General features: G+C 41.4%; 78 protein-coding genes, 1 tRNA gene, 1 riboswitch and 1 other annotated feature. Of the genes, 12 read left to right on the forward strand and 67 right to left on the reverse strand.

Going from position 1 to position 84,928, the window contains the following annotated elements; all coding sequences use genetic code 11:
- The first annotated feature begins 312 nt into the window (after window positions 1-312).
- Window positions 313-385 (forward strand) — tRNA-Thr (locus ADH02_RS01855).
- A gap of 52 nt (window positions 386-437) precedes the next feature.
- Here ADH02_RS01855 and pepT read toward each other — a convergent pair.
- From pepT to ADH02_RS01945, 19 genes are all read right to left on the reverse strand, one after another.
- A complete protein-coding gene (pepT, locus tag ADH02_RS01860) occupies window positions 438-1,697 on the reverse strand; it encodes a peptidase T (RefSeq protein ID WP_082161639.1) in 1,260 nt (419 codons plus the stop codon).
- Window positions 1,684-2,229 (reverse strand): transcription termination/antitermination protein NusG, encoded by a 546-nt coding sequence (gene nusG / locus ADH02_RS01865; protein WP_048782108.1) that lies wholly within the window; start codon window positions 2,227-2,229, stop codon window positions 1,684-1,686. The genes pepT and nusG overlap by 14 nt, the downstream gene beginning before the upstream one ends.
- 108 nt (window positions 2,230-2,337) lie before the next feature.
- Window positions 2,338-2,508, reverse strand: coding sequence for a preprotein translocase subunit SecE (secE, locus tag ADH02_RS01870; protein WP_048782110.1), 171 nt, complete (start codon window positions 2,506-2,508; stop codon window positions 2,338-2,340).
- A 19-nt stretch (window positions 2,509-2,527) separates the two neighbouring features.
- On the reverse strand, window positions 2,528-2,680 hold the full coding sequence (rpmG, locus tag ADH02_RS09300) for a 50S ribosomal protein L33 (protein ID WP_005606057.1): 153 nt from the start codon (window positions 2,678-2,680) through the stop codon (window positions 2,528-2,530).
- Between the two features lie 225 nt (window positions 2,681-2,905).
- Entirely contained in the window at window positions 2,906-4,237 is a 1,332-nt protein-coding gene (gene glnA, locus ADH02_RS01875) for a type I glutamate--ammonia ligase (RefSeq protein ID WP_048782112.1), read from the reverse strand.
- 10 nt (window positions 4,238-4,247) lie between these two features.
- Window positions 4,248-4,613: a MerR family transcriptional regulator gene (locus ADH02_RS01880; protein ID WP_048782114.1), complete on the reverse strand. Its 366-nt coding sequence runs from the start codon at window positions 4,611-4,613 to the stop codon at window positions 4,248-4,250.
- Window positions 4,614-5,028: 415 nt separating this feature from the next.
- Window positions 5,029-6,606, reverse strand: a complete 1,578-nt coding sequence (locus ADH02_RS01885) for a carbohydrate-binding domain-containing protein (protein WP_048782116.1) — start codon at window positions 6,604-6,606, stop codon at window positions 5,029-5,031.
- A gap of 108 nt (window positions 6,607-6,714) precedes the next feature.
- The gene (locus ADH02_RS01890; RefSeq protein WP_048782118.1) at window positions 6,715-7,176 is read right to left on the reverse strand and encodes a DUF1307 domain-containing protein; all 462 of its coding nucleotides are present in this window, start codon (window positions 7,174-7,176) and stop codon (window positions 6,715-6,717) included.
- A 133-nt stretch (window positions 7,177-7,309) separates the two neighbouring features.
- A complete protein-coding gene (locus tag ADH02_RS01895) occupies window positions 7,310-7,771 on the reverse strand; it encodes a DUF1307 domain-containing protein (protein WP_048782120.1) in 462 nt (153 codons plus the stop codon).
- A 12-nt stretch (window positions 7,772-7,783) separates the two neighbouring features.
- The gene (locus ADH02_RS01900) at window positions 7,784-8,716 is read right to left on the reverse strand and encodes an OST5 family protein (protein ID WP_048782122.1); all 933 of its coding nucleotides are present in this window, start codon (window positions 8,714-8,716) and stop codon (window positions 7,784-7,786) included.
- Window positions 8,717-8,880: 164 nt separating this feature from the next.
- Window positions 8,881-10,245, reverse strand: coding sequence for a hypothetical protein (locus ADH02_RS01905; RefSeq protein ID WP_053091392.1), 1,365 nt, complete (start codon window positions 10,243-10,245; stop codon window positions 8,881-8,883).
- Window positions 10,246-10,462: 217 nt separating this feature from the next.
- A complete protein-coding gene (locus tag ADH02_RS01910) occupies window positions 10,463-11,311 on the reverse strand; it encodes a hypothetical protein (protein ID WP_048782124.1) in 849 nt (282 codons plus the stop codon).
- Window positions 11,312-11,458: 147 nt separating this feature from the next.
- A complete protein-coding gene (locus tag ADH02_RS01915; protein ID WP_048782126.1) occupies window positions 11,459-12,688 on the reverse strand; it encodes a sensor histidine kinase in 1,230 nt (409 codons plus the stop codon).
- Window positions 12,689-12,721: 33 nt separating this feature from the next.
- Complete coding sequence (locus ADH02_RS01920; RefSeq protein ID WP_048782127.1) at window positions 12,722-13,396, reverse strand: response regulator transcription factor; 675 nt, start codon at window positions 13,394-13,396, stop codon at window positions 12,722-12,724.
- Window positions 13,397-13,447: 51 nt separating this feature from the next.
- On the reverse strand, window positions 13,448-13,888 hold the full coding sequence (locus tag ADH02_RS01925; RefSeq protein ID WP_048782129.1) for a MarR family winged helix-turn-helix transcriptional regulator: 441 nt from the start codon (window positions 13,886-13,888) through the stop codon (window positions 13,448-13,450).
- Window positions 13,889-14,377: 489 nt separating this feature from the next.
- Window positions 14,378-14,929 (reverse strand): energy-coupled thiamine transporter ThiT, encoded by a 552-nt coding sequence (thiT, locus tag ADH02_RS01930; RefSeq protein ID WP_048782131.1) that lies wholly within the window; start codon window positions 14,927-14,929, stop codon window positions 14,378-14,380.
- A 54-nt stretch (window positions 14,930-14,983) separates the two neighbouring features.
- A riboswitch (TPP riboswitch) is annotated at window positions 14,984-15,079 on the reverse strand.
- A 265-nt stretch (window positions 15,080-15,344) separates the two neighbouring features.
- Complete coding sequence (gene pfkB / locus ADH02_RS01935; RefSeq protein WP_048782133.1) at window positions 15,345-16,262, reverse strand: 1-phosphofructokinase; 918 nt, start codon at window positions 16,260-16,262, stop codon at window positions 15,345-15,347.
- Between the two features lie 15 nt (window positions 16,263-16,277).
- Entirely contained in the window at window positions 16,278-17,036 is a 759-nt protein-coding gene (locus ADH02_RS01940; protein WP_065427001.1) for a DeoR/GlpR family DNA-binding transcription regulator, read from the reverse strand.
- A 306-nt stretch (window positions 17,037-17,342) separates the two neighbouring features.
- Entirely contained in the window at window positions 17,343-18,635 is a 1,293-nt protein-coding gene (locus tag ADH02_RS01945; protein WP_048782135.1) for a uracil-xanthine permease family protein, read from the reverse strand.
- 274 nt (window positions 18,636-18,909) lie between these two features.
- On the opposite strand from ADH02_RS01945, the gene cysK reads away from it, so the two are divergent.
- The gene (cysK, locus tag ADH02_RS01950; RefSeq protein ID WP_048712194.1) at window positions 18,910-19,836 is read left to right on the forward strand and encodes a cysteine synthase A; all 927 of its coding nucleotides are present in this window, start codon (window positions 18,910-18,912) and stop codon (window positions 19,834-19,836) included.
- A gap of 318 nt (window positions 19,837-20,154) precedes the next feature.
- On the opposite strand, the gene ADH02_RS01955 is transcribed toward cysK, so the two are convergent.
- From ADH02_RS01955 to pth, 18 genes are all read right to left on the reverse strand, one after another.
- The gene (locus ADH02_RS01955; RefSeq protein WP_048782137.1) at window positions 20,155-21,093 is read right to left on the reverse strand and encodes a 2-keto-3-deoxygluconate permease; all 939 of its coding nucleotides are present in this window, start codon (window positions 21,091-21,093) and stop codon (window positions 20,155-20,157) included.
- A gap of 46 nt (window positions 21,094-21,139) precedes the next feature.
- Complete coding sequence (locus tag ADH02_RS01960; protein WP_048782140.1) at window positions 21,140-21,889, reverse strand: SDR family NAD(P)-dependent oxidoreductase; 750 nt, start codon at window positions 21,887-21,889, stop codon at window positions 21,140-21,142.
- Window positions 21,890-22,109: 220 nt separating this feature from the next.
- The gene (locus ADH02_RS01965) at window positions 22,110-23,072 is read right to left on the reverse strand and encodes a hypothetical protein (RefSeq protein WP_152903876.1); all 963 of its coding nucleotides are present in this window, start codon (window positions 23,070-23,072) and stop codon (window positions 22,110-22,112) included.
- A gap of 15 nt (window positions 23,073-23,087) precedes the next feature.
- Window positions 23,088-24,065: a hypothetical protein gene (locus ADH02_RS01970; protein ID WP_048782144.1), complete on the reverse strand. Its 978-nt coding sequence runs from the start codon at window positions 24,063-24,065 to the stop codon at window positions 23,088-23,090.
- Window positions 24,066-24,080: 15 nt separating this feature from the next.
- Window positions 24,081-25,058, reverse strand: coding sequence for a hypothetical protein (locus tag ADH02_RS01975; RefSeq protein WP_048782145.1), 978 nt, complete (start codon window positions 25,056-25,058; stop codon window positions 24,081-24,083).
- 57 nt (window positions 25,059-25,115) lie between these two features.
- On the reverse strand, window positions 25,116-25,940 hold the full coding sequence (locus ADH02_RS01980) for a hypothetical protein (protein WP_160312855.1): 825 nt from the start codon (window positions 25,938-25,940) through the stop codon (window positions 25,116-25,118).
- A 153-nt stretch (window positions 25,941-26,093) separates the two neighbouring features.
- The gene (locus ADH02_RS01985; RefSeq protein ID WP_048782149.1) at window positions 26,094-26,687 is read right to left on the reverse strand and encodes a hypothetical protein; all 594 of its coding nucleotides are present in this window, start codon (window positions 26,685-26,687) and stop codon (window positions 26,094-26,096) included.
- A gap of 132 nt (window positions 26,688-26,819) precedes the next feature.
- Window positions 26,820-27,722, reverse strand: a complete 903-nt coding sequence (gene hslO, locus ADH02_RS01990; RefSeq protein ID WP_048782151.1) for an Hsp33 family molecular chaperone HslO — start codon at window positions 27,720-27,722, stop codon at window positions 26,820-26,822.
- Window positions 27,723-27,785: 63 nt separating this feature from the next.
- On the reverse strand, window positions 27,786-29,891 hold the full coding sequence (ftsH, locus tag ADH02_RS01995; RefSeq protein ID WP_048782152.1) for an ATP-dependent zinc metalloprotease FtsH: 2,106 nt from the start codon (window positions 29,889-29,891) through the stop codon (window positions 27,786-27,788).
- 101 nt (window positions 29,892-29,992) lie between these two features.
- Window positions 29,993-30,535, reverse strand: coding sequence for a hypoxanthine phosphoribosyltransferase (gene hpt / locus ADH02_RS02000; RefSeq protein ID WP_048711725.1), 543 nt, complete (start codon window positions 30,533-30,535; stop codon window positions 29,993-29,995).
- A complete protein-coding gene (gene tilS / locus ADH02_RS02005; RefSeq protein ID WP_048782154.1) occupies window positions 30,522-31,895 on the reverse strand; it encodes a tRNA lysidine(34) synthetase TilS in 1,374 nt (457 codons plus the stop codon). Before tilS ends, hpt begins: the two co-directional genes overlap by 14 nt.
- A 63-nt stretch (window positions 31,896-31,958) precedes the next feature.
- Window positions 31,959-32,450: a S1 domain-containing RNA-binding protein gene (locus ADH02_RS02010; protein ID WP_048782156.1), complete on the reverse strand. Its 492-nt coding sequence runs from the start codon at window positions 32,448-32,450 to the stop codon at window positions 31,959-31,961.
- A gap of 68 nt (window positions 32,451-32,518) precedes the next feature.
- On the reverse strand, window positions 32,519-32,965 hold the full coding sequence (locus ADH02_RS02015; protein ID WP_048782157.1) for an FtsB family cell division protein: 447 nt from the start codon (window positions 32,963-32,965) through the stop codon (window positions 32,519-32,521).
- A gap of 365 nt (window positions 32,966-33,330) precedes the next feature.
- Complete coding sequence (locus tag ADH02_RS02020) at window positions 33,331-34,038, reverse strand: MgtC/SapB family protein (RefSeq protein ID WP_082161641.1); 708 nt, start codon at window positions 34,036-34,038, stop codon at window positions 33,331-33,333.
- Between the two features lie 143 nt (window positions 34,039-34,181).
- Window positions 34,182-34,457 (reverse strand): RNA-binding S4 domain-containing protein, encoded by a 276-nt coding sequence (locus ADH02_RS02025; protein WP_048782159.1) that lies wholly within the window; start codon window positions 34,455-34,457, stop codon window positions 34,182-34,184.
- Window positions 34,444-36,063: a putative polysaccharide biosynthesis protein gene (locus tag ADH02_RS02030; RefSeq protein ID WP_065427002.1), complete on the reverse strand. Its 1,620-nt coding sequence runs from the start codon at window positions 36,061-36,063 to the stop codon at window positions 34,444-34,446. The genes ADH02_RS02025 and ADH02_RS02030 overlap by 14 nt, the downstream gene beginning before the upstream one ends.
- Window positions 36,047-39,586 carry a transcription-repair coupling factor gene (gene mfd / locus ADH02_RS02035; protein WP_048782163.1) on the reverse strand — a complete coding sequence of 1,180 codons (3,540 nt, stop codon included), beginning with the start codon at window positions 39,584-39,586 and terminating at the stop codon, window positions 36,047-36,049. Before mfd ends, ADH02_RS02030 begins: the two co-directional genes overlap by 17 nt.
- Before the next feature lie 68 nt (window positions 39,587-39,654).
- Window positions 39,655-40,215 (reverse strand): aminoacyl-tRNA hydrolase, encoded by a 561-nt coding sequence (gene pth, locus ADH02_RS02040; protein WP_048782165.1) that lies wholly within the window; start codon window positions 40,213-40,215, stop codon window positions 39,655-39,657.
- A 200-nt stretch (window positions 40,216-40,415) separates the two neighbouring features.
- On the opposite strand from pth, the gene ADH02_RS02045 reads away from it, so the two are divergent.
- Window positions 40,416-41,390: an L-lactate dehydrogenase gene (locus ADH02_RS02045; protein ID WP_048782167.1), complete on the forward strand. Its 975-nt coding sequence runs from the start codon at window positions 40,416-40,418 to the stop codon at window positions 41,388-41,390.
- Between the two features lie 64 nt (window positions 41,391-41,454).
- Here ADH02_RS02045 and ADH02_RS02050 read toward each other — a convergent pair whose 3' ends face one another.
- From ADH02_RS02050 to ADH02_RS02140, 19 genes are all read right to left on the reverse strand, one after another.
- Complete coding sequence (locus ADH02_RS02050) at window positions 41,455-42,144, reverse strand: DUF554 domain-containing protein (protein ID WP_048782169.1); 690 nt, start codon at window positions 42,142-42,144, stop codon at window positions 41,455-41,457.
- A gap of 53 nt (window positions 42,145-42,197) precedes the next feature.
- Window positions 42,198-42,578 carry a single-stranded DNA-binding protein gene (locus ADH02_RS02055; RefSeq protein ID WP_048782171.1) on the reverse strand — a complete coding sequence of 127 codons (381 nt, stop codon included), beginning with the start codon at window positions 42,576-42,578 and terminating at the stop codon, window positions 42,198-42,200.
- A gap of 50 nt (window positions 42,579-42,628) precedes the next feature.
- Window positions 42,629-43,579 carry a DNA-binding protein WhiA gene (gene whiA, locus ADH02_RS02060; protein WP_342585578.1) on the reverse strand — a complete coding sequence of 317 codons (951 nt, stop codon included), beginning with the start codon at window positions 43,577-43,579 and terminating at the stop codon, window positions 42,629-42,631.
- A gap of 72 nt (window positions 43,580-43,651) precedes the next feature.
- Window positions 43,652-44,683 carry a gluconeogenesis factor YvcK family protein gene (locus ADH02_RS02065; protein ID WP_048782174.1) on the reverse strand — a complete coding sequence of 344 codons (1,032 nt, stop codon included), beginning with the start codon at window positions 44,681-44,683 and terminating at the stop codon, window positions 43,652-43,654.
- Window positions 44,680-45,576, reverse strand: coding sequence for an RNase adapter RapZ (gene rapZ / locus ADH02_RS02070; protein WP_048782177.1), 897 nt, complete (start codon window positions 45,574-45,576; stop codon window positions 44,680-44,682). The genes ADH02_RS02065 and rapZ overlap by 4 nt, the downstream gene beginning before the upstream one ends.
- 126 nt (window positions 45,577-45,702) lie before the next feature.
- Complete coding sequence (locus tag ADH02_RS02075; protein WP_048782179.1) at window positions 45,703-46,701, reverse strand: sensor histidine kinase; 999 nt, start codon at window positions 46,699-46,701, stop codon at window positions 45,703-45,705.
- Entirely contained in the window at window positions 46,698-47,381 is a 684-nt protein-coding gene (locus ADH02_RS02080; RefSeq protein ID WP_048782180.1) for a response regulator transcription factor, read from the reverse strand. Before ADH02_RS02080 ends, ADH02_RS02075 begins: the two co-directional genes overlap by 4 nt.
- 50 nt (window positions 47,382-47,431) lie before the next feature.
- Window positions 47,432-48,103 (reverse strand): hypothetical protein, encoded by a 672-nt coding sequence (locus tag ADH02_RS02085; protein WP_152903879.1) that lies wholly within the window; start codon window positions 48,101-48,103, stop codon window positions 47,432-47,434.
- Between the two features lie 612 nt (window positions 48,104-48,715).
- Window positions 48,716-50,272 carry a bifunctional metallophosphatase/5'-nucleotidase gene (locus ADH02_RS02090; protein WP_048782184.1) on the reverse strand — a complete coding sequence of 519 codons (1,557 nt, stop codon included), beginning with the start codon at window positions 50,270-50,272 and terminating at the stop codon, window positions 48,716-48,718.
- Window positions 50,273-50,326: 54 nt separating this feature from the next.
- On the reverse strand, window positions 50,327-50,869 hold the full coding sequence (locus ADH02_RS02095) for a DUF1697 domain-containing protein (protein WP_239681717.1): 543 nt from the start codon (window positions 50,867-50,869) through the stop codon (window positions 50,327-50,329).
- Between the two features lie 82 nt (window positions 50,870-50,951).
- Window positions 50,952-52,247 carry an extracellular solute-binding protein gene (locus ADH02_RS02100; RefSeq protein WP_048782187.1) on the reverse strand — a complete coding sequence of 432 codons (1,296 nt, stop codon included), beginning with the start codon at window positions 52,245-52,247 and terminating at the stop codon, window positions 50,952-50,954.
- A gap of 27 nt (window positions 52,248-52,274) precedes the next feature.
- The gene (locus ADH02_RS02105; RefSeq protein ID WP_048782188.1) at window positions 52,275-53,567 is read right to left on the reverse strand and encodes an MBL fold metallo-hydrolase; all 1,293 of its coding nucleotides are present in this window, start codon (window positions 53,565-53,567) and stop codon (window positions 52,275-52,277) included.
- Window positions 53,551-54,369, reverse strand: coding sequence for a carbohydrate ABC transporter permease (locus tag ADH02_RS02110; protein WP_048782189.1), 819 nt, complete (start codon window positions 54,367-54,369; stop codon window positions 53,551-53,553). The genes ADH02_RS02105 and ADH02_RS02110 overlap by 17 nt, the downstream gene beginning before the upstream one ends.
- A gap of 4 nt (window positions 54,370-54,373) precedes the next feature.
- Window positions 54,374-55,249: a carbohydrate ABC transporter permease gene (locus tag ADH02_RS02115; RefSeq protein WP_048782190.1), complete on the reverse strand. Its 876-nt coding sequence runs from the start codon at window positions 55,247-55,249 to the stop codon at window positions 54,374-54,376.
- Window positions 55,249-56,328, reverse strand: coding sequence for an ABC transporter ATP-binding protein (locus tag ADH02_RS02120; protein WP_048782191.1), 1,080 nt, complete (start codon window positions 56,326-56,328; stop codon window positions 55,249-55,251). Before ADH02_RS02120 ends, ADH02_RS02115 begins: the two co-directional genes overlap by 1 nt.
- A 236-nt stretch (window positions 56,329-56,564) precedes the next feature.
- Window positions 56,565-58,526: an ABC transporter permease gene (locus ADH02_RS02125; protein ID WP_048782192.1), complete on the reverse strand. Its 1,962-nt coding sequence runs from the start codon at window positions 58,524-58,526 to the stop codon at window positions 56,565-56,567.
- On the reverse strand, window positions 58,519-59,286 hold the full coding sequence (locus ADH02_RS02130) for an ABC transporter ATP-binding protein (protein WP_048782194.1): 768 nt from the start codon (window positions 59,284-59,286) through the stop codon (window positions 58,519-58,521). The genes ADH02_RS02125 and ADH02_RS02130 overlap by 8 nt, the downstream gene beginning before the upstream one ends.
- Before the next feature lie 168 nt (window positions 59,287-59,454).
- Window positions 59,455-61,425 carry an ABC transporter permease gene (locus ADH02_RS02135; RefSeq protein WP_048782196.1) on the reverse strand — a complete coding sequence of 657 codons (1,971 nt, stop codon included), beginning with the start codon at window positions 61,423-61,425 and terminating at the stop codon, window positions 59,455-59,457.
- Complete coding sequence (locus ADH02_RS02140; protein WP_048782198.1) at window positions 61,418-62,185, reverse strand: ABC transporter ATP-binding protein; 768 nt, start codon at window positions 62,183-62,185, stop codon at window positions 61,418-61,420. Before ADH02_RS02140 ends, ADH02_RS02135 begins: the two co-directional genes overlap by 8 nt.
- A gap of 289 nt (window positions 62,186-62,474) precedes the next feature.
- Window positions 62,475-62,696: a binding site (T-box leader), on the forward strand.
- Between the two features lie 66 nt (window positions 62,697-62,762).
- On the opposite strand from ADH02_RS02140, the gene ADH02_RS02145 reads away from it, so the two are divergent.
- Window positions 62,763-63,236, forward strand: a complete 474-nt coding sequence (locus ADH02_RS02145) for an S-ribosylhomocysteine lyase (protein ID WP_048782200.1) — start codon at window positions 62,763-62,765, stop codon at window positions 63,234-63,236.
- A gap of 555 nt (window positions 63,237-63,791) precedes the next feature.
- On the opposite strand, the gene ADH02_RS02150 is transcribed toward ADH02_RS02145, so the two are convergent.
- The 4 genes from ADH02_RS02150 to ADH02_RS02165 all read right to left on the reverse strand — a co-directional run bounded on the left by ADH02_RS02150 (window position 63,792) and on the right by ADH02_RS02165 (window position 67,956).
- Entirely contained in the window at window positions 63,792-64,718 is a 927-nt protein-coding gene (locus tag ADH02_RS02150) for a 2-dehydropantoate 2-reductase (RefSeq protein WP_048782202.1), read from the reverse strand.
- Between the two features lie 18 nt (window positions 64,719-64,736).
- Window positions 64,737-65,795 (reverse strand): PTS transporter subunit IIC, encoded by a 1,059-nt coding sequence (locus ADH02_RS02155; protein WP_048782204.1) that lies wholly within the window; start codon window positions 65,793-65,795, stop codon window positions 64,737-64,739.
- 635 nt (window positions 65,796-66,430) lie between these two features.
- The gene (locus ADH02_RS02160; protein WP_048711242.1) at window positions 66,431-66,892 is read right to left on the reverse strand and encodes a Dps family protein; all 462 of its coding nucleotides are present in this window, start codon (window positions 66,890-66,892) and stop codon (window positions 66,431-66,433) included.
- 125 nt (window positions 66,893-67,017) lie between these two features.
- Window positions 67,018-67,956, reverse strand: coding sequence for a nucleoside hydrolase (locus ADH02_RS02165; protein WP_048782206.1), 939 nt, complete (start codon window positions 67,954-67,956; stop codon window positions 67,018-67,020).
- Between the two features lie 168 nt (window positions 67,957-68,124).
- Here ADH02_RS02165 and brnQ point away from each other — a divergent pair, with 168 nt between their 5' ends.
- Together brnQ and ADH02_RS02175 are read left to right on the forward strand one after the other, a co-directional pair.
- Entirely contained in the window at window positions 68,125-69,441 is a 1,317-nt protein-coding gene (brnQ, locus tag ADH02_RS02170) for a branched-chain amino acid transport system II carrier protein (protein WP_048782241.1), read from the forward strand.
- A gap of 437 nt (window positions 69,442-69,878) precedes the next feature.
- Window positions 69,879-70,487 carry a class I SAM-dependent methyltransferase gene (locus tag ADH02_RS02175; RefSeq protein WP_048782208.1) on the forward strand — a complete coding sequence of 203 codons (609 nt, stop codon included), beginning with the start codon at window positions 69,879-69,881 and terminating at the stop codon, window positions 70,485-70,487.
- A 734-nt stretch (window positions 70,488-71,221) separates the two neighbouring features.
- Here the strand turns inward: ADH02_RS02175 and ADH02_RS02185 are convergent.
- The gene (locus ADH02_RS02185; RefSeq protein ID WP_065427003.1) at window positions 71,222-74,677 is read right to left on the reverse strand and encodes an FtsX-like permease family protein; all 3,456 of its coding nucleotides are present in this window, start codon (window positions 74,675-74,677) and stop codon (window positions 71,222-71,224) included.
- A 14-nt stretch (window positions 74,678-74,691) separates the two neighbouring features.
- Complete coding sequence (locus ADH02_RS02190; protein WP_048782211.1) at window positions 74,692-75,393, reverse strand: ABC transporter ATP-binding protein; 702 nt, start codon at window positions 75,391-75,393, stop codon at window positions 74,692-74,694.
- 137 nt (window positions 75,394-75,530) lie between these two features.
- Here ADH02_RS02190 and ADH02_RS02195 point away from each other — a divergent pair, with 137 nt between their 5' ends.
- From ADH02_RS02195 to ADH02_RS02205, 3 genes are all read left to right on the forward strand, one after another.
- Entirely contained in the window at window positions 75,531-76,076 is a 546-nt protein-coding gene (locus ADH02_RS02195; protein WP_048782213.1) for a TetR/AcrR family transcriptional regulator, read from the forward strand.
- A gap of 12 nt (window positions 76,077-76,088) precedes the next feature.
- A complete protein-coding gene (locus tag ADH02_RS02200; RefSeq protein WP_048782215.1) occupies window positions 76,089-76,502 on the forward strand; it encodes a peptide deformylase in 414 nt (137 codons plus the stop codon).
- A 373-nt stretch (window positions 76,503-76,875) separates the two neighbouring features.
- Entirely contained in the window at window positions 76,876-77,616 is a 741-nt protein-coding gene (locus ADH02_RS02205; RefSeq protein WP_048782217.1) for a MerR family transcriptional regulator, read from the forward strand.
- A gap of 40 nt (window positions 77,617-77,656) precedes the next feature.
- Here ADH02_RS02205 and ADH02_RS02210 read toward each other — a convergent pair whose 3' ends face one another.
- The gene (locus ADH02_RS02210; RefSeq protein ID WP_048782219.1) at window positions 77,657-78,370 is read right to left on the reverse strand and encodes a YaaA family protein; all 714 of its coding nucleotides are present in this window, start codon (window positions 78,368-78,370) and stop codon (window positions 77,657-77,659) included.
- Window positions 78,371-78,576: 206 nt separating this feature from the next.
- Between ADH02_RS02210 and ADH02_RS02215 the strand changes: the two genes are divergently transcribed.
- Window positions 78,577-78,909, forward strand: a complete 333-nt coding sequence (locus tag ADH02_RS02215; RefSeq protein ID WP_048782221.1) for a hypothetical protein — start codon at window positions 78,577-78,579, stop codon at window positions 78,907-78,909.
- Window positions 78,910-78,956: 47 nt separating this feature from the next.
- Here ADH02_RS02215 and ADH02_RS02220 read toward each other — a convergent pair whose 3' ends face one another.
- Entirely contained in the window at window positions 78,957-79,370 is a 414-nt protein-coding gene (locus ADH02_RS02220) for an EamA family transporter (RefSeq protein WP_048782223.1), read from the reverse strand.
- A 165-nt stretch (window positions 79,371-79,535) separates the two neighbouring features.
- Here ADH02_RS02220 and ADH02_RS02225 point away from each other — a divergent pair, with 165 nt between their 5' ends.
- On the forward strand, window positions 79,536-79,886 hold the full coding sequence (locus ADH02_RS02225; protein WP_048782224.1) for a hypothetical protein: 351 nt from the start codon (window positions 79,536-79,538) through the stop codon (window positions 79,884-79,886).
- A gap of 549 nt (window positions 79,887-80,435) precedes the next feature.
- On the opposite strand, the gene mscL is transcribed toward ADH02_RS02225, so the two are convergent.
- The 3 genes from mscL to ADH02_RS02240 all read right to left on the reverse strand — a co-directional run bounded on the left by mscL (window position 80,436) and on the right by ADH02_RS02240 (window position 83,509).
- Window positions 80,436-80,816, reverse strand: a complete 381-nt coding sequence (gene mscL, locus ADH02_RS02230) for a large conductance mechanosensitive channel protein MscL (RefSeq protein WP_048782226.1) — start codon at window positions 80,814-80,816, stop codon at window positions 80,436-80,438.
- 93 nt (window positions 80,817-80,909) lie between these two features.
- A complete protein-coding gene (locus tag ADH02_RS02235) occupies window positions 80,910-82,031 on the reverse strand; it encodes an NAD(P)/FAD-dependent oxidoreductase (RefSeq protein ID WP_048782227.1) in 1,122 nt (373 codons plus the stop codon).
- Between the two features lie 11 nt (window positions 82,032-82,042).
- The gene (locus ADH02_RS02240) at window positions 82,043-83,509 is read right to left on the reverse strand and encodes an amidase (protein ID WP_048782229.1); all 1,467 of its coding nucleotides are present in this window, start codon (window positions 83,507-83,509) and stop codon (window positions 82,043-82,045) included.
- Between the two features lie 349 nt (window positions 83,510-83,858).
- Here ADH02_RS02240 and ADH02_RS02245 point away from each other — a divergent pair.
- Window positions 83,859-84,928 (forward strand): collagen binding domain-containing protein (locus tag ADH02_RS02245; protein WP_048782245.1); only part of this gene is annotated, 1,070 nt, incomplete at its 3' end.

The raw sequence follows: 84,928 nt of genomic DNA on the forward strand, positions 1-84,928 counted from the left end.
TCTTTGTTCAGTTTTCAAAGGTCAATCGTTGTTTTGCAACAACTTCTATATCCTATCATAGGACATTTTTACTGTCAACAGATTTCATGTAACTTTTTTAAAGTTTTTTGAAACTGTTTTATAAGCGAACGTTCGCTCAACAGTGATATTAATTTATCATAACTGATTATCAATTTCAACCGATATGATTCAATTTTTAAAAACTTTTTTCAATTTCTTAAAAACCGTAATCAAGTCGGATTTCTTCTATATAAATTCATCTCGATATCTTTACAATTTCAGGGAACGCTCGTATAATTATTGATGTAAGACGCCGAAATAGCTCAGTTGGCAGAGCAACGCACTCGTAACGCGTAGGTCGCAGGTTCGACCCCTGTTTTCGGCATACTAAGAATCTTTTCTTCTTTCTTATATTTATGTAGAAAAACGGTTGAGTATTACTCAACCGTTTTTCTTTGGACTAATTCAATAATTTTTAATACAACGTTGCTGGCTTTTTGCATGCTTTCGAGAGTTACGAATTCGTATTGCCCATGAAGGTTTTCTGCTCCGGTAAATAAGTTTGGAGTTGGAATTCCTTTATAGGTAATAATACATCCATCTGTTCCTCCACGGAATGGTTGAATGTCTGGCGTGATGCCACATTCTTTATAAGCCTCAATTGCAACTTCGACCGAAGTCATATCGTCTTTTAAGATTTCATACATATTATAGTATTCATCGTAAATCGTGCATTCGATACGAGGCACATCATACGTTTCATTTTGAGCATCGACGATTTGTTGGAACTGTGCTTTTCTCTCTTCGAATTTCTCCATTGAGTGATCGCGAATAATATATTCCAACTCAACCTTACCAATGTCGCCTGATTGTTTCGATAGCATGAAGTAGCCTTCGTATCCACTCGTACGTTCTGGCACTTCATCTTCTGGCATACGTGCAAATAGTTTTGCTGCTTCTGCCAAAGCATTCACCATGACATCTTTGGCTTGCCCTGGGTGAACACTGGTTCCATGAATCGTTACCACCGCGCGAGCCGCATTGAACGTTTCATATTCTAACTTTCCTACCACTCCACTATCTAAAGTGTAGGCAAATTTTGCAGGCATACGCTGTGCTTTGAAACGGTGTGCGCCTTTTCCGATTTCTTCGTCCGGACCAAACGCTAACCAAATATCGCCATGCGGAATCTCTGGATGCGCCATTAAGTACAAGCACGCTTCTAATATAGAAACAAGTCCTGCCTTATCGTCGGCACCAAGTAATGTTGTTCCGTCTGTCGTAATTAACGTTTCGCCGATGTAGTTCTTCAAACTTGGAAACTCGCTGACGGTCATTACCAAATTTTCCTCGGCATGGAGGACCACATCTTCCCCATTATAATTCTCGTGAATTTGTGGATCGATGTTTTCCGCATTGAAATCTGCTGTATCGACGTGGGCGATAAAACCAATCGCAGGCGCCGCGCTTCCTTCTTCCAAGTTACTTGGGAGGAGCGCCACTAAGTAGCTATCCTCTGGATCGAGTTCTACTTTTGTAAAGCCGTACTCCACTAACTCGTCACGAAGCATTTCTAAAAATTCCCATTGACTTTTTGTCGTAGGAATCGTTGTTGATTTTAAATCACTACGCGTATTGATTTTCGCATATCGAATAAATCGTTCTAACATTGTAGGATACATGTTAATAAGAGTCATCTTCTTTCACTTGGTGGAACTCTAAGTCTGCAATTGTTTCACGACCGAACATTTCAATCGCCACTTTAATCTTTTGTTTTTCGTGGTCAAGTTCTACTACTTTACCGCTCATATCGTTGAAGGCACCTTCTGTAATGATTACGTAGTCTCCAACAGATACGTGTAAATCAACTGGAGCATGAACTTTTTCACCGATGCGTCCTAAGATAGCTTCTACTTCTTCTGGTAATAATGGAGATGGTTTTGAACCAGCACCGTGTGAACCAACGAATCCAGTTACGCCTGGAGTGTTACGAACAACATACCATGCTTGGTCTGACATCACCATTTCAACTAAAACATAACCTGGGAAAGTTTTTTCAACGGTTGTTTTTGTTTTACCGTCTTTTACTTCTACTTCCTCTTCTTCAGGCGCAATCACGCGGAAGATGTTTTCTTCCATACCCATGCTTTGGATACGTGATAATAGATTTGATTTTACTTTATTCTCATAACCTGAATAAGTGTGCAATACATACCATTCTTTTTCCATTAATACTCCTCCTTGAGTGTTGACAACATTTTTCCATACAAAAAAACCTTCATAGGCGAAGGTTTTTTCAACTGCTCTTAGTATATCACTAATCACTTTAAAGTACTATTATTTTAAAAGGAATGTAATGAGTTGATGCACTCCATAGTCCACTACTGCAAAGAAGCATAATGCAGCAAGTACTGTCATAATTACTGTAATTGTATATTTGTTTACTTCTTTACCTGTTGGCCAAGTAACTTTTTTCATCTCTTTAATTACACTTGATAAAAAACGCATTTCGAATCTCCTCTTCCTTTTATTTTGTTTCGCGATGTAGTGTTTGTTTGTTGCAATACTTGCAGAATTTTTTGATTTCAAGACGTTCTACTCGTCGGTTTTGTCCAAGCGTAATCGTGTAGTTTCTTGAACCACATACGCTACAAGCTAACGCCGCTTTTTTCTGAGCCATATTTTTCACTACTTTCTATAAATCCATATCTATTTCATCATAAGGAAATGAACCCGCTTTGTCAAGTACACACACTAAGTCTAAATAAGACTCCTCCCCTCCTTACACAACACTCTAATATCTTCATTCTTATAGATTCAATTGCATTCATCATAAAAAAACAATATTTCTACTATTTATTAAAGAAAAAGAGCGCACCTTGCGAGTGCACTCTCCGTTTAATTTTTAGAATAGTTTCAAGTATTGGTCTAATTCCCATTGTGAAACTTGGCTACGGTAAGCAGCCCATTCGAAACGTTTTGCTTCGATGAAGTTGTCTAGGATATGACTTCCTAGTGCTGATTGAACAGTTTCGTCTTGTTTCAAGTATTCAATCGCTTCGTTTAATGTTCCTGGTAAATCATCAATTCCTGCTTCCTTACGTTCGCGAGCAGACATCGCATAGATGTTGCGGTCGATAGCTGCAGGAACTTCCATTTTTTCTTTAACCCCTTCAAGACCAGCTGTTAAAATCGCAGCCATTGCTAAATATGGGTTCGCAGATGGATCCACGCTACGTAATTCGATACGAGTTGAAATACCACGAGATTCTGGAATACGGATTAGCGGTGAACGGTTACGTGCAGACCATGCAATATATACAGGCGCTTCATATCCTGGAACTAAACGTTTGTATGAGTTTACGGTTGGGTTACATACGGCAGTTAAAGCTTTGGCATGTTTCATAACTCCAGCGATGAAGTGACGGCAAGTGTCGCTTAGACGTTGGTCGCCATTTTCGTCAAAGAACGCATTGTTTCCATCTTTATCAAATAATGATAGGTTGAAGTGCATTCCGCTACCGGCAATTCCGAATACTGGTTTTGGCATAAATGTCGCATGTAATCCATGTTTACGTGCAATTGTTTTTACAACAAGTTTAAAAGTTTGGATGTTGTCACAGGCAGCTACTGCATCTGAGTATTTCCAGTCAATTTCGTGTTGACCTGGCGCTACTTCGTGGTGACTTGCTTCGATATCGAAGCCGATTTTTTCTAATTCAAGAACGATTTCGCGACGGCATTCTTCCCCAAGGTCGATTGGCGCTAAGTCGAAATAACTTCCTTGGTCGTTTCCTTCAAGGGTTGGTTCGCCATTTTCATCCATTTTGAATAAGAAGAACTCTGGCTCTGGCCCTAAGTTGAAGTTTGAGAAACCTAATTCTTTCATTTCGTTTAACACGCGTTTTAAGTTTGAACGAGGGTCTCCGGCAAACGGAGTTCCGTCTGGTTTGTAAACATCACAGATTAAACGTGCGATGGTACCGTGTTTGCTGCTCCATGGGAATACTACCCAAGTTGAAAGGTCTGGATATAAGTACATATCACTTTCTTCGATACGAACGAATCCTTCGATTGAAGAACCGTCAAACATCATTTTGTTGGCCAACACTTTATCTAATTGTGTAATTGGCACTTCCACGTTTTTAATGGTTCCTAGAATATCCGTGAAGATTAATCGTAAGTAACGAACATCTTTCTCTTCTACCTGTCTTCTAATTTCTTCATGTGTAATCATTGGCTTCCTCCTATAAGTTCCATTTTTCTCCGCCAGAATAGCGGCTAATATGCATAATCTCGTCGTAGAAGATTCGTCGGACATCCTCATCCGTCAGCGCTTCTTTCACGCTCTCCTTCGTTACGGGATTTGTATTCTTATTGAAAATCTTCTGAATTGCCATGATGGTTAATCCCTCGGCTAGATAATCTTTAATTTCCAATAAGCGATCGACATCATTCAAGGAATACATGCGGCGGTTCGTCTCAGAACGTTCCGGGATGACCAAGCGCTGTTCTTCATAATATCGAATTTGTCGTGCAGATAAATCGGTCAGCTTCATTACTGTTCCGATTGGAAAGACGGCTAGTGAACGTCGTAATTCCTTTTCACCCATCTGTCTTCCTCCTTTATAGGGTTATTGTAAATAACGGTTGAATCTTTTGTCAAAACTGCCCTTACCTCTTATGTCATATAATATAACATGAAAAATGGGGTATTGTCCCAGTTAAGCTTTCGGTAGCTGAGATAATACCCCATTTTATGGTTTTGTGTGCTGTAGTATTTGTTATTTTTGAGATCTTTTGTTACTTAATCGACTCCTGATTGTCGTCTATTGTTTGAACGGTCTCATTGACTTAGTATTTTGGTGGTCTCACCCCTTTCCGTCTAAATTACTTTTACCCTCTTGAATCATCTTTATTCCATAGTGTTCCACCTCACTTATTATTGGGCTCATTTCAATGTCATCATTTGTCTTCATATTTTGGTGGACTCACCCCTTTCACGGTTCTTAAACATTATTATCAGTGTTATCTGCCACGAGGGCCACTACCTTGTCCCGGTTGTCCTCCTGGGCCTCCTTGACCTGGTTGTCCGCCGCCTCCAGGGCCACCTTGTCCAGGTCCGCCACCGATATTAGCTGCTTGTTTAGAAGCTGTTGCAGTTGTTGAGTTTGATCCGACTTTAATTGTATATTTTTCGCCGTCTTTAATATCTGGACTACTGATTAATACTGTCGAGAACGACTTAGAAGCTTTTAGGCTTGCGACTGTTTTACCAGAAGAGTCGACTACTTCAACAGTTGTTCCAGCCGTTCCTTGAACACTTGCCATTAGGAAAGCTTGACTAGAGTCGCTACCGAATCCCATTGTCATTTGTCCATTGTCGACAAAGAGTACAGTACCACCGTTTAGTTTTGCGTTGTCGTCATAGTCAAGAGCTGCGTTGGCTCCGCTTGTTGGACCATTGACAACGACTGTTCCGCCGTTAATTTCAATTGACCCATTGGCATCAAGGCCGTCCCCTTCAGCGTCTACCGTTAATGTTCCGCCGTCGATGACAATCTTCACATCGCCTGCTTGATTTAAGTTTTTCGCATTTGCGGCTTCAGATTTTACTTTCTTCGTTTGTTGACCTGGGCCTTGCTCATCAGATGATTCTAACGTCCAATCTTTTGCGTTCAATCCATCATCAGAAGATTTCACGGTAATCGTTCCACCAACTTGATGAATTAAGCGTGCCTCAAGCCCTTCTTCACTCTTTTGAACGTCGATAGTTGCGCCTTCGTCAATCAGCATCGTATTCGAAGCGTTAATTCCATCGTCGCCAGCGTTCACTGTGATAGTTGTATTCACTAAGTAAACATTTCCTAGCAATACATCATCCTCATTGTCTGAGTGGATACCATCTTCATCGGCAGTTAAGTTTAATGTCGCACCCGATATGTTCACGAAGTCATTGGCTGCAATCCCGTGCTTTTTCGCGGTTGTTGTGACTGTCGCATCCACAATACGAATGCCATCTTTTGATTTAATCGCATTGCTTGCGGCACCATTCACGGTTAGTGAACCTTTACCGTTAATTGTCAAGTCGCTATCTGAGTAGATGGCTCCTTTGACCGTTGACGTTGATTCATCGGACACTTCATTTTTCGTTCCTTCGGCTAATGTTAAAATCACTTTTTTAGCCGAATCGACGAGTAATGGAGCTTCCGTATTCTTCAACGTCGCATTCTTGAAGACGATTTGTACTTCATCTTCCTTAGCTGCTGCCACTTTCAATTGGACTTTCGAAGCCGTTCCTTCAACGATATACGTTCCTGACGCGGTAATTTCTACCGTACTTCCATTCACCGTTACGCCATCTCCTGAAACAGTAGCTGTCGTTCCTTGAAGCGAAATTTTTGAAGCCTTACTTTCGTCGTAAGTTGCTGTTAAGTCGCTTGCTTCAAAATAAGAAGCAGTCTGCGTAGTTGAAGTTGTTGATGTCTTAGTTGTTGTTTGAGTGTGGGTATCAGCTTGGCTTAATACGCTTTGCGATCCGCAAGCGGCCAAACCTAGAGAGATAAATAACGTTGTTGTTAATAACCATTGTCTTTTATTTTCCATCTCGTTCTCCTCGATTTCTTTTCTTGATGGTTTTAGTATACGAAGCGAACTTAAAATGAACTTAAAACAAAAAATAACCCATGGAAAATTTATCCATGAGTCATTTCGTTATTTCTTTTGTTCTGTATATCCGTGTTGTAGCACAGCTTCTTTACTCTTAGAGAAGGATACCTTACCTCCATCTTCTGTTAAGAAACCCCTTTGAACAAGGCTTTTAAAGAATACACTGTTGCTTTCTTTAATTTTCGACAACTGAATTTTCGTTAAGTCGACTTCCACCGAAAAGATGTCTTTGCCATCTTTTTCTGTAATCGAAGTCACAACTCCATCAATCCCCTTAATCTCGTTAAAGAGTTCTTCGTTTTCCTTACGAGCCATAGTGAATTCAGAAGACTGATTCAATTCGGTCTTAATCTTTGTCACGGTATCTTTATTTTTATCATACGTATACGTCACAAAAAAATCTGCGTTATCTAATTTTTGAACGAAAGTTGCAGTCTCTTGTGAAGCACAACCCACTAAAATAAGAACCAAACCTAACCCCATCAAAATTGAAAGTAATTTTTTCATGCAAGTCTCCTCCTTTTTGATTTCATTATATGTAGCAAAAAAATGATTGTCAACGCGAATAAGAGTAACTCATAATTAATAGTTTAATTCAAAAAAGACTTGAACAAATCACTGTTCAAGTCTTTTCATGTCATTATTTCGTTTGTTCTGTCATTCCTCGTTTTAGTGCAACTTCTTTACTCTTAGAGAAAGATGCATGATCTCCGTCTTCTGTTAAGAAACCACTTTGAACAAGACCTGTAAAGAAGTAGTTGTTACTTTCTTTAAGTTTTGAGAACTTATATTTCGTTAAGTCGATTTCAGCTGATGAGATAAGTTTGCCATCTTTTTCTGTCAGTGAAGTCACAACTCCATCAATTCCTTTAATCTCTTCAAAGAGTTTTTCGTTATCCTTACGAGCCTCAGTGTGTTCAGCAGGCTCATTCGTTTCGATTTTAATCTTTGTCACGGTATCAGTCTTTTTATCATACGTATAAACTAAAGTTACGTCCGTATCGCCTGATTTTTGAGTAAAAGTCGCAGTTTCTTGCGAACTACAACCTACTAATAGAAATAGGAAGCTAATTCCAAAAATGATTTGAAAGAATTTTTTCATTGATTTCCTCGCTTATTGAACTTTCTTTTGGAATAATTTTTGGTAGTAGAAGTACACAGTTGCTGCTGATGCTGCAAATGCTACTAAGTAGAAGAAGATTGCAATTTTTGAGCCTGTTTGTAATCCATCTACGAATGATTGTGCATTACGGCTCGCTGCTAATGGGTTTGCAAACGCTTCAGAAATAAGTGCACTTACTGCAGAGTTTGATTTTCCGCTAAAGAAATCAGATAATTTTCCAAGAGCATCTAAGAATCCGCCACCTAAGATGTTTCCTAAGAAGACAGATCCTACCATTGCTAATGAAGCCACATTCACGTTAGTCCATAAGTTTTTGTTTTCTTTACGAGCTTGGAATAAGAAATATCCAGTAAATACTGCACCTACTAATGCGAAGAAAAATGATAAACCAAAGTATAAGCTTAAGTTCTTCACTTTATTAGAAAGGTCCATATATGCTGCTTGTAAACTTGTCGTATTCACTCCGCCGTTTGAACCAAACGCAAATCCTAGTCCATTTAATAACACTAACAGTGTGAAGAGCGCAAGAGCGATAGATACCCCGAAGAAGATTTTTTCGAATAAATTATTTTTATTATAGCTTTCAACTTTATCAACAGCTTTTTCTGTTGCTTCATTAATTTTTGCTTTGTTTTCTTCAGTGAACACTTTGCTTGCTACTTCTTCAACTTTTTCTTTAGCAGCGCCAGCAACTTCTTTTGCACGTTCGCCAGCTTCTTCAGCATGTTCTTTTACGTTTTCAACAACTTCTTTAAAGTCGCCGTCTGCTTCAGGAGCTTTTGCTTCTTTTACATCTTCAACAACTGTTTCTGCAGCTTCTTTCACTTCTCCAGCTGTTTTTTCTGCTGCTTCAACTACTTCGTCTTTTACTTCTGTAGCTTTTTCAGCAACTGATTCCATATTTTTGTTCTCGTTTTGATCCATGTGAGCACCTCTTTATTAAAATTTTATTTCTTTAGCCATTTTATCACAATCATCTGCTTTCTTCTAGTTTTCAAGTATTGTAAACCTTGCCCTGCCCGATATCCTCCCACACTTCTCCTCACAAAAAAGAGCTAGACTGTCGCCTAGCTCCTTTCAGTTAAGTTTTATTTTAGGACCGTACCATCCGCTAAAGTGATTGTATATCCGTTAAAGTTGATTGTACCTTTGTTTTCTAATGATGTGATTGTGACATTTCCTGTCAACGTCCATGTCGCCCCCTCTTCTACTGTGATTACTGCGTTATTGTTCACGGCAGTCCCTCCTTCAGCATTTTCTACGATATTGATGGTACCTGTGAAGTTTGTTCCTTTGCCCATTGTGAAGTTCAATGTAGATACGGTATCCACCTCAATCGTTCCAGTTAATGTTTGGTTCGTCGTTGTTAAATCAACTTGACCACCATTGGCACCGGCTGTACCCCAGCCACGTGTCGCATCATTTCCTAAGATGGCTAATAATCTGCCAGATGAATCTTGATTTGTAATCGTTACGTCTTCTAAAGTGATGACGCTGTGTGTATTCGTTACGTAGATTTGGTCTCCGTTACGTCCTATTAAAGTGCCGCCTTTCATTGTGAAAGTAGAGGTTCCACTTTCGGCATCTCCTGACATTGATTGATAAATCATCACGTTGTGTACGTTGTTGTCTGAAGAGCTACCTTCTGTTGAACTCATATTCCCTGTTACGTTTGTATTTTCTAATGTGATAGAGTTTTGACCCTCGATAACAAGTGCTTCTGAGTTTTCAGCGTTCAATGTTGCATTTTTAACAGTGATATTCGCTGTAGAGTACACGGCTGGTGAGTTGTATCCTGTTGAAGTGTACGTTCCTTTGTCTACGACTACTGTACCACCACCACGGTCTGTACGAATCGCTGCTGATGAATTTCCTGCGGTGTTTACCGTCAAGTTTGTTGCGTTCATCGTAGCGCCACCAGTAGTTTGGATACCACCTGAATTATCTTTTGTTGTTGTGATTGTTGTATCAGATACATTGACGGTCGTTCCTGATCCGTAACTGAACACCCCGTTCCCGTTTTGTGCTGTTGTATTTACGGTTGAGTTTGTAATTGTTACGGTTGCTCCATCGGTTGCTAAGAATCCTGCGTTCATTCCGTAGAAGTCTCCATTTTCTGTGTTCGATGTTGCTCCGGCTGTTTTGTTAACCGTTACGCCGTCTAATGTGACTGTTGCTCCTGTTACACGGAGTGCATTTTCGTCATCTCCGGTAGATTCATAAGTTTCTCCTGTTACTGTTGCATCTGTTGTTAAGTTTGTTGCTGCCTCACCTTGTGTCACTTGGTCGCTCCCGCCAAATCCTTCTCCTCCAGGTTTAGCTGGGGGACTCTGTTGTGATTGGACTTGAGAAGTCGCCTCAGCTTGTGTTTGTGTTTGTGTGTTTTGGCATGCAACTAAAGTCGTTGCAATAGTAATCGTGGATAATAGAACAATCATTCTGTTTCTTTTCATCTTGGTCCCCCTCGCTTCCTATCAACTATTTGTTGATGGTTTTATCATAACGAGCTTACTTAAAATGAACTTAAAACAAAAAAGTTTTTCGAAAAAATTTTTTCAAACAGAAAATTATCATATATGATAATTACCATATATGATAATTTCGCACGAAAAAAAGACGCTGGAATGATATTCCAACGTCTCTTTTTAATTTTTATTGACAGTTATCCGTTTATTTCTTTTCAATATCAACGAATTCAAAGATCTTCTCAGCAAAAACCGTTAAGTCCTCTTTGTTAAATTTTCCAAAATCGAAAAATGGTGATATATACCAAATAGTTACCATTTGATTATCGTCAGTAAATACATCTACGGTAATACTAGAATATTTTCGCACTTTATCAAACGCATCCGTATGCACAAAATATCTATAACCTTTATAATTTCCTTCTAGAAGATTTAGTTTTTCATACCCTAACCACTGTAAGTAGGTTTGACCATCTTTTCTGATTTGGTATTCTATATTAATATCGAGTTGATCACTCACTTTATGATTTTCATCGAAAACATGTTTCGTGCTAATCTCGTATACATCTGATTTAAGAATTTGTTCAGTAGTTGTTGTTTTACTTTTATCTTCAATAATATCAGTTGGCGTGAATGTATTTATCCGAAGATAGCCATCTCCAACATCAATTTTACCGTCAAAATATACATGCAACAAATAATTAGTAGGTACTTTTGTCTTAACGATAAAGTCTGTTATTCTTTTCTCGTCCTCCAGTTCATTAATAGCACCACTCATATTAATAGTTTCATACTCTTTTTGATTAAACAAAGGAAATAGTTTTGCATCATTTAGCAGTTCTTTTACTTTCCCTGTTAAGATTGGCAATCCATATTCATCAAGCCCATTCTCAGACTGCGTTGTCTCTGATGAATCTTTCTTTTCTGAAGATTCCTTTGATTTTTGCTCAGCTACTTCTGCTTTTGTTGTATTCTCTGTTGATTCTGTTGATTTTGGTTTTGAACATCCCACCAACAGGAATACCGATAATACTGCCATCAATATTTTTTTCATCTGTCATTCCCCTTTACTTTGTATTTCTACCATCCTATATAAAACTTTTTAATTAACATTATTATACCATAAAGAAAATATAATGAAATCCACAAAAAAGTTCTTATGTTCACCATTATAGCGAAAAGACATAAGAACTTATTTCATTTATTTTGTTGCAATCACAAAGCGAATTTGAGTTTCACTTGTGAGTTCTGCTGTTAACTGTACATCGTTCGTTTCGGCAATCTTCTGCGCGATAGAAAGCCCTAGTCCGCTTCCGCCTGTCGTACGATTTCTCGAACTATCTACTCGGTAGAAGCGATCGAAAATCTGACTCACCTGTTCTTTGGTCATCGGCTCTGTTTCATTTCCAATGGCCAATTGATTGCGTTTCGCCTCAACGGTAATTACCGGTTCGCCGACTGTATACTTCATCGCGTTATCGAGCAAGATTCGAATCAATTCCGTCATCGCACTCTTATTCGTTGTAACAATCGTTTGCGCCTCTCCAGTAAATTCTACCTGGAGTCCTTTTTCGTTTAAGACTGGTAAGATTTCTTCAACGATCGTTTTCGTAACAGCTACTAAATCGACTTCCTCTTTTGTCGCAGCCGCTTCTCCTTCATCATATCTAGAAAGGATTAACATCTGTTCTACAAGAGAGTTCAGACGCTTAATTTGGCGTTTATTACTATCGACAAATTTCGCTTCCGTGCCCATCATCGCGAGTAAATCCGTATTGGCTGAAAGGACCGCTAACGGTGTCTTAATCTCGTGACTGGCATTGGCGATAAATTGTTGCTGGCGCTCTACGTTTTCGACAAACGGACGAATCGCGCGTTTGGATGCGAGACGAACAAGCACATACACCACTGCTAGACAGAGAACAAAGACAGCCCCCGTTACCATCATTAGTCTCGATACTTGTTGCGTTTCTCTATTGGCATCCACAAGGACAACCATTGTTCCAGCATCCGTCTTAGCCACTTGATAGCGAAGGCTTCCTTCCCATCCTTTTGTGGCTGTTCCTTGAGCAATGCGTAGCCCTAACTCTTTTAGCGCTTCTTCATCGAGCGATACTAAGTGAGTTCGGTCGACAGATTGGACTGTGTCATTTGCGACTCTTACGACTGCATAACGTGTTGCCATCTGGTCATCTTTGCGAAACTCCATCCCTTTTGGCATTCCATGTTCAGGATGTTCTTTAGGACCTTTATCATCCGGTGCATCCGGGAAAGTTCCATCATTATTGACAAGCATTGTTGTAAGTCTGTCTACTTGATCGACAGTTTGACGATAGTTCACGATGTTTACCGCCACCAGCACAGCAAGCAGCACTGCCGTAAACGACAGCATGGCACTTTTTACAAAGCTTTTTTGAAGTTGTTTAAACATGCAAACTCCTCTTCTTTTCTAAAATCATAAAGATTACGCTTCGACCATCAATTGATAGCCCAAGCCACGTGCAGATTTAATTGTCACGTTCGCATCGATGCTCGCTAATTTCTTACGCAGTGATGAAATATTCACCCACACCACGTTAATCTCCGCATCTGAGTCGAGTCCCCATACTTTTTCCATAATTAAATCCGTCGATAATACTTGATTGCTATTCATCATAAAGTATTCCATCAATTGGAACTCTTTGTTGTTCAGCAACACTTGTCCACTCGCTGATTCCATTGTGAACTTATCGCGGTTAAGCTCGATATTTCCGATATTCATCACAGACGCTACGAAGACATTTGGACGACGAAGCAATGATTTCACACGCGCTAATAATTCAGGCGCCTCGAACGGCTTCGTTAAATAATCGTCTGCTCCTTCTTCAAGACCTGTTACCTTATCTTCTAATTGGCTTTTGGCCGTTAACATCAGCACTGGCGTTGTATTTCCACCTGCACGCAATTCACGTACTACTTCGATTCCTGATTTTTTCGGCATCATCACATCCAGCAAGATTAAATCATACGGTGTTGATTCGGCATAAAATAGCGCGTCTGCTCCATCATGAACCACTTCCACGCTATACTTTTGCATTTCTAGCATCATTTTTAGCGCTTCTGCTAAATCAATTTCATCTTCTGCCACTAAAATTCTCATAGTCGTACCTCTTCTTTTTTCTTCAGTATACGTTTCGTACTTAAAATTTACTTAAACCGACTTCTTACATGTGTTTGCAAATGCGACGAGCAGCTCACGCAATTGTTGCTTTTGGTTGCAGTCCAATCCACGCAATGTATGTTCCATCATTTGATGTTGCGCTGGAATTAAATCATCGAGCAACTTCTTCCCTTTTTCTGTTAATGAAATGTGTTTTGTCTTCCAGTCTTTTTCAATCGCAATTAATTCCAACTTGTCTAAATGACGAATGCAATGCGTAATATTTCCCTGCGTCAAATTCAACGTTTGCGCAATCGTCTTTTGATCCATCGTTTGATTTCGGAAAATCAGATGTAACACTTCAAAATGAGTTGGATTCAACCCCACTTCTTTTAATGACATCGAAAAAGTTTTCAAGTTCTCATTGTAGATTTTCATAATCATCATCCAAATCTCATGAGACACATTCATTTTTTCGCATTCTGTAACCATACCAACACCTCTTTCACCGTTTACTTTACTATTGAAATGACCTCCTGTCAAACGCTCTCTCCGTCCCCGCACCCTCTTTTTTCCACTCTTAGCTCCTAGAGAAATTGGTTTAACCAAAACCAGGTCCCTTTACTGAAAAAGAGTAAGAATAACAAGTGCCTTCAATGAACGGCACACACTTTTCTTCTTCGCCCGCCCCTTAAAATGGTTTAACCGAGACTAGGGCTCTATTGGTAAAGCACGAGTGCCTTTGGATTCTGTTGTAGTGATAATAGCGAGTGCAACCAATGTGAATTACTGACACTTGGAATTTATTCCTAGTGTCAGTTTGAAGCTTGGTAGGAGTTGAGACCTCAGGCTCAACCCGTTGCAGCTATTATTTCTACTACAGAGACATCCAAAGCGCACGAAGTGCTTTACCCTTTATTTTTTCCAAACAAAAAGAGCCCTGGTTTCAGGTTAAACCAGGACTCGGAAAGCACAATTTCCCTAGTGAGCTATCCAAATTTTTTTCTGACGAATCAGCGCCACACACGCAATCACTACCACAATGAAAGTTCCGAGTGCTGCTGTTCCGTTAACAGTGAGAGAATATAACCATGGGCTCATTCCTTCTGGTGCGTATTTACCCCAGAAAATAACCCCGGCAATATAGTGGAAGAAGTAGCGAACGCCTACTCCCACAAAAGCTGCAGTACAAGCTAACGTAATCGCACTTGTATATTTTTCAGCTTTTAATGCTTTTTGGAACGGACCATATAGAAGTCCTGCAAGTCCCATCACTGCAAATGCAATGACATATTCGATGAGTACTTGTTCAACAGACAAGAATGACACTTTACCTACTGCAAAGTGGAGTAATCCCCATAGCAAACCTGCTGCTAAACCTGGTGTCAAGCCGCGGCGTAGTGAAAAAATAACAAGAACAATTGCTCCCCACGACGGTGTAAACCACCCAACAATGTCCGGAATAGAGGACATTGCCATTGACAACGCTGCAATAATTGCAACTTCTACCCATACTAAAACATTTCTCTTCATGAAAAAAGAGCCTCCTTCGTTTATTGAAAAACACAAAGAGACTCCGTCTAAAACTTCGAAATCAAATACAATTCCTACGCACGTACTAACGTAACAGGTTCAAGGGTTTGTAACAACATCTCAGCCAAAATGGCACCCCTTTGTACTTTTCACATATTTAACTGTTCTCAATATACTACTGTAGTTCTTTTTTTGCAACTCTAAAACTCTAACAATAAACTTGATATTCTAAGTCTATACAAAAAGACTCCTAGGAAAACCCTAGGAGCCGAAATTCAAATCTCTTTATTTAGCTTTGTCCTTTTTAGAAAGTGTCACGTTTAATCATAACTCACCGATAACATCACCGAAAATCCAAATCGTAATAAATACTATCGGATGAGCGACTACAAAAGGAATTACTCCTCGTGCACTCTTACAGTTTTTTAACCACTACTTGTGGTAATAATTCTTCGATAAATGTTTTTTCGGCAATTCCTACAGAGAAGGCTGTCGCGCTTCCTGTAGCGGCTCCTTGTTTCAAGCTTGCTGCGTAATCTTCTGTTTCGATAAATTTCGCCATAAAGCCTGAAAGCATGGAATCCCCTGCACCAACTGAGTTCACAAGAATCCCTTTAGGAACGTTGGATGTATACACTTCTCCAGTTTCAGTGATGAGCATCGCGCCATCTCCTCCGCGAGAAATTAACACATTACGTGCACCCATTTCTTGGAGTTTTTTCGCATAATCTACAATCTGCTCTACTGTCTCGATTGTCACCCCAAAAATCTCACCTAACTCATGATGGTTTGGTTTGATAATGAATGGGTGATATGGAAGACATTTCGTTAATAAATCTTTTGTAGTGTCTAATACTAATTTAACGCCTTTTTCATCGCACAGTTTTGCAACCGTTGTGTACGCAGAATGATCCATTCCGTTACCAGCATTTCCGGCTAAGAATACCACGTCGCCGTCTTGCAAGTTTTCTTCGAAGTACTGCACTAAACGAGCAAAATCTTCGGCTTTCACCACTGGGCCATTTGCGTTGATTTCTGTCTCTTCGGTACTCTTTAGTTTCAAATTAATACGTGTAACACCATCGATTTCGATGAAGTTCGTATGAATTCCTTCTGCTTGCAACGCTTCTTTAATGAAGTTTCCTGAGAAACCTGCTAGAAAACCTGTTGCTGTATTGTCGAAGCCTAAACGTTTCAAGATGACAGACATATTAATGCCCTTTCCACCTGCCACGTAGTTTTCTTCAACAGAACGGTTTAATGTGCCAAGTTCACAATTTGGAACTTTAACAACAAGGTCAATCGCTGGATTAAACGTAATCGTGTAAATCATGCTATCTCTCCTTTATTATGCGTCCATTTCAACAAGACGAATGCTTCCTGCCATACGGTAACGTAAGTCGGCTTGCTCCTTCGTAGTGTTTGTGACCATGGTTACTTGATGAAAATCTGCAACCTTACAGAGACTTACTTTAGCAAATTTGCTCGAATCGGCCAATACATATGCCTGATTACTCTTGCTAATCGCGATTTTTTTAATCGTTGCTTCCTCTTCGTCTGGAGTCGTATATCCATAGCTTAAATCGACCCCGTTCATTCCAAGGAACGCTTTCTTGAAGAAATACTCACGTAATTGATTTTGCGCAAGTACTCCTATCACAGCACTCGTTTCAGTTTTAACTTGTCCGCCAAGAAGCACTGTTTTAATGCCGTAATCTGCTAATAGATGTGCTTGTTGCACGCCGTTTGTAATAACTGTGACGTCTTTTCCTTCTAAATGTGGAATCATGCGAAGTGTTGTCGTTCCAGCATCCATGTAGATTGTTTCGCCTTTTGTCACAAGAGAAGCCGCATAGCGACCGATGCATTCCTTCTCACGTCGGTTTGAACGTTCCTTTTCTTTTGTGGTTGGTTCATACTCTTTTGAATAGACGCGTTTAGCACCGCCATGCACACGAATCAATGTTCCTTCCTCTTCTAATATAGAAAGGTCACGACGAACCGTCGATTCAGAAGCACCCAGCGCCTCCATTAAGTCTCTTAGGTGTACTGTATCTTCATTTTCTAATAAGTCCAAAATGATTCTTCTACGTTTTTCAGTAAGCATAAAGCTCCTCCTACAATCGGCAAATATTAGTTGAAGCTTCAGCCCTCAAACGGTTAAAAACTTCTATGTGTATATAATATAATTTATATAGATAATTATATTCCTTATATAATATAAAATTATATACTCCTAGGTGCAAGTAATTTAGGCGCTTGATTCTAATCAAAATTACAGTATTTAAGACATTTTCCGAATAACTTAGATAATATTCTTTTATATGATTTTTTATATACTTACGCTCTTTTCAACCTACATAAAAAAGACGCCAGAGATTTCTCTGACGTCCTTTAAGTTCGCTAACGTTATTTATTTTTCTTCAGTTTTTTCGTGTGGCAGGATTAAGTTTAATACGATTCCGGCAATCGCACAAAGCGCTGTCCCTGATAAAGTGATAGGTCCCACTTCAAGCACTGCCGAACCAAGTCCAAGCACTAACATCGAGCTTGCGATAATGAGGTTGCGTACTTGTCTAAAGTCTACTTGTTTTTCGATTAACACTTTCAAACCATTTGAAGCAATCACCCCGTATAAGAGAATCGCCATTCCACCAAGTACTGCATTAGGAATCGTACGGATGAGCGCTGTGAATTTACCAAAGAAGCTGAATCCAATCGCAATCAATGCAGCGTTACGAATGACCGATACAGATGCGATACGCGTTAACCCTACAACCCCTGTATTTTCACCGTAAGTCGTATTGGCAGGTCCTCCAAGGAAGGCAGATACGGCTGTTGCGACCCCGTCCCCGATCAGCGTACGGTGTAAGCCTGGGTCTTTCAAGAATTGACGCCCGCAGATTTCACTTAATACGGTATGGTCCCCGATATGTTCGGCAATCGTTACGACCGCAACTGGTAGAATCGCCCAAGTTTCAGGTCCGAAGTATAAGTTATTTTGATGGAAGAATCCGTTCGTATCGAATGGTAAGTATAATTCCGGTAACGCAATCCATTGGGCGTCGATGACTTTTGTGAAATCCACGAGTCCAAAGAAGATGGCTACGATATATCCACCGATAATCCCGAATAGGAATGGAATGATTTTCAAGAAGCCTTTTGCTTTTGTATTAATAAATGCTGTGATGAGGAAGGTTACGACTGCGACAACCATCGCTTTCCAGTCTCCATCTTTAACAAATCCGGCATTCTTTACCGCGCTATTGGCAAGACCTAGACCGATGACGATAATCATTGGTCCAATGACGATTGGTGGTAAGAGTCGATTAATCCAATTCGTTCCTAAGAATTTAACAAATAAGGCCACAACCACATAGAGTAGTCCAACTAATACAACCCCTGTTTGCGCAGCGTCTGGTTTCCCTTCCATTTGTGCCATCGCAAATTGCATGGCCGTAATAAAAGCAAAAGAGGATCCCAAGTAAACAGGTACTTTAAACTGCGTCGCAACCATATAGATTAGCGTTCCTAATCCTGACGCAAATAAAGCAACCGATACTGGCATCCCCAATATTAACGGCACTAAAACAGTGGCCCCAAACATCGCAAACACGTGCTGCAAACTCAAGAACAGCCCAGGCACGAGCTCCGGCTTTTGATCCACATCTAACAACAGATCGACTTTTGAAGTTTGTAACTCCATTTTACCCTCTTTTCCGGGCGTTTTTGTGCACACAAAAAGCCCTATGTTTTTTAAGCGTAGGGCTAGTCTAATAAACTTGATCTTAGCCTTTCTCACCTCTCTGGATGAGTTTAAAAGCCCTTGCTAGCAGATAGTGTATCACACCTGATTTGATTTTTCTAGGCTTTTTTCTGTTTTTTTGAAACAAAAGTATTGTACCCAGTATCAATCCCCGTTACAATGGTAACAAGCAACCCTTAAAGTTGCCCAGTCTAACTTTATGGAGGGATCATTTATGGTCAAATCAGTAGAAACGATCACAGAATTAATCGGGAACACTCCCCTTGTGAAACTACGTCGTTTAGTTTCAGACGATTCTGCAGATGTATATGTAAAAGTCGAGTCGTTTAACGCCGGTGGATCTGTCAAAGATCGTATCGCTTTAAACATCATCGAAACAGCTGAGAAAGATGGCTCGCTCAAACCTGGCGACACAATCATCGAAGCAACAAGTGGAAATACAGGGGTAGGACTTTCGTTAATCGGTGCTGCCAAAGGATATAAGGTCATTACTATCATGCCTGAATCAATGTCTATCGAACGCCGTCAATTAATGAAAGCATACGGTACAGAAGTATTATTAACGCCTGCTGCGGATGGATTCGGCGCTGCCGTTGCGAAAGCTGAAGAACTCGCTGCACAACCTGGCTACTTCTGGGCACGTCAATTCGACAACGAAGCAAACCCAGCCATCCACTATCAAACAACTGGGCAAGAAATTATTAAAGCCTTCGACGGAAAAACTCCAGATGCTTACATCAGTGGTATCGGTACTGGTGGTACGATTACAGGTGTTGGTCGTGCGTTAAAAGAAGTAAACAAAGACGTAGAAATCATCGGGGTTGAACCTGAAGAAGCCCCATTTATTTCTAAAGGTCAAAAAGGAAAACATCGCATCCAAGGAATCTCTGCTGGTTTTGAACCAAGCATTATCGACCGCGAAGTTATCGACGGTTTTGAACTTGTTTCAAGTGACGATGCGATTGAAACTGCGAAAAACTTAGCTGCTAAAGAAGGTATCCTTGCTGGTATCTCTTCTGGAGCTGCTGTCACTGCCGCTTTACGTGTGGCAAAACGCTTAGGAAAAGGCAAATCTGTTGTAGTTCTCCTACCTGATACAGGTGAACGTTACCTTTCAACAGGCATTTTCGGTGAAGCGTAATTCATTGTAAAAAATAATAAGAAAAGAGTCTCAGATACTTTATTGCAATCTTTAGAAGTCAAAAGATTTCCATTCAGTTTTTGAGGCTCTTTTTATATTTTGAATTCCTATCGGAAGACCTGCTAGAGATGTATCATGTGTGATACGTATCATGCATGATACACTCTACTCTTTTTGTATCAATTTTGATACGTATCATTTTTGATACAACTTAACTTTTTGATGTAACATTTTTGTTACGTAACATAATTGTTACACTCAAGGTAAGACAAAAAAACACCTCGGAAAATTCCAAGGTGGTTTCACTTTTAAATTCGATTAAGCTTCTTGTGCCTCAGCTTCTTTTTTGTTTCCGAATTTCTTAGCAATATACGCTGTTAAGATTGGAGTTAAGATTGCTGTTACGATTACTGAAGCTGTAATTTGAGTCGTTGCTGTTGCTTCGATTCCTTTGAATGAAGCATCCACTGCTGAAAGTGCAGCTGGTGTAGCGATAGCGCTGGCTGCTGTACTTGAGATGGCAGCACCGGCAACCCCGTTACCACCTGTTAAGCGGTCTGCGGTAATAGATGCAATACCACCGACAGCTGTAGTGATTACACCTAGTAAAATACCAGGTAGACCACCTTCAAGGATTTGGCCAAAGCTCATGTTAGCCCCTAAACAGAAACCAACGACGATAATGATGGCTGTAATCCCGTTTGAAAGAACTTTCTTCATGTATGGGAAGGCATTCCCTAACGCAATCCCTAACACAAGTGGCAATACAGTTCCGACTAAGTTCCAAATCGAGATGTTTGCAAGACCTGCACTACTTAATACGGCCATTGTTACCATTGGTCCAACGCTCAGTGTTGTAATCCCAACGGCACCAGCATCGATTTCATCCCCGTATACATCTACAATACCCGCATACATTGCGTTATTGGCTACTGAAATGGCACCGATAACAGCAACGGCGCTAAGTCCGAGGAAGTTGTCATTGAATACTTTCGCAACCAATAACCCTAAGACTACAGATACCGCAATTTTCGCTAAAATAATCGCTGCCCCACGTCCAACGGCTTTTGGTGTGTTTTTAAGAGAAATGGTACCCCCGATAATGAAGAGGAATGCCCCAACAAGTGGTCCAGCACCTTTCACGATTGGAGTGGTAAATCCACCAATTTGTAATATTTGAGGGAAAAACGTATTGATCACACATCCAATAAACATTGGAATAATGATTGTATCCCCAGGAATTTTAATCTTTTTCATACTGTTCACAATCCTTCTCTGATTTGGAATAAGACTCTAGCTAAAATCAGCCATCTAATGTGATACCGCCATCGCAGTCACCGATTTCCCCTGTAACGAAGCTTGCAAGGTCGCTTGCGAAGAAGAGAATCATTTGAGCGATTTCAACTGGTTCTGCACGACGTCCAAGAGGGATCATGCTGATAACTTTTTGGCTCTTTTCTTTATCTTCTGATAAAACTGTTGTCATATCTGTACGAGTGAATGAAGGACATACAGCGTTACATGCGATATTGTATTTACCGCCTTCTTTAGCAACGGCTTTTGTTAAACCATTTAAACCAGCTTTAGAAGAAGCATAAGCAGCAGTACCTAAAAGTCCACCACCAAGTTTAGCGGCAACCGAAGATACGTTTACGATACGTCCACCTTTGTTTTCGATAAAGTGTGGGAAAATTGTGCTAATTGTTGAGAAGCATCCTGAAAGGTTGATGCGGATAGTTCTTTCCCATTCTTCGTATGTTAATTGGTCGAAAGGTTTTGCACTAATAACCCCAGCGCAGTTCACTAAGATGTCTACTTTGCGTTCTGCTAAAATTTCATTCATGCTTTTTACGATAGATTCATGATTTCCTAAATCCATGTATTTGAAGCTTGTATGTTCTGGTCCGAACTCTTCAACTGTTTTGTTTGCTGCAGCTTCATTAATATCTGCAATGACTACAAAACCGCCGCCGTTAACGATACCGCGAACGATTTCTTTACCAATACCATTTGCCCCACCAGTGACAATGGCAACTTTACCTGTGAAATCCATTAGATCACGTCCTTTGATTTGATATGTTCATTGTATCACTAAATAATGAAGTTTCGCCTTGTTTTGTGGTTAACATTCGTTAACTTTTTAATGTGTTTTTTATGAACTATATGTTCCACTGACCTCACAAAAACCGCAGTACCAAAAGGTTTCTGCAAAGAAAAACAGCCTACAAATAAATTGTAGACTGTTTTGTGTACCATAAAAAATATTTATTTTTTTAAAATTGAATATAAACATTATATGAGCAAACTTCTCTCAAATAATGGACTAGATCAACGACATTGTCCTGTAAATCACCAAGAGGGACTTCTTCTTTCTTACGACCCTCATAGAAGAATGTAAAATTGAACTTTGCACCCCATTTTGATTTTTGACGAAAAACGGACGCGCTGACTGCTTCTTCTAAGTCGACGACCTTAAACTCAGTCCCAAAAGAAACTAAAATTCCATCTTTGACAAGCACGCAAAGTTTATCATCAAGATACTCTGCATCATCTAATAACCGTTTCATATTATCTTTATAGTCAGGAAAAATCTCATCAAAACGAGCATAATGTTTTTTGATGCGACGAACGCGAATGATTTGCCAGCCGAATACAATGACAAAAAACACAACAGCTACGATAAACATCGCGATGTCGACAAACCTTGCTGCACTATCCGTAATGGTTAAAAAATGCTTTAGGTCCAATTTATCGAGAGTCGCCTGCACCGAAAGTGGGCTAAGCTTGAATTTCTCTTCAAAGGCTTCCTTCATTTCTGGTGTAATATTCGTTTGAACGCTGGATTTCCCACGTTTCTCCTTCTCATCAACTACACGTATATTCAAGTAGAAGTCTGATGAGGCGAGTGCGTTCGTTTTCTCAGAAAGTGCCTCTTTAAACTCTAGAATTTGTTTAATTTCAGAAGCATCTGTTCTTAGAAACGATACTCCATAATTGTGTTTCACTAAATAATATGTTTCATCGTCTATCTCTAGCGGGCTTGGGTCAATATCTAACACTTTAATCGAAGTGGACGATGCATCAGTTTCCATTTTATAAATGACTTTCTGTTCGTATAATTCACGTCCACTCATAAAACCAAGCGACACTAGAACTCCCACTATTGCCACTGTTAATCCTAACAGGACGGTAAGAATCCACATCCCCCATGTTCGCCTTAAAATCCCTTTATGCAAAACTATTCCACCTTCTTATTCAAAATTCTGTTCCCACTCATCTACTATCTCTATTGGAGCAAGAGTAGCTAAATATTCAAAGAAACGATATTGCGCTTCAATCACATCACTATTGACATCTAATTGCAAAGAAGATCCCGAATGGAAGAACAGCTTCACCTTATAACGAAAATGTCCTTTCCTTCGTGTTCTAAACAATTTAATTTGATCAATACTTTTTACCGAAACAACTTGAAACTCCGAACCGTATAGTACGAGAATATCTTGGTGAACTAACATTCGTAGCGAGGGGGCCCCATAGTCTGCATCTTTCACTAATCGCTCTGGTTGATTCGCATAATCTGGAAATAATGTATTAAAGAGTTTAAACTGTCTACGTAAATAGAAAATCCTTCTGATTGTATTGATGAAGAAAAACAATGCTACAAGCCCCTCCAATACAGGTCCCACGAGAAAATGAGCTACCCCTCTGTCGTCCATCAAATCAAGAAGATGCGTCGTATCGACAGTAGCCCCTCCTTTTGAAAGGTCGCTTTGATTAAATCTCTCTTGAATGATATCCTTAAATTCTTTGCTAATAATGACGATATCTGAGCTTTTCTTTCTCCTGCGAATTTCAGGAAGCACCTGTACATGAAGGTAAAAGTCAGAAGATTCTAAAGGATTTTCTTGAGGAGCAAGTACTTCTTTCACCTCAAGTAGTTTATTTACGCTTTCCTTAATGACGACCTTCATCGCTGTGACACCATATTCATGTTTGACTAAATAATAAGTATTATTCTTTCTTTCAATCGGGTTAGGGTCAATATCCAACACTTTTATCGCTAATACATCATTACTATTCTCTGCCTTATAGACATAGCCTTGCTGATACAATTTTTCAGGGTTCGTATTCATATGAATCGCTGGTTGTATATCAAAATAGCAAACAACCGATAAAACAATAACGATACACCAGTCAAATAGTGTCCTAACAAATATCTTTTTGTTCATCTTACTCTCCGTTAATTATCCTAAGAGTCTAAAATCCACTTTCAATCCTAAGTTGTATTCTTCGTTTAAATATTCCACAAGATCTTTGAGACGTAATAATTGTCTTCTAAAGAGAATCGAGTCGTATTTCTTATTTGCATATTCAAACCGTAAATGAACCCTCATGCCGCCTTTTCGTCTGTTCTCAAATACGAGGTAAGACTTGCTGACTTCTGATAAGTCGATGACAGTAAAGTTAATGTCGTAGCTCACAAGAATCCCTTCCATCACAAGGATTTTGAGTTTCGGATCGACATATTCTGCATCATCCAATAACTGCTTCATATTGTTCGCATAATCAGGGAAGTACGCATCAAAACGTGCATATTGCGCCTTCAAGCGACGCGTTTGATAAATTTGGAACCCAATAAGTCCAAGAACGATTGCAAGCATGACAAACGTTAATGCCAAATCTCCCCATTGATCTTGAGAAGTGGTCAACTTCAAGATTCTGGATTCATCGATTTTCGTCTTAGTATTTTCTGAATACAGCGGGCTCTCTTTATATTTCTTGTAAAAAGCATCTTTCATCTCAGGCGTCACATTCACCTTGACGTTTGACCCTTTCCCTTTTCTTTGCTCTGGCGTTACACGCACACTCAAATAAAGATTAGATGCTTCGAGTGCATTCTCTGCGTTTCCGGCAGCTTTCTTTGCTTCTAAAACATTGCTCAATTCATCTGATTTTGCCTCGAAAACCGCAACACCTCGCTCATGTTTCACCAAATAATAGTTGTGTCCATTTAACACTAGCGGTTCTGGGTCAATATCCATTACCTTAATCGCTACTGACGAACCCTTATCTGTTACGTAGTAAACTTCATTGGCTTTGTATAAGTCTTCTGCGCTCTGAAACGATTTGAACCCAGCACGTGCTATAATCACCATCACTACAGCCATTATCGCTACTACAACCCATATCGGACCTGTTCTTCTTCCATACCCTTTATGCATTTTGACCCCTGCTTTCTATTGAATTTTTTGACTCATCTTCATTAAACCGCATACCCATTACCATTGAAACGGTATCGATATTTTGGTCCCTTCTTTTTCATTCAAATACTCCACTAATTGGCGAACGTTTTCTGGACGATTCTTCAATTGAATGGTGACTTTCTTATTCCCGCCAAATGCAATATCAATGGCATAAGTGACACTGCTTTTTACCTTTTGGCGACGAACTTCAACATTTCGTACTTCCCGCAGCTTAATCACTCTAAAATCGTTATTATAGCAAACGAACTTGTGGTCCTTCACTAGTACTTTTAGCTTAGGATCAATAAAATCCGCATCCATTGGTAAAGCCTTCATATTTTGGGCGTATAGCGGAAACTCTTTATCAAACACCTCGTATTCTTCCCTCGATGTACGCACTCGTCTATACGCAATGTAGAAGGAGACTAACGCTAATAGAAATACAAAAAGTGTAAACCCCGTCTCCAACAATCGATTTATAAATGATGTCAAAGTTAAATAATGAAGGAAGTCCAGCGGTAGAGAGTCCCCGACCGGTAAGAGAGTTCCCTTCTTATATTGGGTCGCAAAGTCTTCCAGCAATACTGCTGGTATATGAACGGTAGTACTTCCTCTACGTCCTTTTGTCACTGCTGGCGTTACACGAACATTTAAATAAATATTGGCTTCTTTTAAAGGCTCCCAGCCCTCTGGATTCTCTTTCTTCAAGTCGAGTAATTGTTGAATGTCTTTGGCAGATGCTTGAAGCGGCGTAACCCCATTTTCATGCTTCACTAAGTAATATTCTTTTCCATCGTAAGTGAGGGCCTCTGAGTCTATATCCAACACCCGAATCGCAACAGAAGTTCCTGCATCATTCAAATGATAAATATCTCCTGCCTTATAGAGCGACTCTCCTCCTATGTATCCTTTCACGGTTCCAGAGAAAAAGAAAATCCCTAACAGAATCCAAATTAGAGCGGAACCCCAGAGAAAGATTGTTCTTCGCACGTACCCTTTATGCACCTTTATTTCCTACTTTCTATTGCTATTTTTCCAATCGTCCCTAATCTTAACTGGGACGAAGTAATTCACTTTTCGAACGAGACGATACTTTTCTTCTAGCGTCTTTCCATACGTATTTGGAACAAAGGAACGTCTTCTTGTCTTAAACATAAACTTGATTCCATAATACACACGGCGACCTGTACTCGTACGGTATAGATGAATTTCTTTTAATTCTTTTAGCGGAATCACTGTAAAATGACTTCCGTAAAAGATGAGTACTTCTTTTACGATCATCGCTTCGAATTTTTCATCGACATAGTCTGCTTTTTCTTTAAAATCTATTTGTTCCCATTCGTTATTCGGGAAGAGCGCATCTAATTTCTTAAATGCGAAATAATATTTCACCGATAATCCGATGACTTGCCCTAGCATCAGGAGAACGATTGCGACCATCGCTAGTTGGAATAAGAGGATTGGATGTGTCCAAACATCGACATCTTGGTAAAAATTAAATTGTTCAAACGTTTTAAAATCAAGCATTAGAGCTATTGCCAAGAGTACGATGCTCCCTGCAAATAACAATAAATAACCTTTCATTCGAGCAAAAATTCGTTTACACATCTATACACCTCGTCTGTATTATGTATGTATTATACTAAGTTTTTCTTTATTTGTATAGCTTTAACAGCTGAAAACACAAAAAGAGTGAGAAGAAATGGAATCCCCTCTTCTCACTCTCTTACACCTTAATGATTAAGCGTCTGCCTCTTCGCGTTTCGCTTTAATTTCATCGATTAAGCCTTGTAATTCTGCTTCGTCGAAATGATATTTTTCACCACAGAAATGACACACAACTTCTGCGCCGTGGTCTTCGTCAATCAAGTGTTGTAAGTCATCTACGCCAATCGACATTAACCCTGCGCTGAAACGTTCACGCGTGCAGCCACAATGGAATTTCACAGGCATTTCTTCTAACTCACGAATATTTTCCGAACCTAATAATCGATTTAAAATATCGCGTGGTTGTTCTTGTTGGTCAATCAATTTTGAAACCATTGGAATTTCGCTAATACGACGTTCGATTTCTGAAATCGTCGCTTCGCTTGCCCCTGGTAATAATTGAATCATAAATCCACCTGCTGCACGAACAGTTTCGTCTGGATTCACAAGAACCGACACCCCGACAGCCCCATTAATTTGTTCAGAGACTGCTAAGTAATACGTGAAGTCCATTCCGAGTTCTCCATCCACGATTGGTACTTGACCAGAGAATGGTTCTCTCATGTTTAAGTCTTTGATGACCGTAATCGTTCCGTTTGTTCCAACAACACCACGGACATCTAATTTTCCTTTGTCGTTTAACTCAAGGCTTACATGAGGATTTGTGATATAACCACGCATTTCCCCACGACCATTCGCATCGGCCATAATTTTCCCACCAGGGCCATCCCCGTTCACTTGAACCGTGATGCGTTCGTCGCCTTTTAAGCTACTTGCTAATAATTGTGTTCCGATGATTGTACGACCAAGTGCTGCTGTTGCAGAACTCCAAGTGTCGTGTCTGCGTTGCGCTTCGGCGATTGCATCTGTGGCAACCATAGCAACAGCTTTGACCTCATCATTGAACGCTAATACTTTTAATAATGAATCTGCCATTTGTCTCTCCTTTTTTAAAGGAAAAGAGCTGTGACAACAGCCTCAGCTCTCCTACCCTTTGTGTTATTCGTTTTCTGTTGGTCCTTCAAATTCGCTTGGAGCCTCAGTAACATCTGCTACTTCGACTTCTTCATGTTCTTCTGGAACCTCTTTGCCTTCAGCTTGTTCCGCATCGCGTTTTGCTAAGGCTTTTTTCGTTTCTTCAAAACTTGCCGCTTCTGTTTCGCTAGGATATTCATCTTCCGCGATTGGAGCTGGCATTTCACCTGTTTCGAAAAGTGATTTAATTGTACGTTCGTCTAATGTTTCTAATTCTAGAAGTTTTTGAGCAATTAATTCTAATTGGTCTTTATGTTCTTCAAGAATTTGAAGTGCTTTTTCATGCGCTTCTTTCATGATACGACGTACTGCATTGTCGATTTCAAAGGCCACTTGATCTGAGTAACCTTTTGTTTGACCATAGTCACGTCCGATAAATACTTGATGATTTCCTTCGTATTGAACAGTTCCTAATTCGTCCACCATTCCGTACTCTGTAATCATGCTACGAACGATACCTGTTGCTTGTTCAAAGTCGTTAGAGGCTCCTGTAGTCTTCACACCAAAGATAAATTCTTCAGCAGCACGACCACCAAGAAGTCCAACTACTTGTTCAAACAATTCTTCTTTTGTCATTAAGAAACGATCTTCTTTTGGAAGCATAATCGCATATCCGCCAGCGCGTCCACGAGGGACAATCGTTACTTTATGAACCACACGCGCATCGCTTAAGACCATACCAACAATTGTATGACCTGCTTCGTGGTAAGCCACCATTTCGCGTTCTTTCTTGCTGATTGCACGGTCTCTCTTAGCCGGACCAGCAATCACACGGTCATGTGCTTCATCCACGTCTAATGCGTCGATAGCAGTTTTATCACGACGAGCCGCTACTAAAGCTGCTTCGTTTAATAAGTTTTCAAGTTCAGCCCCAGAGAATCCTGGAGTTTGTTGCGCAATTACTTTTAAGTCCACGTCTTTTGCAAGTTTCTTGTTACGAGCGTGTACTTTCAGAATCGCTTCACGGCCTTTCACGTCTGGACGACCTACTAAGATTTGACGGTCAAAACGTCCTGGACGAAGTAAGGCTGGGTCAAGTACGTCTGAACGGTTTGTTGCGGCAATCACGATGATTCCCTCAGTTCCTTCGAACCCGTCCATTTCAACTAGTAATTGGTTTAATGTTTGTTCACGTTCGTCGTGTCCGCCGCCCATTCCGGCACCACGTTGACGACCAACTGCATCGATTTCGTCGATAAAGATAATTGCTGGAGCGTTTTTCTTCGCGTTTTCGAATAAGTCACGAACACGGCTTGCCCCAACCCCTACGAACATTTCTACGAATTCAGAACCTGAAATCGAGAAGAATGGTACGTTTGCTTCACCGGCAACGGCTTTCGCAAGAAGGGTTTTACCTGTCCCTGGAGGGCCCTCAAGAAGTACCCCTGCAGGAATACGAGCACCAAGCGCTGTAAATTTACGTGGGTCTTTTAAGAATTCAACTACTTCCACAAGCTCTTGTTTTTCTTCTTCAGCACCGGCTACATCAGAGAAGCGTACTTTTACGTTTTGTTTCTTCTGATTTGTTGCACGGCTCTTACCGAAGTTCATTGGATTGTTACGTCCGCCTTGGCCACCTTGGCTCATAAACATTGTATAGAGTAAGAACCCTAATATGCCAAGTGGTAATATGACTTGTAATAATACAGAAATCCATACGCCTGTTGAACTTTCTGGTAAAGTTTCAACCTTTGTATTTTTAGCTTGAGCCGCTTCATTGATTTCTTTAATCGTTGAGTCGTTTGGTAAGACCGTTGTTTTGAAGTTTGTGCTCTTTGTTGTACGGTTATCAAAAATAGATAAGCCATTTTGGTTTTTAGCTTCTTCTGTTGTTTGCTCTTTCGGATTTGTATATTCCCCAGTAATGGTATATACAGAATTCGAATATTGCATCTTAATATCTTTGATTTCGCCACTTTTCAGACTTTGCATAAATTCTGTGTATGAAATATCCGCTGTAGGACCTTTTTGATCCCCATTAAACATTCCAACAAAAATGACAATAGCACCGAAAATCAAGATATATAGTAAGCTAGATCTGAATATTGATCGATTGTTATTATTATTCATTTTGCCTCCCCATCTTCTTATAAAAGAAGAACGATAGTTTACTTCACTACCGTTCTATCATAACATATTTGACTTTTATTGACGAATAGTTTAACTCTTTCTTAATCTTCATAGAATTCTGGTTTTAAAACACCGATACATGGTAAGTTGCGGTAGAATTGTTTGAAGTCTAATCCGTATCCTACAACAAATTTATTAGGAACTTGAACCCCAACGTAATCTGCTTCGATGGCTTCTTCACGACGTTCTGGTTTGTCTAATAAAGTCACCACTTTTACACTTGCTGCTTGGCGGTGTTTTAATAATTCAACCACGTGTTTTAAAGTACGGCCTGTATCGATAATATCTTCCACAATAATCACGTGACGATCTTTAACACTTTGACCTAGGTCTTTTAAGATACGTACTTCGCCGCTTGATTCAAATTCATTTCCATAACTAGATACATCCATGAAATCAATTTCTAAGTTGCAGTCCATTGCGCGAACTAAATCTGCCATAAAGAAAATAGCACCCTTAAGAATACAAATGACTAACGGATCTTTACCGCGATAATCTTCCGCTAACGTAGCACCTAATTTCTTGATTGTTTCTTGTAATTGTTCTTCTGATACTAAAATTTCTGACATATCATTTTTTAACATGTGTGCACCTCGTTTTGTTTTCGTAAGATAGAATCATTTTACCAGTTTCCTCTTCAAAGAACAACGGTTGAGCATAGCGATATCCCAAAATTGCGCGAATTTTTTTCGAGGCGTCCTCCAACACCCATATTTCCTTGCGTTCTTCTAGTGGAATCTTCGAATTGATAAACCATCTTGAGAGTTTTTGATGCTTGGTTTCACCTGCATCTAGCGCGATTATGTCTCCTGGTTTTGCATGACGAATCGTCAGCGGGAAGTCCTTTGGATAGACAGGAATGGTAAACTCGGAAGCTGTCTTTCCTGTAGTGAGCAAGATTTGTTCATCTTCGTTTGGACGAATTAAGGTATCTTCCGGTTTTTCCAATACATATTCGATATTTGGAACGACTTTTTGACGTCCCTTTTCAAACGAACATTCCTCGTAACGCTTCTTGAACTTCCAGCCATTTGGGAGGTCCAGCGTGAGTTGTGCCTTGTCGGAACCAACCTTTTCTAAGATTTGCTCCATCTGCACCACAGAAATCGTCGTATCCATTTGCATCAGTACTTGTTGCAAGAGTAGTCGTTGCATTTCGATTGGTTCTTTGAGGAAGGCTTCCCGATGGAATGTGACTTTCTTCTTCCCTCTTTGGAAAAGCTGTTCTTGTTTTTCTTCTAGGATGGGCATCAAGCACGCTACAGCATCCGCAATCATCTGCGCACTCTTTTGGAAGTGGCTTCCGACATTTGGATTTTCCTCTTTTAAAAATGGGATGACATGATGACGATATCTGTTTCTTGTATAGTCATCTGATTCATTCGATTCATCTTCTAAATAAGGAACGTCATATTTCTTAGCTTCTTGATAGAGTTCTTTTTTCTCATAAGATAAGAACGGGCGTAAAATGTTCAACTCTTTTACGTAACGTTTTTCCTTCATCCCAGAAAGACCTTCCAGCGTACTTCCACGTGACCATTTCATTAAAACAGTCTCCAATTGGTCATCTTGGTGATGCGCCAATACTAAATAGTCAGCTTCATGCTTTTTTGTCACCTCGCGGAAGAAATCATACCTGAAATCACGCAACGATTTCTCAGAAGTCGTCTCTCCCTCTACTTCGTGCCAATGCCTTGTCTCGATTGAAATTTGATGAAGCTTGCAAAAACGATGAACTAGTTGTTCCTCGTCTTCTGCTTGGGCTCTCAGACCATAATTTACATGGGCCACTACGAGTCGATCTTTGGCATCGTCTCCAAAAAGAGTGATCATCGCATTCAAAAGAACCATCGAATCGACGCCCCCGGATACGGCAAGCACATATTTTTTCTCAGTATAGTTTTCTACATTTCTTCTAAAAAACGCTGTTAATTGATGTTGCATTAGCCTCTCCTTTCTGTCAAAAAAATCTCCTCCAGTTTTCACCAGAAGAGATTGATGGTTTCATTATGAACGGCGACCGCCACGGCCCCCACGTTTCCCTTCAGTGTTACGTTTCAATGAAGTTAAACGGTCTTCAGAGTCTTTCAAGAAGGAACTCATTAGAGAATCGAAATCTGTTGCTTTTGCTTGCGAAGGAGATTTCTTTTCGTATGGAGCTGAAGTTCTGCTAGCAGAGTGATTTTTCTTAAAGTCTTGAGAGTCATTACGCGGTGTGAAAGGTTTCTTTGCACGTGGTTTGTCCGCTGAATCTTCTTTTGGTTTATTAACGGCACGACGAATTGAAAGGCTAATTTTGCCATCATCCGCAATCGTCATGACTTTCACTTTAACCTCGTCTCCAACTTTTAAAACTTCTTTGATATCTTGAATGTATGAATCAGACACCTCGCTGATGTGAACAAGACCTGTCTTACGATCTCCTAAATCCACAAAAACTCCAAAATTTGTAATTCCAGTAACTTTACCAGGGATTACGTTTCCTACTTCTATTGACATATAAAAAGCGTTCCTCCTTCATTATTCCCTTTTCGATACACGCTTGACGTATCAAAAAGATTCATTGCCTAACGGTTTTGAGTCGTCACCTTAACAACAGTTTCCCCTTGTTCGACTTCTTCTTTTGCTTGTTGTGCTTTATGCTCTGCAGTGTCATTTGGCGTACTGAAGATGATTTCTCCAGTTTTGCTTAAATAATATTCACTACGTGCTAACTTCGCGATATATTCATCGCTTTGAAGAAGTTCCACTTGCTGTGTTAACGATTCTTTTTGCTTTTCAGCAACTTCTTTTTCAGCCTTTGCTTGTGCAATTTTTTGATCTAATTGATTTGCTTGGCTAAATTGGTTCCCAATCCCGACAATCATTGATCCCGAAATGGCAATCACACCGACTAAAATCAGTTTAGTCAATAGTGAGTGACTCTTGAAAACGGGAGTAGAAGGTTTTTTCTGTTTTAACTTGTTGTTCATTGAAATTACATTCGAATTTCTTTGTTGTGTTTCTTTCGTCACCTTAATTGTCTCCTTTTTTACTTATACAAACTGAGTATAACAAGAATGACGCTCATCGTCCATGGTTACACTAAGATTTTTTATAAATTTTTGTAAACTTATTTTGAACTCCCTTTTTTTGTCAAAAATTAACCCCGTCGAAAAAATCTAAAGACAAAAAATGATTCCGCAAAGACTAACGGATTCTATAATAACAGTAATGTGTTACGCATCGAATGTGAATTACGCGGAGTAGGGCTTGTACCTTACTCCGCGTTTGAAGCTTCGAAGGTGAGAGACATAAGGCTCGAACCGGTGCAACATTACAGTTATTATGAAGACATCCTTTAGGATAAGCGGAATCATTTGTTGTATATCTTTATTTTTTAGTTAACATCTTCGGTACGGAGTTTCACGCGTTTAATGACCACTTGATTTTCCGTTTCGCGAATGTAGTTTTTCAAGTTCTCGATAATGATTTCTTCGTCATTATGAATGCGAATCACGAGCTCATATTTTTCGCCATCGAGTTCGCGAGCTTCGACTTGAATCGATTGATAGTCTTCGAAGTGGCAGTAATTATAAATTGACTGCACGATGGTTGGGTCTGGAATTTCACAGTAAATATTTACTTGGCGTTGCTTCCCTTGTAAAAGAGGTTGGTATGCCAACTTTTGGACGATAACTATAATTGCGGCGCAGACAGAACCGAAGAACCAGAATCCTCCGCCAATCGCTAGTCCAATTCCGGCTGTGGCCCAAATTCCTGAAGCGGTGGTCAGTCCACTCACGCGTTTTTCACGCATGAAGATGATTCCCCCACCGATAAAGCTGATACCGCTGACTACTTGAGCAGCCACACGCGCTGTATCGTAATGCGGTGTATCAAGGAAGGCTTCTTTTGAAATAATCATCATTAAGCAAGAAGTGAGCGCCACAATCATGTGGGTTTTAACCCCTGCTTGTTTATTTCTGGAGGTACGTTCGTAACCGATGGCAAGTCCACAAATACATGAAATTAAAATCGCCAAAAAGTGACGTAATTCCATCATTGCATTAAATGGTTGAAAAAAATTAATTGCATTTAAATCCACGGTTTTCCCTCCTTATTTCTTTTAAAAAAGTACTATTTATATTACTCTCTTTTTATTTTTTTGTCAACAGAAAACGCATTCAAAACGGATAGATTTCTACATAAAAAAAAGAATACGACAAACTTGCCGTATTCTCCCATTCATTATAATTCTAAAGGCTCTTCTTTAATCAGCTTCTCTTCAAGAATCGTGAACATTTCCTTAGCGTCTTCTTTTCTCGTTGAATCCATCAACGCTTCAACCTGTACTAAGACATGTTTGTTCCCGAATTGAATCGCGATTTTATCTCCGACTTTTACGTCTGTTGAAGATTTCGCCACTTTATCATTGATAAACACACGTCCCTTGTCGGCTACTTCTTTAGCAACCGTACGGCGTTTGATTAATCGTGATACTTTTAAAAATTTATCGAGTCTCATCGTTTTCCTCTTTTCTACTAAAATTACGTAATAAAGTCTTTCCTTTTGGAATTAGTACCCATTCGCGTTTGGTGAATAAATTCCATTTCATCGTTCCTGCCAGGAAAATTCCAACTCCTATAAAGGCAAAGACGATTGAAAAGACAAAGGCCATCGTTCTTGAATCTTGCAGCCCTGCAAAATGCCATGCTCCGTATGATAATACCGAAACAATGACCGTCATGCCAAGCGCAATGCATGTAAGCAGCTGCATAAAATTCCCGTCACGTAAGACACTTGTCATAATGTCTTTTGCAAAAGCCATCATCACACCCATCATGACACAAAGCCCTAACGCTGTCGCAAGGCTGGCTCCAAGCGTTCCAAACATCGCAACGAATAAGTAGTTCGTACTTGCCTTTACTACGAGCCCTGCTGTGAGTGCCAGTAGCGTTTTTGGATATTGATGCTGACTTTGGAAAATGCCGTGTAGCGACATAATCACAGATGCAAAGAAAATACTCGTGACATAAACAAGGAGTACTGCCTGCCCCTTCGCATCTCCAAAGAGTGCGGTATTTAACCATGGCAAGATCGCAATCATCCCCATCGTTGCGACTACCGAGAACGTCATCGTCATGCGAAGAAGTGACGCAGATAGTCTCTTAAATTCTAAGTCGTGACCTTTCTTAAAGGCACGCGACAACATCGGCATATAACTGGATGAAAATCCGATTCCGACCACCATTCCTAATTGCACAAGCGGCTGTCCTCGGTCGTAAATCCCCTTGAGGTCCTTTGCCACTTCTGGAAGCACCCCTTGGTCTGTTAACACATTATACACAGAGAACGAATCCACCAATTGGAACAAGACTAAAATTGAACTGAGTAGGCAAATCGTTCCCCCTTCAAAGGCAAAGCGTTTAAAGAGATGCCCAAATGTTGGCACTTCTATTTCTACTGACGTAATCGTCAAGCCATCGAGCGAATCTTTCGTTTCTTTAACTACATAATACAACATCACGAGAATGGCAAACACTGCCGCAATCGTCGCACTCGACATCGCCCATGTGCCCATCGTGTAATAGTCTGAAATGGTACTGCCAAATAGACTCGCCACAAAGAGAATTACCGCAACACGAACGACCTGCTCCACTACTTGGGAGATGGCAGTCGGCATCATCCGGAAGCTCCCTTGGAAATAACCCCTTGTGATAACCAGAAACGGCATCAATAGAAACATCCATGAAACACTTTGGACGACTGGCAAGAGTTCAACGTCACCCATCCAGTGCGCAATCATTCCAGCCCCCAAATGGAGGAAGGCAAAAATCCCCACTCCAACGAGGCTCGCGATAACAAATAGCTGCTTCAATAATTTCTTTAAATGTGTCGACTCCAAGTATTCCGCGACTACATTGGACACGAATACCGGAAATCCCGTCAATGCAAAGGTCATGCCGATTCCATAGATAGGATACACCTGCTGATATACATAAAACCCGGTGTTGCCCACCATATTTTGGAAAGGAACTCGGTACACCGCGCTTAAAATCTTAGCAATAAACGCGGCAATCGAGAGCGCAATCGCCCCTTGCATCATCCCTTTACTATTTATCTTCTTCATGTTTTTCCTCATCGCGGGCTAAAATTTCCCCGCATGTTTTTACAAACAGTTTAACTTGCTCGAGCCATAAGTCAACAGGCTTTTGCGTAATATTTAATAAAATCTGAAGACTTTCGCCTTTGTTGGCTACTTGCGCTGGTAATTTCACTGGACCAAGCGCCTCAAAGACAGGCACCCCTTGCAAGCGAGTCGCACTTGGCGGCGCAATCGTGATCGTCACCGAATTGTCTTTCCGTTTAATCGATACGACGTCAATCTCGTTGGCGTAATGCTTAATCAGTCCAACCTCTGCTAACGCGCTGACTTCATCCGGGAAGTCACCGAAGCGGTCGATAAAGTCATCGAGCAATTCTTCATAAGCTTCCACACTATCAATCGAGCGAATGCGTTTATACATCTCGATTTTTTGACGTTCGTCTTGAATATAGCTTGCTGGAATATAGGCATCAATCTGTAAGTCGATTTCGACGGTTTCTTCGTCCGACTTCACTTCTTTACCTTGTTTCTTCAATACGGCTTCGCTTAACAATTGAGAATATAAGTCGAATCCGACCGAATCGATAAATCCGTGCTGTTGTTTTCCAAGTAGATTCCCTGCCCCACGAATCGATAAATCACGCATGGCAATCTTGAATCCAGAGCCTAGTTCTGTAAAGTCACGCATCGCTTGCAGACGCTTCTCGCTGACTTCGGTTAAGACTTTATCGGGTTGATACATAAGGTACGCATAGGCAATACGGTTTGTACGCCCAACACGTCCACGCAATTGATACAACTGCGAAAGCCCCATACGATCGGCATTTTCAATAAAGAGGGTATTGACGTTTGGAATATCCACCCCGGTTTCGATAATCGTGGTCGTCACTAACACATCGTATTCCCCTTCAATAAATTGGTAGAGAATATTCTCTAGCGTCGTCTCACTCATTTGACCGTGAATCACACCCACACGACATCCTGGAACAAGCGCTCTAAGTTCGTCCGCCTTCTTCTCAATTGTTTCGACGCGATTATATAAATAGAAGACTTGTCCGCCACGAGCCATTTCACGTTCGATGCCGTCACGAATCGTCATCGGGTTTTGTTCCATTACGAAAGTTTGAACCGGATAACGGTTTGCTGGTGGTGTCTCGATAACGGATAAATCACGCACTCCAAGCATGGACATATGCAACGTTCTTGGAATTGGTGTTGCCGTTAGCGTCAATACATCCACTTGCGATTTCAATTGTTTCAAACGTTCCTTATGCTTCACTCCAAAGCGTTGTTCTTCGTCGACAATGAGGAGTCCTAAGTCTAAAAACTGTACGTCTTTTGAAAGCAGACGGTGAGTTCCGATAACGATATCGACAGCTCCTTTACGAAGTTTCTCAATCGTTTCCTCTTGTTCTTTTTTACTACGGAAACGACTTAATAGTCCGATGGTAAATGGATAATCCGAGAAGCGTTGTACGAAATTCTCATAATGTTGCTCGGCAAGAATCGTTGTTGGCACGAGAACAGCCGCTTGTTTTCCATCCATGACTGCCTTGAAGACTGCACGCATAGCTACTTCCGTCTTCCCGTATCCAACGTCCCCGACAAGTAGACGGTCCATCGGTTTATCCTTTTGCATATCTTCCTTAATTTCCGCAACACTTCGCAGTTGGTCTTGCGTTTCTGTGTATGGGAAGGCTTGTTCGAATTCTTGTTGTTCCACCGTATCGCGGCTAAACGCATATCCTTTTTCGGCGTCACGTTTGGCATATAATTCGATGAGTTCATCAGCGATATCTTCAATCTTAGCCGTTACTTTACGTTTCGTCTTCGCCCATTCCGTACCACCCAATTTATTGAGTTTTGGAACTTTGGCATCCGACGACACATATTTTTGAACGAGCTTTATTTGAGTCACCGGAACGAATAGATTTCCGCCATCTTGGTAGTGAATCGACATGTAGTCTTGGTGGATACCGCCGATTTCGAGAGTCTCCATCCCTTGGTACACACCGACCCCGTGATTCACGTGAACCACATAGTCTCCAACAGCTAATTCGGTATAGCTCTTCAAACGTTCTGCGTTCGAGATCTTTTGATTTCGCGGAGCGCGTTTTGTGAGTTTATTGAATAATTCGCGTTCTGTTAAGATGGCAAATTTATCTTCTGGCAGCTCAAATCCATTGTGCATCTTGCCGACCATGATTTGAAGTTGCCCTTCTAGCACGGTCCCGTTTGAAATCACACTCTTAATGCCAAAATCGGCAAAGGTTTGTTCGACCTTTTGTGCGCGTTTGGCGTCATCGACTAAGACGATAACCGTCGCACCTTGTTTCTTCCAGCGGTCTGCCTCAACTTTCACCATTGGCATTTGCGAGAAGAACTGCGTCATCGTGCGTGTTGTAATCGGATGAATCGCATCAAGCGCGAGTCTTCCGAGCCCTTTTTGGAAAATGGCTAAATACGTTCTCGAGAGCGGACTTTCTTTTAACACTTTTCGTCCATCTTGAACAAGCGACAATCCAGACGCAATCGCACCCGTTTCGATATGGTGCGTCTTCCAATAGCCTGCCTCTTCTTCTAAAGTTTTACTCTTTTCAATAAAACGAGCGTAATCATCAATAATGAGGTACGCATCTTTAGAAACATAATCTAATAAGCTTGTCTTCTCTGGATAAATACATTCCAAGAAATACGTTAAGTTCGATGGAATTTCCCCATTTTCTAATTGCGCATCGATGGCTTGCTGGATATTTTTAACTTGGTCTTTTCGTTCTGGACTTTGGGCCACCTTAACGTCCTTTTCATAGAGCGCGTGGATTTTGGCTTGTGCCTTCCAGACCGCTTCCTTTTGAAGTGGCAAATCTGTGGCTGGTAAAATGCGCACTTCATTAATCACATCCATCGAACGTTGCGTCTCCGCATTAAACGCACGAATCGAGTCCACTTCTGTATCAAAGAAATCCAGACGTAGTGGATATTCTTGGTCTAATGGATAAATATCGACAATACTTCCACGAAGCGCAAATTCACCAGGAGTCGCCACCATATTTTCACGGCGATATCCTAATTCCACTAACTGTTCCACGAAGGCATCCATCGATTCAATTTCAGACCCCATCGCGAGTTCAATCGAGCTCTTCTTCCATACCGCTGCTGGCACTAAGAGCTTTTGAATCCCAGATAGCGGCACGATAACGATCCCTTTTTCACCACGACTTAAGAAATCGAGCGTGCGAATGCGTTGGCTCACCACATCTGGTGACACCACTGAGAAGTCCGCCGCAAGCGACTCTTCTACAGGGAAGAGATGTACAACCTCATCGTCATACCACTCTGATAACTCTTCGTAGGTTTGCGTTGCTTGTAAAAGCGTTGGCGTCACAATCACTAATTGCTTGTCCAATTTCTCAAACGCGCATGACTCGGCCAAGTGTTTTACAGATCCACTCAGGCCTAGCACGAGTTGACTCTCGTGTAGAGTAAGCGTATCGAACCACTCTTTAAATCCTTTCAGTTTACTAATTGTTTGGTGCAATAATTGCATAATTTTCTCCTTTTTCCAACGACAAAAAGAGACCGCAAAAAAATTTTGCAGCATCTCTTTCCTATGGATTAATTAAATTGATTCATTGTTTTGACGAAATCATCCGTTTCAATCCACGAACGAATCGCATCGACACTCTTTTGCACGGCAAAAATAATGTCCTCTTCTTCCTCTTTTTCAAAACGGTTGAGCACATGTCCTACGACCGTACGCCCATCTTTTGGACGACCAACCCCAACCTTAATACGGTTAAACTCGCTCGTACCAAGGCACGAAATAATACTCTTGATTCCGTTATGTCCTCCGGCGCTGCCTTTTTGACGAAGACGAATCTTTCCAACCGGCAGATCCATATCATCATAAACCACAAGCAAGTCTTCGATTCCAATTTTAAAATAATTCATCAGCGGACGAATCGCTTCACCCGATAAGTTCATAAATGTCAACGGCTTCATGAAGATGACTTTTTCGCCACCGATTTGCACTTGCGCAAATACTGCATCAAAAAGCGCCTTATCAAAATCAAACTTCTCTTGATAGGCAACTTCATCCATTGTCATGAACCCGACATTATGTCTTGTCCCTTTATACTTTGCTCCAGGATTCCCTAGACCAACGACTAATTTCATACTTTCACCTATTCTTTTTTCTTCTATTTTGCTATTATACCATACCCCTACACCGTCCCGTTATTAATTCACATTTTTACGAAATTGTGTTTTTTATGTATTATTTGTCATAAAAGGGGACTTATGAAAATCAATTTTAAAAAAATCGTGCTATACTTGTTTATGGATATTCCATCACTAATTTTTTAGGAGGTATGAATATGGAAAAATCTCAAAAACATGGTAATAAAGTAATTTTAGTCGGTGACGGTGCCGTTGGTTCTAGTTACGCATACGCACTTGTATTACAAGGGATAGCAGAAGAACTAGGAATTATCGACATCAATTTCGAGAAAACAGAAGGCGATGCGTTAGACTTATCACATGCCTTAGCTTTCAATGCCCCTAAAAAGATTTATGCAGCGAAATACGAAGACTGCCACGACGCAGATATCGTATGTATCACAGCAGGAGCTGCTCAAAAACCTGGCGAAACTCGCTTGGACTTAGTATCTAAAAACTTAAAAATCTTGAAAAACATCGTAGACTCTATTATGGCTAGCGGATTCAACGGAATCTTCTTAATGGCGTCTAACCCAGTAGATATCTTAACTTACGCAACTTGGAAATTCTCAGGACTTCCAAAAGAACGCGTTATCGGATCTGGTACTTCTTTGGACAGTGCTCGTTTCCGTCAAACAATCGCTGAATTAGTTGGCGTTGACGCACGTAACGTTCACGGATATATCATGGGTGAACACGGAGACACTGAATTCCCAGTTTGGTCACATACAAACGTCGGCGGTTTACAAATCTACGAATGGGTTCGTCAAAATCCACACGTTGATGAAGAAAAATTAGTTGAAGTATTCTTCCAAGTACGTGACGCGGCTTATGAAATCATCGCTAAAAAAGGTGCTACTTACTACGGTATCGGTGCTACTCTAGCGCGTATTACAAAAGCCATCTTAAACAACGAACAAGCTATCTTCCCATTATCGGTATACCTTGAGGGTCAATACGGACAAAACGATATTTTCATCGGAGCTCCAGCCGTTATCGGACGTGAAGGAATTCGTCAAATCATCGAAATCCCTCTAGCTGACTCTGAACAAGAGAAAATGGACTTATCTGCGAACACATTGAAATCAATCTTACACGATGCTTTCGAAAAATTAGAAGCAGAAAACAACTAATAAAACAACAAAACACCGTTCCAAGAAAATTTCTTGGAACGGTGTTTTTCATTGTCTTCAACTATTAAAATAACGCAAATAGCGGTACAAGTAAAATCGGCATAAAGATGGCTGGCAAGAAATTCAACACCTTAATATTCGTAATGCCTAGTAAGTTCATTGCTAAACCGACTAAAAGTACGGACCCCACTGCCGACATCGATAGGGTTACCACATCATTTAAATGAGGGGCAACGATTTGTGATAAGCCCACTAAAATTAACTCATACGCAATGACCGCCACAGCAGAAAGCCCTACTCCAATCCCTTCCGTTGCCGCAAGGAAAATTGAAGTAATCCCGTCAAGTACTGACTTTGTTTGAAGTAACGTTGGGTCTCCTGTAATTCCTAGCTGGATAGATCCCATTGTGGCAAGAGCTCCCACGCAGAAAATCATCACTGCCGCAACGAACCCTTCGCCGATATTTAAATTGTTTTCTTTACCTTTTGAAGCCTTCTCCTGAAGCCAGTCTGAGAACTTGCGTACTCGCTCCTCCATTTGAAGCCCTTCTCCGACAACCCCACCGCATACAAGCGATAAAATCATAATCAAGCTATTTGGGATTTGAATCGCGCCTTTAATTCCGACTAAGAACACACATAGCGCTAACCCTTGCATGATATGTTGTGCGAAGCGCTCTGAAATAATATGACGTAAAAATACACCCGCAAGCGCTCCGACAACAATAGCTATCCCATTAATAAATATAATCACTCGAAAAACTCCTTCATTTTAACCATTCTAGTGAAGGAATTTCTCTCCTTTCACTATTCCACAAACAAACTTTGCGGATCTTCAAAAGGACTCGCTCCGTTCTCTTCTGTTTCGTGTTTTCTCTCTAAGAAGTACACTTCCTCAATCACCACTTCGGTCACATACACTTCTTGATGATTCTTGTTAGTGTAGCGACGAGTGTTGAGTCGTCCTTCCACGCCAATGCGGTCCCCTTTTTTGACAAACTTGCCGATACGCTCCGCAATTCTGCCCCAAGCGACCACTTGGATAAAGTGTGAATGATAGGAATCATCGCTGTTACGGTACACATTTTGCACCGCGATGGTATTATTAAACACACTCTTTCCGGAAGGTTGAAGTTGTTGCACCTCTACCTCTTTGACAACACGACCAATTAAAGATACTAAGTTCATAAGACGAACCTCCTATAGTTTTTTCTATAGTAAGCTACGCCACACTTCCTCTAATTGGCTTTTCCTTCTTCTCTTAATTTTTGAGAAAATTCAGAAATCTTACGCAGTCTGTGGTTAACCCCTGATTTTGAGATAGGCCCAGAAGGTAACATTTCGCCCAATTCTTTCAAACTAATTTCTGGATTCTCTAAACGGATTTTTGCAATATCCGATAATTTATCCGGCAAGGCATCCAGTCCCACCGTATCTTCGATATATTGAATCTCTTCGATTTGACGAGTGGCTGCGTTCACCACTTTATTAATATTGGCATTCTCGCAGTTCACTAAACGATTCGCCGTATTTCGCATATCGCGAATGATTCGGATATCTTCAAAATGCAGCATCGCTTTGGAAGCATGAATCACGGCAAGGAAGTCTGCGATTTTCTCGGCTTCTTTCAAGTACGTGATATACCCCTTACGACGCTCAATCGTTCTGGCGTTCAATCCAAACGCATTCATCATCTGACAAATATCGTCGTTGTGCTCTTCGTAAATCGAATAAATCTCTAAGTGATAACGGCTTGTTTTCGGATCATTAATCGAACCACCAGCCAGAAACGCCCCACGAAGGTAGGCACGCATCTTCTCTTCGTCTTCACGAACATTTTCCGGAACGCGCATATTAAATAAGCCGCTCGACTTGATATTCAAGTCTTCCAGAATTTCTTCCGTTCCGTGTTTCAAACGTACAATATACACATTGTTCTTCTTCAGTTTCATCTTACGGCGAACCAAGAGTTCACTTTCCACTTGATAATACTTCTTCAAGAGCACATAAATGCGTCTGGCAATCGCAGCATTTTCTGTTTGGATATTTAAAATCAATTGACGATTCAAAATTCCAACCGCCCCATTCATTCGAATCAGCGCCGCTAGTTCATATTTTGAATAGTCATATTGCACTTCTAGTTGCGTTAGTTCTTGTTTTGTCTCTGCAGCAAATGATAGTAAGGACACAGGCCTCCTCCTTTCTCTTCTAGTCATGTTGAAGGAGCCAAGAGGAAGTCTTGGCTCCTATTTCATTCGTTATTATTCAATTCGTGCACTTTGTAAGAGACGGAATAATTCGTCGATAACTTTTTCACCATCATGGTATACGCCTTTTTCACGTAATTTAATAAAGTCAGACGACACTACTCGGCATCCCTCGTCGCGCAATCCTTGGAAGTCGTACTTCACTTGGTAAAGATACTCTTCGTTCTTTTGTTGGTTTAAGTACTCTTCTGGCACTGCCTCAGTATTCACGAGAACGGTGTCGATAAACTGCGTTCCTAAATGTTCATGCAACACTCTCACATGATCTGCATCGGTAAAGTGTTCCGTTTCACCACGTTGCGTCATGATGTTACAAATGTACACCACTTCCGCTTTCGTTTCGCAAACCGCTTGACCGATATCGCTAATCATTAAGTTTGGCAAGATACTCGTATAAAGACTACCAGGTCCTAGTACAACCATATCGGCTTCCATAATCGCATTGATGACTTCACGCGCAGCTGTTGGCGTACGGCTTTCATCAAGCTTACGATTTTCGTCGTAGCAATGCACGGAAACTTTCTTAATCTTCTTGCGATATTTCACAAGTTCCGCTTCCCCGTCCACAATCGTTCCATCTTGGAATTCCGCGCGTAGTAATAATGGCTCTTCAGCGGCAGGATACACATGTCCTTCCACCGCCATCATACGGCTTAGGAGACGAATCGCATCGAAAATATTTCCACGCATCTCTGTTAAGGCCGCAATAATTAAGTTCCCAATCGCATGTCCGGCGAAGAATTGATCATCGGAATTAAAACGATATTGGAAAATTTCTTTTTGTAAAGCGTTCATCGGAGAAAGAGCAATCATACAGTTTCGAATATCTCCTGGTGGCACAACGTTCATATAATCTCGAATGATTCCTGAACTTCCACCATCATCGGCAACCGTTACAATCGCAGTCACATCCACATCTCTCTTACGCAGATTTCTCAGTAGTACTGGAAGTCCTGTACCTCCACCAATAACAGTGATTTTAGGGCCTTTCTTTCTTGGAGGATTCGGTGTTACCTCAAACATCATGAGCGTCCATTCCCTTCTTTACGACGGTCTTTGTCACGATGAGAGATTGTCACGTTGTAAGAGTCTGATAATAATTCGCGCCCGATACGTTCCGCAAAAGCTACAGAACGGTGTTGACCGCCTGTACATCCGATGGCAATCGTCACGCTAGATTTTCCTTCTTTTTTGTAGCCTGGGATTGAGAAGTCGAGTAAGTCCATCAATTTATGATAGAACGTCTTCGCTTCAGGTTGACTCATAACGTAATCATACACTGGCTCATCTAATCCCGTTAGCGGACGTAATTCAGGGATATAATGTGGATTTGGTAAGAAACGAACATCCATCACGACATCCGCATCGATTGGAAGTCCGTATTTAAATCCAAATGACATCACTTGGACTGTGAAAATTCCTTCGTTGCCTGTAGAGAAAGCTTGCATGATTTCTTCACGTAATTTACGTGGTGAAAGATTTGTTGTATCAATCACTTTTTGCGCGCGTGTCTTAATATCTTGTAACAAGCGACGTTCAGAAATAATCCCATCGTAAATACGACCATCACTTGCTAGAGGGTGCGTTCTTCTTGTTTCTTTGTAACGAGAAACAAGCGCATCATCGCTCGCTTCTAAGAATAAAATTTTTGTTGTAATAAATGATGTGTTATCAAGGCCAGCAATAGCGGACATGATTTCATCAAAGAATGCGCGTGAACGTAAGTCGATTACGAGCGCAATTTTTGTAATTTTTCCTGATTCTTTTACTAATTCCCAAAATTTTGGTAGAAGACTTGGTGGCATATTATCGACACAGAAATATCCCATGTCTTCGAAACTTTGCATTGCAACAGTTTTCCCTGCCCCACTCATACCTGTAATGACGACTAATTCTAATTGATCTACTGCCATTGTCATTCTCCTATCTCAAACGATATTGTTATCTTTACAATTATAACACATCCGGGCGTGTCATCGTTAACTTTTTTAGCAAAAATACTCTTTTTATCACACAAAAAAGCGAGGGTTCCCCCTCGCTTTCCATTAATCTTTCACTTGTATCACTTCAGACGGAATCTGAATATGAACCGTTGTCCCTTCTCCAACAGTCGAGTCTACACTAAGCGTAACGCCTAATCGTTTGGCAATCTCTGAAGATAAGTAGAGCCCTAGTCCTGTTGATTGGTGGTTCACACGACCATTATAGCCACTAAATCCACGTTCAAAAATTCGTTTAATATCGTAAGGGGCAATCCCGATTCCCGTATCTTCAATCGTTAACGTATCGCCTTCAAAAAGAATACGAATCGTTCCATCTTCAGGCGTATATTTCACCGCATTCGATAACACTTGCTCGACGATGACGCCTAACCATTTCGAATCCGTCACGACCTTTTTCTCAGTAGGAACATAGTCCAAATGCAATTTCTTCGAAATAAAGAAGGTTGCGTATTTCTTCAAGAGCGGACGAATCACTTCATCGATAGAAATCGTTGCAATCGATAAGTCCTGATGGAAACTTTCCATTCGAACATAATGCAGTGCTAGTTCTGTATATGTCGTAATCCGAACGAGTTCTTGACTCAATAAGGATTTCTCAGACGTTTGCGGCAACTCACGAATCAACAATTGACTTGCGGCAATACTCGTTTTAATTTGATGCGCCCATAAAGTATAGTAGTCCACATCTTCCTTGCGAAGTTGCTTCATCTTCGTACTTAGCCCTCGCATATCCGACTTCTCTTGTTGAATCGCCTCATATAAATGACTCACAACAGGCGAAAATCCATCGTCTAGCGTCGTCACTTCCTGCTGCAAACTTCGAACGACTTCTCTGTACTTTCTCCAATCGTGCCACAAAAGTGCACCAACAATCACCAAAAGGAAAAAGGCTTGTAAAAATAAATAATAGCCCACTTCTGAATTTAGCCAATTAAAGACGAAGAAGAACCCAATCGAAAACAATTCGATGAAGGCCAGCGCCCCGAGTAAGAAGGCATGCGATTTGAACCAAGCCATACTAAATTCCACTTTTGTCTTCATTCAATCACTTCCGCCAATCCATACCCGACGCCTTTTTTCGTCGTGATTAATTTTTCCAACCCGATTTCGCCAAGACGCTTCCGCAAACGAGCAACTGTGACAGATAAGGTATTATCATCGACAAACACATCGCTATTCCACAATGCATTCATTAAATCTTCTCTTGGCGCAATGTCCCCTTGTTTTTCAAATAGTACACGTAAAATGATAAATTCATTCTTCGACAATTCGATGACATTACCTTCATACGAAACTTTTCCACTTCCAAGCTGCAAGGCAATCCCCTTATATTCCAGCCAATCTTTCTGCTGAACGAACTCATAACTGCGACGCATCATCCCTTGAATTTTTGCGACCAATACACTCGGCTCAAACGGTTTTGTCATATAATCATCCGCACCCATATTAATCGACATCACAATATCCATCGCTTGATCCCTGGACGACAAGAACATAATCGGCACCTGAGACACCTTACGAATCTCTTGGCACCAATAATAGCCATTATAAAACGGCAATGTAATATCCAGAATGACCAACTGCGGATTGATGGCTAAAAATTGAGTGTACACTTGCGAAAAGTCTTCCACCGCAACGACTTCATAATTCCATTTTTCTAATTCTTGTACAATTGCATCACGAATGACTCTTTCATCTTCGACAATCATTATTGTTTGCATACACTCACCTCGTTTTCATTGTAACATCTTTCCAATTTACAGAAAACCATCTATTTCCTAATTTCTCGTATCATTTCCCATAAAGTCGTTTGATGATCTTGCTCCGTTCCAATTTCATATACGAAGCCATCGGACTCGTCACGACCAAAGATAAAGAACTCTACCGGCTGCGACTCTTCTATCCCCAAAATCCGACTAACCACTGGAAGTTGAATGCTATATTTTAGATAAAATGTATTATCCCCAGTAGGACTTTCTTCTTTCTTCGTATAAATATTCTCTCGCAATTTTGCCTTTGCCAAAATATCTTTATTCAATTGCAATTCCTGGAATACAAACTTTCCTTGTGGCCAGAGTTTTTTCGCCTCTTCTTCGTTTTCAAAAACAAACTTTCCATCCACATATTGGAACGGTATACTTTTCTCTTCTTCCTTAGTTTTAGAATTGAGCTGCTTAATCGTTCCAACTAGCGGCTTCCCTTTTTCCCTAGCCTCAAGATAAACAAATACATTCGAGTCACCGACTACACGCATCTGACTTACGGTAAATCCATTCGGAAACTGCTCAAATAAATCTTCAATATTTTTTGTCGGATAAACACGGCTCAATTCTTTCCCAGCCAGCTCTTCAAGATACCCACGACTCGTGTGATCCGCACACCCTACTAACATCGCTACGCATAACATCAATAGCCCAATCCACGACCATTTCTTTAACTTCACACACAAAACCTCACTTTGCAATACAGTGCCTTCATCATACCATATCCCGCCTATACCGTAACATTCCCTAACAAAATCCTAAACTTTTCGCAATCTCAACATAAGAATCTCCAATCCATTTTAAGCACATTCCTCTTTCGAATGAAGGAATACTCGCACTAACATCATCGAAGCAAAACAACAACGTTAAGAGGCAAATAAAAAAGCTACGCGTTTTCGGATAACATAGTAGCCATTATAGCGATTAGTAATCGATGCGAATTACGGATGGTTGGAAATTCATTTCCTACCATCCGTTTGAGGCTCGATAGGATTGAGACCTTGGCTCAATCCGGTACAGCTATATTGGCTAACGCTTCTCATTTCGAATGAAGGAATAATTGTTCTAACTTTATTGAAGCAACACAACAACTTAACTGCTGATAAAACAGAAAACTCCTCAGAGGTTATAGAAAGCATTATAGGAAATGATAACCAATGTGAATTACAGTCTCTAGAAATTCATTTCGTAGAGACTGTTTGAAGCTTGGTAGGTTTGAGACCTAAGACTCAAACCGGTATCCTATAATGCTTTTCTATAACAAACTCTGAGGAGTTTGAAATGTCTATATATTATTTCACCACAGTCTTAAAGTTGTTGTTGACTGTGGCTTCGATGACTGGATGTTTGCGCAAGTATTCCGCAATGAGCTCCGTCATGTCGATCTGCACCTCACGCACAATCTTCTCTGGCTTAAACATACTATAGTTTCCGCCACCAACTGCACGGTATTGGTTTGTCACTACTTCTAATTCATCCGTATCTTGAACCGGTTTGCCATGGTACTCTAAGCGAGTCACACGGTCGCCGAATGGTCTAGTGAAGTCTAATGTGTACTCGATTCCTTCGTACATATCGTAGTTGTAGTATTGAGGTTTTGGTTCCACATATTTAGGATTGAAGACTGCTTGTCCGTTTTCGACGATGAAATAAGTCGCCACACGTTCAAGAGCCGCTTTCAAGTCCGCACCGCTCACTTTTAGAACGGCTAATGTATTTGGATAAATATAGTTCGTAATCACGTCACGCATACGGATTTCTGAGTTAAATCCACGTCCGTCATTGTTGAATAACGCAGTTCCTGAGATGTCCGCACCGCTGGCTTCCATTTGAACCTTATTGATAAATTCAATATATGGATGCTCGCTTAAACGTGCTGCATGTGGATCTTTAATGGTCATATCTCCAACAACTTTTCCTACTGGAGTATCTAACCAATCTTCCACTTCCGCTTGTAAATCGCTAAACATTTCTAATACGGCTGGATCTGCTGGCACATCTTCTGTTGGGTGAAGTTTTGCTTCACTTGAAACAACCGTATACTTTCCGTCTACTTTTTCCACTTCTAAGCTGATTTCACCGACATATGCGCCGCGGTATCCTGGTTGAATCACTGGCACGCCATTCACTTTTTGTGCAATCACACGGTGTTGGTGTCCTGTCACTAACGCATCGATTCCTTCTACTTGCGTCGCAATCGCATACCCTTCGTTTTCTCCTGTTAAGAGTTCCGTTGGATCACCGCATGAAAGGTCGCACTCGAATCCTCCGTGATAAGTTACAACGACAACGTCCGCAACTTTACGCATTTCTGGAACGTATTTCTTCGCTGTTTCCAACGCGCTCACGAATACTAAATCTTTTACCGTTGCAGGTTGTTCCCAATTTGGAATATAAGGCGTTGTAATCCCTAAAACTGCGATTTTCACGCCATCTTTCTCGAACACTTTGTAAGGTTCGCCAAACGCTGGCTTGCCGTCTTTTGTTAAAATGTTTGAGCAAAGAATTGGGTGGTTGTAAGACGCAATCGCTTCTCTTAAGTAGTCTAACCCATAGTTAAACTCGTGGTTTCCTAGAATTCCTAAGTCATAGTTTAAATAGTTCAATACTTTTGTTAAATCAGATGCTACTTTTGAATCTTGTTTACGAACATAGTAGCTTAATGGTGACCCTTGAATGAAGTCCCCGTTTTCGATTTGAATCACAGGACCATTTGCTTCTTCTTTTAAGCGACGAATCACAGTCGCAGCCTTCGCCGTACTGAATCCTAAGTCCATGTTTCTCTCTGTATAGTTTGTCGGTAACACGTACCCATGCATATCACTAGTTTCAATAATTTTAATTTCCATAATGCGCCTCACTTTCTACAAATTCACACACTATTGTACCATAAAAAAGCCCTATCACAAAGGTTTCTCTGTCTGCAGTATTTCTGCGATTTTATCAAATGTCTTCCCATTTCGAATCGTAATCGTCTTATAAAATGGTTGCTTCAAAATCTTCTTATGGTAAGTCGTTTTTTGATACTCTGCCTCATCAATTTTCGCCCAGAAGACTGCACATTTCCCAACAAATACTTTTTCATTATAAAACGCTGACTCTTCTACAAATCGAACAACTTCATCAGTATCTGTCCCCCGTGAGAAAAACAAAATATCTTTTCTAGCAAACTCATCCTTCCACCAATCCGGAAGCCCAGCCATTTCTTTTAAGTACTCCTCTTTTGAAAGCAGCGCAAACGGAATCGAGAACTCATAATTCTCTTCTAATACCTTTTCAACCTTCAAAACGATTTTTTCTACACTCTCATCGCTTGCAAAAAATAAGTTCCCGCTATTAATGTACGAATCCACATCGCTGAACCCTTCACGTTTCAAGAATCCCTTCAATTCGCTCATCACGACTTTATTTTTACCACCAACATTGACGCCTCTTAATAAAAGCACATACACTCATTCCACACAAAAAGCCTGAGGATAATTCCCCAGGCTTTCGTTGTGATTGTGTTGTGAATGAACTTATATGTGATTATTGATTCCACGCTGCATCAAATTGTGCTTTAGAATCTTGGATTAATTGATCTACATTGCCGTTTTGAGTTGTAAAGATTTTTTCTAAAATCGTACGAACTTCCGCGTATGCAGGGTCAGAGTTTTCAACTACAGGAATTGAGAATAAATTCTTAGTAGCTTCGCCTAAAATTGCAGGAACTTTAGAGTTTGATTTCTTGTATTCATCTTTTTCTAACACTGAAGCAACTGTTGGCATGTAACCAGTTTGTTGTGCCCAGTATAATTGAGATTCAGCTGAAGATAAGAATTTCAAGTATAAGAATGCTGCAGTACGTTGTTCTTCAGTTGTAGAACCTTCGAACATGTAAATGTCAGTACCTTGTTGTAAGTTGAATTTCTCAGGACGAACTGCTACTCCGTATTCGAAACCAGCTTCTTTAGCGCCTTTAGCTACGAATGATTCACCAGCTGTTGAACCAACATACATAGCCACTTTTTTGTTTTGGAATGGTGCTGATAAGTATTTATCTGAACCAGCTACACGGAAGTATCCATCTTTAATTCCGTCTGCATAGTATTTAACAACTTCTTTTGAAGCGTCACTTGCGAAGTCTAATTCTTTAGTGAAGTCAATGCCTTTGTTCTTCATACCAATTGCATAGTAGTTGTTTAATGAGTCGAAACCAGCACCAACAACTTCGTGGTTAGATTTTTCGTAAATTGTTTTAGCTGCTTCTTTTAATTCATCTAAAGTAGTTGGAACTTTAACACCGTATTGTTTCAAGATATCTGCATTGTAGAATAATACTTCTGTAGATTTGTTGAATGGGATACCGTATTGTACTCCTTTGATTTTAGCACCTTCCATTAAGTCTGAACGGATTTCTTCACCTTTCTTGAATCCGATTGTTTCATTTTCAATGTATGGTTTGAAGTCTACCAATGTATCTTGCTCAGCAGCATTGAATAACCAGTTAGGATATGCTTGAGTGATTGTTGGTAAATCTTTTGGTGAAGTTAAAGTTGAGTTAATTTTAGCTTGTAAATCTTTGTATGAAGATTGGTTTTGTAACTCTACTTTGATATTTGGGTTAGCTTTCATAAAGTCATCTGTTAATTTTTGAAGAGCTTTTTCAAGCTGACCGTTCATGGCATGCCAGAAAGTGATTGTAGTTTCTGATTTAACCTCTGTTACGATGTCTTTTTTAGTTTCAGCTTGTTGTGAGCTGTTTGATGAGTTAGCTCCACATGCTGTTAACGCCACAACTGATGCTGTTGCTAGTGTCGCTTTTACTAAAGATTTGAATTTCATTTTTCTTCTCCTTTTGTTATATAGTTTTTACAACACAATTTTTTCGCCGCGATACGGCAATATTCTGTCACCATACGGATTTACCAGAAGTTCTGGTTTTAACGTATGAATTGGAACCAAACATTTAGGCTCGATCATCGCAATAATGCGGTCTAAGTCGTCCGGTTTTGCGTGACCTGAGCAAGCTAGGCGTACAAACTCAATATGTTTTTCCGCCAATAAATCAAGAAACGGTTGATAGTTCGGATCAAAGTCCCCGAGAGGCTGTGCATCGCTGTGGATGTATAAGCTTCCTTCTTGCAAACGTTCGAAATGATCGACTGCTTGCCATAGATACTTCGAAGTATCCTCTAACAACGTTTGATATGAAATTTCTAAAGTAGGATCAAGTTCGTCGAGTTTTGGAGCTCCTTCTCTATAGTAGTAATGAGCTTCTTTTTGGAAGACTTCTTTAAGAAGTGCCGCCATCGTTGCTTCTAAAACAACAGTACGGCTTGTTCCTTCGACGATTTTTTCAAAACGACGGACATTTGCTGGATAACCATTAAAGGTAATTTGTCGATTTGGATTTTCTTGTTCGAGGCGAGCGATATGACGAATCACATCTTCCTCGTTTTCAGGTTTGATTTCGTCTTCAACCTCTTTTCGGTCCCCAAAGCTAATCGATACACCTTCCATCATTAAAAGGTCGGTATGTTTTGCCTTCTTACAAAATTCGATTGTGTCTTCGGCATTATGACCGTGAAGTCGTAAGTCCCCTGTATACGTAATATGATGACCAGGAGTTTTGATGATTAAAGCAGCAGCCCCATACGCGTCATGGTCGACACGCACGATTTCTACTTCGATTTCTCCAACCTTAATCACGTCTCCAGCATCTAACCCAATCATGTCTCTTGTAAATGCATCGTCTTCAAACGGCGATGGTAGTAAGAACACGCCATTGCGGTTAAGCGAATTTACAATCATTTTTGTTTCCTTCAATGTATATAAAGGAATGTTTGGGTCTAAATAATTCAACATTCTTGTATGGTCCAAATGCGCATGTGAGATAAAGACCGCCGTGTTGGCATAGTCTTTATCTTCATCCCCTTCATATTTGTAAGGGATACGTGCATCATACATATTTTTTAAATGTGGAATCACTTTATGATCAGTGAGTGTTTGCACCGATTCATCGGGCAATTCTAATTCTGGTAAAAACTCAGTCCCGAAGTCGAAGAAGATATGGCTATCTTTGTAAGCAACTTCGATGACCGTTCCACCGATTGTTAAAATGCCGCTATGAAAGGTAATCCTTGTTTTATCCTTTGATACCATTCTTCGCTACCCCTCTAATAATTTCTTTTCTGAATACGAAGTAAATTAACAGAATTGGGATAACCGTTAAAGTTGCTGCGGCCATTTGTAAGTGAACATCACTTCCGGCTTCTGTCGTGAAGGCAGAAAGTCCGTTGTTTAATAGACGGAATTCTTTCGTGTTTGTAACCAATAATGGCCATAGGAATGAATTCCAGCTTTGGATGAATGTTAAAATCCCTACTGTTACCAATGCTGGTTTACACATTGGCACTAAAATGCGGCGGATGTATTCTAAATCACTCGCACCATCAATTTTAGCAGCTTTGTAGAATGTACTTGGGATTCCTTTTAAGTACCCGTTCAAGTAGTAAATATAGAAGATACTTGTTAAGAACGGAATGATTAACGCTACATAAGTGTTTAATAACCCTAATTGAGCGATTGTTTGGTAGTTTGTAAAGATGATTGATTCGTAAGGAACCATTAATAGAGAAACTAAAATCATCATGACAATGTTTTTCCCTTTGAACTGTAAGCTTGTTACAGCAAAGGCAGCTAGTAATGAAGTAATTACTGTTGCCACTGTTGTAAATAGAGACACGAATAATGTGTTTCCGAAGTAACGTAAGAATGGCGCACGGCTAAATACTTCTAAATAGTTACTAAATTTGAATGAACTTGGGATGAATGACGGTGGAATGCTTGTTGCTTCCGCGTATGTCATTAACCCTGTCATTACCATGTAAATAAATGGGAATACTGTAATCAACGCTAAGAAAATTAAAAGCGCGATTGAAAAACCGTTAAATACTTTTTTCATCTTCTTATCCCTCCGCCTTTCTCAAGAATTTGTTTTGGAGGAATGTTGCAAAAAGAATGATTGCAAACAAGATTACAGTTGCTGCCATGGCAACCCCTGGTCTTCCTGCCACATGGAACTTGTCGTAAATATAGTACACAGCTGTTGTTGCTGAGTTCGCTGGACCAGCAGTTCCGCCAAATAATGCGTACACTTGTGTATACACTTTGAATGCCCCGATTAAGTTAACCGTTGAAAGGAAGGCAATTGTTGGAACTAATTGCGGGAATGTAATACGCCAGAAGATTTCACGGTCTGTCGCACCAAACATTTTCGCAATTTTGAAGTGCTCAGGATCAATATTACGCAATCCTGCTAAGAGGATGATGATATTGAACGCTAAACTTGTCCAAACCCCGAAAATAATCAATGTTGGCATACTCATGTTAACGTTATCCAACCAGTTCACAGCTGGAATACCAATCAAGCCAAGGAAGAAGTTGATAATTCCGTAGTCCCCATTGAAGAAGTAACGGAACACAATCCCGATAGCGATTGTACTTGTAACGTAAGGCATGAAGAAGATTGTTTCGAAGAAGCTTTTACGTTTAATCTTCTCGAAAATAATCCATGCAATGATGACTGAGATTAATAACGCTACTGGCACTACTGCGAATGCATACAGTGCTGTGTTGAGTAACGCTTTATGGAATACAGGGTCCGCAATTACTTTTTGGTAGTTGTCTAAACCTGTGTATTGTAATTTTAATAGTGACCCTTTTTGGAAACTCATCCAGAACGAACGAAGTAATGGATAAATGTTAAAGAGAAGAATCACTCCTAAAGATGGAAGAAGGAATAACCAAGCTTTAGGTTGGTTCTCTGGGTTATATTTTCTCATTAGTAAACACGCGCTCCATCTTTATCGAATAAGAAGATTTTGTGTTTTAGTAATTGGAATGAAAGTGTGTCTCCTTCTTCAATCTTATGTTCCACACTTACAATTGATTTCAAGAATTGTTCGCCTAATGGGAAGTGAAGAATACGTTCACGTCCGATTAATTCTACGCCACTAATAGTTGTTGAGAATAGCCCTTGTTCACCTTCAGCTACTGGAACCACGTCTTCAGGACGCATTCCTAAGTAGTAGTGACCATCCGCTAATTCTTGACGTTTGCGGTCTTGTGATAATTCAGAAGTTGGTAAGTTAAATGCTGGGTGAGTAATCACGCCGTCTTTAATGTCCACTTCTGTAATGTTGATGATTGGGTTACCGATGAATTTCGCAACGAATAAGTTACTTGGTTCTAGGTATAAGTTTTGTGGGTCATCATGTTGTTGAATGTACCCTTCGTTTAAAAGAATGATTTTATCTGAGATTGATAAAGCTTCTTCTTGGTCGTGCGTTACGAAGATTGTTGTGATTCCTACTTCTTTTACAAGACGACGGATTTCTTCACGGATTTTCAAACGTAAACGAGCGTCCAAGTTACTTAATGGTTCATCAAGTAGAAGCACTTCAGGTTTTTGAACAAGCGCACGAGTGATCGCCACACGTTGTTGTTGCCCCCCTGATAAAGTACCAGGTTTTTTACCTGCAAGCTCTTCAATATTTGTTAATTGCATATATTCTTCTGCAATCTTTTGAGCTTCTTCTTTAGAGATTTTGTTTTTACCAACTGTTAGTGGGAACATGATGTTCTCTAACACTGTCATATGCGGGTATAACGCATAGTTTTGGAATACGAATCCAATGTTACGGTCTTTAGGTTCTGTCGTAACAACTGAATTTCCTTTAAATTGGATGTCTCCTCCTGTTGGTGTTAATAATCCTGCGATTAAATTTAAAATTGTTGATTTCCCACAACCACTAGGTCCTAGTAAACAAACTAAGTCCCCTTGTTCAATTGAGAAATTTACTGACTTTAATGCTTCAAAGCCGTTATCGAATACTTTGTTTAAGTCAATAACATCGATCATGACGAATCCTCCAGTTTCTTTTACTTCAATACATTCTATTCTACCATGTTTTTTAGAAACTGAAAACTGAAAAAGTAAAATTTATGAAAGCTTTTTATTGTAGACAGTTATCCCGTTTCTGAGCACAAAAAAAGGACGAGAAAACCTCGTCCTTTTTACGATTTTTATAACGTGCACAAACCCCTTTAGAGTGCGGTTTTGCATCTTAAAACTCCACGGTTTGTGAACAAAATCTATTAACGTTTAATAATTTTATAGTAACTACGAGACGTGATTTGGTACACGATGAGATAAACCACTACGAAGATAGCTCCAATCACAATTGTCGCGTTTAGCGTTACGTTACCGTCAACCCCGAAGAGCTGAATAATCTTACGATACATCTTGAAGGCAAATGCGGTATGGATAAACGCTGTAACCAGTGGTAAGAAGAACACAATTAACACTTGACGATTGATGGATTTCTTAATGGTCTTTTGATCGATACCGAGTTTTTGTAGGATAACGAAACGGTCACGATCTTCGTATCCTTCAGAAATTTGTTTGTAGTAAATGACAAGGACCGCTCCGATGAAGAACGCGACGGAAAGAAGTGCCCCAACAAAGAGTAAACTTCCCATAAATCCGTAGATGTCTTTAGCCGCATCCTCTCTACTTCCAACCGTGATGAAATCGTCATTGCTTACTTCAAGCACGTTAGCGTAAGCCTCAAACTCTTCTGTTTTACCCTGAATGTCTGTCGATGTATTCCACAATGCGTAATAGAATCCACGGCCAAGTTTACCGTCGATCATCTTTGACGGATCCTTTACAACGGCTACATAAACGTTATCTGCAACATATGGCAATTGTGGTAATTTTTCTTTAAAGCCTGTGCTGTCCATCATCTCTTTGACTTGAAGTGTTAATTGTCCGTTCACGCGGATAGCCGAAACATTTTTATCGTCACCTTTGACCAGTCCAAGAACGGCTTCATTGTCACTTGGCTTGTAATTCGTCCCAAAGATACGATTGTAATCTTCCGCAGAAAGGAAAGTAATGAACGCAGCTGGGCTATCTCCTGGATAGACTCCCTCGATGTCAACTCCGCCCTCCATACTTTTTGCGGCACGAAGCACGCTGAGGTAATTCATTTCATTGGTTACATTGCCTTTCGATTGCGCCTTGATCTTACTAATTTGTTCTGAAAGTTGCGGAATCGTAGAGGAATCTTCGACAAATGCCGTTGCCGAATAATCTGTTGGATAGCTTTTCTTCAATAAATCGGCTGTCCCTGTTTGCAAGGCGACCGTTGTGGCCAATGTGACAAGCACCATCGTTGATAAAATACAAATACTTGCAAGACCCGCCGCATTTTTACGCATACGGAATTTTAAATTAGAAATCGAAATAAAATTCGTTGGTTGATAAAAGAGACGTTTGTGCTTTTGTAAAAGCGAAAGAAGCGCAATCGACCCTGCATCAAATAAAATATACGTTGCTAAAACAACTAATAGGACCGCTACGAAGAAGGAATATAGCGCTGCAACAGGTGCTTCAATCGTTTGCGACATATAATACGCGCCCCCAAGAAGCCCTGCACCAATGAGTGCGCGAAGAAGGATAAAGCGCCCCTTCGTTTCTCCTTTTTTCTTCTCAGAAAGCATTTCTAATGGACGACTCATGTACATCTTTGTCGCATTTAAGAAGAAGACAACTCCGAAAATAAACGCCATCGAAATCAGTACAAAACCGACGCTACCGAGTTGCATCGAATACTCTATGCCGATTGGAATTCGAATGAGCTTCAATAAAACGGCAAACGAGAAACGATGGAACACGATTCCAAGCACAACCCCTAGCCCCACGCTGACCACTGAGAATAGAAGCAATTCAATGAAACTCAACAACTGAATGTTTTTTCGGTCAAGTCCTAGGATGCTATATAAGCCGTATTCTTTTAATCGATTTTTCGTCACGAAGGCATTCGCATAAAGAATCGTTAAGAGTGCCACGAGCTGAACCACGATGACTCCAAAGCCCAATGTTTGCGCAATGGCTCCCCCTCCGCGAAGAGTGGAAAGCTCTGGCATCGCAGATAAGGCGTGCGTGATATAGAGAATCATCGTTACCATAATGGTCGTCAGTGCATACGGCAAATATAATGAATGATTCTTTTTTAGATTCGATGTTGCCATCGAAAAAATGAGTTTAAACATGGATTTCACCTCTATTTGCCATCGCAGTTAATGTTTCTGAGATCAACTCGAACATTTGTTGATCACTTCTTCCTTCACGGTACAATTGATTATAAATCAAGCCGTCTTTAATGAAAAGAACTCGTTTGGCACGACTTGCAGCAACCGTACTGTGCGTTACCATTAAAATCGTTTGTCCGTTTTGATTAATCTTATCAAATAAATCTAATGTGTTGCTGGCTGATTTTGAGTCCAACGCCCCTGTTGGTTCATCGGCTAACAGTAGGCTTGGGTCTGTAATCATCGCACGGCCAATCGCCACACGTTGTTGTTGCCCACCTGAGAGTTCATAAGGATATTTCTTCAGTAAATCTTTAATCCCTAGCATTTGCGCAATCGGTTCGACCTTTTGCTTCATTTCTGAAATCGGACGACGAGCGAGTACGAGCGGCAACACCATATTATCATAGACCGATAAAGTCTCTAATAAGTTGAAATCTTGGAACACGAACCCTAAATGGTCGCGACGGAATTCTGTAAGAACTTTAGCGGAGATATTTTGAATATTTTCTCCGTTTAAAAAGACAGAACCAGCAGTTGGACGATCAAGAGTCGCTAAGATATTTAGAAGAGTTGTTTTCCCTGAACCCGATTCCCCCATCACGGCTACGTATTCGCCTTCTTCAACCGAGAAGCTGATGTCTTTGAGCGCCGTCACTTCCGCAGCCCCAAAGCGTGTTTGATATTTCTTTTGTAAATGTTGTACATCTAATAATGTCATTGTTTTCACCCTTTACTTTCATTTGTTGACCTTAGTATAGTCCACTCATAAAGGGAAATCATGACACTATCCTATCATTTTATCCCCATTTCTTACATTTTTGTCACTTTGGAAAAAAGCACATAAAAAGAGGCTTCGCACGGAAACCTCTTTTGGAGTTGTAGTTGATTAACGTTTAATAATTCTGTAGTAACTACGTGAAGTGATTTGGTACACGATGAGGTATACCACAACGAAAATTGCACCAATCACAATTGTCGCGTTTAATGTCACACTGCCGTCAACCCCGAAGAGCTCGATAATCTTACGATACATCTTGAAGGCAAATGCGGTATGGATAAACGCTGTGACAAGTGGTAAGAAGAATACAATTAACACTTGACGGTTGATAGACTTCTTGATTGTCTTTTGATCGATACCGAGCTTTTGTAAGATAACGAAACGGTCACGGTCTTCGTACCCTTCAGAAATTTGTTTATAGTAAATAACAAGAACTGCACCAATGAAGAATGCGATTGAAAGAAGTGCCCCCACTAAGAGCAAGCTACCCATGAAGGCATAGAGCGTTTTAGCCTCTTCATTCTTACTGCTTAACGCCATGGCATCTGCCTTGTATTGACTCTTCACATTCTTATACGCAGCCCATTCAGCGTCACGTAACTCAAATGGTGTATTGGTATTCCAAGTAAAGTAATACATCGCTTGACCTGCCACTGGGTTTAAGTATTGCATTGGATCTTTTACAATCCCTACATACTGATTATCTGCCACATATGGTAGTTGTGGCATCACTTTCGCGTATGGAGTCCCATCAATCATCTCTTTGACGGTAATCGTCGCGTTATACACAACCGAATACGTCTTTACTTCTGAAATGTTTTTAACGTCCCCTTTAATATGGCCGACAATCATTTCCTTTTCGCCAACCGTGTAGTTCGTCCCAAACATCTTATTATATTGGTCCACAGAAACAAGGGTGAACATCGCTGCAGGACTATCTCCTGAGTTCACATTCGCAAAGTCGAATCCATTCTCCGTACGTTGCCCGAAACGAAGCACGTTTAAGAATGTCTTCTCGTCTTTCAATTGACCTTTCGTTTGTTCCTTAATCTTTTGAACGATTGGAGGATATTGATCCATATCCTTTTCTAGAACAAAGTAAGCAACTGCAGAGTAATCTGTTGGATAGTTGCTATCGAGTCTGGCTGTTGTCCCACGTTGAAGTGCTACAGTTGTCGCCATTGTAACAAGTACCATCGTCGAAAGGATACATACACTGGCAAGTCCGGCAGCATTTTTACGCATACGGAATTGCAAGTTTGAAATCGAAATAAAGTTCGTTGGTTTATAGAATAATTTCTTATTCTTTTGCAAGATGGATAGAAGCGCAATCGAACCAGCGTCGAATAAAATGTAAGTCGAAACGACTACTAATAATACTGCTAAGAAGAAGTATAAGAGAGCTTTAACCGGAGACTCAATTGATTGAGACATATAGTATGCATACCCTAGAAGTCCTAGACCAATGATGGCACGAATCGTAACAGCGCGGCCTTTCTTCTCCCCTTTTTTCTTCTCTTTTAATAACTCAAGCGGACGGCTCATGTAAATCTTCGCTGCATTTAAAAAGAACACAAGAACGAAGATGGCCATCATCGTTAACAGAACGGCAATAATACTTCCGAATTGGAAGGAATATTTAATACCGATATCGTATTGAATGAGTTTCAATAGAATCGCAAACGATGCCGCGTGGAAAATCACACCAAGGATTAATCCTAGACCAATGCTTAAAGCGGCAAAGACAACTAACTCAATCAAGCTGAGCAATTGAATATTCTTACGGTCAAGACCGAGAATCCCGTATAAACCGAATTCTTTGGCACGGTTTTTCATCACGAAGGCATTCGCATACAAAATAACGACGAGCGATACGATTTGAACGATGACGAAACCAAACCCAAGAGTCTTGGCCATCGCTGACCCACCTTCTAGATGAGCGAATTCCGGTGTTGCAGCCAGTGCGTTCGTTACATATAGAACTACTGTCACCATCACCGTTGCGAGTGCAAATGGTACATAGAGAGCACGGTTCTTACGTAAGTTCGTAATCGCCATGGAACGCAGTAGATTAAACATGTTCCTCACCTCTGTTTGCCATCGCAGTTAATGTTTCTGAGATTAATTCAAACATTTGTTGGTCCGTTCTTCCTTCACGGTACAATTGGTTGTAAATTAAACCGTCTTTAATGAAAAGAACGCGTTTGGCACGACTTGCGGCAACAGTACTATGCGTTACCATTAAAATCGTTTGTCCGTTTTGATTGATTTTATCGAATAAATCTAATGTATTGCTTGCTGATTTTGAGTCCAATGCTCCTGTTGGTTCATCGGCTAACAGTAAGCTTGGGTCTGTAATCATCGCACGGCCGATTGCCACACGTTGTTGTTGACCTCCAGATAATTCATATGGATATTTTTTCAATAAGTCCTCAATGCCTAACATTTCAGCGATTGGTTGAACTTTCTTTTCCATTTCGTCGATTGGACGACGTGCTAACACAAGTGGCAATACCATATTGTCATACACGGATAATGTTTCTAATAAGTTGAAGTCTTGGAACACGAACCCTAAATGGTCGCGACGGAATTCCGTTAACACTTTATCAGAAATCTTTTGAATGTCTTCCCCGTTTAAAAGCACAGTTCCATCTGTTGGACGGTCTAGTGTCGCTAAAATATTTAATAGCGTTGTTTTACCAGAACCAGATTCCCCCATGACTGCTACATATTCGCCTTCTTCTACTGAGAAGTTGATATCTTTTAACGCAGTCACTTCAGCGGCTCCAAAACGTGTTTGATAAACTTTTTGTACGTGTTGTACATCTAATAATGTCATTGTTGTCACCCTTCATTGTTTAATAGATAGTTCTATTATACTGTAAACTGTGAAAATTATCACTCTATTCTATAATCTTTCCAATCTAGAGAGTTATTTTGCGTAAAAATTAGTAAAAATAACCGAATCACGACTGAGCTTAGCCAAAACACGAACAAAACGATTTTTAAATCTCGTTTTTCATTATAAAAATTAAGAATAGCGAACTATAAATAACAGATATAACAAAAAGTATGTTTTTCACATTGACTTTTCACCCAGATAACAGTATCCTGTTTTTATAACATATCGAAACGCAATGAAAAGAAGAGTAAAAAATACAAACTTCATAGAGAGCTTACGGTTGGTGCGAGTAAGCAAGTCGTTATTTTTGAACATGATCTTTAAGTAGATTGTCCGAAACCTTAAGACAATCCGGGTATCCCCGTTATCAACCATCCGTCTATGCGGAAAAGGTCTTCTCCCCCGAAGACGAACAAAGGTGGTACCACGACTGCAACTCGTCCTTTTAGCAAGCGCTAGAAGTACGGGCTTTTTTATTTTCGTTTCATGAAAACAACCTTAGGAGGAAATGAACATGGCTGAAGTAGAAAGCTTTACACTAGACCATAACAAGGTGATTGCACCTTACGTTCGCTTGATCGCAAACGAACATGGTAAGAAAGGAGACGTCATCTCAAACTTTGACATCCGCTTCTTACAACCAAACAAACAAGAAATGCCAACAGGTGTCGTTCATACATTCGAACACCTACTAGCGGACCTCTTACGTGACCGCTTAGAAGGCATCATCGATATCTCTCCATTTGGATGCCGTACTGGTTTCCATTTAATCCTTTGGGAAGAACGTTCTCCTGAAGATATCGCACGCGCATTGAAATCAACGCTTGAAGAAATCGTCGAAAAGATTCAATTCGAAGATATTCAAGGCGTCTCTGCCGTACAATGCGGAAACTACCGCGATCACTCATTATTCGGTGCGAAAGAATATGCCAAACAAGTCTTAGAACAAGGCATCAGCATCGACCCATTCGAGCGTAAAGTCATTTAACGACAAGCTATTTCAGTAAGAAACATTAGACGCCTAGACTGGAGGAACCCCCTATATAAAATTAAAAACTATCGTTAAATCACTTATCGCCCTTTCTGCTGTATTCGTCCTAGGCGCTTGCGGCAACAACGCTTCAAGTTCACAAAGCTCACAAAGTTCTCAAGCTTCTGACTCAGGACTTAAAACGGTCAAAATCGCTTCTGTCGGCTCTGACGCAGACATCTGGAGACACATCGCTGAGTCTGAACAAGCGAAAAAAGCATCTCAAAACGCATTCGAAGCAGTGCGTATTATCGTTGAACATTTCCTATAAATCTCCCTAGATTTACCGCAAACGCTAAACGTAAAAAGGAGCGCAGGCATACTCGCCTCGCTCCTTTTTGTGTGTTGTCGCAGTATTAAAGTTTTCTTACTGTTAGTTGATACAAAAAAGAACCAGTTGATTGAAAGAATGCTAAGGCTCCGAGGGCGAGAGACTATAACCTTCGCCGGTGCCCCACTATGACTCTTTCAAGTTCAAACTGATTCTTTGAGTTGTTCTTTTATATCGCTATACTATTTAACTTTCAAAATATCCTCTTTCGCGTGGATAAGCTCTGTAATCAATTGACAGTAAGGTGTTGGAATACCATATTCCTTCCCTTTTCTAGCCACAAAGCCGTTCAAGAAGTCCACTTCAGTAAAGCGGTGGTTTTGAATTAAGTCTTGGTGCATTGAAGGATAGTGCCCGCGAACTTTATTAGAAGCTGTATACACATAATCTTTCATTGCAGCTGGATCAAGATGCACGCCTTCTTTTTCCGCAACGGCAACGAATTCACTGATGATTTGCGTTACGATGGCTTCAGCCGTTGAAGTATCGAATACTTCCCCGATGTTTGCATCTAAGATCGCACATGTTGCGTTCATCGTACCGTTCACGCACGCTTTACGCCATGTTGAGAAATGAACGTCTTCGCTATAGCTTGCGTTCAAGCCCGCTTTGTCCATCACTTCTACTAATTCTTTAGCAATCGCTACACCACTTGGGTCCGCCGCTTGCATTTCTACCGTACCAGTACCGCCTAGGCGCGCTACCCCTGGTTCGATTAGACCCGCAGTCCAAATCGTTACCCCCATAATAATATTTTTACGAGGAACGTATTTCGCCATTGTGTCTTCGTGTCCAAGACCATTTAAAAGACAAAGCACTTTTGTATCTTCGTGGATAATCGCTTTAATCTTTTCAAGCATTTCGCCTAGTTTCATTGATTTTGTAAATGCGATGACCACATCTACTTCTTCCGTTGCTTCTTCTGGACGAATAATCTTGATGTCGATGGTATCCGTATTGTCTCCATCAACGACTTTCAATCCATTTTTTTGGATAGCTTCGATGTGCGCTGGCCATTCATCAATCAGCGTCACCTCTTGCCCTGCTTTTGTTAACATGTACCCAAAACGGCACCCCATTGCTCCTGCACCCGCAATTGCGATTTTCATTTTAACTCCCCTTTTCTATTAAACGGTTAATTTGTAATCTTCTGGCTGAATCCATTTTAACACTTTTTCGAATAAATGAACGAATACGATGTTCAACGCAATTGGCGCAACGACGAAAATAAGCGTCACAATAACGATATTCATCACACTCCATCCGCCCTCAGCTAAGTTCAACGCATTGATTGGTCCTACTAATCCGCTGAAACCGAACCCTGCACTTTGAGGTGTCCCTTGGATGTTCAATAAAGCGGCTAACACACCAAGTACGGCAGATGTACACATCATTGGTAATAAGATTTTTGGTTTTGCCAACACATTCGCCATTGACATTTTTGGTGAACCGATGAAATGCGCAATCGCAGTTCCTTTTGGATTCACTTTCCATCCCGCAATCGCAAGACCGAAACCAGCTGCACAGATTCCAAGGTTTGCTGCCCCTGAACCTACACCGCTAAGACTAATCGCCACGGCAATCCCTACTGTTGTAAACGGAGAAACGATTAACATACAGAAAATAACGGCTAATAATAAACACATAATAACTGGTTGTAATGATAATAACGTTCCGATTCCTTGTCCTAATAATGTTGTTAAAGTTTTGATGTACGGTAAAGCAAGACGTCCCGCACCACCAACAACGACTAATAACACCGTTGGAATCACGATAATAGAGTATGCTTTAGCTTTATTGCCAAACCATAAAATGACTGCTGCCCCTAACGCTGCAGTAAGCCCCATCGTAATGATGTCCCCTGTACCGCTAAAGATAATTCCTTTCACGTCAGGATTGAAAGTTGCTACACCGCCGGCAAATAAAACGGCTAGTGCAAGTGCTCCTGTTTGAATTGGAGTGAATTTGAAGAATTGGCCGACCATCAATCCGATGATTGCCCCCATTAATGTATTGGCCACTTGGGTTGCTTGGATGATTAATTGGCCTTGTGGGAATACTGGTAATAACGCCTTCACTAATTCACCAAGTAATGCTCCTGGGATAAGTGTAACGACCACGCCTAATGCAAGTGCGTTAAGGACGTTCATCGTGAACTCTTTCCCGCTGTATTTCTTTTGTTCCATAAACCTTCCACCTTTCATAAGATTGGCTTTATTATACCATACCACCTCGCTTTTATTGTGATATTTTTAGCTAAAAAGCAAAGAAATTAAAAGATAAAAGCCGTAGGCTTATTGTAAATGATTATAAAAGTCAATTTAACTCCTCAGACACAAACTGATTACTACGAATCATTACGGATGTTTCCATAATCGCTGTAGTGGGGTACCGGTTCGAGCCTTAGGTCTCTCACCTTCAAAGCCTCAAAAAGGGAGTAAGGAATAAATTCCTAACTCCCTTTAGTTCGCATTTGATACGATTCCCCACCACTGCGATTATAGAATCCGTAAGATTCTTCGTAATCTCTGTTTAGTGAATTTATATTTGCAGAACGCCTACGGTCTTTTATCTTGGTTCTTCTGAAAATATCACTGTGCTACGAAGGATACTAAAGCCAATCTTATAAATGCTTCGTTATGATGGGAAGAATTCCAAGGGAAAGTGTGCTTTCTAACGGCTTAATGATTTGGCGGGGTTACATTTCGGAACATTACGTGGGTGAATTTATCATATATGGTAATTATCATATATGATAATTTTCAGAATTTGGACAAAAGAAAAAGGCCGGACAAATTGTCCAGCCATGGAGTTTTTAGAATTATAATCCTGGTGCTTCGTTGATTGTTGCTGTAAGCATCCAAACTAATTTTTCTAATGCGCCTTTTGCACCAATGAAGATATCTTGTGTTACATCGTCGCCTTCTTCACCTGTTACGTCGATACCTTTTTGGTAAAGGTCGATTAAGTAACGGTACCCTACTAATAAATGACGGATGCGGTCTTCCATGCTGTCGCTGTAGTTTCCTTTAGCATCGGCAATCTTAGTGTTGTCGGCAAATTCACGTAATGTTGAATAAGGAGCTCCACCTAATGTGATTAAACGTTCTGAAACTTCATCTAATTGAGCGTCTAATAATTCCATGTGTTGATCCATTAATGGATGCATTGTTATGAATGTTGCACCGCGCATGTACCAGTGAGCTTGGTGTACGATTACTGATTGTTGGCTTAAATCAGCCACTAATTGATTTAATACTTGTTTTGTTTGTTCTTTTGACATATTTATTACCTCCTGTTTCTAATTTAGAATTATTCTAAACTATGAATATAGTATACTCCCGTTTTGGAACGTTGTCAATAGAAATACATGAAAAAGTACAGGAAATTTTCCCTGCACTTTCATCATTATTTTTTCGCTAAATCAGTGATGTAGTCGAAGAAGGCATCGCGGTCGACGTGGTAGACAAGGTCGACTGGACGGCCCTTTTCGGCTTTGACGGTACGGCCACGGCTAGCACCGGCCACAATTACGTCGCTGTTCACAACAGAACGTTTGACAAGGTCTTCTTTTCCGAATGAAGCCGTTGTTAATACGTCCCATAAGAAATACGTTGAATTCGTTACGTAGTGAGTGAGCGGTGGAACGATGGCGTAACATTGACCTAGGAAGTCAACGCCTTCGATGGCACGTTCTTTTGCCCAGCGGTCGCGAACATCTAGAGACAATGGCACCATGTTTGTACTTTCAAGCGCCACAAGTTCGATTTGGATGCCTGATTCCCAAACGCGTTTTGCCGCAAACGGATCCCAGTACACGTTCCACTCTGCAGTGCCGTCGTGTTCAGGGTCTTCCACGTTCCCCATATCAAGGAAAGTTCCACCCATCCAGTACAGTTTACCGATGTTTTCTTCGATGGTTGGGTCTTGGTCTAACGCACGTGCTAAGTCTGTTAATGGTCCTACGAATACAAGGTCCACTTTCTCGTTAGATTCTTTTAAGGCACGGATTAAATCTTCGTGCGCTTTTAATGGTGAATCTTGCACCGTAATTGGTTTATGTTCGTTTAAGATTGGAAGTGCGTCCACTGTGAAGGCATGCATTCTCCACTCTTTCGGGAATGGGTTCACAGGGCGTGAGTCTGAAGAAGCGACTTTCAATTGTTTGTCCTTTTCAGAACCGAACTTATGAATAATCTTCTTGCTGGCTTCCACCGCTGGTAATAAATAGCAGTCTGCTTCGATAACGCCGACCCCTACTAATTCCACGTCTTCCATTTTTAATAGTAAATATAATGATACTAAATCATCCACGCCACCATCGTGGTTTAAATAAACTTTACGCATTTATGAGTTACTCTCCTTTAAAATGGTTTTCTTGCACTGTTCATTATACCTAAAAACGAACGATAAATAAACTATTTAATATAATGTTTGGTTTTAATTTTTAGTGCATTCAAGAGAAGTTTATGGTACACTGTTTCTAATCATTTTTTAATGTTAGGCTGTGACTCAATGAAAAAGAAATTATTAGATACGATTATTATAGGATTTGCCCTGTTCGCCATCTTCTTCGGTGCCGGAAACTTAATCTTCCCACCTTACCTTGGCGTAACAGCTGGAGAAAACTGGGGAATAGCGACCCTTGCCTTCCTCATTAGCGACCCACTGTTATCGGTTATTGCCGTCATGGTCGTTGCCACTCTCGGCGGTAGCGCACTCGCGGTCGGACGACGCATTCACCCTGTCTTTGCAGCTGTCTTGAATGCCATCTGCGTTCTTTTAATCGGACCGATTTTCGCCGTTCCACGTACCGGAGCATCCACGCACGAAATCTTCGTACAATCGTATTTCCCAAGCGCACCACAATGGATCACTTCGCTCGTATTCTTCGGGATTGTCCTCTGGATCACGTATAAGGAAAACTCCGTAATGGATGCTATCGGAAAATACTTAACACCGATTCTTCTACTCATCCTCTTCTTGATTTTTGTTGGAGCTGTTCTTCAACCAAATGCAAGCTTTGCTGCAACAGATAGAACTGGACTCTTCGCACAAGGATTTAAAGAAGGCTATCAAACCATGGACGTGCTCGGAGCGCCCCTCTTAGCCGGAGTCGTGATGAAAGATATTACGCGCCGTGGGTATTTAAATAAAAAAGACCAATTCAGAATGATGTTCGGCGTTGGAATTGTGGCGTTCATCTTACTCGCATTAGTGTACTCGACACTGGCATACAGCGGAGCCAGCATGAGCACAGTCATCGACACAACTGCGCAACGTGCCGCAATGCTGACAACCATCGTGAAGAACTTACTCGGGTCATGGGGACAACTCGCGATGGGACTGGCCGTCTGCTTCGCCTGCCTCACAACTGCGATTGGACTGACAACCACTTGCGGTCAGTATTTCGAAGAAGTGTCTAAAGGAAAAATCTCCTACAAGAAAACGATTCTTGTCACTGTAGCAGTGGAATTCATCATCTCACTTGTCGGGGTGGATTCACTCATCAACTTAGCTGTTCCAGTGTTGACATTTATCTTCCCGATTATGATTGCACTCATTCTCTTCTCTGCCTTCGACCAATACATCCCATACGATTGGACGTATCTTGGAGCAGTAGTTGGAGCCGGAATCGTCGGCCTCGTACAAGGAATCAACACCCTCTCACAACTTTTAGGTGGAAAACTACTAGGAGACGCAGTCAAATTAATTGGCACCTTCCCACTAGCCACATATGGCCTAGAGTGGATTGTCCCAACCTTTGCAGGCGCCCTTACCTTTACAATTCTAGCCGCCATCCTAAAACCAAAACAACTTGAATTCGAATAAAAAAACGGAGCCTCTCAGCTCCGTTTTTTTACTATTTGTATAGAATTTTCAAAAAAAATAATGCTCCCACTACAAACTGTAGTATTTTTTCATAAAAAAAGTTTATAATAGTTTCTATGAAGATTATTAAATGACTAAAGGAACTAGGAAAAATATTATTAACGCATTTTTGAGACTGGCTTTTAAATTTCCAAATCAATCGCTTTTTTCGTTTCCTGAGATTGCAACTGAGGCATGTATCGCAAGATAAACAATTTATAAAAAGCATTTTAATAACCCAGAAGAATTAAAATCATATCATTTAACATTACCTAAAGAAATGTTAAATGATATATTTGTGACCATGATTTTAGCAACTATACAAGAACTACTATCTACATATTTTGAATTTTATCTAATATTCTTTCAAAAATCCCCCTAAAGGAGAGGTATCTAAAATGTTCATTCAATATCTTATTAATCAATCTAAAAAACCTAGTGGTATTGTAGGCCAGGTGATTGCGAAAATTTGGACTTCCTATTTTAAAAAGCTTAGCCTTTGGACAATAAAACAAACTACAATTATAGATAATAGTCGAGTTTTAGAAATCGGCTATGGAGGTGGCAGCACCATCAAAAATCTCCTTGCTTTGAATAAGCATCTTGAAATTCATGGCATTGACATTTCTAAGGAATCTTATCAAGTTGCAAAACGAATTAATTCAGATGCTATACAAAATGGTGATGTTCATCTTAGGATTGGAAATGTAGACGCGCTACCTTATCAAAATGACTACTTTGACCTTGTATTTGCCATTCAAACACATATTTTCTGGGATGATTTAAAAAAAGGCTTTCTGGAGATCTATCGGGTCATGTCTAGCCACTCCACTTTAATTATTGCTTGCGAAAAAGAAAAAATAAATTATCATATGCCAGAATATACTGCAACTCATGCGTTGGATAATATTTTAAAAAATGTTGGCTTTGCAAAAATTGAAGTGAGGCAGAATCAAAATTGGGTTTTATACATTGTGTATAAAGCTATCAGCGTTGATGCTGATTAATTTATAGTTATTTAATAGAGTTATTTTCTTCCATTTGTCAAGTCTATCAAGGCTTTAAGTAAAGAAAGAGATAAGACAGTAACTATTCTGGCTCTCTGTCAACTGTAGCGGGTGACGAAAAGCTAACATCTAGATAGGTACTGATAGGGAGCCCACTGAGAAAGTCATCAATCGATGGCTTCTTTTATTATACTAAACTCGAGGTGATTATACGCTTGATAATCTGTCAGCTTGATTGGGATATGGGAATTATCATACGCAACACCTTCAAGTCTGTGGAAGCTTTGCGGTGACGAACGGAATCCACAGCCGCCCCTCTCTTTAAAAAGGACGGTTTGTATATCGTTGCCTTGCAGTATATGCGAACCCTGCTCCAAATGCAGAACCCCAAGTCTGTGGCATAAAAAGAAGCAAAGAAAAAAATCTACAGCTCTCCTCTTAAAAAAAGGAGGATTTGTATCTGTCAACTTGATTGGGATGTGGGAATTATCATACGCTGTGCCTTCAAGTCTGTGGAAGCTTTGCAGTGACGAACGGAAAAACTTGCGGATCAATCATAGTAGTTGTACGGAAAAGCAACCAATGCGAAATAGAGCCACAAGGCAATTCATTGCCCTGTGGCTCTTTGAGGCTTGGTAGGATTGAGACCTAGGCTCAATCCGGTGCCCGACTAACAACTATGATTGAAATATCCGCAAGGATTTTTGACGTTCGTCACAAAAGCAAAGCTTTCCCTAGTCCACAGACTTGAGGGCTTCTAGCATATCGATGCGTTGGAGGAGATGGTTCACCATATACCCTAGCGCAACCAAGATGACAATCACAATCACACATGGTAACACATATACAAACCATCCGACAGCGGGATTGAACATAACAAACCCCGGCGCCACCGTCTCAATAATCACCCTATGCAGCACTCGCCCAAACAAAATCCCGACACCCATCCCGATAACCGATAATAAAATCGTTTCGCGGTAAATATACATCGTCACTTCTTTATTCAGGAACCCAAGCACCTTAATCGTCGAAAGCTCGCGGATTCGTTCAGCAACGTTGATGTTGGTTAAGTTATAGAGGATAACGACCGCTAGTAAAATCGATACGGCTGTTAAAATCATCATGACACGACTCAACGAACCTACAATGGTATCGATTCGACTCACCATCGACGTGTTTTGCACGACGGCTTTCACACCGTCTAGGGCCATTAAGTCCGCGGCCGCCTTTTGTACGCTAGCGGCGTCTTTGTCTTTAAACTGTACGAAAATCGCGTTGTCTTGTGGCACTGCTCCATAAGCCTTGGCGTACACTTCTGGTGTCATTACGACGAAGTGCCCAGCGTACATTTCCACGACACCCCCGACCGTCAACGTCACATCCACACCATCCTTATTCGGAAGCGTAAAGGTGTCGCCGGCTTTCACGTTTAAGAGTTTGGCTAATTTCTCGGAAATCAACACGCCCTCTGCAGGAAGCGCCACGGCTTTCTTCGATTTCGCATCATTCAAATGAAGATATGGAGAAAGGCTGGCTTCTTTGCCAACGAGCACCGTCACGGACTGCTCATCGTCCACCCCTGGCACTTCACGCGTTACCGACTCGGTATAGACGTCGCTGTAAGAAGTCACGTTTGAAGAGGTTAAATAGTTACGGAGCGCTTGTTCTTCTGAGGCCGTTAGCACGGTGTCTTTGGAAACAATCGCATCATACGTAATAATTTCCTTGAACTGGCGATCGGCAATCCCATCGAGAGACCCGAGAATTCCACGCCCTGCAAAGAGAAGCGCCACGCTCCCAGCCACCCCGAAAATCGTCATGAGCATGCGTTGTTTATAACGGAAAATATTACGAGCCGTTACCTTATGCGTGAAGCTGAGACGATTCCAGATGAACGGAATGCGCTCAAGGAGAATCTTCGCACCAGCCACTGGAGCTTTCGGCAAGAGAAGGGCTGAAGCTTGCTCATGAAGTTCGCGGCGGGCAATCCATAATGGAGGCACCACACTACAAATGAGCGAGCAAACAATCGCAATCACGGCAATGAGTGGATGGAAATTCAACTGTATACTTGGCAATACCGTATCCTTCATCAAGGTCGCACCCAACGCACTTGGCAAGGCGTACGTTCCTAGTAAGATTCCAAGGACCGTGCCACTTACCCCTGCTGTAAAGCCATACACGGCAAATTTCTTCATCACGTCTTTGGTTTCATAGCCCAGAGCCTTCAACACCCCAGCATTGATCCGTTCTTCGTTTACAAAACGCGTCATCGTCGTTACCGTCACAAGTGCGGCCACGGCATAAAGCACAATCGGGAAGAGGTTCCCCACCGACGTAATTCCTTCAGCTGTCGTCTTCATATTGAAGAACCCTTCGCTTCCAAGCATCGTCGAACGTGTGTAGACGGAGTATTTCGGCTTCGTGAGTTTTGAAACGTCCACTTCCGCCTTTTCGAGTTCAGATTCAGCCTTCTGGATATCCTTATCGGCTGTTTCTTTCTTCTCGTTGTAGGTTTCTTCGCTTTCTTTTAGCTGCGTTTTGGCATCCGCGAGTTTGGCTTCACCGTCCGCCAATGTTTGCTTGGCTTCGGCTAGTTTGGCCTTCCCTTCTTCTAACGTTCCAGCGTTAGCTTCAAAGGCCGCCACTCCTTCGCGGTATCGGTCGAGGCCATCCACGTACTGGCTGTAGCTAGCGTAATACTTCGCTAAACCTTGTCGATACGCTTCTTGCCCTGTGCGTAACTCCTGCTTCTTCGATGCGAGTTCCACTTCAGCGTTTGAAATCGCCGTTTGACCCACCGCAAGTTCTTGTTCTTTTTGAGTGAGCACTTGTTCTTTGGCATTCAGTGCCTGTTCTGTTTGAGTGAGCTGGGCTTCTGCCTGCGTTAAAGCCGTCTCCATCGCTTGAAGGCTTGCTTCGGTAATTCCTTGTGCCGCAGCCGCATCAGGATCACTGGCTAGTAGTGCCTTCCTTTGCGCTAAGGCTGTCTTCTTCGTTTCTAGGTCTGCCTTCCCCGTTTCTAGTTGTGCTTTCGCCTGCGCTAATTGCGTTTGACCGGCTTCAAGTTGCTTCTGAGCGCTTGCGAGTTCCTCTTTCTTTGCAGCAAGTTGTTCCTCCGCTTGGGTTAATTTGGCACTGGCATCCTCTAACTGCTCTTTCTTTTCGGCTAAAGTCGCCACCGCTTGTTCGATTTGCACACGCGCACTCTCGAGTTGGCCACGGCTTGCTTCCAACTGATTCCACGCCGCGTCTAGTTTTGCATCTCCTGAAGCAATCGTTGCTTCGTTGTTGCGAACTTCTTTTTGTCCGTCTGCGAGCGTCTTTTCGTTCTTTTCGATTTCGCTCTTGCCGTCTGCTAATTTCTTCTCGGCATCCGAGAGTTGCGATTTGGCATCGGCGATCTTTTCTTTTCCTTCTGAAATCTTATCGTCGGCCGTCGTCTTCAACGTGTCCAAGCGCGCCGCTCCATTGTCAGCCAACTTTTCTTCGAGTGCCTGTTGCAACTCCGTCACCTTGTCTGCGTACTCACGGCTCGTTGTTTTCCATTTGCGTAAATCCGGATAACGAAGTCTGGCAATCGTATAAACTTCAGAATCGAACGCGTCTTTTGGCACTACGGCAAACCCGCTAAGGTCACCGCTCCCCGCACTCGACACACCCTTAATCGTGTTCGACAGAATCTCGCTGGAGTTCACAAAACCGGTGATGGTAAATTCATATTCTTTCAGTAGAGTAGAACTTCCGGATTCATTCAAGCGAATCGTGTCACCAATCTTGTACTGATCAGCCATCGTTTGGGCAAGCGCCACTTCACCTGATTTCGTAGGAAACTCGCCACTCACCAACTCGAACGTCGAAATATCCTTCGTCTGTGAAAACACACGAATCGCACTCGGCGTATCACCAACAACCGTATCGACAAAATAGCCAAACTCCACATCGGCGTTCTCTTCTTGAATCTCGGCTTGGTCTTCGCCGCTTAAACCGTAGCCCGCTACCACAAATAAATCAGCAGCGTTGGCAGTTTCCATATAGCTATTCAAAGTATCTTCAATATCCGGCCCCGACACTTTCAATCCGACCAAACTGAACGCCCCTAGCATCATGAGGAGCATAATAGAAAGGAAGCGTCCCTTCGACTGGCGAAGCGAGTTGCGGATATCCTTGTTTAATGTCTTCTTTTTCACTGTCTGCACCCCTTCTAATATTCAAGCGTTTGAATATCTTGTGGATTTGCGTTACATTCGATTTTCTTCACGCGCGCGTCATGCATATAAATCACGCGGTCAGCAATCGGCGCCAGCGCAGAATTATGCGTTACGATAATCACTGTTGCCCCTTGGTTACGCGACATATCTTGTAAAATTTGAAGCACTTGTTTTCCGGTATGGTAGTCGAGCGCTCCTGTTGGCTCATCGCAAAGCAAGAGTTTTGGATTTTTCGCAACCGCACGTGCGATGGAAACGCGTTGTTGTTCCCCACCCGATAATTGCGCTGGAAAATTATTGATGCGGTGTCCAAGTCCGACTGCCTTCAAGGCTTCCTCTGCATCTTGAGCGTCTTTTACAATTTCAGCAGCAAGTTCCACATTTTCCTTTGCCGTTAAGTTTGGTACTAAATTATAAAATTGGAAGACGAAACCAACATCGTCTCTTCTATAGTAAGTAAGTTGTTTTTCATCAAAAGCGGAAATGTCCACGCCGTCGACAAACACATGCCCGTCGTCGTTCGTGTCCATGCCTCCTAAAATATTGAGAACCGTCGATTTCCCTGCACCGCTGGCCCCTAAAATAATGACTAACTCGCCTTTTTCAATTTCAAAATTCACATCATTATTCGCGATAATCTCTGTATCGCCGACTTGATAACGTTTATAGCTATTCTTCATTTCGATATAAGCCATGTCTATCCCTCATTTCTCTCAACGCTGTTAAATGAACACTGTGTTGATTCTTTCTCGTATCTACTTTATAATAGGACTAGCGAAAAAACAATACACAATACTCAACAATGTGTTGATTTAAGAAAAGAGTGTAAATAATGACGACCCAAAAACGAAAAACTACAACGAAAAGCGATTTAAAAGCCGCGCTCACCCGATTACTTAGGGAAAAAGACTTTGAAGCCATTAGCGTCAGTGACATCACTAAAGAAGCCGGCGTGAACCGCGGAACCTTCTACCTCCATTACGTCGATAAATTCGATATGATGGACAAGCTCATCGACGAGATTTTACAAAACATCTTAATCCTATTAAAAGAAGGACAGCCCAAAAGTAAGCAAGAGACCTTTCCTGGTATCGTGAAAATTTTCGAGTATTTAAAAGAAGACTTCGACTTTGTTCACGCGATGACCTTGAATCGTTTCAACTATACGGCTAAACTCGTCCATGACTTTCTGCTGGAATTAACGCGCCAAATTGGACCGATTAAGAAAAATATCGAGATGGTCTATCCGCTGCCAGACGATTACGCGCAAGAAGTATTCATCTATAGCAATAGCGCGATTTTCTTCCATTGGATTCAAAAAGGCGGCGTGGAAACCCCTGAAGAAATCGCAAAAATCTTTTTAAGAATGACCGTATAAAGGAGAAAACTTATGCAAAAGACTATTATGAAAGACCCCCTCTTCCTAAGCCAAAAATCAACGGCTGCCGATCCGAAAATAGACGCGCAAGTGGTCCGCGACCTGCAAGATACGCTTCGTGCGAACCGAGAGCGCTGTGTAGGGATGGCGGCGAATATGATTGGCGTGAAGAAAAACATTATTATTGTAGCGATTGGACCGATGGATTTGGTGATGCTGAACCCGCGTATTACGAAAAAGCAGGGGCCATATGAAACGGAAGAAGGATGTCTGAGCCATACGGGCACGAAGAAGACGACGCGCTACCAAACGATTGAAGTCGCCTACACCGACCCGAGCGGCAAGAAGCATACTGGAACGTTCACCGACTTCACAGCGCAAATCATCCAACATGAGATCGACCATTTAGATGGGATTCTTATATAAATACGATTACTTCAATCCTTGCGGATTGTTTCATCATAGCTGTAATGGGGCAACGGCTTGAGCCTTATGTCTCAAGCTCTACCAAGCTTCAAACTGACTCTACGGGCTTCACCCTAGAGTCAGTAATTCACATTGGTTGCTATCCCCCATTACTGCTACGATGAATCCGCAAGATTTCCGTAATCGTATTTTAGTGCGCTTCTAAATGAACGAGGATGTTGGCTTGTGCCGAGAAGGCGGGACTGCTCCTTGCGACGGTGGTGTAGTCCACTTCTTCGTTTCGTATAATAAGAAAAAGAAAAAAAGAAAGAGAAAAGGGTTGACCCTGACGTAACGTAATAGGTTACACTGTCTAGTGTTAGGAGTTGAGGTTATGTATTTAATCAAGCAAGTGAGTGAAATCAGTGGTGTATCGGTGCGCACTTTACATCACTATGACGAAATTGGATTGCTTTCCCCGAAGAAACAGGAAAATGGATATCGCTACTACAGTGACGAGGAGCTTTCCCAATTGCAGACAATTCTCTACTATAAATATTTGGGATTTTCGCTGAAAGAAATTAAGTCCCTGATGACGCAGAACGAGAATGATCTGTTGCCACACTTAAAACATCAGTTGAATTTAATGCAGAAAGAAAAAGACCGTCTTCTAACATTAATCGACACATTAGAAAAGACGATTGCGTCTACGGAAAGGAAAATGACGATGACAACCGAAGAAAAATTCAAAGGGTTCACCTTCAAGGATAACGAGAAATATAAACAAGCTGCGACTGAAAAATACGGTGAAAGCGTGATGAACGAGGCCGAAGCAAAACAAAAAGGCAAAGAAGAAATCGTAGCGGACGGCTTCAATAAAATCTTCTTCGCATTCGCAGAGAATATCGAAAAAGGCCTTCCTACAACAGCTGCCGAAAACGTGGACTTAGCCAAACAACTGCACCACCACATGTGCACTTACGCCTTCGACTGCTCAATCGATGTCTTCTCAAGCATCGGATTCGGCTACGCGCAAAACGAAGAGTTCAGAACGAACCTCGATAAATACGGCAAAGGCGTTGGCCAGTACGCTTGCGACGCGATTCAAGCCTATGTCGCACAGGAGAGAAAATAAAACAAAAGAGGAGTAAGACTGCTGTCCTACTCCTCTATTTTTATCTCACAAATACTAATTTTTCTGGCGTTGACAGTTCCGCGTCAAACGTAAATCCGTCTTCGCTAAAAGCCTCCAGCTGCTTCACGTCCGCTACTTGTTCGCGCATGGCAAAACCCACTAGCAACCCACGCCCTTTTTTCGACGTCGTAGAGTGTTGTTTCAACGTTCCGTCTTTACGCTCGTAAAATTCCACGTCCACCCAGTTGTAACGCGAGCGGTCGAGTAACGTGCTGAACTCATCACTGGCACAGTTGACCACCGTTTCGCCTTCTTCGAACAACTCGGCCCACTCCGATTTCCAGTAAGCCTTCAAGCTCTTCCCGTCCACGCGCAATGGTCTCAGCATATCCAAACGGTACGGCTTCACAAAAGTATCCGGCGCCACAGCCCCATATAACGCAGACAAGATGCACACATGCTCGCTTCCATAGTCTAAGCCTTCTCTCCATCCCTCTACTTGCTTCAACCAGCGAAACGCCAGACCGTTATAGAGTTCAATGGCAGGCGTAGACTCTGCTACCTTCCACCCTTCGATGAACGCTTTGTTTTCGTCGAGTAACTTCCCTTTGACCCCTAGCACATGAGAGAGGTCCTCTTCAGGCACCGCACGCACGGCTTCGACCACTTTTGCAGCAGCCGGGCTCACTTCCCAGTCACGTTCCTCCAATGCATCACAATTCATTTCCTTTGCAGGCGATAGTATTAATTTCATCTCGGCACTCCTTTTCATTGTCCCCCTTAGTGTACCGTACCCGCCGTATTTTGACAAAATACAAGTCCCGTTTTATACTGATTACTATCAACCTTAACGGAGAATTCTATGCCCAGATAAAATTCAAGACCCAAACAATGTACGTGCCCTCGTTGCACTCGTTATCACATTTTTAATGATTATCGCTTAAACAAGGAGGTCCTCATATGGGCTATGTATTCATCATCTTTTTTATTCTTAGCTTCTTTATCGTCATATTCGCACTCTTGCATCTACTCGCAGGTGGCGCCGCTCTTCTAAAAGGAGACAAAACAACAGGAAACACCCTCGTTTTTGCTGGCGGACTTATCGCACTTCCTACAATCCCATTACTAGCAGTATTACCTGGAATCCCATTCCTTACATGGATCCTTGGGGCCACACTTTGCTGCGTGGGAGCATACAAGAACGGAAAAGAAAAAGGTAACATCAACAAATCACATCACGCTATCCGCATCACCATCGCAGTTCTTCTCACGCTTGGATTGGCGCTTGTTTAATCAACATCAAAAATAGCGTACGGAAAATTCCGTACGCTATTTTCTATTTACCAAACCATTATAATTGTCCCGGTCGCAATCAGTGCACAACCAATCAAGGACTTCACCGTGAATGTATCATGTAAGAAGAAAAAGGCTAATATCAACGTGAAGACGATACTCAACTTATCGACCGCTGCCACTTCCGTTACACTCCCCATCTGAAGCGCCTTGTAGTAACACAGCCACGAAGCCCCCGTCGCAATCCCTGATAAAATCAAGAAGATCCAACTTTTTCGACTAATCTCAGAAAGCCCAGACTGATTATTCGTCACAAATACCATCAGCCACGACATCACAACGACCACAACCGTGCGCACCGCCGTCGCCAAATTCGAGTTCACCCCATCAATCCCAATCTTCGCCAAAATCGACGTCAACGCCGCAAACACTGCTGACAATAACGCAAATACAATCCACATAACCCAGGACTCCTCTTTCATCAATTCTTCCTCTAGTATACCCCTACTTCCTCCTCGTTCCAAGCAGCAGTTCATTCAAACGTGTCTTATCCAACCATTTCCACTATAATAAAGACGAAGGTGTACTACCCCTTCGCATTATTTTACAAATTTGGAGAAATCATTATGGTTATAACCTTTTTTATGTTCTTATTTTTGGGGTTTAATGTTTACTTCTTTCCTTTCTATCATATAGTGAGCGGGCTTAGAGCCATTTTTATCCTCAGAAACCTGAAAGCCGGCCTTTGCCTCATTATTGGAGGTTTAATCCTTGCAGCAGTCGCTTATTACGGATTTTATACTTCCAAGACCTTTCCTTGGCTCAAACAAATCGCTGGCCTTCTCTGGCTTCTCGGAGGCATCCCATGCTATATTGGCATTTATTTGATTAACAAAAAAATAAACAAAGTAGCCCCAGTCGCATTTATCATTCGCACCATCTGCTTCTCCCTCGGACTCTCCGCTGTAATAAACTAAATCTAATCCAACAAAGACTCGCTTGCGAGTCTTTTCCTATTTCTAGCACCCTTTAAGCAGTTCCCAAAGTTTCAGCACCCCGTGTCGCGGATGTTCCGGTTGGTGACGAAGCAAATTTTAATCGTTCAAAAGCCAGACCCTCTCGTTTTTTGTAAATTTACATTGAATAGATTTATAACCCATTAACGAATTTATTTCTTTGGATTCTGCGAGAACTAGTTTGGAGGATAAACGAAAAGAATCAGTTTATTGAAAGAATAGTGGGACTAAGCATTAAAACGAATTAGGGGACGTAGGAATTTATTCCGTACGTCCCCTTTGAGGCTTTAAAGGTGCAAGACCAAGGCTTGCACCGGTGCCCCACTATAACTCTTTCAATAATAAAACTGATTCTGAACTCATTTATCCGCCAATGCACTCATCTCTTCTTATCCAAAGAAATAAAGCTTCGCTTTATCCTCTTTTTCATAAATCTATTCAATGTAAACTAAGCACACACAAAATTTTTGCACACAAAAAGCCGAGAGGGTTCTCGGCTTTTCTCAACGATTATTTGTTTGCTAATAAGTCGCGGATTTCTTTTAAGTAATCTTCTGCAGTTGGTGCAGCTGGAGCAGCTTCTTCAACTTGATCTTTCTTAGCTAATTCAGCAGCTTTGTTCATACCTTTAATGATTAAGAACAATACAGCACCTACGATTACGAAGTTGATAATAGCAGCGATGAAAGCACCGATACCGATTTGAGCAGAACCTAAACGGAATGAAACTGCTGCGATATCTCCTGTGTTTGCTACCATAGCGATGATTGGTGAAATGATATCTTTAACTAATGAATCAATGATTGCTTTGAAAGCTCCACCGATGATAACCGCTACTGCTAATTCAACGATATTCCCGCGCATTAAAAACTCTTTAAACTCTTTTAACATAAATGTTTTCCTCCTTTGTTTTTTAGGTTAAATAATTACCTTCAATAGAATACTAAAATTAAAAGTAAAACTCAACTAAAAACATTCAGAAATTTACACTTTTCGTACATAATTTTGCGGAGTGTATTTTTCTACCGAAAATCCGACTTCTTCCCCTGCTGCCATGCGGGCCAAACATTCGCCAATCCAGACCCCACTTGTGAGCCCTGAAGAGCCTAAACCACTTGCTACAAAGGCATTTGTCGTGTTTGGTACTTCACCAAAGAACGGTAGAAAATCGGAAGTATACGCACGCGTTCCGACGCGCACGCCACTACGTTTGGCATTTTTTAGACTTGGAAGACTCGCACACGCTTCTTCGTACATGCCGCCTAAGAGCTCTTCATCTGGAACCAAATCGAAACCTTGCGTATTTTCATGAGTCGCTCCGACTAAAATTTTGCCATCCGAGAATGGGAGAATATCAATCTCACCGTGCAACATGCACACTGGCCATTTCGACGTATCTTCGGTCGTCTCCAAGGTTAGTTCAACCAACTGACCCTTTTGCGGACGCACATCCACGTAGTAGCCAAGCGGTTCGATGAGTTCCTTCACCCACGCACCACTAGAAAGGACCACCGCATCGAAGGCGTACACCTCTTCGCCAAGACGCACACGAACCTCTTCGCCAACAGCTTCAAGCGTTACTTTTTCACGAACCACACGAGCCCCGTTCTTTTTGGCCTGCTCTAATAGAAGCGTCACAAGCATCTCGCCGTCCACACGACCGCCACCGCTACAATATAGCGCACCATCTGGATTCGACCAGCCCGGTATCACTTGCGCCACGTCTTCTGGAGTGAGAGCATGCACCTCGCCAATCATCGGCGCATCCACACGTCGCTCCAGGGCCATTTCTTCGACCTTCGCCATTTGCTTTGCGGTATGCTTAAAAATATACGCCCCGACTTGTTCATACGGCAATTCACTGACGCCGTCTGCGCGCAGCTGATCCATTAACTGCGGATAGTACGCAGCCCCGTGTGATACGAGTTGGTACCAGTCTTTATTGCGGCGTTGCGACAACCATGGGCAAATAATCCCAGCAGCCGCCTTTGTTGCTTGGCCCACGACCGCGTCAAATACCGTTACTTCGATTCCTTTTTTGCTGAGCTGATACGCCGCAGTCGCCCCGACAATCCCAGCCCCTACGATTGCTACTTTCTTCGTCATCTTCTTCACTCCTAGCTGAAGTCTCTTGTTTCAAATTGCCCTTCTCGTTCAAACCACTTGGCCACCGTTAATAATAGTGCCTCTTTCCCGCGCGCTGCCATTAACTGTACGCCGATTGGAAGTCCTTTTTCGGTTAAAAAGACCGGCAAACTAATCGCGGGTGCGCCTGTAATATTGGATAATTGCGTAAACGGTGTCAGCGCAAGTGTTCGGTCAAACATGCGCCAAATCACGCTTTGTTGTTCCGGCACACTTAGTTCATCCATAAGCTCCAACGCTTGTCGCACCGATTCTTCCATCGGGAATTGCCTATGAAGCGGAGCCACGTCGCTCACACTCGGCGTTAAAATTAAATCGTACTGCTCATGCACCTTTTCCATCGCATGCGCATACGTGTCCCATTTCGACAGCGCAGCGCTATAATCTTTTGCTAAAATACGTTCCCCAGACTGGTAAATCCCCCACGTCATGAGTTCCATATCGTCTTTCGTGAACTTACGGCCAAAACTTGCCTCCATGCCTTGGAACATCGCCGCCGTCTCCACACTATTCATCACATAGTAGTTCTTCATCACTTCTACGCCGTCAACGGGCCAGCCAATCGGTTCGACCACACAGCCAAGTCCCTCAAGGAAATTCACGGCCTTACGAAGCGCCGCCTTAGCTTCCGGAGCGACAAAGCTTTCAATAGGAGACTTCTCAATCATACCTACTCGAAGCGGACGGTTAGGAAGAGTGTCCCAGTCTTTAATAAGCGGTGTTAAAAATGGACTATCCTTTTGCTCGACTTGCATCCACTTCAACAACTCGCGGGTATCACGGACCGTCTTCGTCATCGCAAAATTCACCGAAGCGCCTTGCCAGCCACGATAGCTACCAGGACCGACCGGAATGCGACCACGACTCGGCTTCAACCCAATGAGACCCGTAAAGCTCGCCGGAATCCGAATCGATCCACCACCGTCACTCGCCCCCGCAATCGGAACGATGCCACCAGCCACAGCAGCAGCCGCACCACCGCTAGACCCACCGGCATTGCGATTCAGGTCATACGGATTATTCGCAGGACCCCAGAGTTGCGGCTCTGTCATATTCTTAAAGCCGAATTCCGGCGTATTCGTACGTCCCACGACGATAAAACCAGCTGCTTCCAAACGCTTCACGAAGTTATCCGTGCGGCTCACTGGAATTCCCTTCAAGAGCTTACTTCCCGCGCTCGACGGTTCCCCTGCTTGATTTTGCCCGAGGTCCTTCAAGAGAAACGGTACCCCACCAAACGGCAGCCCTTCAAACGAACGCGACTCAGCTTCTTCTAGCGCGCGCTCCGCCTGCAAGTGCACAACCGCATTTAGGCTTGGATTTCGTTGTTCAATTTTCTCTAATGTCTCTTGGACTAATTCCTTTGGAGATACCTCGCCACTAGCGACGGCCTCTCTCATCTCGATGGCGTCTTTCCACATAGTTTCACGTCCCTTCATGTCTTCCTTATTGTACAGTGAAACGGAAAGTCGGTAAAGGCTCACGCAGCAGGGACCTCATCGCGTACGACAGAAAGCACTAGAATTTTTTGGAAATAAATTCGGGAAAACAACCTTTGTTGCCGTTTACTCCTGAGTTTTTCATCGCATTTTTGGGAATTGAATAAAATATGAAAAAATTATTGAGAAATATATAAAAATTGGTAGTAAAAATTTATATTTGTGATATAATGATACATATAAAATATACCGAGAACAGTAACTAGACGGCTTTTAGTAAGGGTTGCTCTATTTTTTTGGAGATTTTAGTTACTTTTTTCACAAATTAATACCTTTAGGAGGAAAAATAATGAAAGATTTCATCAAAGCAAGACTCTCGAAGTTACTCTTCGTATTGTTCATCCCAATGTTATTATTCATGCTGGCCCCTCAATCAGTGGTGAACGCAGCAGACGTTAGTAATAACATCAGTTCATTGACGGTCTCTTCAAGCGAAATTACAGACGGCGGACAAACGACCGTTAAATTTACGTTTGACGAACACGCTCAAAAAATCAAAGCTGGGGACACTCTTGAAGTGACTTGGCCAAGTTCGGGCACTCTTCATGGGACTGGATTTAAGAAAACCATCAAACTAACGATTGAAGGGAAATACGTTGGAGACATGGTCATCACAGACGGTTCTGCAAAAGTAACGTTCAACGACGGCATCACCGGTCTTGAGAATGTTCGCGGTTGGGGTGAATTCGAAATCGAAGGTCACAATAACACAGCAACGGACAAAGAACACGTTGGTAAATTCACCATCGTGAGTGGAGACAAATCTGTCGACTTGAACGTGAAGAAAATGGCGACTGGCGAAAACCACGCTCCATTCTACTTAAAAGCTGGGGACATGCACGCTGACGACCCTGAACACATTCTTTGGACATTAACGATTAACGCGATGAACTTAGAAGTGGACGGCGATGTTCGTGTCGAAGACGAAGTGCAAGGCGGACACAAATTGGTGACAGACAGCTTTAGCATTACAACAACAGGAATGAAACCTGGCTACTATGGTGGCGATACGGCGATTGAAGACTTCAAAGCCGCTTTCCCTGGATCAACATTTACAGTGGATGCTTCTGGAAAAATCACGATTACGATTCCAAAAGACCAAATCAATAAGACTGGCGTTCTTATTTTCTATCGTACAAAAGTAGAAAATGATACTCAAAAAGAATTCAAGAATAACACGAAAGTTTGGTACCAAGTCAAAGGTGAAACTGCGGTTGTGGCCAAAGAAGTAAATGCATCCGTGGCAAACATCAATGCAAACGGTGGTGTTGACGGAGACCAAACAACAACAACGGAAGCTCCTACAACTACAGAAGCTCCTACGACAACAGAAGCTCCTACTACTACAGAAGCTCCTAC

Origin of the sequence: Streptococcus sp. 263_SSPC (assembly GCF_001071995.1) — a bacterium.
Classification (GTDB): Bacteria; Bacillota; Bacilli; order Lactobacillales; family Aerococcaceae; genus Granulicatella.

Bases quoted from the DNA above. Each gene is read 5' to 3' on its own strand.
- pepT (WP_082161639.1), bottom strand. From the start codon at position 1,697: ATGACTCTTATTAACATGTATCCTACAATGTTAGAACGATTTATTCGA.
- nusG (WP_048782108.1), bottom strand. From the start codon at position 2,229: ATGGAAAAAGAATGGTATGTATTGCACACTTATTCAGGTTATGAGAAT.
- secE (WP_048782110.1), bottom strand. From the start codon at position 2,508: ATGCGTTTTTTATCAAGTGTAATTAAAGAGATGAAAAAAGTTACTTGG.
- rpmG (WP_005606057.1), bottom strand. From the start codon at position 2,680: ATGGCTCAGAAAAAAGCGGCGTTAGCTTGTAGCGTATGTGGTTCAAGA.
- glnA (WP_048782112.1), bottom strand. From the start codon at position 4,237: ATGATTACACATGAAGAAATTAGAAGACAGGTAGAAGAGAAAGATGTT.
- ADH02_RS01880 (WP_048782114.1), bottom strand. From the start codon at position 4,613: ATGGGTGAAAAGGAATTACGACGTTCACTAGCCGTCTTTCCAATCGGA.
- ADH02_RS01885 (WP_048782116.1), bottom strand. From the start codon at position 6,606: ATGGAAAATAAAAGACAATGGTTATTAACAACAACGTTATTTATCTCT.
- ADH02_RS01890 (WP_048782118.1), bottom strand. From the start codon at position 7,176: ATGAAAAAATTACTTTCAATTTTGATGGGGTTAGGTTTGGTTCTTATT.
- ADH02_RS01895 (WP_048782120.1), bottom strand. From the start codon at position 7,771: ATGAAAAAATTCTTTCAAATCATTTTTGGAATTAGCTTCCTATTTCTA.
- ADH02_RS01900 (WP_048782122.1), bottom strand. From the start codon at position 8,716: ATGGATCAAAACGAGAACAAAAATATGGAATCAGTTGCTGAAAAAGCT.
- ADH02_RS01905 (WP_053091392.1), bottom strand. From the start codon at position 10,245: ATGAAAAGAAACAGAATGATTGTTCTATTATCCACGATTACTATTGCA.
- ADH02_RS01910 (WP_048782124.1), bottom strand. From the start codon at position 11,311: ATGAAAAAAATATTGATGGCAGTATTATCGGTATTCCTGTTGGTGGGA.
- ADH02_RS01915 (WP_048782126.1), bottom strand. From the start codon at position 12,688: ATGTTTAAACAACTTCAAAAAAGCTTTGTAAAAAGTGCCATGCTGTCG.
- ADH02_RS01920 (WP_048782127.1), bottom strand. From the start codon at position 13,396: ATGAGAATTTTAGTGGCAGAAGATGAAATTGATTTAGCAGAAGCGCTA.
- ADH02_RS01925 (WP_048782129.1), bottom strand. From the start codon at position 13,888: ATGGTTACAGAATGCGAAAAAATGAATGTGTCTCATGAGATTTGGATG.
- thiT (WP_048782131.1), bottom strand. From the start codon at position 14,929: ATGAAGAGAAATGTTTTAGTATGGGTAGAAGTTGCAATTATTGCAGCG.
- pfkB (WP_048782133.1), bottom strand. From the start codon at position 16,262: ATGATTTACACGATTACGTTTAATCCAGCGATTGACCTTGTTGTTAAA.
- ADH02_RS01940 (WP_065427001.1), bottom strand. From the start codon at position 17,036: ATGCTTACTGAAAAACGTAGAAGAATCATTTTGGACTTATTAGAAAAT.
- ADH02_RS01945 (WP_048782135.1), bottom strand. From the start codon at position 18,635: ATGGAGTTACAAACTTCAAAAGTCGATCTGTTGTTAGATGTGGATCAA.
- cysK (WP_048712194.1), top strand. From the start codon at position 18,910: ATGGTCAAATCAGTAGAAACGATCACAGAATTAATCGGGAACACTCCC.
- ADH02_RS01955 (WP_048782137.1), bottom strand. From the start codon at position 21,093: ATGAAAAAGATTAAAATTCCTGGGGATACAATCATTATTCCAATGTTT.
- ADH02_RS01960 (WP_048782140.1), bottom strand. From the start codon at position 21,889: ATGGATTTCACAGGTAAAGTTGCCATTGTCACTGGTGGGGCAAATGGT.
- ADH02_RS01970 (WP_048782144.1), bottom strand. From the start codon at position 24,065: ATGAACAAAAAGATATTTGTTAGGACACTATTTGACTGGTGTATCGTT.
- ADH02_RS01975 (WP_048782145.1), bottom strand. From the start codon at position 25,058: ATGCATAAAGGGTATGGAAGAAGAACAGGTCCGATATGGGTTGTAGTA.
- ADH02_RS01985 (WP_048782149.1), bottom strand. From the start codon at position 26,687: ATGTGTAAACGAATTTTTGCTCGAATGAAAGGTTATTTATTGTTATTT.
- hslO (WP_048782151.1), bottom strand. From the start codon at position 27,722: ATGGCAGATTCATTATTAAAAGTATTAGCGTTCAATGATGAGGTCAAA.
- ftsH (WP_048782152.1), bottom strand. From the start codon at position 29,891: ATGAATAATAATAACAATCGATCAATATTCAGATCTAGCTTACTATAT.
- hpt (WP_048711725.1), bottom strand. From the start codon at position 30,535: ATGTTAAAAAATGATATGTCAGAAATTTTAGTATCAGAAGAACAATTA.
- tilS (WP_048782154.1), bottom strand. From the start codon at position 31,895: ATGCAACATCAATTAACAGCGTTTTTTAGAAGAAATGTAGAAAACTAT.
- ADH02_RS02010 (WP_048782156.1), bottom strand. From the start codon at position 32,450: ATGTCAATAGAAGTAGGAAACGTAATCCCTGGTAAAGTTACTGGAATT.
- ADH02_RS02025 (WP_048782159.1), bottom strand. From the start codon at position 34,457: ATGAGACTCGATAAATTTTTAAAAGTATCACGATTAATCAAACGCCGT.
- ADH02_RS02030 (WP_065427002.1), bottom strand. From the start codon at position 36,063: ATGAAGAAGATAAATAGTAAAGGGATGATGCAAGGGGCGATTGCGCTC.
- mfd (WP_048782163.1), bottom strand. From the start codon at position 39,586: ATGCAATTATTGCACCAAACAATTAGTAAACTGAAAGGATTTAAAGAG.
- pth (WP_048782165.1), bottom strand. From the start codon at position 40,215: ATGAAATTAGTCGTTGGTCTAGGGAATCCTGGAGCAAAGTATAAAGGG.
- ADH02_RS02045 (WP_048782167.1), top strand. From the start codon at position 40,416: ATGGAAAAATCTCAAAAACATGGTAATAAAGTAATTTTAGTCGGTGAC.
- ADH02_RS02055 (WP_048782171.1), bottom strand. From the start codon at position 42,578: ATGAACTTAGTATCTTTAATTGGTCGTGTTGTCAAAGAGGTAGAGGTG.
- ADH02_RS02065 (WP_048782174.1), bottom strand. From the start codon at position 44,683: ATGATGTTTGAGGTAACACCGAATCCTCCAAGAAAGAAAGGCCCTAAA.
- rapZ (WP_048782177.1), bottom strand. From the start codon at position 45,576: ATGACAATGGCAGTAGATCAATTAGAATTAGTCGTCATTACAGGTATG.
- ADH02_RS02075 (WP_048782179.1), bottom strand. From the start codon at position 46,701: ATGAAGACAAAAGTGGAATTTAGTATGGCTTGGTTCAAATCGCATGCC.
- ADH02_RS02080 (WP_048782180.1), bottom strand. From the start codon at position 47,381: ATGCAAACAATAATGATTGTCGAAGATGAAAGAGTCATTCGTGATGCA.
- ADH02_RS02090 (WP_048782184.1), bottom strand. From the start codon at position 50,272: ATGGAAATTAAAATTATTGAAACTAGTGATATGCATGGGTACGTGTTA.
- ADH02_RS02100 (WP_048782187.1), bottom strand. From the start codon at position 52,247: ATGAAATTCAAATCTTTAGTAAAAGCGACACTAGCAACAGCATCAGTT.
- ADH02_RS02105 (WP_048782188.1), bottom strand. From the start codon at position 53,567: ATGGTATCAAAGGATAAAACAAGGATTACCTTTCATAGCGGCATTTTA.
- ADH02_RS02110 (WP_048782189.1), bottom strand. From the start codon at position 54,369: ATGAAAAAAGTATTTAACGGTTTTTCAATCGCGCTTTTAATTTTCTTA.
- ADH02_RS02115 (WP_048782190.1), bottom strand. From the start codon at position 55,249: ATGAGAAAATATAACCCAGAGAACCAACCTAAAGCTTGGTTATTCCTT.
- ADH02_RS02120 (WP_048782191.1), bottom strand. From the start codon at position 56,328: ATGATCGATGTTATTGACTTAAACAAAGTATTCGATAACGGCTTTGAA.
- ADH02_RS02125 (WP_048782192.1), bottom strand. From the start codon at position 58,526: ATGTTTAAACTCATTTTTTCGATGGCAACATCGAATCTAAAAAAGAAT.
- ADH02_RS02130 (WP_048782194.1), bottom strand. From the start codon at position 59,286: ATGACATTATTAGATGTACAACATTTACAAAAGAAATATCAAACACGC.
- ADH02_RS02135 (WP_048782196.1), bottom strand. From the start codon at position 61,425: ATGTTTAATCTACTGCGTTCCATGGCGATTACGAACTTACGTAAGAAC.
- ADH02_RS02140 (WP_048782198.1), bottom strand. From the start codon at position 62,185: ATGACATTATTAGATGTACAACACGTACAAAAAGTTTATCAAACACGT.
- ADH02_RS02145 (WP_048782200.1), top strand. From the start codon at position 62,763: ATGGCTGAAGTAGAAAGCTTTACACTAGACCATAACAAGGTGATTGCA.
- ADH02_RS02150 (WP_048782202.1), bottom strand. From the start codon at position 64,718: ATGAAAATCGCAATTGCGGGTGCAGGAGCAATGGGGTGCCGTTTTGGG.
- ADH02_RS02155 (WP_048782204.1), bottom strand. From the start codon at position 65,795: ATGGAACAAAAGAAATACAGCGGGAAAGAGTTCACGATGAACGTCCTT.
- ADH02_RS02160 (WP_048711242.1), bottom strand. From the start codon at position 66,892: ATGTCAAAAGAACAAACAAAACAAGTATTAAATCAATTAGTGGCTGAT.
- ADH02_RS02165 (WP_048782206.1), bottom strand. From the start codon at position 67,956: ATGCGTAAAGTTTATTTAAACCACGATGGTGGCGTGGATGATTTAGTA.
- brnQ (WP_048782241.1), top strand. From the start codon at position 68,125: ATGAAAAAGAAATTATTAGATACGATTATTATAGGATTTGCCCTGTTC.
- ADH02_RS02175 (WP_048782208.1), top strand. From the start codon at position 69,879: ATGTTCATTCAATATCTTATTAATCAATCTAAAAAACCTAGTGGTATT.
- ADH02_RS02190 (WP_048782211.1), bottom strand. From the start codon at position 75,393: ATGGCTTATATCGAAATGAAGAATAGCTATAAACGTTATCAAGTCGGC.
- ADH02_RS02195 (WP_048782213.1), top strand. From the start codon at position 75,531: ATGACGACCCAAAAACGAAAAACTACAACGAAAAGCGATTTAAAAGCC.
- ADH02_RS02200 (WP_048782215.1), top strand. From the start codon at position 76,089: ATGCAAAAGACTATTATGAAAGACCCCCTCTTCCTAAGCCAAAAATCA.
- ADH02_RS02205 (WP_048782217.1), top strand. From the start codon at position 76,876: ATGTATTTAATCAAGCAAGTGAGTGAAATCAGTGGTGTATCGGTGCGC.
- ADH02_RS02210 (WP_048782219.1), bottom strand. From the start codon at position 78,370: ATGAAATTAATACTATCGCCTGCAAAGGAAATGAATTGTGATGCATTG.
- ADH02_RS02215 (WP_048782221.1), top strand. From the start codon at position 78,577: ATGGGCTATGTATTCATCATCTTTTTTATTCTTAGCTTCTTTATCGTC.
- ADH02_RS02220 (WP_048782223.1), bottom strand. From the start codon at position 79,370: ATGTGGATTGTATTTGCGTTATTGTCAGCAGTGTTTGCGGCGTTGACG.
- ADH02_RS02225 (WP_048782224.1), top strand. From the start codon at position 79,536: ATGGTTATAACCTTTTTTATGTTCTTATTTTTGGGGTTTAATGTTTAC.
- mscL (WP_048782226.1), bottom strand. From the start codon at position 80,816: ATGTTAAAAGAGTTTAAAGAGTTTTTAATGCGCGGGAATATCGTTGAA.
- ADH02_RS02235 (WP_048782227.1), bottom strand. From the start codon at position 82,031: ATGACGAAGAAAGTAGCAATCGTAGGGGCTGGGATTGTCGGGGCGACT.
- ADH02_RS02240 (WP_048782229.1), bottom strand. From the start codon at position 83,509: ATGAAGGGACGTGAAACTATGTGGAAAGACGCCATCGAGATGAGAGAG.